This is a genomic window from Collinsella sp. LCP21S3_A3, from assembly GCF_052118905.1.
In the GTDB taxonomy this organism is placed as follows: Bacteria; Actinomycetota; Coriobacteriia; order Coriobacteriales; family Coriobacteriaceae; genus Collinsella.
Window position 1 is genome coordinate 1 of sequence record NZ_JBQKGH010000002.1, and the last position, 115,343, is coordinate 115,343.

General features: G+C 60.7%; 96 protein-coding genes and 5 tRNA genes (1 of these 101 running past the window's edge). 18 read left to right on the forward strand and 83 right to left on the reverse strand.

Features of this window, described 5'->3' with window-relative positions:
• Positions 1–127: 127 nt before the first annotated feature.
• From ACTQ0H_RS01215 to serS, 3 genes are all read right to left on the reverse strand, one after another.
• A tRNA-Arg gene (locus tag ACTQ0H_RS01215) sits at positions 128–204 on the reverse strand.
• Between the two features lie 74 nt (positions 205–278).
• Positions 279–656 carry a hypothetical protein gene (locus ACTQ0H_RS01220; RefSeq protein WP_441064119.1) on the reverse strand — a complete coding sequence of 126 codons (378 nt, stop codon included), beginning with the start codon at positions 654–656 and terminating at the stop codon, positions 279–281.
• Between the two features lie 173 nt (positions 657–829).
• Positions 830–2,113 carry a serine--tRNA ligase gene (gene serS / locus ACTQ0H_RS01225; protein WP_427729163.1) on the reverse strand — a complete coding sequence of 428 codons (1,284 nt, stop codon included), beginning with the start codon at positions 2,111–2,113 and terminating at the stop codon, positions 830–832.
• Between the two features lie 111 nt (positions 2,114–2,224).
• On the opposite strand from serS, the gene ACTQ0H_RS01230 reads away from it, so the two are divergent.
• Positions 2,225–2,398, forward strand: a complete 174-nt coding sequence (locus tag ACTQ0H_RS01230) for a DUF6724 family protein (protein WP_195838594.1) — start codon at positions 2,225–2,227, stop codon at positions 2,396–2,398.
• Between the two features lie 156 nt (positions 2,399–2,554).
• Here the strand turns inward: ACTQ0H_RS01230 and proC are convergent, their stop codons facing one another.
• The 22 genes from proC to cpaB all read right to left on the reverse strand — a co-directional run bounded on the left by proC (position 2,555) and on the right by cpaB (position 21,164).
• A complete protein-coding gene (proC, locus tag ACTQ0H_RS01235) occupies positions 2,555–3,325 on the reverse strand; it encodes a pyrroline-5-carboxylate reductase (RefSeq protein WP_441064120.1) in 771 nt (256 codons plus the stop codon).
• Between the two features lie 73 nt (positions 3,326–3,398).
• A complete protein-coding gene (gene rlmH / locus ACTQ0H_RS01240) occupies positions 3,399–3,869 on the reverse strand; it encodes a 23S rRNA (pseudouridine(1915)-N(3))-methyltransferase RlmH (RefSeq protein ID WP_370450649.1) in 471 nt (156 codons plus the stop codon).
• Positions 3,870–3,875: 6 nt separating this feature from the next.
• Positions 3,876–4,814 (reverse strand): SPFH domain-containing protein, encoded by a 939-nt coding sequence (locus ACTQ0H_RS01245; protein WP_117848150.1) that lies wholly within the window; start codon positions 4,812–4,814, stop codon positions 3,876–3,878.
• Positions 4,815–5,120: 306 nt separating this feature from the next.
• Positions 5,121–5,207, reverse strand: a tRNA-Leu gene (locus ACTQ0H_RS01250).
• A 43-nt stretch (positions 5,208–5,250) separates the two neighbouring features.
• The gene (locus ACTQ0H_RS01255; RefSeq protein WP_441064122.1) at positions 5,251–6,168 is read right to left on the reverse strand and encodes a TatD family hydrolase; all 918 of its coding nucleotides are present in this window, start codon (positions 6,166–6,168) and stop codon (positions 5,251–5,253) included.
• Positions 6,158–7,018, reverse strand: coding sequence for a 16S rRNA (adenine(1518)-N(6)/adenine(1519)-N(6))-dimethyltransferase RsmA (rsmA, locus tag ACTQ0H_RS01260; protein ID WP_441064124.1), 861 nt, complete (start codon positions 7,016–7,018; stop codon positions 6,158–6,160). Before rsmA ends, ACTQ0H_RS01255 begins: the two co-directional genes overlap by 11 nt.
• Before the next feature lie 107 nt (positions 7,019–7,125).
• Positions 7,126–8,727, reverse strand: coding sequence for a methionine--tRNA ligase (gene metG / locus ACTQ0H_RS01265; RefSeq protein WP_441064126.1), 1,602 nt, complete (start codon positions 8,725–8,727; stop codon positions 7,126–7,128).
• 69 nt (positions 8,728–8,796) lie between these two features.
• The gene (gene rsmI / locus ACTQ0H_RS01270) at positions 8,797–9,675 is read right to left on the reverse strand and encodes a 16S rRNA (cytidine(1402)-2'-O)-methyltransferase (protein ID WP_441064127.1); all 879 of its coding nucleotides are present in this window, start codon (positions 9,673–9,675) and stop codon (positions 8,797–8,799) included.
• Between the two features lie 6 nt (positions 9,676–9,681).
• The gene (locus tag ACTQ0H_RS01275) at positions 9,682–10,743 is read right to left on the reverse strand and encodes a glycoside hydrolase family 5 protein (protein ID WP_427728410.1); all 1,062 of its coding nucleotides are present in this window, start codon (positions 10,741–10,743) and stop codon (positions 9,682–9,684) included.
• A gap of 602 nt (positions 10,744–11,345) precedes the next feature.
• Positions 11,346–11,418, reverse strand: a tRNA-Phe gene (locus tag ACTQ0H_RS01280).
• A gap of 158 nt (positions 11,419–11,576) precedes the next feature.
• Positions 11,577–11,936, reverse strand: a complete 360-nt coding sequence (locus ACTQ0H_RS01285; RefSeq protein WP_427748305.1) for a DUF192 domain-containing protein — start codon at positions 11,934–11,936, stop codon at positions 11,577–11,579.
• Entirely contained in the window at positions 11,933–12,409 is a 477-nt protein-coding gene (locus ACTQ0H_RS01290; RefSeq protein WP_154517658.1) for a hypothetical protein, read from the reverse strand. The genes ACTQ0H_RS01285 and ACTQ0H_RS01290 overlap by 4 nt, the downstream gene beginning before the upstream one ends.
• Positions 12,409–14,574 (reverse strand): hypothetical protein, encoded by a 2,166-nt coding sequence (locus ACTQ0H_RS01295; protein ID WP_441064129.1) that lies wholly within the window; start codon positions 14,572–14,574, stop codon positions 12,409–12,411. The genes ACTQ0H_RS01290 and ACTQ0H_RS01295 overlap by 1 nt, the downstream gene beginning before the upstream one ends.
• Positions 14,546–15,082 (reverse strand): TadE/TadG family type IV pilus assembly protein, encoded by a 537-nt coding sequence (locus tag ACTQ0H_RS01300; RefSeq protein WP_441537668.1) that lies wholly within the window; start codon positions 15,080–15,082, stop codon positions 14,546–14,548. Before ACTQ0H_RS01300 ends, ACTQ0H_RS01295 begins: the two co-directional genes overlap by 29 nt.
• On the reverse strand, positions 15,018–15,236 hold the full coding sequence (locus ACTQ0H_RS01305; RefSeq protein ID WP_154517649.1) for a hypothetical protein: 219 nt from the start codon (positions 15,234–15,236) through the stop codon (positions 15,018–15,020). Before ACTQ0H_RS01305 ends, ACTQ0H_RS01300 begins: the two co-directional genes overlap by 65 nt.
• Position 15,237: 1 nt before the next feature.
• Positions 15,238–15,468 carry a hypothetical protein gene (locus ACTQ0H_RS01310; RefSeq protein WP_441068985.1) on the reverse strand — a complete coding sequence of 77 codons (231 nt, stop codon included), beginning with the start codon at positions 15,466–15,468 and terminating at the stop codon, positions 15,238–15,240.
• Between the two features lie 293 nt (positions 15,469–15,761).
• Positions 15,762–15,995: a hypothetical protein gene (locus tag ACTQ0H_RS01315; protein ID WP_441537735.1), complete on the reverse strand. Its 234-nt coding sequence runs from the start codon at positions 15,993–15,995 to the stop codon at positions 15,762–15,764.
• 10 nt (positions 15,996–16,005) lie between these two features.
• Positions 16,006–16,647, reverse strand: coding sequence for a type II secretion system F family protein (locus ACTQ0H_RS01320; protein WP_441064132.1), 642 nt, complete (start codon positions 16,645–16,647; stop codon positions 16,006–16,008).
• Positions 16,644–17,570, reverse strand: coding sequence for a type II secretion system F family protein (locus tag ACTQ0H_RS01325; RefSeq protein WP_441064134.1), 927 nt, complete (start codon positions 17,568–17,570; stop codon positions 16,644–16,646). The genes ACTQ0H_RS01320 and ACTQ0H_RS01325 overlap by 4 nt, the downstream gene beginning before the upstream one ends.
• Positions 17,543–18,871 (reverse strand): CpaF family protein, encoded by a 1,329-nt coding sequence (locus ACTQ0H_RS01330; protein ID WP_441064135.1) that lies wholly within the window; start codon positions 18,869–18,871, stop codon positions 17,543–17,545. The genes ACTQ0H_RS01325 and ACTQ0H_RS01330 overlap by 28 nt, the downstream gene beginning before the upstream one ends.
• Positions 18,868–20,505 (reverse strand): AAA family ATPase, encoded by a 1,638-nt coding sequence (locus tag ACTQ0H_RS01335; protein ID WP_441064136.1) that lies wholly within the window; start codon positions 20,503–20,505, stop codon positions 18,868–18,870. The genes ACTQ0H_RS01330 and ACTQ0H_RS01335 overlap by 4 nt, the downstream gene beginning before the upstream one ends.
• Positions 20,505–21,164: a Flp pilus assembly protein CpaB gene (cpaB, locus tag ACTQ0H_RS01340; RefSeq protein ID WP_441064137.1), complete on the reverse strand. Its 660-nt coding sequence runs from the start codon at positions 21,162–21,164 to the stop codon at positions 20,505–20,507. Before cpaB ends, ACTQ0H_RS01335 begins: the two co-directional genes overlap by 1 nt.
• Between cpaB and ACTQ0H_RS01345 the strand changes: the two genes are divergently transcribed.
• A complete protein-coding gene (locus ACTQ0H_RS01345) occupies positions 21,151–21,354 on the forward strand; it encodes a hypothetical protein (protein WP_195838599.1) in 204 nt (67 codons plus the stop codon). The two genes, cpaB and ACTQ0H_RS01345, sit on opposite strands and share 14 nt — an antisense overlap.
• A gap of 67 nt (positions 21,355–21,421) precedes the next feature.
• Here the strand turns inward: ACTQ0H_RS01345 and rsgA are convergent, their stop codons facing one another.
• The gene (gene rsgA, locus ACTQ0H_RS01350) at positions 21,422–22,375 is read right to left on the reverse strand and encodes a ribosome small subunit-dependent GTPase A (RefSeq protein WP_441015710.1); all 954 of its coding nucleotides are present in this window, start codon (positions 22,373–22,375) and stop codon (positions 21,422–21,424) included.
• Positions 22,376–22,844: 469 nt separating this feature from the next.
• Positions 22,845–25,526 carry a cation-translocating P-type ATPase gene (locus tag ACTQ0H_RS01355; RefSeq protein ID WP_441064138.1) on the reverse strand — a complete coding sequence of 894 codons (2,682 nt, stop codon included), beginning with the start codon at positions 25,524–25,526 and terminating at the stop codon, positions 22,845–22,847.
• 442 nt (positions 25,527–25,968) lie between these two features.
• On the opposite strand from ACTQ0H_RS01355, the gene pyk reads away from it, so the two are divergent.
• The 3 genes from pyk to ACTQ0H_RS01370 all read left to right on the forward strand — a co-directional run bounded on the left by pyk (position 25,969) and on the right by ACTQ0H_RS01370 (position 29,733).
• Complete coding sequence (pyk, locus tag ACTQ0H_RS01360; protein ID WP_427793920.1) at positions 25,969–27,429, forward strand: pyruvate kinase; 1,461 nt, start codon at positions 25,969–25,971, stop codon at positions 27,427–27,429.
• A gap of 745 nt (positions 27,430–28,174) precedes the next feature.
• Positions 28,175–28,615 carry a GNAT family N-acetyltransferase gene (locus tag ACTQ0H_RS01365; RefSeq protein ID WP_079268190.1) on the forward strand — a complete coding sequence of 147 codons (441 nt, stop codon included), beginning with the start codon at positions 28,175–28,177 and terminating at the stop codon, positions 28,613–28,615.
• 380 nt (positions 28,616–28,995) lie between these two features.
• Positions 28,996–29,733 carry a hypothetical protein gene (locus ACTQ0H_RS01370; RefSeq protein ID WP_441063984.1) on the forward strand — a complete coding sequence of 246 codons (738 nt, stop codon included), beginning with the start codon at positions 28,996–28,998 and terminating at the stop codon, positions 29,731–29,733.
• On the opposite strand, the gene ACTQ0H_RS01375 is transcribed toward ACTQ0H_RS01370, so the two are convergent.
• From ACTQ0H_RS01375 to pheS, 6 genes are all read right to left on the reverse strand, one after another.
• On the reverse strand, positions 29,730–30,578 hold the full coding sequence (locus ACTQ0H_RS01375; protein WP_441063983.1) for a hypothetical protein: 849 nt from the start codon (positions 30,576–30,578) through the stop codon (positions 29,730–29,732). The two genes, ACTQ0H_RS01370 and ACTQ0H_RS01375, sit on opposite strands and share 4 nt — an antisense overlap.
• A gap of 79 nt (positions 30,579–30,657) precedes the next feature.
• Positions 30,658–31,428, reverse strand: a complete 771-nt coding sequence (locus ACTQ0H_RS01380; RefSeq protein ID WP_441063981.1) for an energy-coupling factor ABC transporter ATP-binding protein — start codon at positions 31,426–31,428, stop codon at positions 30,658–30,660.
• Positions 31,429–31,472: 44 nt separating this feature from the next.
• The gene (locus tag ACTQ0H_RS01385) at positions 31,473–32,309 is read right to left on the reverse strand and encodes an energy-coupling factor transporter transmembrane component T family protein (protein ID WP_441063980.1); all 837 of its coding nucleotides are present in this window, start codon (positions 32,307–32,309) and stop codon (positions 31,473–31,475) included.
• Positions 32,287–33,372 (reverse strand): cobalt transporter CbiM, encoded by a 1,086-nt coding sequence (gene cbiM / locus ACTQ0H_RS01390; protein WP_441063979.1) that lies wholly within the window; start codon positions 33,370–33,372, stop codon positions 32,287–32,289. The genes ACTQ0H_RS01385 and cbiM overlap by 23 nt, the downstream gene beginning before the upstream one ends.
• A 246-nt stretch (positions 33,373–33,618) precedes the next feature.
• A complete protein-coding gene (gene pheT / locus ACTQ0H_RS01395; RefSeq protein WP_441063977.1) occupies positions 33,619–36,072 on the reverse strand; it encodes a phenylalanine--tRNA ligase subunit beta in 2,454 nt (817 codons plus the stop codon).
• Between the two features lie 181 nt (positions 36,073–36,253).
• Positions 36,254–37,330 (reverse strand): phenylalanine--tRNA ligase subunit alpha, encoded by a 1,077-nt coding sequence (gene pheS / locus ACTQ0H_RS01400; protein ID WP_154517607.1) that lies wholly within the window; start codon positions 37,328–37,330, stop codon positions 36,254–36,256.
• Between the two features lie 505 nt (positions 37,331–37,835).
• Here pheS and ACTQ0H_RS01405 point away from each other — a divergent pair.
• Entirely contained in the window at positions 37,836–39,410 is a 1,575-nt protein-coding gene (locus ACTQ0H_RS01405) for a carboxypeptidase M32 (protein WP_441063976.1), read from the forward strand.
• Positions 39,411–39,615: 205 nt separating this feature from the next.
• Here the strand turns inward: ACTQ0H_RS01405 and glmM are convergent, their stop codons facing one another.
• The 3 genes from glmM to ACTQ0H_RS01420 all read right to left on the reverse strand — a co-directional run bounded on the left by glmM (position 39,616) and on the right by ACTQ0H_RS01420 (position 44,418).
• Positions 39,616–40,947 carry a phosphoglucosamine mutase gene (glmM, locus tag ACTQ0H_RS01410; protein ID WP_441063975.1) on the reverse strand — a complete coding sequence of 444 codons (1,332 nt, stop codon included), beginning with the start codon at positions 40,945–40,947 and terminating at the stop codon, positions 39,616–39,618.
• A gap of 3 nt (positions 40,948–40,950) precedes the next feature.
• The gene (locus tag ACTQ0H_RS01415) at positions 40,951–43,245 is read right to left on the reverse strand and encodes a DUF4012 domain-containing protein (RefSeq protein WP_441537669.1); all 2,295 of its coding nucleotides are present in this window, start codon (positions 43,243–43,245) and stop codon (positions 40,951–40,953) included.
• Between the two features lie 150 nt (positions 43,246–43,395).
• A complete protein-coding gene (locus tag ACTQ0H_RS01420) occupies positions 43,396–44,418 on the reverse strand; it encodes a DMT family transporter (RefSeq protein WP_441537670.1) in 1,023 nt (340 codons plus the stop codon).
• Positions 44,419–44,708: 290 nt separating this feature from the next.
• On the opposite strand from ACTQ0H_RS01420, the gene ACTQ0H_RS01425 reads away from it, so the two are divergent.
• Positions 44,709–44,783 (forward strand) — tRNA-Val (locus ACTQ0H_RS01425).
• 586 nt (positions 44,784–45,369) lie between these two features.
• Here the strand turns inward: ACTQ0H_RS01425 and ACTQ0H_RS01430 are convergent.
• Positions 45,370–46,383: a hypothetical protein gene (locus ACTQ0H_RS01430; RefSeq protein WP_427719129.1), complete on the reverse strand. Its 1,014-nt coding sequence runs from the start codon at positions 46,381–46,383 to the stop codon at positions 45,370–45,372.
• A gap of 387 nt (positions 46,384–46,770) precedes the next feature.
• On the opposite strand from ACTQ0H_RS01430, the gene ACTQ0H_RS01435 reads away from it, so the two are divergent.
• Positions 46,771–47,457 carry a DUF5710 domain-containing protein gene (locus tag ACTQ0H_RS01435; protein WP_441048999.1) on the forward strand — a complete coding sequence of 229 codons (687 nt, stop codon included), beginning with the start codon at positions 46,771–46,773 and terminating at the stop codon, positions 47,455–47,457.
• Positions 47,458–47,902: 445 nt separating this feature from the next.
• On the opposite strand, the gene ACTQ0H_RS01440 is transcribed toward ACTQ0H_RS01435, so the two are convergent.
• Positions 47,903–48,985, reverse strand: coding sequence for an HNH endonuclease (locus ACTQ0H_RS01440; protein ID WP_441038653.1), 1,083 nt, complete (start codon positions 48,983–48,985; stop codon positions 47,903–47,905).
• A gap of 215 nt (positions 48,986–49,200) precedes the next feature.
• Between ACTQ0H_RS01440 and ACTQ0H_RS01445 the strand changes: the two genes are divergently transcribed.
• The 3 genes from ACTQ0H_RS01445 (at position 49,201) to ACTQ0H_RS01455 (ending at position 53,981) form a co-directional block, all read left to right on the forward strand.
• Positions 49,201–49,692 (forward strand): hypothetical protein, encoded by a 492-nt coding sequence (locus ACTQ0H_RS01445; protein WP_441049000.1) that lies wholly within the window; start codon positions 49,201–49,203, stop codon positions 49,690–49,692.
• Between the two features lie 258 nt (positions 49,693–49,950).
• The gene (locus ACTQ0H_RS01450) at positions 49,951–52,995 is read left to right on the forward strand and encodes an insulinase family protein (RefSeq protein ID WP_441537671.1); all 3,045 of its coding nucleotides are present in this window, start codon (positions 49,951–49,953) and stop codon (positions 52,993–52,995) included.
• A 389-nt stretch (positions 52,996–53,384) separates the two neighbouring features.
• The gene (locus ACTQ0H_RS01455; protein WP_441537672.1) at positions 53,385–53,981 is read left to right on the forward strand and encodes a 5-formyltetrahydrofolate cyclo-ligase; all 597 of its coding nucleotides are present in this window, start codon (positions 53,385–53,387) and stop codon (positions 53,979–53,981) included.
• Between the two features lie 91 nt (positions 53,982–54,072).
• Here ACTQ0H_RS01455 and metA read toward each other — a convergent pair whose 3' ends face one another.
• On the reverse strand, positions 54,073–54,999 hold the full coding sequence (gene metA / locus ACTQ0H_RS01460; protein ID WP_427719472.1) for a homoserine O-acetyltransferase MetA: 927 nt from the start codon (positions 54,997–54,999) through the stop codon (positions 54,073–54,075).
• A 211-nt stretch (positions 55,000–55,210) separates the two neighbouring features.
• On the opposite strand from metA, the gene ACTQ0H_RS01465 reads away from it, so the two are divergent.
• The gene (locus tag ACTQ0H_RS01465; RefSeq protein WP_152067319.1) at positions 55,211–56,188 is read left to right on the forward strand and encodes an L-lactate dehydrogenase; all 978 of its coding nucleotides are present in this window, start codon (positions 55,211–55,213) and stop codon (positions 56,186–56,188) included.
• 382 nt (positions 56,189–56,570) lie between these two features.
• Here the strand turns inward: ACTQ0H_RS01465 and ACTQ0H_RS01470 are convergent, their stop codons facing one another.
• The 12 genes from ACTQ0H_RS01470 to ACTQ0H_RS01525 form a co-directional block, all read right to left on the reverse strand.
• A complete protein-coding gene (locus ACTQ0H_RS01470) occupies positions 56,571–57,539 on the reverse strand; it encodes an SIS domain-containing protein (RefSeq protein ID WP_441537673.1) in 969 nt (322 codons plus the stop codon).
• A gap of 144 nt (positions 57,540–57,683) precedes the next feature.
• On the reverse strand, positions 57,684–58,439 hold the full coding sequence (locus ACTQ0H_RS01475) for a GntR family transcriptional regulator (protein ID WP_152067317.1): 756 nt from the start codon (positions 58,437–58,439) through the stop codon (positions 57,684–57,686).
• 2 nt (positions 58,440–58,441) lie between these two features.
• Positions 58,442–60,418, reverse strand: coding sequence for a RecQ family ATP-dependent DNA helicase (locus tag ACTQ0H_RS01480; RefSeq protein ID WP_441537674.1), 1,977 nt, complete (start codon positions 60,416–60,418; stop codon positions 58,442–58,444).
• 420 nt (positions 60,419–60,838) lie between these two features.
• The gene (locus tag ACTQ0H_RS01485) at positions 60,839–61,558 is read right to left on the reverse strand and encodes a GntR family transcriptional regulator (RefSeq protein WP_441537675.1); all 720 of its coding nucleotides are present in this window, start codon (positions 61,556–61,558) and stop codon (positions 60,839–60,841) included.
• Positions 61,559–61,700: 142 nt separating this feature from the next.
• Complete coding sequence (locus ACTQ0H_RS01490; protein WP_441537676.1) at positions 61,701–62,708, reverse strand: YitT family protein; 1,008 nt, start codon at positions 62,706–62,708, stop codon at positions 61,701–61,703.
• A gap of 206 nt (positions 62,709–62,914) precedes the next feature.
• Positions 62,915–63,544: an HAD family hydrolase gene (locus tag ACTQ0H_RS01495; protein ID WP_154518552.1), complete on the reverse strand. Its 630-nt coding sequence runs from the start codon at positions 63,542–63,544 to the stop codon at positions 62,915–62,917.
• Positions 63,545–63,699: 155 nt separating this feature from the next.
• Entirely contained in the window at positions 63,700–64,683 is a 984-nt protein-coding gene (locus ACTQ0H_RS01500; protein WP_229770738.1) for an SIS domain-containing protein, read from the reverse strand.
• 198 nt (positions 64,684–64,881) lie between these two features.
• Positions 64,882–65,715 (reverse strand): PTS system mannose/fructose/sorbose family transporter subunit IID, encoded by an 834-nt coding sequence (locus ACTQ0H_RS01505; protein ID WP_154518549.1) that lies wholly within the window; start codon positions 65,713–65,715, stop codon positions 64,882–64,884.
• A gap of 13 nt (positions 65,716–65,728) precedes the next feature.
• On the reverse strand, positions 65,729–66,523 hold the full coding sequence (locus ACTQ0H_RS01510) for a PTS mannose/fructose/sorbose/N-acetylgalactosamine transporter subunit IIC (protein ID WP_154518546.1): 795 nt from the start codon (positions 66,521–66,523) through the stop codon (positions 65,729–65,731).
• Positions 66,524–66,559: 36 nt separating this feature from the next.
• Positions 66,560–67,483 carry a PTS mannose/fructose/sorbose transporter subunit IIAB gene (locus tag ACTQ0H_RS01515; protein WP_427719486.1) on the reverse strand — a complete coding sequence of 308 codons (924 nt, stop codon included), beginning with the start codon at positions 67,481–67,483 and terminating at the stop codon, positions 66,560–66,562.
• Between the two features lie 183 nt (positions 67,484–67,666).
• The gene (locus tag ACTQ0H_RS01520) at positions 67,667–68,749 is read right to left on the reverse strand and encodes a DMT family transporter (protein ID WP_427719488.1); all 1,083 of its coding nucleotides are present in this window, start codon (positions 68,747–68,749) and stop codon (positions 67,667–67,669) included.
• A 366-nt stretch (positions 68,750–69,115) separates the two neighbouring features.
• Positions 69,116–70,108 carry an SIS domain-containing protein gene (locus ACTQ0H_RS01525; protein ID WP_441537677.1) on the reverse strand — a complete coding sequence of 331 codons (993 nt, stop codon included), beginning with the start codon at positions 70,106–70,108 and terminating at the stop codon, positions 69,116–69,118.
• Positions 70,109–70,314: 206 nt separating this feature from the next.
• On the opposite strand from ACTQ0H_RS01525, the gene ACTQ0H_RS01530 reads away from it, so the two are divergent.
• Entirely contained in the window at positions 70,315–71,037 is a 723-nt protein-coding gene (locus ACTQ0H_RS01530; RefSeq protein ID WP_427747834.1) for a GntR family transcriptional regulator, read from the forward strand.
• A 21-nt stretch (positions 71,038–71,058) separates the two neighbouring features.
• Here the strand turns inward: ACTQ0H_RS01530 and ACTQ0H_RS01535 are convergent, their stop codons facing one another.
• The 9 genes from ACTQ0H_RS01535 to ACTQ0H_RS01575 all read right to left on the reverse strand — a co-directional run bounded on the left by ACTQ0H_RS01535 (position 71,059) and on the right by ACTQ0H_RS01575 (position 83,259).
• Positions 71,059–71,649 (reverse strand): GNAT family N-acetyltransferase, encoded by a 591-nt coding sequence (locus ACTQ0H_RS01535; protein ID WP_118238204.1) that lies wholly within the window; start codon positions 71,647–71,649, stop codon positions 71,059–71,061.
• A 78-nt stretch (positions 71,650–71,727) separates the two neighbouring features.
• The gene (locus ACTQ0H_RS01540; protein WP_441537678.1) at positions 71,728–72,753 is read right to left on the reverse strand and encodes a threonine aldolase family protein; all 1,026 of its coding nucleotides are present in this window, start codon (positions 72,751–72,753) and stop codon (positions 71,728–71,730) included.
• A 45-nt stretch (positions 72,754–72,798) separates the two neighbouring features.
• Positions 72,799–73,662, reverse strand: coding sequence for a phosphatase PAP2 family protein (locus ACTQ0H_RS01545; protein ID WP_441537679.1), 864 nt, complete (start codon positions 73,660–73,662; stop codon positions 72,799–72,801).
• Positions 73,663–73,718: 56 nt separating this feature from the next.
• Positions 73,719–77,351: a transcription-repair coupling factor gene (gene mfd, locus ACTQ0H_RS01550; RefSeq protein ID WP_441537680.1), complete on the reverse strand. Its 3,633-nt coding sequence runs from the start codon at positions 77,349–77,351 to the stop codon at positions 73,719–73,721.
• Between the two features lie 185 nt (positions 77,352–77,536).
• On the reverse strand, positions 77,537–78,583 hold the full coding sequence (locus ACTQ0H_RS01555) for a zinc-ribbon domain-containing protein (RefSeq protein WP_441537681.1): 1,047 nt from the start codon (positions 78,581–78,583) through the stop codon (positions 77,537–77,539).
• A gap of 118 nt (positions 78,584–78,701) precedes the next feature.
• The gene (gene nth, locus ACTQ0H_RS01560; protein ID WP_441537682.1) at positions 78,702–79,367 is read right to left on the reverse strand and encodes an endonuclease III; all 666 of its coding nucleotides are present in this window, start codon (positions 79,365–79,367) and stop codon (positions 78,702–78,704) included.
• A 63-nt stretch (positions 79,368–79,430) separates the two neighbouring features.
• Positions 79,431–81,233 carry an ABC transporter ATP-binding protein gene (locus ACTQ0H_RS01565; RefSeq protein ID WP_441537683.1) on the reverse strand — a complete coding sequence of 601 codons (1,803 nt, stop codon included), beginning with the start codon at positions 81,231–81,233 and terminating at the stop codon, positions 79,431–79,433.
• A gap of 127 nt (positions 81,234–81,360) precedes the next feature.
• A complete protein-coding gene (locus ACTQ0H_RS01570) occupies positions 81,361–82,716 on the reverse strand; it encodes a DNA recombination protein RmuC (protein ID WP_441537684.1) in 1,356 nt (451 codons plus the stop codon).
• A 120-nt stretch (positions 82,717–82,836) separates the two neighbouring features.
• Positions 82,837–83,259: a hypothetical protein gene (locus tag ACTQ0H_RS01575; RefSeq protein ID WP_441015560.1), complete on the reverse strand. Its 423-nt coding sequence runs from the start codon at positions 83,257–83,259 to the stop codon at positions 82,837–82,839.
• 26 nt (positions 83,260–83,285) lie between these two features.
• Between ACTQ0H_RS01575 and ACTQ0H_RS01580 the strand changes: the two genes are divergently transcribed.
• Entirely contained in the window at positions 83,286–83,471 is a 186-nt protein-coding gene (locus ACTQ0H_RS01580; RefSeq protein WP_154518490.1) for a hypothetical protein, read from the forward strand.
• Between the two features lie 239 nt (positions 83,472–83,710).
• On the opposite strand, the gene rbr is transcribed toward ACTQ0H_RS01580, so the two are convergent.
• The 14 genes from rbr to ACTQ0H_RS01650 form a co-directional block, all read right to left on the reverse strand.
• Positions 83,711–84,250, reverse strand: a complete 540-nt coding sequence (rbr, locus tag ACTQ0H_RS01585) for a rubrerythrin (RefSeq protein WP_441537685.1) — start codon at positions 84,248–84,250, stop codon at positions 83,711–83,713.
• Between the two features lie 113 nt (positions 84,251–84,363).
• Positions 84,364–85,269 (reverse strand): adenine glycosylase, encoded by a 906-nt coding sequence (locus tag ACTQ0H_RS01590; RefSeq protein ID WP_441537686.1) that lies wholly within the window; start codon positions 85,267–85,269, stop codon positions 84,364–84,366.
• Between the two features lie 21 nt (positions 85,270–85,290).
• Complete coding sequence (locus ACTQ0H_RS01595) at positions 85,291–85,776, reverse strand: RrF2 family transcriptional regulator (protein WP_154518481.1); 486 nt, start codon at positions 85,774–85,776, stop codon at positions 85,291–85,293.
• Between the two features lie 341 nt (positions 85,777–86,117).
• Positions 86,118–86,195, reverse strand: a tRNA-Asp gene (locus ACTQ0H_RS01600).
• Between the two features lie 412 nt (positions 86,196–86,607).
• Positions 86,608–87,075 (reverse strand): YfcE family phosphodiesterase, encoded by a 468-nt coding sequence (locus ACTQ0H_RS01605; protein WP_441537687.1) that lies wholly within the window; start codon positions 87,073–87,075, stop codon positions 86,608–86,610.
• Between the two features lie 94 nt (positions 87,076–87,169).
• Positions 87,170–87,886 carry a LytR/AlgR family response regulator transcription factor gene (locus ACTQ0H_RS01610; RefSeq protein WP_154518646.1) on the reverse strand — a complete coding sequence of 239 codons (717 nt, stop codon included), beginning with the start codon at positions 87,884–87,886 and terminating at the stop codon, positions 87,170–87,172.
• Positions 87,887–87,958: 72 nt separating this feature from the next.
• Positions 87,959–89,302: a histidine kinase gene (locus ACTQ0H_RS01615; RefSeq protein WP_441537688.1), complete on the reverse strand. Its 1,344-nt coding sequence runs from the start codon at positions 89,300–89,302 to the stop codon at positions 87,959–87,961.
• On the reverse strand, positions 89,299–90,486 hold the full coding sequence (locus ACTQ0H_RS01620; RefSeq protein WP_441537689.1) for a glycosyltransferase: 1,188 nt from the start codon (positions 90,484–90,486) through the stop codon (positions 89,299–89,301). Before ACTQ0H_RS01620 ends, ACTQ0H_RS01615 begins: the two co-directional genes overlap by 4 nt.
• A gap of 170 nt (positions 90,487–90,656) precedes the next feature.
• A complete protein-coding gene (locus ACTQ0H_RS01625) occupies positions 90,657–91,916 on the reverse strand; it encodes an MFS transporter (protein ID WP_427795252.1) in 1,260 nt (419 codons plus the stop codon).
• A gap of 102 nt (positions 91,917–92,018) precedes the next feature.
• Positions 92,019–92,963 carry a zinc dependent phospholipase C family protein gene (locus ACTQ0H_RS01630; RefSeq protein WP_441054625.1) on the reverse strand — a complete coding sequence of 315 codons (945 nt, stop codon included), beginning with the start codon at positions 92,961–92,963 and terminating at the stop codon, positions 92,019–92,021.
• A gap of 92 nt (positions 92,964–93,055) precedes the next feature.
• Positions 93,056–93,790 (reverse strand): LytR/AlgR family response regulator transcription factor, encoded by a 735-nt coding sequence (locus tag ACTQ0H_RS01635; RefSeq protein ID WP_154518631.1) that lies wholly within the window; start codon positions 93,788–93,790, stop codon positions 93,056–93,058.
• A gap of 39 nt (positions 93,791–93,829) precedes the next feature.
• Positions 93,830–95,215: a sensor histidine kinase gene (locus ACTQ0H_RS01640; protein ID WP_427728891.1), complete on the reverse strand. Its 1,386-nt coding sequence runs from the start codon at positions 95,213–95,215 to the stop codon at positions 93,830–93,832.
• Between the two features lie 117 nt (positions 95,216–95,332).
• A complete protein-coding gene (locus tag ACTQ0H_RS01645; RefSeq protein ID WP_154518625.1) occupies positions 95,333–96,610 on the reverse strand; it encodes a metal-dependent hydrolase family protein in 1,278 nt (425 codons plus the stop codon).
• A 131-nt stretch (positions 96,611–96,741) separates the two neighbouring features.
• The gene (locus tag ACTQ0H_RS01650) at positions 96,742–98,193 is read right to left on the reverse strand and encodes an APC family permease (RefSeq protein ID WP_154518622.1); all 1,452 of its coding nucleotides are present in this window, start codon (positions 98,191–98,193) and stop codon (positions 96,742–96,744) included.
• A gap of 723 nt (positions 98,194–98,916) precedes the next feature.
• Between ACTQ0H_RS01650 and ACTQ0H_RS01655 the strand changes: the two genes are divergently transcribed.
• Entirely contained in the window at positions 98,917–99,549 is a 633-nt protein-coding gene (locus ACTQ0H_RS01655; protein ID WP_441537690.1) for a C39 family peptidase, read from the forward strand.
• Positions 99,550–99,859: 310 nt separating this feature from the next.
• On the opposite strand, the gene arcC is transcribed toward ACTQ0H_RS01655, so the two are convergent.
• Positions 99,860–100,822 (reverse strand): carbamate kinase, encoded by a 963-nt coding sequence (gene arcC / locus ACTQ0H_RS01660; RefSeq protein ID WP_006235166.1) that lies wholly within the window; start codon positions 100,820–100,822, stop codon positions 99,860–99,862.
• Positions 100,823–101,424: 602 nt separating this feature from the next.
• On the opposite strand from arcC, the gene ACTQ0H_RS01665 reads away from it, so the two are divergent.
• The 3 genes from ACTQ0H_RS01665 (at position 101,425) to ACTQ0H_RS01675 (ending at position 103,971) form a co-directional block, all read left to right on the forward strand.
• On the forward strand, positions 101,425–101,841 hold the full coding sequence (locus ACTQ0H_RS01665) for a DUF3830 family protein (RefSeq protein ID WP_154518619.1): 417 nt from the start codon (positions 101,425–101,427) through the stop codon (positions 101,839–101,841).
• A 2-nt stretch (positions 101,842–101,843) separates the two neighbouring features.
• The gene (locus ACTQ0H_RS01670; RefSeq protein WP_368138240.1) at positions 101,844–102,368 is read left to right on the forward strand and encodes a hypothetical protein; all 525 of its coding nucleotides are present in this window, start codon (positions 101,844–101,846) and stop codon (positions 102,366–102,368) included.
• Between the two features lie 241 nt (positions 102,369–102,609).
• Positions 102,610–103,971, forward strand: coding sequence for an ATP-binding protein (locus ACTQ0H_RS01675; protein ID WP_441537691.1), 1,362 nt, complete (start codon positions 102,610–102,612; stop codon positions 103,969–103,971).
• Here ACTQ0H_RS01675 and ACTQ0H_RS01680 read toward each other — a convergent pair.
• The 8 genes from ACTQ0H_RS01680 to dnaX form a co-directional block, all read right to left on the reverse strand.
• On the reverse strand, positions 103,968–104,150 hold the full coding sequence (locus tag ACTQ0H_RS01680; protein ID WP_427729279.1) for a hypothetical protein: 183 nt from the start codon (positions 104,148–104,150) through the stop codon (positions 103,968–103,970). The two genes, ACTQ0H_RS01675 and ACTQ0H_RS01680, sit on opposite strands and share 4 nt — an antisense overlap.
• Positions 104,151–104,341: 191 nt before the next feature.
• Positions 104,342–107,881, reverse strand: coding sequence for a pyruvate:ferredoxin (flavodoxin) oxidoreductase (gene nifJ, locus ACTQ0H_RS01685; protein WP_441537692.1), 3,540 nt, complete (start codon positions 107,879–107,881; stop codon positions 104,342–104,344).
• A 477-nt stretch (positions 107,882–108,358) separates the two neighbouring features.
• A complete protein-coding gene (locus ACTQ0H_RS01690; RefSeq protein WP_441017335.1) occupies positions 108,359–109,297 on the reverse strand; it encodes an FHA domain-containing protein in 939 nt (312 codons plus the stop codon).
• Between the two features lie 3 nt (positions 109,298–109,300).
• Complete coding sequence (locus tag ACTQ0H_RS01695; protein WP_441537693.1) at positions 109,301–111,142, reverse strand: serine/threonine protein kinase; 1,842 nt, start codon at positions 111,140–111,142, stop codon at positions 109,301–109,303.
• Positions 111,139–112,041, reverse strand: coding sequence for a hypothetical protein (locus tag ACTQ0H_RS01700; protein ID WP_441083519.1), 903 nt, complete (start codon positions 112,039–112,041; stop codon positions 111,139–111,141). Before ACTQ0H_RS01700 ends, ACTQ0H_RS01695 begins: the two co-directional genes overlap by 4 nt.
• 243 nt (positions 112,042–112,284) lie before the next feature.
• Positions 112,285–112,881, reverse strand: coding sequence for a recombination mediator RecR (gene recR / locus ACTQ0H_RS01705; protein ID WP_099432550.1), 597 nt, complete (start codon positions 112,879–112,881; stop codon positions 112,285–112,287).
• Positions 112,882–112,894: 13 nt separating this feature from the next.
• A complete protein-coding gene (locus ACTQ0H_RS01710) occupies positions 112,895–113,215 on the reverse strand; it encodes a YbaB/EbfC family nucleoid-associated protein (RefSeq protein WP_427719331.1) in 321 nt (106 codons plus the stop codon).
• Between the two features lie 221 nt (positions 113,216–113,436).
• Positions 113,437–115,343, reverse strand: partial view of a DNA polymerase III subunit gamma/tau gene (gene dnaX / locus ACTQ0H_RS01715; RefSeq protein WP_441537694.1) — the 3' portion only. It continues 589 nt past the right edge of the window; 1,907 of the gene's 2,496 nt are visible here — the last part of the coding sequence; the start codon falls outside the window, past its right edge; it ends in the stop codon at positions 113,437–113,439.

A 115,343-nucleotide genomic window follows, 5' to 3' on the forward strand; every position in this document is an offset into this window, starting at 1 on the left:
CGGCGCGCTCGCCCGCTCGCTAAAAACGCTCCGCGTTTTCTTTACGCTCGCGCCTCGACCGAGGTTCGAATCCATGCATGGCTTCCAAAAAAGAAAAGCCCCCGTTGCCGGAGGCTTCAAGTTCGATTGGTGCGGCGTATAGGATTCGAACCTATGACGTTCTGATTCGTAGTCAGACCCTCTATCCAGCTGAGGTAACGCCGCAGCGCAAGACATATGAAACCATTTTAGTTAATTGGAGTCAAGCACAATCTTGATTTTTTTCTAGACCATTTTCCTCATGCAGCTCCGCATGTATCACCGTTTCCCATACGATCGATCGGCTTTTCAACCACATCGAACCCAACACCGAGATCCCTCAATAGCGAGCGCACCCGCTGGGCGCAATCATACTCGGCAAACGAGATACTCAGCATGCGTGCCACCTGGTTAGAAGTCCCGACTCCATAGAACCGTTCGAGTGTTGCAAGCCCTTCGTGCGTCACAAAGGTCTCGGCTACATGCGGCGACTCCTCAAAGCACCATTGGGTCAACGGACCCTCGCTCGTTTGCCGCACCACCAAGCCACCCATACCCGATGGCTCACACGTAACTAGCAGGTGCTCCCCACCTTCATCGCTCTCAAACAAAACTACCCGCTCATCAAACAGGTCCATCACATCCCCCTTCTCTCGCTCGTATCTAGTAAAAGCATAGCAGGTAGACGATCGTATACAGAACATTTGTTCGTGTGTTTTCTATTGAGCTGTCCGCGCGACATGGTAAGGCTCCGCGCACAAAAAAGGCGCCCCGGATAGGGGCGCCCCCGCAAATCGCTTATGCAGCAAACCTACGCGACCGGCTCGATCTTCTCGAGGCCGCCCATGTAAGGACGCAGAACCTCGGGGATCGTAATGGTGCCGTCGGCGTTCTGGTAGTTCTCCAGAATGGCGGCCATGGTGCGGCCAGCCGGTAGACCGGAACCGTTAAGGGTGTGCAGGTAGCGCGAGCCCTTGAAGTTCTCGGGATCGCGATACTTGATGTTGGCGCGGCGGGCCTGGAAGTCGCCGCAGTTGGAGCAGGAGCTAATCTCCTTGTAGGCGTTGTAGCTCGGCAGCCAGACCTCGATGTCGTAGGTCTGACGGGCAGAGAAGCCCAGGTCGCCGGTGCACAGGCTAATCACGCGATACGGAAGACCCAGCTGCTGAAGCAGGAACTCGGCCTCGGCGGTCATGCTCTCGAGCTCCTCGTCGGACTCCTCCGGCTTGGCAAACTTGACCATCTCGACCTTGTCGAACTCGTGCTGGCGGATGATGCCGCGGGTGTCGCGACCAGCAGAGCCGGCCTCCTCGCGGAAGCAGGGGGTGAAGGCGGTGTAGCGGCGCGGCAGGGTGTCGGCATCGAGAACCTCGCCGGCGTGCAGGTTGGTAAGCACGACCTCGGCGGTGGGGATCAGGAAGTTATCGCCCGAGACATGATAGGCGTCGTCCTCGAACTTGGGCAGCTGGCCCGTGCCAAACATGGTCTGACGCTTGACGACGATGGGCGGCCACCACTCCTTAAAACCACGGCTGGTGTGCGTATCGAGGAAGAAGTTGATGAGGGCGCGCTCCAGACGGGCGCCGGCGCCACCGAGAACGGTGAAGCGGCTACCGGAGAGCTTGTTGCCGCGCTCGAAGTCGAGGATGTCGAGGTCGGTGCCCAGATCCCAGTGCGGTTTAAAGTCGAAGTCGAACACGCGTGGGGTGCCCCAACGACGGCGCTCGATGTTCTCGTCCTCGTCCTTGCCGTACGGGGTGGCCTCGCAGGGGATGTTGGGCAGGTGAGCCATAAAGTCGTACTGCTCCTGCTCGAGAGCGGTGCGGCGCTCGGCCAGACCGTCGATCTTCTCGTTGACGGCGCGCACGGCCTCCTTGGCGGCCTCGGCCTCGTCCTTCTTGCCCTCCTTCATCAGGGCGCCGATCTTCTTGGACTCGGCATTACGCGTGGCCTGGAGCTCCTCGACCTCGGTGATGACGGCACGACGCTCATCGTCGAGCTCAAAGAACTTCTCGCGATCCCAAGACGTCTGGCGGTTAGCCATGGCGGTATCGATGGCATCGGGGTTCTCGCGTACAAACTTGATATCAAGCATTAGATCCTCCGGCGATATACATTCCATTTAGGTTGCAACCTTGTACATGTATGGGCAAGTATATACTTGTGAGCGTTTACGACCCAACTCAACTACGCAAGAAGGCACCCAATGGACGCAGTTTTTTCCTTTTTGTTTGGCACCCGCACCGGTTTTGCCATCCTTTTCGCCGGCGGCATCCTGCTGTTTGCGATTCTTGCCTTTGTAATGGAGAAGCGCACCCATAAGCTCTACGTCGACCGCGGGCCCAAATCCGAAGAAGATCAAGACAGCTTCTGGGACTAACCTGCCATTTAGGGACAGGTTTATTTTGGTCGGTTTTATCTGGGCAAACGCAAGCGCCCCGCAACCGGTATCAACCCGGTTGCGGGGCGCTTTTCGCTATAGAGATAAAACCGCAGGAAAAACCTGCCAAAATAAACCTGTCCCTAAATGGCAGGTTTACTGAAGGGTGGCGTCGATGGCCTTGACCAGGGCGCTGCGCATGCCGGCGTCCTCGAGCGCGACGACGCCCTTGATGGTTGCGCCGCCGGGCGAGCACACGGCATCCTTCATCGCCGCAGGATGCTGACCAGTTGCAAGCTGCAGTTTCGCCGTACCCAGAACCATCTGGCTCACAATGCGATAGGCGTCGGCGCGCGGAATGCCGTGCTTGACGGCCGCGTCGCCCAGGGCCTCAATCGCCATGGCAACAAATGCCGGGGCACAACCGCCCACGGTACCGCCCACAAACAGCAAGCTCGTATCGAGCTCAACGACAGTGCCAAGCTTTCCGAGCAGGTCGAGCACCACGGCACGCTGCTCGCCGTTGAGCGTAGAGGACTTCTCGCAGGCGATGACGCCCTCGCCCACCGAAACCGGTGTATTGGGGACCGTCGAGATGTGCGCGACACCCGGCAGGACCTGCTCCCACTTGGCACTGTCCCAAGTCCAGGCGACCGAAAGGACGACCTTATCGGCAAGAGTATCCTTGAGCGGAGCGAAGACCTTCTCGATCATGTACGGCTTGACCGCAGCAACCACGATATCGGATACAGCGACAACCTCCGCCGCATCACGACAGGCAAGTATCCCACGCGCCCCACAGCGCTCAACCAGGGCATCGTAACGGCCCGCGCAGGCACACATGTCGCTCGCAGCCACACCGGCGGCAATCCAGCCATCGGCCATAGCGCTCGCCATATTGCCAAAACCGACAAATCCAATCTTCATATCTCATAGTCCTCTCAGACAGGTTCTTCAAATCGAGAGCTATTGTCCCACGGCATTGTTTCGTGTTGCCGACCTATTTGTGATACGGCTCACCACGGCTAATCTTGCAGGCGCGGTAGACCTGCTCCAGCAGCACCACGCGCGCCAAGTTATGCGGCAAGGTAATGCGTCCAAAGCTGAGCATTTCGTCAGCTCGTGAGCGAACATCGTCGCTCACGCCGTCCGATCCGCCAATCACAAAGGCGATGTCGCTGTTGCCTCGCAACATAAGATCATCGAGCCGCGCCGAGAGTTCCTCACTCGAGCGCTCTTTGCCCTCAATGGCCAGCAGGATCACATGCGCTCGGGGCGGCAGGGCTGCAAGAATCGCCGCTCCCTCCTTGTCGCGCGCGGCATCCACGCCGCCCGCCTTGGCCGGGTCGATATCGGCCACCTCGCGCATATCCACCTTGGCATAGGCGCCCAGGCGCTTGGTGTACTCGGCGCAGGCATCCTTCCAAAAACGCTCTTTGAGCTTACCGACGCATACAACGGTGCACTTCACGCGCGCCTACTCCTTCGAATCGTTTTGAACTTTGCCGGCGGTCAGCATCTGCTCGAACATAGAGGCCGACTGCGAAAAGTCGCTCGGCAGCACGACCGTCGATGTTTTACCCGTGCGAGCGAACTCCGTCATCATCTCGGACCATTGCGTAAACATGAACAGCTGGTTGGCCTCATCGTTGCCGACGCCCGTCTCCTGGATAATCTCGAGCGAATCCTTGATACCCAGCGCGATGGCCTTGCGCTGGTTGGCGATGCCTTCGCCAGCCTTTTCCATTGCCTCGGCTTCGGCGGTCGCCTCGGTAACGCGCTTGATGCGGTCGGCCTCAGCGAGCTCCTGCGCAGCAGCGCGCTTACGCTGGGCGGCGTTGATGTCATTCATAGAGTTCTCGACCTCGGTCGGCAGCGCGATCTTGGTGATGAGCGTCGACACGAGGGTAAAGCCGTAGGCGGCCATCTGCTCGGATACGGTGGCGTTGACGTCCTTGGCAATGTCATCCTTCTTGGCAAAGACCTCATCAAGGGTATAGACAGGGATGGAAGAGCGCAGGGCATCGGTAATGAAGTCGCGCATCTGGTCGACGGGCTCCTGCAGCATGTAGTAGCTCTTGTAGATGCCCGAATCTGCCGGGCCGGCTCCCATGTCATAGCTCACGTGGTACTGAGCAGAGACCTCAAGGCCGATAGTCACGTTGTCCTGGGTCTTAACGTCGATCCCAAAACCGTTTTTCATGGTGCGCAGACTCACCGTGGCGGCCTTGCGGTCGATCACGGGCACCTTCATGTGGAAACCCGCGTTGACGATGCGGTTAAACTTGCCCAGGCGCTCGATGATCACAGCATGCTGCTGTTCAACGACATAGCAGGCGTTGGGAAGCAGTAGCAACAAAATGATGATGGGAAGTAGAAGGCTCGTAAGGGCAGCGATAATACCGGATAACAGCATGGTCTCTCCTCCGATGGGCACACGTTGGCACTAGGATACCCGCACAAAGCAGCCATGTGACACCATCAGGAAGCCCATAACAAAAAAGCTCCCATTGCTGGGAGCTCTTTCAATCAATGGTGCGGGCGAAAGGACGTCCGCGTATCCGCTGCGCGGATCCGCACCGGCTTCGCCCGCCTGCCGGCGGACTCGCCAGCTCGCTAAAAACGCTCCGCGTTTTCTTGACGCTCGCTCCTTCGCAGGTTCAAGTCCCTGCGATGGGCCCATAACAAAAAAGCTCCCATTGCTGGGAGCTCTTTCAATCAATGGTGCGGGCGAAAGGACTTGAACCTTCATGGGGTTGCCCCCATACGGACCTGAACCGTACGCGTCTGCCAATTCCGCCACGCCCGCGTGCAGGAATTAGAATAACGGAGCGCCACCGTGAACGCAAGAACTATTTTTGAAAAAGTTTGCGGGCATTGTCCCACGCAGCTTGCGCAATTGCCTCTGCTTTCTCTCCAGTACGATCGACACGGTCGTTAACCAGCGCGTTTGCTGTGATGGAAATCATTGCAGGCTCGCACTCAAGACCGCGAATGGGCTCCGGCGCCATATAGGGACAATCCGTCTCGAACAAAATACGGTCGAGCGGGGTCGCCGCGAATGCCTCGCGCACATCATTGTTGCGCTTAAAGGTGGCCGCGCCGCCATAGGCGATATAGCAGCCCAAACCCACAAAGCGCTCCATCGTGGCGCGATCCTCGCCAAAGCAGTGCAGTACGCAACCGGCCTGGGGCACGCCGACCTCGCGCAACACGTTGTACGCATCCACATGCGAGGAGCGCTCCTCGTCCGTGTCCTCATGACGCAGATGCAGCTCTACCGGCACATTGCGGCGTACGGCAACCTCGAGTTGGCGCGCCATACAGTCGATCTGCACGCTGTGGGGCGCCGGCGCGATGTCGTCGTCGTAATCCATGTGGTAGTCCAGACCTATCTCGCCGATACCGACGCATAAGGGATCATCAAGCGCAGCAACGACCTGTGCATGAATGTCATCGGTATAGTCCGGCGCGCCATAGGGGTGCACACCGGCGAGATACTTTATCTGCGGAATATCCCGCATCGGCAAAATCTCGCACACCAGCCAGTCGCTATAGTCCGTCACGCTGCGTTTGTCGGCAATGGGATCAAAAATCGTCACCAACAGGTCGACGCCTACAGCCTTGGCGCGCACAAGCGTCTCGGGTACTTCCTTGCCCCAAAACGAGAGCAAGTGCGCGTGCGTATCGGCAAGCGGCGCCAAGGGCACGGGGCAAGCAACCGTCTTCTTTTTCTTGGTAAACGTCACGCGCTCGTCATTAGGCATCATGGATTAGCTCCTGAGCCAGACGGACAAAATCGGCAACGCCAAGCGTCTCGGCGCGTGTGGTGGGCGCGATGCCGCAAGCCTCAAAGGCGGCATCGAGCACGTCCTTGGCAAAGCCGTTGGCGCTCATGGAATTGCGAATGGTCTTGCGACGCTGAGCAAACGCAGCGTCAATCACGCGGGCCACAAACTCGCAATCAAGCCCCTCGGGTGCTACGCCGTCAACACGGTCGATGCGCACGACGGCCGAATCCACATGCGGCGCCGGCATAAAGCAGCGCGGCGGCACCTCAAAGCGACCCGTCACCTGCGCATACAGGCCGAGCTTTGCCGTATAGCCGCCGTAGGTCTTGTTGCCCGGCGTTGCGACAATGCGATCGGCAACCTCCTTTTGAACCATGACGACGGCGCGCTTGAGCGCGGGCATCGTCTGGAAGAACTGCAGAATGATCGTCGCTGCCACGTTATAGGGCAAGTTCGCGACAAATACCGTCGGCTCACCGCCCGCGGCCTGCTCAATCTGCTCCGGGCACACCTTGAGCGCGTCGCCCATGATAAAGCGGAAGTTGGCATAGTCGGTGGCATGGGCATCGAGCACCGGCTCGAGCTCGGGATCGGCCTCAATCGACGTGACGCACGCCGCCTCCTGAAGCAGCGCAAGCGTGAGCGTTCCAACGCCCGGACCAACCTCGAGCACGCGCTCATCGCCCGCAAGTTCGGAAAGCTCGCAAATACGCTCGATCACATGGTTGTCGATCAGGAAGTTCTGGCCCAGGCGATGCTTGGTCGCAAGGCCAAACTCCTCCAGCAGCTCCCTTGTTGCCGTGGGGTTTGCCAAAGGCGAAGTTGTCATAGTTGCCTCCTTAGCATGGTGGCGGCGTCTTGAAACAAAAGGGCATGGACCGTTGCGGCCATGCCCTTACACCTAAACAGCAGATTGCCGATATGGCGCGCGGCGTCTTAACCCAGACGCGGGAACAGCGGCTCACCCTTCTCGACGGGCTGACCACCGGCAAGCAGACCCCAAGCGCAAATGCCCTTGAGGTCGTCGCTCGCGGCCTCGTCCTCGCACGACAGGCGGCGCAGGGCCTCGGTAGAAGTCTGGGGCATGAGCGGCATCAGCAGGTGAGCGGCAATGCGGATGGCCTCGAGCAGGTTGTAGATCACAAACGCCAGCTCGTCGGCCTTGGCCTCGTCCTTGGCAAGTGCCCAGGGCTCGGAGTCCTCGATGTAGTGGTTGGCGGCGTGGATGAGCTCCATAACCTCGTCTTTGGCTCCACCGTAATCGAGCACGTCCATCTTGGCCATGTAGCGCTCGGCCAGGCCATCGGCGATCTTTGCCAGCGGGTTATCGAACGCATCGAACGATGCGGGCTTGGCAGGCGCGCAACCATCAAAGTACTTACCGCTCATGTTGAGCGAACGCGAGATGAGGTTGCCCCAGCTGTTAGCGAGATCGGCGTTGTAGACCTGCTCCATGCGATCGAAGCTGATAGCGCCGTCGGTGCCGGGGACCACGTCGGTCATAAAGTAGTAGCGATAACCCTCGACGCCCAGCATGTCGATAACATCCTGCGGGGCAATGGCGTTGCCACGGCTCTTGGACATCTTCTCGGCCTTGCCAGTCTCGGCATTGCGCACGGTCAGGAAGCCGTGGGCAAAGACGTGCTCGGGCAGAGCCTCGCCAATGGCCATGAGCATAGCGGGCCAAATGACGCAGTGGAAGCGAATGATGTCCTTGCCCACAATGTGGAACTGCGCAGGCCAGCGATAGGCCAGCTCGGCACGGGCCTCGTCGGTGTCGACACCGTAGCCGACAGCCGTCATGTAGTTGAGCAGCGCGTCGAACCACACATAGGTCACATGGCCCTCATCGAACGGAACCTGGATGCCCCAGTCAAAGCTCGTACGGCTCACGGAAAGGTCGTTGAGGCCACCCTCGACAAAGCTACGCACCTCGTTCATGCGGAATGAAGGCTCGACGAAATCGGGATGCTCGTCATAGAGCTTGAGTAGCTTGTCCTGGAAGGCGGAAAGCTTGAAGAAGTAGGACTCCTCCTGCACGCGCTCGAGCGGACGATGACAGTCGGGGCACAGGTGCTGGCCGACGCTGCCGTATTCCTCGTCACCCTTCTGGACCTGCGTGTCGGTAAAGTAAGTCTCGTCGGGCACACAGTACCAACCGTCGTAGCTGCCCTTATACAGGTAGCCAGACTCCTTCATGCGCTCCCACAGATACTGCACCGCATGATGCTGGCGCGGCTCGGTGGTGCGGATGAAGTCGTCGTTGGAGATCTCGAGTTTGCTCCAAAGCTCCTTGAAGTGCGGAGCCTGGCTGTCGGTCCACTCCTGCGGCGTCATGCCATGCTTGGCTGCGGCCTCGGCGACCTTCTCGCCGTGCTCGTCCATGCCGGTCAGGAACTTGACGTTATAGCCAGCGGAGCGGCGATAGCGAGCCTGGACGTCGGCGATGATGGTGGAATAAGCCGTGCCCAGATGCGGATCGGCATTGACGTAGTAGATAGGCGTCGTGATAAAGAACGAAGGCTTGCTTTGATCCATGGGGTTTGTCCTCCAGAAAAACGTTGCATACAGGGGATGATTCTAACGCAAGGGCTGGATATCCTCCATCTATTGCATATTGAGCACCATGGCATAGACATCGCGCTTGCGGCGTGAATACTTCTGAGACAGGCGCTTGGCCACCGCAGAGGCGGGCTCCCCCTCCTCGAGCGCGGCGCGGATATCCGCGCGCAGGGCCTCATCGGGATCCGCTGCCGCTGCGCCAACCGGCACGATGCCGGCCTCCTCGTCTTCACTCGGTGGCGCGATGACCAGCGCAATCTCGCCCTTTACTTCGCCACGGGCACGCAGCCCCTCGGCAAGCTGGGCGGCGGGCCCGCGCAAGACCTCCTCGTGCAGCTTGGTGAGTTCGCGGCAGACGGCAACCTCACGCTGGGGAAAGACCTCCGCCACGGCCTCGAGCGTCGCCACGATGCGATGTGGAGACTCGTAGAAGATGAGTGCGCCGGGCACCACGGCAAGGCGCTGCAAACGGCGCACGCGGTCGCCGTGCTTTCGGCCCAAAAAGCCCTCGAAGAAAAAATGCTCGCAGGGAATGCCGGACGAAACGAGCGCTGTGACGCAAGCAGAGGGCCCGGGAATAACTTCGACGGGCACATCGGCCTCACGCGCCGCCTCGACCAGCGCCTGGCCGGGATCGGACACGCTCGGCATGCCGGCATCCGAGGCAAAGGCAAGGGTCTCACCCGCCAGCAGGCGGTCGACCAGACCGGTGGCGCGGCTGGCGATCACATTCTCGTCGCAACGGACAAGCGGCTTGGAAATGCCCAGGTGCATCAGTAGCTTTGAGGTCACGCGCGTGTCCTCGCAGCAGATCGCATCGGCGGCGGCAAACGCCTCGCCAACGCGCGGAGACAGGTCGCCCAGGTTGCCGATGGGTGTTCCGACCACATAGAGTTTGCCCGTATGGGCGCTGTTTTGCGTCATATCAACCTATTCAATCATGCCGCGCTCGAGCGTACCGAGCGCCGCGCGGGCGTCCCATGCTGCGATGCGTTTCTCGGTCTTCCACGTTTGGAAGAACCAACCGGCAGCCGGCGCAAACGAAGCCAGCTGATTGGCGATAAACACGCGCTCGTAGGCATTGCGGCCCTCGGGCGTAACCGACGAGTTGGCAAAGATCGCCGCGCCCGACCATTCGCCCACCAGCACGGGGAACCCAGTTGAAATCGCTTCTTTAAGCTCGCGCTTGTTACGCGAAATCGCCGTCGTCAGCCCGCGGGGGCTCGTGATGTCGAGCGCATGCTCGTCGCGGTAATGGTACAGGTGAAGGTCCATGTAGACGTTCTTGTACTTGGCGCCGCGCATAAAATGCTTCCACTCGCCGGGATGTCCCGACGACGAGAAGACGACGATCTTATCCTCGGGCATATACGAACGGACGAGCTCGTAGGCATCGCGATAGAAGTTGCGCAGGTAGTGCGCCGGAATGCCATCCGTCATGGTAAAGAGACTCTTGCGGACACTCATCTGCGGCGTATCCAGCAGCTCAATGCCCAGCAGGCTTTCGGCTTCGCCGTAGCGATCGGCCAAACGCTCCAGCACGTCGAGCGCAACGTGACGACCGTTGGTGGACGAATGCCACTCGGCAACAGCCTCCGGCGTGGTGGGCGAATCGTTGGAATCGCCCTGGCCACCGGGCACAGTCGCTAGATCGAGCAGCACGCGAATGTCGTACTTGGCAGCCCACTCAATTGCACGGTCAATGTAGTCGATAACCGAAATGTAGGACGCATCGGACTCCTGCGAGCCAAAGGCATACCAGGGCACCGGCAAACGCACGGCATTGAGACCAATCTGCGCCATACGGCGAAAATCATCTTCGCTTACGAATGTCTCATAATGGCGACGCATGCGCTCGTTATAGGCAGCAGTGCCCATGGCTTCTTGCAGTTCCGCCGCATTGGACGCACCTGTCGCCGCGTACAGCGACGGGGTCACCCAAGGCTCGGGAATAAACCAGCCAGAGAGATTAACGCCGAGTATCCTCTCCATCACGGCCCCCTTCGAATCGTGCAGGGCGAACCCGCATCGTATTGCATAGGAAAAGTATCGTTTTGAGTATACCCGCGCACACGGACAGCCGATCGAACGGTCTGCAAAGTGGCGCAAAAGTAGGAGTAATGTCTGGGCGGGCACACCCGAGATGGTACGCCAAGATGTGCACGCGCGCCGAAGGCAGGCGCCGGAAGGCGCATCCCGTTTTTTGCTCAATAATGGAATGCATTTTCCGCCAGCAGGCCCAACCGGAAAGCATGTCCCGTAATTTCACGTCGTTCCGGGTCGCATTTTCCCAAGCGCCCCTAAAGCGGAAAGCGCATCCCGCTCAGGATTGAAATTCTGGGATGCGTTTTCCGCGGGTCCACATAAAAGAAAAGGACCCCTTTGCAGAGGTCCTAGTCAATTCAAGGTGGCGGGGAAGGGAATCGCGTCCGCGCGCTGCGCGGACGGACCGCTGCGGCGCTTGCGCGCCTTGCGAGCTACGCTGGCAAACGCTATCGCGTTTCCTCAGCTCCGCGCCCTCGCGGGGTTCGATTCCGTGCGGGGGCTACATAAAAGAAAAGGACCCCTTCGCAGAGGTCCTAGTCAATTCAAGGTGGCGGGGAAGGGAATCGAACCCCTGACACGAGGATTTTCAGTCCTCTGCTCTACCAACTGAGCTACCCAGCCATTTGAGGTGTGCCTTGTTTCAAGGCTTGATTAGTATAACCAAGGACGCGCTCCGGTCAACCGAGAATTTGAAAAAAGTTTTTGGACACCGCCTCGGTTCTGTAAAGCAGCACGTCAGAGACATCAACCGGCCGCAAGAAGTTTTTCGCCCAGGGCCTTCAAGCCTGCACTCGTTGCAAGACATCGGGCGATACAAGGATTGAAGGGCGTTCCAGCACCGCCCAAGCACCGGGACAGGAGCACATGCGCCAGGGGCGGACATTTTCGTAGCGTGCAAGGATATTGCCGCTGCAATCAATAAAGGCAATGTCGATGGGATAAGCCATAAAACAGGTGTGGACCGAAGAGCAGGACGGAAACGCCATGACGAGCGGCAGTCCGTCAGCCGTAATCGGCACGCGGCCCAGCATGCCGCGCAAGCGTGCGCCAAACGATTCTGCCACCATAAACTCTGCCGGCGACCAACCGAGCCTATTGAGCGCACGCGCGTAGGCGATATAAGACAAGACGGCGCTCACATGACCACCCCCGGTCGCCACGGATCGACCGTAACCGCGCGCTCGTGCGACAGCTTCGCCGGCGTCCCCAGAGAAACGCCGGCAATGCTGAGCAATCTAGGCCACGGCTCATAGTACATGACGCAGGCATAGGTCCTAAACGTCCCGGACAGAGAGAGCAAGCCGCCGTCAGACGACGCCGAGCTCTGCTCGCTCGAGACCTCGACCTGCAGATTATAGCCCTGCATAGCCGCCTGAATCTCGGACTGGACACGCACCGAGGCATCGACAGAGCTCTTGTCGCCCTCCCCTTCCGGCGCCACAGCGTGCGCCAGCACGATATCGGGCACCACGCGATCGAAGCGCGCAACGGCGCCGGCAAAGACCATGACGTTGTACACAATGAGCGCAAGCGCCAGCAAAACGGGAGCGACCACTGCCATCTCGACCGTCGCCTGGGCGCGCTCCTCGCGCAGACGCATGCGGATACTCATTACGACCCACCGCCCAGAGCGCCAACCAGCGTGGCGACATCGACGGTAAGCGGGATGGAACCACCGCCGGGCAACGGAATCTCCGCAAGTGTGAACACTGTACCGCTAATGGTGCGTTCGACTTGATATTCCAACGCCTCGCAAAGCGCCTTGGGATCGGTCACGCCCAACGGAATACTTCGCAGTTTGTCTTGCGCTTGAGAGAGACCGGCAATGTCAGACCCCGGACTCTTAATGACGTTAGCGGAATCGGTCAGCACCGGCTTTCGCAGGCGCAAGTCGCACGGTTCCAAACCCAGCGCCGCCACGGACGCCGAAACGGTATCGCCGAGCCACGATGCAATGGAGCCCAACGCGCCGCTGCCCCCTCCTAGGTCTTTAATCATCTCGTCCATAAGTTCGTCGGCCGAACCTTGGATGTCTCCGTATCCCACAAGCAGGCGTCCCCAAACATCCATGACGCCATCGAGTACGCCGGCAACGCCGCCCGAGCGCTCTTCCACTGTCGAGAAAAACTGCGAGAGCACGTTGTTTTGCGCCGTCGCGTTGTCGGGAGCCAAGACCGCGGCAGAGATTGCACCGCGACTGCCAAGCGTAACCGGCTTATTGAATGAAGAGTTGAGCTTACCGGGACTGGTCATATCGCCCGAGACCGCAAAGGCGACCACGCCGTTTCGGCCGGGCGGGGCGATACGCGGCCGCTCGCCCGAAAGCGCCTTGATGGCCTGGTCAAACGCATTACCCGCGCGATCGGCCTCGTCCTCGGTCTGACGCATAAGCTCGAGCTCTTTGTTGCGACATTCGACGTAATCTTCCAGAGCCCTTTTAAACTCGTCAAAGTGATACTCGAAGCCGTTTTCGATAAATGATGGAGGCATGAGGGCGCGACCCAGGTCAACGACGTCAAATTGGCACTCCTCGCACACATCGTGGCCATCGTAATCGACGACGGATGCCAACCCGCCCGGCGACCCATTCTTATAGTTGGGGCATCCGGTCCCATAGTGCAGGTATGTCTTGCCACCAATATCACTCGTAGGCCACATGGCATCGGTGTAGAGCTGGGTTCCCTTCACCTCATCTGGAGTGCGTGGCAGGAATGGAATCTGGGGTAAGATTTTTTCACCATCATCTTTAATATACGAGTGATCGAGTTCTTCGATTGCATAAGCGTAAAACGCTTTGCGCGCGACAGACTCCGCCTCCATCTCTACACCCCCACCAAGCGGCCTTTCATTCGCCAGGCGCCGGCGGTAATAGGCCTTCGCGCGATCGAGCGCCACTTGCGGCTCCCATGTGACACTCGAGGCATAGTGCGGATTCTCAATATCCGAAAGCTTCGCCAAGCTCCTCGCTCGTTCCCACATGCACGAACAGCTTCCGACTGCGCCTCTGTCCGATCCGCCGCAGTCGGCAAGCCAGGCGCGCTCCTTGGCCTTTGACGTTTTCTCGGACGCTTTCTTCAGTTCCTTGGCAGCATAGTCAAGGTCTTTTGAGGTGCTCTCGATGGCATCGGTCGAGATTTCTGACCCCTCGAGCGCAACAAAGTCCGACTCCGATGTCCTGGGCACGGCGAGCGCTGTGCCGGTATAGGTCACGTTATCGGTATCCTGCGCCGAAACAGCCTGCGTAGCTCGCGCGGCAACCAGATATGGCAGAGCCGTTTCGACTTTTTGCAAACCCTCCGACGCACTTTTGGCAAACCTATTGCGCGTTTTAATAATCTCAATCCCGGTATCGACCATATCGCTTGCGGCTATTTTCCCACCCGGCACCAGCATGGCAACCAAGCCGGTGCCGATTGTGGCAAACCCCGCCAGGCCCAAGCTCAAAATGCTCGCATCCACCACCGTGGCCGCTGTATGGTAGGACGATATCACGTTGGCACCCGCCAGAGCACCGCTATCGGCCGCCACCTGGGTATCCCCGGCACGAGACATACTCCATATCGCCGCCGTCGACGAAAACAGCAGCGTAAGCACCACAAGTATGACGACCGCCGAAGAAAGCGTAGTGTAGGCACCGTCCTCGATAAACAAGTCGATACCGGAGCGGCCCATGAAGCCGCCCCGCTTGCGGCGGGCATTCGACCGGCAACGGCACACGAGCCCTCGCATCATTCGCAGCAGGCGACGCCTAATCCCACGCGGCAATCCACGAATCATAGTCTCCCTCCAGCCATCCGGGACGCGATCGGTACGAAACGTCGACTTTCAACTCAACATTTCCTCCTCCCCCCACATTGCCCATGGCCTGCGCGAACGCGCCGATCACGGGCAGCGGCTTTACATCACCCGCGATAGATACAGACGAAACGCCCCCTGCGCCCGCCCGGCCAAGCTCGATATCCCACGACAGCGGTCCGCCGGCGTGAAAGATCGAGACATCGGGCACCGCGGCGAGACGGCGGCGGGCAAACTCCTTGAGGTCGTCGTCCTCCGCCGTCGTCGTGGTCATGAGCCGCGCCGTCTCGGCGGCGGCAGACTCCATGACCGCACGCGTACAGAGCAGGCACACCGGCTGCAGCGCAAGCAGGATGAGCGTCAAAAACGTCGGCAGCAAAAAAGCGGCCTCGACCGTGGACTGCGCCCAATCCTCGCGCGCGATATCAATAGAGCGCGATGTCTTTGGCGCCTGCGGCGGCGTCGATAACCGATGTCGAGGCGACGCCATGGGACGCCGCCCGTGCAGCCAACGCCGCCAAGCGTCCGTCGGTGCCGGCGCGCCAAAGCCCCGCAATCGCCAGCACGATGGAAAGCAGCGCCATGGTGACGATGGCGTACTCAACGGTCGATTGGGCAGACTCCTCGCGCAAAACGTCAAGCATTTCACGATCCCTCCTTTGACCCCGATGCTTGCGGAACCAAGCGCACCGCGCGTAAGCGGCACGAGGCGTCGCCGGCATCCGCGGCAACCGTCACCATGTCGACCCAGCCGCGCCCATCGCGCACGATGGCGCCCCATACGTTGCCCTTGATGTCGAGGTAACCGCTTAGAGCGAGCTGGGCTGTGGGCACCTCGCGATAGATACGCAACAGGTCCGCGGCAGCCTCGGTCATCGGCCGCTCCTCGGCCCATGTCAGCCGGGCTGCGACTGCGTTGTCCGCAGATGGACCCGCCGCAGCATCCGCCCGTTCGTCGAGGGCGCGCAGAAAAGTTTGTGCCGTGACGGCGGCATCCCTGTCGGCCGTGTCCCGCGCTTTGTCATCGGGAGGCGCCACCGCGCCCGAGCTCCCATCCGCGACGGTCCCAGAACGCTGCTGCCGCACGGCATTCAGCCCCCAGAGCGTCGCCGCTATCGCCACAATCAGGCAAGCGAGCACCAGCAGCACGCCAACAGAATGCCCGCCTTCTACAGGCTGTTGATGCCGTCTTTGATCGCGTTCCATAGCTTTTCGACGTTGCCCTTAAATGCAACGATGGCAATGATCGCGATTACCACGAGCACGCCGACCAAGATGGCGTACTCGGTGGTACCCTGCGCGCTTTCCTCCTGTACCAGCGTCTTGGCACGTTGACAAGAACGCATTGCACGGTAAAGCGTCCGGCTCCAAACCCTACCCATAACGTCAGCCATTTTGTTCATGTATTCCTCCCTACATCATCCCGCCTGCTCCCAGCAGCGGGCCCAATATGGATAACAGCAGTGCCGGCAAGATGAGCGTGCCAGTGGGAATCAGCAGCTTGACGGGCGCTCGTTCAATCTCGCGCTCGACCGCGGCACGATGGGCGGCGCGGATCTCGCGACTTTGGGCAGCAAGGGTCTCGGCAAGCGGGGCACCCAGGGCGAGCGCTTGACCCACCGTAATGGCAAAGGTCTCGAGCGCCCGCACGTCCAGGTCCTGCGCGGCCGCCAACAACTCGTCCTCGCGCGCTCCCACGCCCACCTGCCACGCCATGCATGCCCGTTCAAGCCGAACAGTCAGCGCCGATCGACGATTGGCGCAAAAGATCTCGAGCGCCGCATCGAACGAAAGGCCGGCGGAAAGCCCCAGGCGCACCACATCAATCATCTCGGACACCTCACCGAGCGAAACCTGCGCTGAGTTGTCCACGCCAAATGCGCCCCTCACCCACGCAATAGCGGCATCGATCACCGAATGGGCCGCAGCAACGACTAGCACCGCCTCGCCCCTGAAAATCTCCATGGTCTTGCGCACATCCGAGCGCTCCAGGCCCGTCGCGACAAATACGCCGAAGGCGCACAGGCAAGCCGTGGCGGCAACCAGGGCGCTCACAGCTCCACCCGCATAATGCGCCGGATAACCACCAGGGCGACGCCGTTAAGGGCAAGCCCCAGAACCACGGCACCGGCGCCTACCGGCGTTGCGAGACCGTAGCGAAAATCTGCCGAAAGCAGGGCCAGCACCGCGCACATACCCGCCGGCATCGCCGCGACCATATGCGCCGACATGCGCGCCTGCGACGTTTTGACATCCAGGCGGCGCTTGAGCTCGATACGCTCCCCCACCATGCTCGACGCCTCGGACAGCAGATCGGCAAGCGGGGCACCGGTCCGCTGCGACACCTTGAGCGCCAACGTGACAAGCGAAAGCCCGGGGGCGTCGATGCGGACAAGCAGGTCGTCGAGCGCATCGGCAGCCGAAATGCCGCAGTCGATCGCCGCCGCTACCCGCAGAAACTCGGTATGCACCGGCTCTTGCGCGTGAGCGCCCACAAACCGCATGCCCTGGGCCAGCGAATGTCCCGAGGCAAGCGACATGGAAAGTGCCGTAAAGGCCTCGGGCATGGCTTCCTCCACATCGCGCTGCTCGCGTCGGTGGTCAAAGACGTCGCGTGCGGCGCCCGCGGCAAAGGGCGCAACCGCTCCCAAAACAAAGCCGATGGGCGATAGCGACACCACGGCAAGCGCAAGGCAGCAGACGCCACTCGATAGCAACAGGAACGCTAAGCGTGAAGCATCATCCTCAACGACAAGACCGATGCGGCGCACGGGAGCCAACGATGCCCACGAACGGGCGATCTTTTTCAGCAGATCGTTTTCCACCAGCTCACGCGGCAGCTTCTCTGCCGCCGTCTCGAGCGTCTGGCGCACCAGCTCCGCCGGCGGCACCCTCGGCACATGAGGCTCCACTCCGCATACCGTCGCGACCGAAAACCCGGCAAGGCCCCCTACGACGAGGGGCACAACGACCTCCATTCGTCCACCTCCTCCTGTGTAAGCGTTCCCGAGCGCAAGCCCTCTGCGATAAACGGCGGCTCGCGGTTGAGGGTCCAGGTGCGCTCGGCGGCATCGAAGGTCACGTAGCGCTCGAGTTCCACGCCACCCGACGCGCCGCGTCGCACCCCCGAATAGGAGGACACAAAACGCCGGCCGTCCGCATGGCGCTCGGACATCACGATGCCGTCGAGCGCCATAGCGATTTGTTCCTCGATAAGCTCGCTCGGCAGATCGATGCCATAGCGCGCAAGCAGCGTCAAACGCACCACGGTCTCTTGCTCGGTGCCCGCATGAAGCGTGGTGAGCGACCCATCGTGCCCAGTGTTCATGGCCTGCAGCATGTCGCAACATTCCGCACCGCGTACCTCACCCACCACAATACGGTCGGGACGCATACGCAGGGCGTTGGTCACCAGGTCGCGGATTGTCACCGCACCCTCACCCTCAATTGAAGCCTCGCGCGCCTCCAGGCGAACCACATGCGGGTGATGCGCGAACTTGAGCTCGGCGGAATCCTCGATCGTCACGATGCGCTCGCCGGTAGATATCTCGCACGATAGCGCGTTGAGCAGCGTAGTCTTGCCCGACCCCGTACCGCCCGCAACCGCCAAATCTTGGCGCAGCGACACCGCACACGAAAGCAGTTGCGCATACCAAAGCGGCAGCGACCCCAGGCCCACAAGCTCGTCCAACGAACAGATGCGATCCGAGAACTTGCGGATAGTGAGGATCGGCCCATCGATCGCCACGGGCGGAATCACCGCGTTGACGCGATAACCTGTCTTGAGGCGGGCGTTGACGATGGGACTGCGCTCGTCGATACGCCTGCCCAGCGGTGAGATGATGCGGTCGATGAGCACGCGAATCTGCTCGTCATCCTCAAACGCATGCTCGATGGGGTATAAGACCCCGCCGCGCTCAAAGAAAGCCGAGCGGCAACCGTTGACCATAATCTCGGTGACGGTGTCGTCCTCGATGAGCGGCTGCAGCGGGCCCAAGCCCACCACGTCATCCAAGATCTCGTTGATGATGGTCTCACGCTCGGGCGTCGCCAGGTCGGTCGGTTCTTCCACGTTGAGTGCCGCCTCCACCGCAGGACGCAATTCCGAGCGGGCAAGAACCGGATCGATGTAGGCACTGATGCGTGCCACCTCGTCGTAGCCCACGCGGTCCATCACGGCCCGCTTGGTGCGGCGCTTGACCGCACGGTGCCGTCCCACATCGACAGGTGCCGTCGCCGCTGCCGCACCGGCTGCTTTAATTCTCGTTTGCAGGCTCATCGGCAATCACCCTCACGCGACCAGGGAAGGCGGATGCGCGGGCGTTCGGTGCGTGTTGCACGGTCGGCGACCATATCGCTCCAAGGGCCGACGGCGCACCCCAGTTCCACGAGCATCTCACGCGTGGCCTCGCGCACGCTGGTCGCGAAAGCGCTGGTCTGCCCCACTGCCTCGTCAGCGCGCCCAAACGCCATGAGCGCGGCGAGATCCTGCCCGCCATCGGCGATACGAATCTTGGAGCTCAACGCACAGGCAATCTCAAAGCGCATGGCGACATCCTCGTCCGCCCCACGCGCGCCAAATCGGTTGAATACGGCGCTCATGCGCGTGCGCGGCACGCCCACACGGCTCGCCAGCTCAATGACGCGCGCTGCAGACGTCGCGGAAGAAACTGCCGCATCACCCACGACAAGGCAACGGTCGCACGCTGCCACCGCAGCCGCCACGGCATCGCCCCAAAAGACCGAGGTATCGATAAGGACCACGTCGGACTCACGACGCAAGATGTCGAGCAGCAGCTCTACCGGACGCGCCATGAGCTCGGCGCGCTCGGGCGCTGCGACAGGCCCCCAAAGCGTAACGCCTGGGGCAACGCGCATCGATGCAGCGACCACGTCTTGCTCCGCAGGTGCGCCCGCGACCGACGGCTCGATAAGTGTCGCCATGTCATGCGGGGCATCGGCGCCCAGCAAGTCGTAGAGATTTCCAAACATTAGGTCCAAATCGAGTACGGCAGCTCGCAGACCCAGCAACGAAGCGGCATGCGCCATCGTGGCGACAATCGTCGATTTGCCACATCCGCCCGATCCCGAGACGGCGCAGATGACCGGAGCTCGATGCGACGTCGACGCAGTGTCTGCCAGCGGTGCAGGGGCTGACGACGTGGGCGGCAACGTCCCCGTCTCGCCAGCCGCACCCAAGTGCTGCGTCCACGCCGGCACGGCAGGCTGCTCAAACTGTAGGGGCGGAACTGGGGATTCCGCTGTCACGTCGACGTGCGGGCCATCACCCGCGACAAGGCCCTCGACCTCATCGAGTCCATCGGCCAGGCTCACGCCGTGCACGTATCCCATATCTACGGCCAGGAGGTCTTCGCCATACGGCACCGACGCTCCGACGTCACCACATGCAAGGGGGCCCGGGGGGCGCCGAACATGCTCGGCTTCCGCTTTCCCATAGTCATCAACACGCGGGCCTCTTGTAGCGCGAGGCGCCCCGGGTTCCCTATCAACAAAAACATCGGGCTCAGGCGACACGCCCCAATCGGAATCAACCGCTCCCTCGCCCACATGTCCGCTGCCGCATATGCTGTGCGCAGCGATGACCTCGGTCGCCCCCGCGCGAAACAGCCCCTCTATATCCGACGGATCGAGCGCCTCTATCAACACGACGACGCGGCTCACGCGTCCTTCGGCAGTCAGGCGCGCAACGGTCTCTCGCACATCTTTAGTATCAAACAGGGATGCCGCGATAATGGCAGCGCCACGGCGCGAAGGAAACGCCCGAGCCATAGACACCAACCCGTCTAGGTCGCCCACGCGAAGCACCTGCGCGCCCGCATCGCGGCCCTCGACTTCCTGCTGCAGCAGTCCGTAATCGCCACACGCGCAGCACGCAAGCCAGATCGCTTTCATCACTCGTCGCCTCCGCTCTTTTTGCCGCGTGCCGTGGCGGGAATCGTCAAGCTGACCGTTCCCTTGCCCGAGGCTCCCAGCAATTCCTTGACGTCTTTGGGGTCGGCCGCCAGCGTCACCCACTCGACCTTGCCTTCGCGCGTGGCACCGGCCTCGTCGCTGGTATCGATCACATACGCGCCGCACAGCCGATCGGTCACGCCGTCTTTTTGCACGTACACATCCACGTAGCTGCCCACGCCTGCGGCTCCGCCCACCGAATGCTCGGCATCGACCGCCACCGAAACGGCAACCTTGCCCTTGGGCACCTCGAGCGTATGGCTCTCGGCTTTGGTGTAGGCATCGCAGACCACGGCATTTTTGGGAATACGCGAGGTCGTCACGTCGCCACGCACCTGGCGCAGGTCGGTCGCCGCATCGCGCGGCAGCAGGCTCGCGAGCCACTCTTGGGTTACGACATTGGTCTCGTCGAGGGTCTCACCCACATCGATATCACGTGCGGCAACGCAAACTTCGACGCGATCGCCGCCGTATTTGGCCAAGGTTTCGGCCTGGGCCTGCTCAGCCCGCGAACGAACCGATGATCCGTAAACCATGCAGAGTGCCGCGGCGAGCACGCCCGCTGCCAGGCTGATGGCGATGCGCTTGCTCTTGTTCACGGCAGCTCCTCTCAAGACAGCACTGGGCGGATGGGATGCCCGTACCACTATTGTCCGAGCGGCCAAGCAACAAAACAGCGCGATCACCATCTTGGTTTTAAGTGTCAAACCAATTACCAGCCAAGAGCTGACCAACCCGTCAAGCCCGCGGCAAGGTTTTGGTCAGCGCGTCGGCAAAACGCTTATTTAAGGGCGCATCGCCAGTAAAAAAGCCGCCTCCCGCACAGTTGGAAGACGGCTGTCATAGATAAATTCAATTACAGATGGACATCGGGATCGAGCATTTGGGCACTCACACGCATGGATGACGCCAAGTTTTGGAACGTTTCCAGGCGCAGGCCATCGATCTGCCCGGCATCGGCGGCATCGCGAACGGCGCAGCCCGGTTCGTGGGTATGCGTGCAGTCGCCAAACCGACACGCACGCGACGCCTCGACGATCTCGGGGAAGGCACGCGCCAGGCCCCGCTCGTGACCAACGAGTGGCAAACTGCGCAGGCCCGGAGCGTCGGCAATGACGCCGGCGTCGCCCGGCAGCGCCACCATCACGCGCGCGACCGTGGTATGGCGGCCTTGGTCGTCGCGCTCGCGCACGCCACCGGTAGCCAGCGCATCGTGGCCCAGCAGCGCATTGAGCAGCGTCGACTTTCCGGCCCCCGACTCACCCAGGATCATGGCGCACGTTCCCGCCGGAACACAGGCGCGCACCTCATCCAAACCACGGCCTTCGGCAGAGGACGTCACGATAACGCGCACGTCCGGGCCCACCAGACGGCGCACGCGATCCAGATCGCGCTCGAGTTCCGCGGCCTCGCAGCGGTCGGCCTTGGTAAGCACCACCACCGGCTCGGCATCGCAGTCGAGCGCCAACACCAGCGAGCGCGCCACGCGGTCGAGCAGCACTTCACCGGCGCCAAGTGCCTGCACGATCAGCACGCTATCCACGTTGGAACAAAGCACCTGACGCTCGCCGCGGGCGCGGCCACGCCAACGCTCAAAACTCGTGCGTCGCGGCAGGACGCATTCGATTACGCCCATGTCGTGCCCGGGCGCACGACGCACCGCCACACGGTCGCCCACAGCCGGCAGCAGTACCTCGTCCTCGCCGCGCGACTTGGCAAACCCCACGGCATGCTCGGCACGAAAGGTATCGTCGGCCGTCACCACCAGCGGAAACCCGCGATCCAAGCGCACCACGGCGCCCAGTTGCATCTGCTCGGGCTCCTCGGCTTGGGCGCAAAAATCGTCAAATGCCGCCTGCTGAGCCGCGGCGACCGGCAGATCGCCAAACGCCGGAACATCCTGCAGCGCATCGAGTCCCGGCACGCTCGCCAGCAGCTCCTCGGCAGACGCGGGGGCTTCGGTCGCAAGCTTCCGACGACGGTCACGCTTGGCCCGCGCCCCCGTCGTCTTTTTCTTCGCCTTAGCCCTAGCCTTGCCCACAAGCGCCTCCCAGCACCACAAATCACAACTGAGCAGGTATTTTAAATCAAAAAGAGCTGGCCGGGCAAAGCCCGACCAGCTCACACACTTTCCCTCAGCCAATGGTCCCGAGAGGCCATCCGAAGGCCCGACCGCCGAGAGGGGTTTCTTCTGAGCGATCCCGCAGCGCGAAGCGCGAGGACCAGCGAAGAAGAAACCCCGCAGGCGGTCGGGCCGGTGGGAAGGATGGCCTTTCGACCTACTCCTTCTCGACTGCGCGCATGATCGCCTTGTAGATCTCCATCAGCGGAATGATCAGGAAGGCAAGGCCCAGCGCGGCGATAACGCCCTTGAGCTCAAGCGTCACGGGGCCAAAGAACATCTCGGCAAGCGTCGGCTGCACGGTTACGATCACCGTCAGCACCAGCGCCAGCGCGGCAGAGGCCCACAGCCACTTGTTTTGCTTCTTCATCTTAAACAGCGACGTGCGGCGGCTGCGCATGTTAAAGCAGTGGAAGATCTCGACCATGTTGAGCGTGATGAAGGCCATCATCACGCCTTCCTCGTCGGCGACGCCGGCGATCATATCGGAGATGTGGATGTAGCCCATGTCAAAGTACACGCCCACAAAGAAGCTCGCCAGCACCAGCGCGGCAATGATCAAGCCCTGGACCACGCAGTCCAGACCCATATTGCCGGCAAAGACACCGTCCTTGGCGTTGCGCGGCTTGCGCCTCATGATGTCGCCCTCGGCATCCTCCATGCCCAGCGCGAGCGCGGGGAAGCAGTCGGTGACCAGGTTCACCCACAGCAGCTGCACCGGCTGGAAGATGGTAAAGCCGATGAGCGTGGCGATAAACACCGAGAACACCTCGGCAAGGTTGGCCGAAAGCAGGAACTGGATGACCTTGCGGATGTTGTCGTAGATGCGGCGACCCTCTTCGCAGGCACCGATGATGGTGGCGAAGTTGTCGTCGGCAAGCACCATGTCGGCGACGTTCTTGGTAACGTCGGTACCGGTGATGCCCATGCCAACGCCGATGTCGGCACGCTTGATGGACGGGGCGTCGTTGACGCCGTCGCCCGTCATGGCCACGATCTGGTCGCGCGACTTCCAAGCCTCGACGATACGGGTCTTGTGCTCGGGCTGGACGCGGGCGTACACGCCGTAGTCCTCGATGTGCGCGTCGAGTTCCTCGTCGCTCATGCGATCGAGGTCGGCACCGGTGATGGCATGGCTGCGATCGGTGACGATACCCAGCTGCTTGGCGATGGCCACGGCGGTGTCGATGTGGTCGCCCGTGATCATGACGGTGCGGATACCAGCATCGTGGGCCTCGCGGATGGCGTCGGCGACCTCGGGGCGGACCGGGTCAATCATGCCGGACAGGCCGCAGAAGACCAGGTCGTGCTCGAGCGCGGCGGGGCTGCAGTCGCTTGGGACCTCGGTGTAGGTGCGGCTTGCCAGCGCCAGCACGCGCAGGGCCTCGTCGGCCATGGCCTTGTTGGCGGCCACGAGCTCGGCACGACGCTCCTCGGTCAGGGGGACGACCTTATCGCCCTCGTAGATGTGGGTGCACAGGCCGATCACCACGTCGGGCGCGCCCTTGGTGTATTGCTCGTACTCGCCGTCCAGGGTCTCAACGACCACGGACATCATCTTGCGGCCCGAGTCAAACGGGGCCTCGCCCACGCGCGGGTGCTCGGCAGTCAGACCAGTGAGGCCCGCCTTTCCGGCATCGTTGACGAGCGCGCACTCGGTCGGCTCGCCGACGGCCTCACCCAGTTCCTCGTCCCACTGGGCATCGGAGCACAGCGCCATGCCTGCCAGGAACTTCTCCTTAGGCGCAGCGAGCTCGTGCTTGACGACGGTCATCTTATTTTGGGTAAGGGTACCGGTCTTGTCGGAGCAGATGGTCTGCGTGCAGCCGAGAGTCTCGACGGCAGAGAGCTTGCGGATAATTGCCTGGCGCTTGGCCATCTTGGTCACGCCAAGCGACAGCACGATGGTCACGACGGCGACCAGGCCCTCGGGGATGGCAGCGACGGCGAGCGAGACGGCGACCATAAAGGTGTCGAGCAGGGCAGTCGGGTCGGTAAGGACGTTGCCCACGCCGTGGCGGACGATGTCGACGCCAAAGATCACGACGCAGATGACGATCACCATAATGGTGAGGATACGGCTGAGCTCGGCGAGCTTCACCTGCAGCGGCGTGAGCTCTTCCTTGGCCTCGGCCAGGGCACCGGCGATCTTGCCCATCTCAGTATCCATGCCGGTGCCGACCACGACGGCGCGGCCACGGCCGTACACGACGGTGGAGCCCATGTAGCACATGTTCTTGCGGTCGCCGAGCGGCACGTCATCGGTGCCCGCGGCAAGCTCGATCACGTTGGCGTGCTTCTCGACCGGCACGGACTCGCCGGTGAGCGCGGCCTCTTCGATTTTCATCGTGGCGCTCTCGAGCACGCGGCAGTCGGCCGGGACGGAGTCGCCCGCCTCGAGCATGATCACGTCGCCGGGTACAAGCTCGGCGCTCGGCAGGTGCACGAGTTTGCCGTCGCGTAGAACCTTGGACTGCGCCGCGCTCATCTCCTGAAGGGCCTCGAGGGCCTCCTCGCTCTTGGCTTCCTGGACCACGCCCAGCACCGAGTTGACGATAACGACGAACATGATGATGGCGACATCGGCAAAGTCCGCCTCGCCCTTAACCATGCCCGTGAGCGCGCTGATAACGGCGGCAACGATCAACATGATGACCATGGGATCGGCCATCTGCTCAAAGAAACGCTTCCACAGCGGCGTCTTCTCGGCTTCCTCAAGCTTGTTAGGGCCTGTCTTGGCGAGGCGCGACGACGCCTCGTCGTTGCTCAGGCCGAGGTTCTCATCGACACCTTGGTCGCTGAGCACCTCCGCCGCGGCGGACAGGTATTCCTTTTGCATATAGAGTCCCCTCCTGGGATTCGGGCCACTCAGCAGATTGATGCCCGATCATAATTCCCAGGAGAAGGGCAAGGGCTCATCAAGGCTGCCGTGCTGAGCGGCAGTTGATAGTGGAGCTATGGTACCCCAAAGCGACGCGTCTAGCCAAAACAATCCATTTGGAAATATGGTCCGTATGTAACGATGCGGACCGTGTGATGCTCAATACTGATAAAACGTTTTTTCTTAGGCGCGTCGCCAAACTAAAATATCACCCAGATAGCAGCGGTTAGAGCGGTTGGTAAAGTTTTTTCATATACCGTTTTTCCCGTAAAAAATGAACTTCTAATTCGGCATACGGTCGATTTTTTGGGGTATTCGGTCGGTATTTCGTTATAATCAACTCAGTTTTATTTCTTAAGGTTTATCTATCAGCGCAAGACGATGTCAGATGGAGGTCTGAATGTACAAGCGCACTAAGATTGTATGCACCATGGGTCCCGCCTGCGATAGCGACGAGACCATCCGCGAGATGATCAAGGCGGGCATGAACGTCGCCCGTTTTAACTTCTCGCACGGCTCCTACGACGAGCACCACGGTCGCATCGAGCGCGTCCGTCGTATTTCCAAGGAGCTCGGTATGCCCGTCGGCATCCTGCTCGACACCAAGGGCCCCGAGGTCCGCACCGGTCTTCTGGTCGACGGCAAGAAGGTTGCCGTCAAGACCGGCGACAAGATCGTCGTCACCGCTCAGCCCACGTCCGAGGATTTCCACGGCACCGCTGAGCACATCTCCCTCGACTACCTGGCTCTGCCCTCCGAGGTTGAGAAGGGCTCCCTCATCCTGATCGATGACGGCCTGGTTGCTCTCGAGGTCGAGTCCGTCGACGGCCAGGACATGACCTGCGTCGTCAAGAACGACGGCCTGATCGGCGAGCGCAAGGGCGTCAACATGCCCAACGTCAACATCTCGCTGCCCGCCATCACCGAGCGCGATCGCCAGGACATCCTCTTTGGCCTGACCGAGAACATCGACTACATCGCCGCTTCCTTCATCCGTGACGGCGAATCTGTCCGCGGCATCCGCGAGCTTTGCCGCGAAAACGGCGGCGAGCACGTGACGATCTTCCCGAAGATCGAGTGCGCCCTGGGCGTCGAGAACTTCGATGAGATCCTCGAGGCTTCCGACGGCATCATGGTCGCCCGTGGCGACCTGGGCATCGAGATCAAGCCCGAGCTCGTTCCGCACATCCAGAAGGAGATCATCGCCAAGTGCAACGCGGCCTACAAGCCCGTTATCACCGCTACGCAGATGCTCGACTCCATGCAGCAGAACCCGCGCCCGACGCGCGCCGAGGTTGCCGACGTTGCTAACGCCATTTACGACGGTACCGACGCCGTCATGCTGTCCGGCGAGTCCGCTGCCGGTAAGTACCCGGTCGAGGCCGTCAAGATGCAGGCCAGCATCGCTCTCGAGACCGAGAAGTACCTCCCGGCTCACGCTCCGCTCGAGGTTCCGACCGATGCTCACGGCACCCGCGTCGTCAACAACGTTGTGGGTATGTCCGCTGTGAACATGGCCACCACCGTTGGCGCCAAGTGCATCACCGTGCCGACGACCACCGGCCGTACCGCTCGCCTGATCTCGCACTTCCGTCCCAACATGCCGATCTGCGCGTTCTCCCGCCACGAGTGGGCCGTCCAGCAGATGATCATGTACTGGGGCGTTATCCCGCACAAGGCCGAGATTACCCAGGGCACCGTCAACGGCACGATCGTCAAGGCGATCGAGACCGCTAAGGAGCTCGGCTACGTCGAGACCGGCGATTTGACCGTCGCTACCGCCGGCGATCCCCGTATGAGCGTCCAGCTTGAGGACAAGGTCTCCTCGACCAACGTCGCCTACGTCGCTCAGGTGCGCTAAATCGCACTTGCAAGCACATTTACATTAAAAAGGGCCCGGAGGCTTTGCCTTCCGGGCCCTTTTTCTGTGCGCCGATGCCTACCGCACGGCATGACACGCACCCATTTCTTTACCAAAAGCGCGAAATCCGCCCTCCGGGGCCCAAAAAATAAAGCCCCAAGCGCTAAAAGTGTTCGCCCGGTGGCAAACCCACACCTCACACAGGGCTGATAAATCGTTTTAGCAAGGTCTAAATCGACCACGTTTTCGGAAGTGCGGGGAAAAATTGCCTACCCCCGAGCACAAGCCCTTTTATTTCAACAAAACCCCTGATAAAGTTGGCTTAAATACCGCTTGTGGTTGACCTGTTTGTCTTTTTCCCCGCACTTCCGAAACCGATAGCTTTTCTAGCCCAAACTACGCTCAAACGATCGGATCGCTATGTCATTTCTTGCCTGCGGACCCACGGCTTTTCAGTACTATCGCATACCGCCCCAGATACTGGGACTCTATCCGGCAATCCTGCCGCCCGACCATGACCATCGCTTGGTGCATTACTCAAAACAACCAGTATTTAAAGACTTGCTCGGCACACCAGTCTGGAGATTCGTGGGCGAAAGAAAACAGCGCGCGAATCGGGAGCATTCGTAAAACAGTTTCAGTCCCGGCAGTAATGTCTGCCGGGACTGTTCTTGTATAAATTGAAGCCGTATGTATATGATTAAACAGACCGATAAACTTGAATAGGTCGAATAGATAATAATTTATGGAGGTTGTAATGGTAAGAATAGCAACTGTAAATGATGCGGAGCAATTAAACATCTTAAACAACGAATTTAATGGTGAGGGCGATACAAGCATAGACAATATTAGAAATTCCCTTATGAATAATAAACAGGAAGTTGTTATCGTTGCTGATGAAGATGATATGTTAGTTGGATTTGTTTGTGTTCAGCTTAAAAAATCGTTCTGCTATGATGAATATATGCCTGAAATTACAGAAGTGTATGTTAAACCAGCATACAGAAAAAGAGGCTTAGCGAGTGAGATGATTACTTTTGCAGAGGCTTATTGCAGTAAGAATTATCCACTTGACAAATATGAACTTCTAACAGGACAAGAAAATCTTGTTGCACAAACTGTATATAATAAACTTGGATATGTAGATGATAATGAACTTCATTTATCAAAAAGAGTGAAGAAGTAAGTCAAATTAAGATTTGTCGAACTGATACTAAGGGCGCACTTCTATACGGGTTAAACCCGTATGTGCGCTCTGCGAGACCGAACAGCTCGGCCCCCTGAATATCTGGGGTGCGTCACTGCGTTCCGTACAAGGGGATCCATCCCTTGCGCCGCTATGCGGCTATCCTTACATGAAAAAAGGCGTGATCACTTTCGTCACGCCTTTTGCCTATTTAACTGTCTTACGAACACCCCGCTAACGGAAAGCTATTTCATAGCCGTCTGCTAACCCAAGAGCCGCCTCCTGGGTCGTTTAGGCAGACTGAGCATGGATTTGATGTCACGTCGCCCGAGTTTACGCTGCTCAACCTTGCTACGCAGGTCTCACGCAACCAGTTACTCATGGCTTGCTACGAGATGTGCGGCTCCTTTGCAGTGTTCACGCCTTGTAAACGGGCTCAGCAGCAGCTCGATGAAGCAATTTCGCTTAAGCTCATTCCGCCCGACTGTGGTTGGAAACGTGTTGTCGACACCAAGGGCAATGACACCAACTTGTGGAAGCGCACGCCGCTTCTTTCCGCAGCGGATATCGCCGCGTTCGCCAAGCAGGCCGCAGGCCTGCGCGGCGTTAAACAACTGCGCTGGGCGGCCGAGCACATGACGGGACAGACCGCCTCGCCCTTCGAAGTACAGACCTCCATGCTTGTCTCGCTCCCCCGCAACGAGGGCGGCATGGGCATCAATATCGCAAACAACGTGCGCATCCCACTCAGCGACGCCGCGCGCTCACTGTATGACAAAACCTGCTGCTACGCCGATATCCTCATAGAGAGCAGCACCGACAGCATGGGCGTCATTCTGGAATGCCAAGGCCGCTCCGCCCATGACAGCGAAGCCGCGAGCCTCTCCGATGCCGAGCGCACCACCGCCCTCACAAGCATGGGCTATGACGTTATCCAGATAACCTATGATCAAATCAAGGACACGAAGAGCTTTAACAGCATCGCCGAGCTAATTCATAAAAAGGCGGGGCTCCCTTACGTTCCAAAATCTAAGCTGGAACTCACTGCCGCAGAAACCCTTCGGCGGGAGCTATTGGTCGATTGGGATGAACTGTTCACCGTTACGTCTGCCGGCTAGCAGCTAGCGATCAGAGGGACTGCGGGGACGTCAGAAGCGGCAACGCGGGCGGCAAAACCCGCCTCGGTTAGCTCGACGACCTCGGTAAACGTTGCGTCAAAGAACTCTTCGGTCAGCAGACGGTACGGCGGATGATCCGGATCGCCGGGGTTTTCGCGCACAATCTCGTGCATAACGCCAATGGTCTTGAGCACATACTCTTGTGGAATCGAATACTGACCAAACTGGGCCGCCGCGGTATAGAGGCGATCGGTCGCACGCGGGATAGAAACGATGCCGAGCGTCTTGCCAAACCAGTCAAAGTCTCCCTGCTTCTTAATGCGGAACTCCTCGCACGGCTTGCCGCCTCGCGCCTCGAGATATTGGTTCACGCGCGTGTTCCACACGGTATCGGCCACCAGATGCGACCAAACGCCCAGCGTCAAATCGAGCAGCGACTGCGCCACGTCATCGGGCGCGAGCGAAAACTCGGCGGCGCCGGGGCCGTCAACCGGCTCGGCGTCTTTGTAGCGCTGCGGATAGTGCACCCGATTGAGCCTTTCACGCTCTTCGACAATCGAGGTCGCTGCAGCCGGCGCACCCGTCGGCGCACCTTTAAGCAAAGGCGCCACATAGGTGTCCCAAAACTCATGCTCGCGTGGCTTAGGAATGGGCTCGGGCTTGGCAAAGTGCGTGATGCGATACGGGATGGGGTCGGCAATACCGGGAACCATGTACCCCACAAAAATGTCCGGAACCACGCTGCCAAACAAAAAGGCATTGCGGTCGCGCACGTTATCGGCAAGCGCGCCGGCACGCGCCAGAAGTCGTTCCGTCTGAGCGATATGAATATTCCAGCTTGGCATAGCTACCCCCGTAAAAACCCGGATAACTATACCATTCGCAGCAAGTCACGTGCGCGGCCGCAACCCCACTATGCGGCAACTATTCTGCTGCACCGTTTTCGGTTCCATATGATGGCACGGGAGCCCCGACCACGTGGTGATATCGATCGATATAAATCGCACGGGCCCCAAGACGTCGTACTAAATCCTGATGATGCGTGCTCATCAAGACCGTCTTACCGGCAGCAACATAAGCCAGTAGAAAGTTGACCACGATGTCGCAAGAGTCCTCGTCAAGTCCGTTGGTAGGCTCGTCGAGCACCAGAATATCGGGGTTCATCGACACGACGGCAGCCAGCGCCACACGCTTCTTTTGCCCACCCGAAAGCTGATAGGGCGAAGCATCGACCAGATCGGCAACCTGAAACAGCTCCATGGCATCACGGACGCGGCGCCCGAGCTCGTCCGCCGAAAGCCCCATTTGAGCCGGGCCAAACGCGACCTCCTCGCCGACCGTGGCGCAAAAGATCTGTGCATCGGCGTTTTGGAACACGAAGCCCACGCGCTGATGGAACCGCTGGGTCGTCGCGGAATCCTTGAGATATGCCGCATCGACCACATGTCCATCAAACAGGTACGTACCCGCATCCGCAAGCTCAAGGCCGTTGATAAGCCGCATGATCGTCGTCTTGCCGCAGCCGTTGGGTCCAACCAGCGCAACCAGCTCACCGCGATTAACCTGCAGCGACACGCCATCGACCACCGTATGGCCCGCATAGGAAAACACCACGTCGCGAAACTCGATGAGCGGCGTGGCCTTGGCGCCGGCAGCACCGCTCGCACCCATCGCACCATTTGTATCGTTTGCCAAAACGTCGCCCTTCCCTATTCACATCGACGGCTTGACCGCCCGCGCTACAGCACCGCGCACAACACGGCGAGCAGCACCACAACAGCCGCATAGACCGCGTCGCGCCAGCCAAAGCCGTTCCGTGCAGGCGCCGGATATGCGCCGGCAAAACCGCGGCAAAGCATAGCCTCGTCCATCGCGCGGCTGCATTCCATCGCCTTGATAAAGGTCATGCCCATGATACCCGCGATCGAATCGGTACGCGAAAATCCTGCAGGCGCGCGGCCCACACTGCGCAGCATGACCGATTCGCACAGGTCGTGCGCCGTGCGACCCAGCACCTCGATGTGTTTGAGCGCCATATCAAACGTAAAGATAACCTCGTCGGGCAGGTGCAGCATCTTAAGCGCCGCCGACATGCGACTCCAGGTAAGCGTCCACGAAACGCCCAGCACCAATGACACATTAACAAAGGTCTTGAGCGCAATCTTGAGCATGGCGCCCGTGGCAGAAGCACCCAGCAGCAGGGCAGGAAGCGCCAAAACCACGGCAAACCCCGCGGCAGCCAACGCCGGCACAAAGGTCGCGCGCAGCCCGCGTACGGGGCGCACCGCAACGAGCACCAACGCGATCGCTGTCATCAGCATCAAGTACAGCGGGCTCTGCGTCAGGCATACGCACAGGACGCAGACGAACATCCCCACCAAACGCACTGGCGCCGAAACGGAAGAAAGGGCGCGGTCGATAATCGACCCGCCCTTATGTGCGCCGCCGCCTAGACGAACCCGCTCAAGCAGGCTCGCCAGATGCAGGACATTCTTTTGCATCACACGATGCCGAGCCCCCACGGGCTCGTATCGCTGCTCGACCGCAAGCCAGCTAGGCAGCTCGACCGTCGCCATGGGCTCCGCTTTCCTTGACCGTTAGCGAGACCAGACGGAATGCGATGGTGAGCACCGCCACGCCAATCACGCCCGAAAGAATATACATCGCGGCCTGGCCGGCAAAGCCAAGGCCCTGCTCCTCGGAATAGGCCTGCAGATAATCGCCCGTGGGCAGGGCATCGGCAAAGGTCGGGGTATCGAGACCGACCGAAGTCTGCAGACTGTCGTCACCAGCCTCCTGAACGGCGGTCGCGGCGCCCTCAGCGTCCCACTCGCCCCAGGCGTCACCCGTGGCAAGCAAGCCGAGCGGCGTGGCCACGACAAGCACGGCGACCAGGATGAGCGTGGGGACCAGTGAGGTCTTCTTGGCGGCAGCGCTCTCGGCAGCAAGCTGGCCATCGGCGGCCTCGGGCCCGACGATAACGCTCGGCGCCGTCTTCTTAATGAAACCGTAGATGGCGGCCGTCGCCACGCCCTCGACCACGCCGGCTACCAACATGTGCGGGATCATCATGGCCGGAATGGCAATAGAGAGCGGGAAGGGGCAGTACAGCGGAGCTCCCGAAGCGTTGGTAAAGAACATCGGCTGAATACCAAACTCGATCGCCGTGCACAGGGCCGCCAGGCACAGGCCGACCCAACCGCTTACGACGGCCGAAACCGAGGTGCCCCAGCTCTTGTCGTGCAAACGGCTGTTGAGCGCACGGAACACGATAGCGGCGGCAAACGGCAGCACGAAGGCCATGTTAAAGCAGTTGGCGCCAAAGGACAGGATGCCGCCGTCGCCAAACAGCAGCGCCTGCAGCGCCAGCGCGACCGAAACCGCGATGGCCGCGGCCTCCGGGCCCAGCAGCAGCGCGATGAGCGCGCCGCCGACGGCGTGACCCGTGGTACCGCCGGGCAGCGGCACATTGAACATCATGAGCAAGAAAGAGAATGCGGCGCAGATACCCAGAAACGCCATGTGCTCGCGATCGAGCGTGGCGCGCACCTTTTTGATGCAGTGAACCCACACGGGCACCATCGCCACTGCCATGACGGCATCGGTCTGCGGGGACAGATAATTATCTGGAATGTGCATGTACGCCTCCCGGTTATCGGCGCACAGAATTACAACGCCGCTTAAATCACCTTGCCAGTGTTACGTATTGTCAGATTCGTAACACGCCACGGGCTATCATAGCAAAACGGCGCACTGCCGACAAAGCAGCACGCCGTTATGTAATGCGCGTGTCATATATGCAGGCTCAGCAGTGCCTTATACCGAGGATAGCAGCCACGTAAGGCTCGGCAGCAGCCACCGCTGACCCATACCCCAGTGCAGGGCCTAGCCGCGGACCTCGCCGTTTACGCCCTTGCACACCTTGGTGACGATCTTCTGGTGCGCTTTTTCGACCTCTTCGCTGGTAAGCGTGTGGTCGTCGGAGCGATACGTAAGCGCAAAGGCCATGGACTTCTTGCCCACGCCCACGCGGACCGGATCGCGGTAGACGTCGAACAGACGCACACCCTCGAGCAGCTTGCCACCGGCGCTGGTAATGCGGCGCTCAAGGTCCTCGCAAGTCACGGAGTTGTCGACCACGATAGCAAGATCGTGCTCAACAGCCGGGTACTGCGAGAACTCGCGGTAGTTCTCCTGGTTGCGGGCGCCCTTGATCAGCTTGTCCAGGTCGAGCTCAAAGGCAACGACGACCTCGTCGATGCCCATGGCTTCGCGCGCCTCGGGGTGGATCTCGCCGACCCAGCCCAGCACGGTGCCGCCAGACAGAACCTCGGCGGCACGGCCCGGCTGCAAGAAGGCATAGCCCTCGCCCTCGACGGGACGGAAGCGAACCTTCTCGATGCGCAGCTGGGCGAGCAGCTCCTCGACGATGCCCTTGCCAAAGAAGAAACGCAGCTTGCGGTACTTCATGTTCCAAGACTGCTCGCTCCACTGGCCCGAGAGCACGCCCGCCACGGACTTGGTCTCCTTGGGCAGGCTGGCGTTCTCGCGGCCGTGGAACAGGCTGCCGACCTCGTACAGGTGCACGTTGGGCGTGCCATGGGCCTCGTTATACGCCACAGACTGCAGCAGGCCCGGCAGCAGCGAGCGGCGCATCTCGGTCTGCTCGGCCACCAGCGGGTTCATAAGTACCACGGGGCAGCCGCGGCCCTCGGTGGACATGCCGATCTTCTCCAGGTCGCCCGGCGCGGCAAAGCCAAAGGTCGTGGTCTCGTTGAGGCCGCAGGCGCGCAGGATCTCGCCGACCTTGCGGGTAAGCTTCTGCTCGCGGGTCAGGCCGCCGATGTGGTTCTTGGCAGCCGGGATGGTCGCCGTCACGCGGCCCATGCCCCACAGGCGCAGGACCTCCTCGATCAGGTCGATTTCGCGCGGCAGGTCGGGGCGGAAGCTCGGCGGGGTAACCATAAAGTCCTCGCCGTCGCTCTCGACGGTGCAGCCCAGACGGGTGAGCGAGCGCTCGATAAAATCGGGCTCGATGTCGGCGCCGCAGATGGCGTGCACGCGGGCCAGGCGCAGCTTAATGCTGTCGATGGTCTTGGGCGCGGGGAACACATCTACGTAGCCGGGAGCGACCTCGCCGCCGGCGATCTCCTCGATGAGCGCGCAGGCAACATTGGCCACATCCACGCAGCCGGTCTCATCGACCTGGCGCTCAAAGCGGATGGAGGCGTCGGAGATCAGCGACAGATCGCGGCTGGTGTGCGAGGTGCGACCGGCGTCGAAGCAGGCGCTCTCGACCATCACGTCGACGGTGTCGTCCTCGATCTCGGAATCCATGCCGCCCATAACGCCGGCCAGCGCCACGGGGCGCTCGCCGTCGGTGATAAGGCCCATGCCGGCGTCGAGCGTGCGCTCCTCGCCGTCGAGCGTCGTGAACTTCTCATCCTGCTGGGCGGCGCGAACCACCACGCGGCGCCTGCCATCGCGCTCGGCAAAGGTGTCCAGGTCAAAAGCGTGCAGCGGCTGACCGGTGAGCATCATCACATAGTTGGTGATGTCGACGATGTTGTTGTGCGGGCGCACGCCCAGGGCGTTAAGGCGCTTGACCATCCAGTCGGGCGACGGGCCGACCTTCACGTTGCGCACGATGCGGGCGACATAGCGGTCGCACAGGCCCTCGTCGGCGATCTCGACCGAAAGCTCGTCGTCGGTCGCGCGGCCGGTCTCCGCCTTGATGGCGGGCAGCTCAACGTGGAAGTCGCGATCGAAAATGGCACCGGTCTCACGGGCCATGCCGATCATGGACAGGCAGTCGGGGCGGTTGGGCGTGATCTCGCAGTCGAGCACGGTATCACTCGAGCCCACATACTCGGCAAACGGCATGCCGCAGGGCGTATCCTCGGGCAGGATCATGATGCCGGAGTGGTCGCCGCCCAGGCCGAGCTCGCGCGCGGAGCAGTTCATGCCCATGGACACGACGCCGCGAAGCTTGCTCTTCTTGATCTTGACGTCACCGGGAAGCACGGCGCCGATCATTGCCGTGACGATGTGGTCGCCGGCCTCAAAGTTCTGAGCACCGCAGACGATCTGCAGCGGAGCGGGGTTGCCGTCGGCGTCGAGGTTCTTGTCACCCACGTCGACCGAGCACACATACATATGGTCGCTATCGGGGTGCGGGGTCTTGGTGAGCACCTTGGCGGTCACCACGTGGTCGAAAGACTCGCCCACGGTGTCGATCGCCTCGACCTCGGTGCCGGTACGGATATATTCGTCCGAAAGGGTCTTGGGATCCTCCGGAATATCGATCATGGTCTTGAGCCAGTCGTAAGAAACACGCATCTAACTGGTCTCCTTTCATCTGTAACGTCTGCAATAAACAGACGGAAAACTCCAGCTACGGAGACGGGTTTCCGAGGTGCCGCAGATTGCCCCGAAAGAGGAGCGCCGCGTACTTGGGTACGCAAGCGACGGTTTGAGGGGCAAGGTGCGGTGGCTCGGGAAGCCGCCGGGACAGGTCAACTTAAAACTGATTCAGGAAACGCATATCGCCTGTCATGAGCGTTCTGAGGTCGGGCAGGTCGTAGCGCAGGGCCGCGACGCGCTCGGCGCCAATGCCAAAGGCGAAGCCGGTGTACTTCTCGGGGTCGATGCCGCAGTTGATCAGGACGTTGGGGTCGACCATGCCGCAGCCCAAGATCTCGATCCAGCCGCTGTGCTTGCAGAAGTTGCAGCCCTTGCCGCCGCAGACGTGGCAGCTCACGTCCACCTCGCAGGAAGGCTCGGTGAAGGGGAAGAAATGCGGGCGGTAACGCGTCTTGCGGTCCTCGCCAAACATGCACTTAACAAAGTAGTCGAGCGTGCCCTTAAGATCGCCAAAGGTGATGCCCTCGTCGACGACCAGGCCCTCGATCTGGTTGAACTGCGGCAGGTGACAGGCGTCGGCCGTGTCGGGACGGTAGACGGTGCCCGGGCAGATCATGTAGATGGGCGGCTTCTGCGACTCCATGGTGTGAATCTGCACGCCCGAGGTCTGGGTGCGCAGCAGCACATCGGACTCGCCGTGGGCATGCGCCTCGGGGTGCGCGACGCTGCCGGGGTTGTTGTCGACCACATAGAAGGTGTCGCGGGCCGAGCGGCTCGGGTGATCCATGGGGGCGTTGAGCGCGGTGAAGTTGTAGTAGGAGGTGTCGACCATGGGACCGGACTCGACGGTGTAGCCGATACCGCTAAAGATATCCTCGGCCTCCTCGATGATCTGCTTGATCAGGTGCTGGTGGCCGATCTGCGGACGAATGCCCGGCAGCGTGATGTCGACGGCCTCGTGCTCCAGTGCGTGCTTGAGGGCGGCGGCCTTCATCTCGGTGGTGCGCTCGTCGAGCATGCCCTCGATCAGCTGGCGCATCTCGTTGGCGCGCTTGCCCATAACGGGGCGATCCTCGGGGGCGAGCTTGCCCATCATGCGCATCAGGCCGGTAATACGACCCTTGCGGCCGAGCAGCTCAACGCGCGCAGCCTCGAGCTTGGCGGCGTCGTCGGCGCCTGCGACGAGCTCCTTGGCCTCTTCCTCGAGTTTGACCAGATCATCAATCAGACTCATGTCTTCCCTTTCGTCTCTCGCGTTCCCCGCTCGCCAGGACGACTGCCGCCGTCTGGCGTTGCAAAAACGCGGCCCGGTTCGGTAACAAAAAACCGTCCTCGGGCATGTGCATTGCCCAAGGACGGTTGAATTCCGCGGTACCACCTTGTTTGACCCGGCGGATGTCTGGCCCGCCGTGCCCACTCTATGCCCCTTATCGCGAGGCTCACGGCTTCCCTACTGGGGCTTCGCCGCCGCTGGCCGCGCGCCCGTTGAGGTTGCTGCTCGGGAGTGAACGCTTGGCCCTTGCCACCGCAGGAAGGCTTGCAGCCCATGACCTTCCCTCTCTTGCCGGCGACGCGGCGGGCAAAACCCTCTCCGTCAACGCATTGGGCTATAGGATAACACATTCTGCGAGCATATCGCCGCGTTCCGTTTTGTTCGCACTGGGTACAAGGCGGGTAGCTGTGCAAACTGGCCGCACGCCCACCCGTGGCGTCCGGTCTGCGAGATCAAGGATATAGGTATGGGAAAGAAACTCGATAAGAAAGCCAAGGCCGCCGTGGCCAAGGCCTCTAAGAACGCCAAGGCGGGCAAGGGCATCAAGAAGCTCCGCAAGCTCGAAGGCAAACTATGGACCCGCGAGTACCTGCTCAAGATTGCCGAGTTCGATGGCGCGACGATTGCCCCCGCCAACGGCGCTGCGGCCCGCGCCGATGCTATGGGCACCCTTGCCGGCGAACATCACAAGCTCCTGACCAGCAAAAAGTCCGTCGAGCTTGTAAGCTCGCTGGCACACGAGACCGTCGCCGGCGGCAAGATCGACGACCCACAGCTGCTCGACGAGATCCGTGTGCTCGGCCGCGACCAGCGCGAGGCAAGCGCCATTCCCACCGAAGAGGCCGAGGCCTGGACCAGGCTCACCTGCGAGGCCGACGCCGTGTGGCACAAGGCCAAGACGGCCAACGACTGGGCGAGCTTTGAGCCCTACGTGGATAGAATCGTCGCCCAGCTCAAGCATCAGGCCGAGCTCATGGACCCCAAGCACGACCCATACGATGTTTGGCTCGACCAGTACGAACGCGGCCTTTCCGCCAAGAGCTTCGATGCGTTTTGTGACGAGGTCAAGGCCACCGTCGTGCCGCTCGTTCACGCCATCGGCGAGCGCGGGCAGCAGCCTACTGCCGACTTTTTGCACGCGCATGTGCCCGAGGCCGCCCAGCGCGCCATGAGCTTCGACCTGATGAAGCTCGTCGGCCTTAACCTGGACGACACCACGCTCGCCTTTACCGAGCACCCGTTTAGCGAGGGCTTCTCGGTGGGCGATGCGCGCATCGCCACGCACATCTACGAGAACGACTGCATCTCCAACGTCTATAGCATCATCCACGAGGCGGGGCACGCCATGTACGAGCTGGGCGTCAATCCCGCTTACGCGCGTACGTGTCTGGAGGGCGGCACCTCCATGGGCATTCACGAGAGCCAGAGCCGCTTTTTCGAGAACACCGTAGGCCGCAGTCGCGCTTTTATGGGCCCGCTGCTCGAAGTGCTGCGCCGTCACGCGCCCGAGGTCTACGGCAACGTGGACGAGGACACGCTCTACCACGCCGTGAACATCGCGCAGCCGTCGCTGATCCGTACCGAGGCAGACGAGCTCACCTACCCGCTGCATATTATGGTGCGCTACGAGATTGAGCGCATGCTGTTTGCCGGCGAGGCCACGGCCAAGGACATCCCCGCGCTTTGGAATCGCCTTATGGACGAGTACCTGGGCATTCCTGTTCCCGACGACACGCGCGGCTGCCTGCAGGATACGCACTGGAGCGGCGGCTCGTTTGGCTACTTCCCCACGTATGCGCTGGGCAGCGCCTACGATGCCATGTTTGTGCCGGCCATGTGCCGCGACGGTGTCGACCTTAACGGCGCCTGTGCGAGCGGCGACCTGGCACCCGTCCGCGCTTGGCTGGGCGAGCACATTTGGCAGTGGGGCCGCGCCAAGGACGCGCCGGAGCTCATCAAGGGCGCGTGCGGTATGGCATTCGACGCCCGCTACTACTGCAGCTACCTGCAGGACAAGTTCACCACGCTGTACCAGCTGTAAGGATTGACCTGCACGCCATCGCCAACGCCAACCATGTTGACGTCGATGTCTTGGCAACGTCAGCGAAAACGGCCCCAAGCGAGCAGGGTGACGTGAAATGAAAGGGCGCTGGCCTTCTGGTCGCGCCCCTGAAATTGAACGCCAGATTGCCGCTTGGGGCCGTTTGTAGCGTCGAGCGGTTACGCGGTTTGGTAAAACTGCGTAACTACAGAGCCTCCAGCGCGGCGGCGATGCGCTTCATGGCGGCGTCGGCGGCGTCTTGGTCGGGGGCCTCGGCCAAAACGCGAATCACCGACTCGGTTCCGCTCTTGCGCACCAGCACGCGGCCCTCGCCTGCCAGCAACGCCTCGGCCTCGGCGATGGCGGCCTGCACGCCCGTGCTACCCAGCGCAGCATCCTTGTCCGCCACGCGTACGGCAACCTGCGCCTGCGGCAGCAGCTTGCACGGCACCGCGAGCTGCGAAAGCGTCTCGCGTTCGGCACGAATCACTTCCATTACGCGCAGCGAGGTCATTATGCCGTCGCCCGTACGCTCGATATCGCCAAAGATCGTATGGCCCGTCTGCTCGCCACCCAGGCTATAGCCGCCCTCGCGCATCTTGGCATACACGTGGCGGTCGCCCACGCCGCTGGTCACGGCACTCAGGCCGGCAAGCTCCAGCGACTTAATCAGGCCAAAGTTGCTGGCGATCGTCGGCACCACGGTACCGCCCGAGAGGCGCCCGTGCTTGTTGAGATACACGCCGCACACGTACAAAATCTGGTCGCCGTCGACCACGCGGCCGCGCTCGTCCACAGCCAGGCAGCGGTCGGCATCGCCGTCGTAGGCAAAGCCCACGTCCAAGCCTTGCTCCACCACATGGCGCTGCAGGCGCTCCATATGCGTAGAGCCGCAGTCGACGTTAATGTTAAAGCCGTCGGGTGCGGCGTTAATCACGCGCACATCGGCGCCGAGCGCATCGAACACCGGCTTGGCGACAGAGGACGCCGAGCCGTTGGCGCAGTCAATGCCAATCTTGACGCCCTGCAGCGAAAAGTTCGCGCTTGCAATGAGCGAGGCAATATAGCGGTTGCGGCCCTGCATATAGTCCACCGTGGCACCAATCTGGTTGCCCGTGGCCAGCGGCACCTCGCCCTTGCCATCGATATAGTCCTCGATGAGCTCCAGCACGTCCTCGTCCATCTTAAAGCCGTCGCTGTTGACCAGCTTAATGCCGTTATCGCAAAACGGATTGTGGCTCGCACTGATCATGATGCCGCAATCGAAGCAGCCCTCCACGGTCTGATGCGCCACGCCCGGCGTTGGAATCACGTGCAGCATATATGCGTCCGCACCGCTCGCGACCAGGCCACTCACCAGCGCCGCCTCGAACATGTAGCTCGAACGACGCGTGTCCTTGCCCACGATCACGCGTGCTTTGCGCTCGCGGTTGGCGCCGTAATACCAACCCACAAAACGGCCGATCTTGTACGCATGCTCTACGGTCAGCCCGACGTTGGCCTCGCCGCGAAATCCGTCGGTGCCAAAGTACTTCATATCTTACTTATCCTGTTCGAACGTTTGAGCGGTTGGTGTGGTGCGAACCTCAAGCTCTTTGTGCCCAGAGTCCTTCGAAGTCGTGACCGTGTACTCAACCTTTATGTCTTGTCCAAGAAGCATGTGGACGCCGCCCCATGCAACCTTCAGGCCATCGTGCGTCGCTTCGCTCATCTCGATAGAACCGGAGCCCGAAGTCTTAATGTCCGAAATGCTGCCTCCCGCGGGAGCATAGAGATAGAGTCTCAGCACCTCGTCATCAATATCCTGGCTAATGCCGTTATGGCCCCGGAAATAACCAGGCATCTCGGCCTTCTCCTGAGGGGTCATCGTGTTCTTGAGCGTAGTGGTCACTCGATACGTCGTCGAACCGTCGGCATTTTCAACCGAAGAATCGATGGTGACTCGCTTATCGAGAAACCAATCCATCTTTGAGTAACTGTAGTTGTTCACATAGACGCCCAAGATCGGAGCCTCCGACGTATCGGTTTGGAGAGCGCCGGAGATGCCAAGGTCCTTCGCGGCCTTTTCCTCGTCGTCGTTTCTCGAATACATGAGGATGCGACCCTCGGAAGCACCCTTTTCGATGGCGGCAGCAATCTGAGTAATATCGCTGGAGCCCAGTTCGTCCACGATCTTGTTAAAAGCTGATCCGGCAACCGCCGCAAAAATGGCGTCCTGTTCCTCTACCGGGTAATTCCAATAAACATCGTGCATCAGTACCTTTGCAGCGTTGCTTCCGTCGACGACGGTGCCGTCGGGAAGCTGCGTGCCGCCTACAATGCCGAGCATATACTGCAAAAATACCGGATCGACTGCAAATACGCCGTCGATGTCATCTCCGACAATGGCCTTCTGCATATCGCTGACAAGCTGAGCCGCACGCGGATAATCGGGCGTCATCGTAACGTCGCCCATCGTGTATCCGAGCGTGTTGAATCCCGTCAGGCCCCATCCGGTCGTGAACAAGTTTGCCTCTTCATCGGTGATGGGAAGCGGACTCAAAGGCTCTTTCATCAAGTCGACTTTGACAAAATCGCCCAGTTCGAGCTTACCGTCAGTCACCGACATCACGCCGCGAGAACCCGGGAAACCGCCGCAGGCGCGGATCTCGACATTGCTCATCGCGAGCACAAGATAATGGCGCGTCTGACCGTTGGCGCCGAGCATCTGGGGCAGAACGGGGGCGACCTTCTCCGCCGCGTCAACCGCGCCGTTGAGGGTGGCAAAGCCGTCCTTTGCCTTATCGACCAGCTCGGTCACCTGGGCGATATGCGTATCGCCAATACCCTGAATCTTTTCATTGGCGCTCTTGAACGCCCTCGAGCTATCGGAGAGCGAATCGGCGACCGCCTGCAGCGCGGACACGTTGATTGTTCCGTCCTGGAACAGCTTGCCGGGCGTTGCCTGAGCGAGATTATCGGCCATGGGGACCAGCGCGCCGCTCGAAACATCGGACAGAGCGTCGACCATGGTGCGGACGGCATTAATGTCGCTGCCGTACACCGGGACAAACGAGGCCATCGTCCACAGCGGGCTCGAGGTCTCCGCCTTCATGCTGCTGCAAAGGTCGTTGATCTTCTTCGCATCGTCGGGTAGGGTCGAAAAATCGCCCGACGTGACCTTACCCTTAAGGTCTGCGACGATACCCACGGCCTCCTTTGCCTGGGCCTTCACGGTCTTTGCCGAGTTAAAGAACATGAAGCAGCTCACGCCAAGTGCAACGAGGACAACCGCGACGACAGCAACGACCGCTGTGGCGGCATAACGGTTCTTGTTCTCGCCCTTGCGATGACGATGACGGACCAACCCGTCCGACGTCGTGCTCGACGAAGTGCCGCCGCCGTAGTTCAGGCCAAAATCGTAATAGTCTTCTTTGGAACCCGAGCCCACAAACTCGGCACCGCTATCGTCCAGACGGGCAAACGTGCCGGTCTCGGAAGCTCCCGTGTAAATCGTGCCCAAGTTGCCCGTGATGCCTGCATCCTTGAGCGACGAGGTGTTGCCGGCAGCATTGGCGCTGACTGCATTGCCTGCGGGATTTGCGGAGACCTCGCGCGGTGGCACTGCGGGGGTAGCCCCGGTCGCAGCGGCCTGACCGTTTGCGCGGGCGGCCTTTTTTGCCTTCTGAGATTGCTCATACAGAGCGGTAAACATCGCCGTCTCGCCCGGAGACGTGCGATTGCCGGCGCCGTTCTGGCCAATGCCGCCCGGAGCGCCGGGCCTTCCCGCCCCATTAGAACGCGGCGGGACCGCCGGACGGCCGTCTCCGCTACCCTTAAAATGATTTCCAGCCATAGAGAAATCCTCACAATACAAAAGTCGATAAACGTTATCAGTTTATGTCATATTAAACGCGCGCAGCTAAACTCCAGACATGCGTCCTGATTACACGCAACATGCGCGAATCCCTATTCAGTTTTTAACTTGTATCAGCCGCTGCGTCGACTACACCGTCAAAAACACCATCGCGATAATCATGGCAAAACCCGCCAGGTCGGTGGGCAAAAATACCGTCCCCAGCATAAGAGCGCTGGTAATAGTGGCAGAGACCGGTTCCATGGTTCCGATAAGGCTCGCACGAACCGAGCCGATCTCCTTAACGCCCTGCATATAGAACATATAGGCAAAAAACGACCCAATCACGATGAACACCGCGAGCGCGCCGACACCCGAGGGCTCGAGCGCCGGCATGTGTGCCCACGGCTGGGTAAAAATGCTCAGCACGATTCCTGCCGAAAGCATAGCTGAGCCCGTGACAACCGAGCTGCCGTATTCCTTGAGAATTCCGGCCGGAATAATTGCCATGCAGGCACCGCCCACGGCGCACAAAAGGCCCGCGAGCAGGCCCATCGGCGAAATGCTCAGCGTACTGGGGTCGCCACCTGTGGCGATAAGAAACGTTCCGCCCAAGGCGAGCAAAACACCAAGCGTCTCGCGCGTGCGCGGAAGTCGATGCGTGGCAACGCAGGCATACCCCATGACGACCACCAGCTGCAGGCACTGGAACACCGTCGCCGTGCCCGCGTTGGTTAGGCGCACGGCAGACAGATAGCAAATCTGGTTGAACAGCAAGCCAAAAATCGTAAACAGGATGAGCTGCTTGCAGTCGGCGGGGGTAGTCCACAATTTAACCAAGCGGTCGCGATCCTTGTTGAGCACGACGAGCATAAAGAGCAGGCCGGCGCAAACCTGGCGCATGCTCATGAGCCAAAACGTCTCGATATGGCAAACATCGAAGAGGTAGCTGGCGCAGGTGCCAGAAAATCCCCAGAACGTTCCGCCGGCAGCCGCGGCAAGCACACCCAGGGCCATCTTGCGCGTCTGGGCGTCGTTGAGGCGGTCGCGCCATGCACGGCGGGTGCTGCGGCTGAGCTCATCGGTGCCCTCGGGCACATCAATGTTCGATATATCGGTCATCGGCACCGAAGCCCCTGCGCCTTCGACCTGCTCGACACGCTCTTTGCTCATCCCGCTCCCCCGAAACAGCCTGGAAACAATTCGGCTTACCTTACCACGGCGAAGGCACCAGCTGGGAGCTTGTCCGCTTATCGGTAGGACAATTCCGCAGACGTCTCTTCCATGGTTCGGCATTGCAACGGCTTTGCATTATGCGATAGCCAAATCGCGGCAGCGAGCTCTTTTAAAATGGGCGCGACAAAGCCCTTTGATTCCACAACGTTAGCGATTTTAAAAAATATTCTTGCCACCGAGTTCAAGCTCCGTTATATTATCCCTTGCGCACTTGCGCACCCTTGATCGGGCGTTTAGCTCAGGGGGAGAGCGCTTCCCTGACACGGAAGAGGTCAGAAGTTCAAATCTTCTAACGCCCACCAAATGTTCGCAGCCCAGAGGCTATGCCTCTGGGCTGTTTTGTTTTATGTGCTAAGCCAAAAGGGCGCCGTGGCACCCAAAACCGCTTCGGCAGCTCCAATAACCATCCCAATCGAGGCTGATACCGCCTCTACATAACCGGCAATCATCCCGGCAGACCCCAAGTTGCTTCGGTATCGCCGGCAATTACCCCTGCCACACCCAAAGTCGCCCAGGCAACCCCGGCGACCGCCCCAACCAGCCCCAAAATCACCCAAACAGCCTTGGCGACCGCCCCAATCAGCCCCAAAATTACCCAAACAGCCTTGGCGACTGCCCCGATCTGGCCTTCGCAAGCCTCGCGGCCACATCCGGACAGCCTTCCCATAATCAGGTCTAATACTTTTCCCGAGAAGTGAACGACCTTATTTGGACCCCCGAAGCATCCACACTTTTTACAGCCAAAACCGCAGGATTCCAATGATAAAACCGCAGGAAATAAGCCACCAAAAGTGTCGATGTTTCGGGGGTCCGTTTTGACTCGTTCACTTCTCGGGAAAGTATTAGACCTGACAATGAGACCCTTGGTCCCATGCCCAGCAACCGCCCCTACCAATGTTGACGCGCCTCGATTACGGCCTGCCAAAGCTTAAACCGCTTCGCTTCGACGCGCTTGAGGGCAAAGTATCGCTGCTCCTCGCTCATGGGCTTGTTAAAAATGGGTCGCTTGTTCCGGTGCAGCTTCCGTCGGATACGTTCGCACAGCCGGATGAGCTTGTCGTAGTCATTTGCCTGCTCAGTCGTCACGGTGAAGTGTGCCACGCCGCTCAACAGCTCCAACTCGTTGCGGCGCTCGGCATCCTTGTAAATCTTCTCGCGTCCGTCATGAATGGCATCGCTATCGTAATCGACCATCGCGGTCAGCACCTCTGGCAGCAGTCCGGCCTTTACTTTATCCATGCCCACCTCGACTTTAGCCGTAAGCGTTATGTCGGGTGTGCGCTCCAACACGCGAAGCTTGTGATCACGTCCGTCATTGTATCCATCGCGAATGAAGACCTTCTTGTTAAGTTCGGCCTTGCCCAATGCATACCCGCCGTAGCGCGCAGGCAGCGACATAAACATGCAGAGCCCCGACTCCCTCGGAGAGCGCGACCCCTCGATCACATATGCAAGCAGCGCCTTTGCCTTCGCGATACCCCTCACCTTGGGTGACTTCTCGATATACGCCGCGATGAGCTCCTTAGTCGTGAGCCTGCTATCGCGCATGCCCGCATCCCTGCCTGTTACCCCACCGGGAGCAAGGTTATCCAGCCGGTAATCCGATGTCATCGCATAGCCGGCATAGACGGCCGCTGCCATATCGCCATCGTGCACAGCCTGCAAAAACGCCAGCTCGGGAGAGCACACATACGCATCAAGGTCGCCCATCCAGTGGCCCAGCGAGATAAACGAACCCGCCGGGAGCTCGTTGGTGCACAGATGCGTCTTAACATGCTTGCTCTGCCGACGGCCGGCGCGCGACGGCACCAGCAAATCCAGCGTTTCGATTCCCAGGTCATAGCGATCGATAACCTCCTGCGCTTCTTGGTCCAAGAGCGCACAGGCACCTGCAATCGACACGACCTCTGGCTCCGAATCCCCAAAGCGAGGGTTCGGCATGTGCGCCAACAGCGCCAATGCGGCGTTATGTGAAACGATAAAGTACCTCATGGCGCGAAGATAGCACGCACGCCGGCGGCGGCTGGCGGTCCTGTTAAGTTTCCGGTAAACGACCGGCGGTTTTTTCGCCGAGGTGCGCCAAAGTGTTCATTCGACGATGCCCAAACCGCAATCCGTCAAGCTTTTGGCAAGGTTGCCGCTCAACTGGCCAAAAGTCGACCATCTACTTGCCAGTTTATCCAAGGCGTAACCAACCAGTCCGCACCGCGGCTTCTCGGCAAAACGCCACAACGTCCACACCCTGCGGTATCCTTGAGCCACTTACACCTGCAGCACCAAGGAGCCACCATGCGCACCGAGCTCGATGTTCCCTTTTCGCGCAAAGAAGAAGCCAAGGCGCTGGGCGCCAAATGGGACCGGACCAAGAAGATCTGGTATGTACCCAGCGGCGTCAACCCCGAGCCCTTTGCCGAGTGGCTGCCCGGTGTTGACCGATCCGACCCCTCTGCGCCGTATATATATCTAGTACTAGGCAAGCGCGAGTGCTGGAAGTGTCACAAAGAGACCTCGGTCGCGGCCTTCGGCATTCCCTATCGAGCCGATGACGGCGAGGGCATCGCCATCGCGCACGCACCCAACAAGGCCGGGCACATTGCCATCGACACGACCAATGCCAACGCGCTCGCCATTGTTCCCGCTCTTGGCTGCGTCCCGGGCGAGATCCGCGACTATCTTTCTAAGCGCTGTGGCTACAAGCCCGTAGGCGCGCGAGCCTCCAAAGCCCCGTCACTCGGCAACACGTGCAACTGTTGCGACGCGCTGCAAGGCAGCCGCTATCTGTTCGAAGAACCCTCGTCCCCGTTTGCCCTCACTGCCATCAACAAGCTGCCGGCACTGGAGTTTGTGCGCGTCGAAGTTGCCGGCGTCTTTGGCGTCCCGGCCACGCATACCAATTTTGACCAGGCACTCTTTACCTGGGCACGCGACCATCACGCCGAGTTCCACAAGCAACTCGGTGAGGGAATTTATTTGTAGAGACGGAGAGGCCTTCACAGCCAGCTCCTCCGCATCACCTATCCCCCGTCGCAAACGTCATACACGATATCGAGGCCGCAAACAGGGCATTTCTCCGGATACACCGGCATATGAACGCCCGTCCGTTTTCTCACTTCGTCGCTGAGTCTGTCGCGCGCATCGATGAACCGAATATCGAGACACGATATTTGTGAGCCGCAATAAGGACAGGCGACGGCAAACGACCCGCAATCAACCTCTACGCCCGGAAACATATTGTTGTCTATAAGGGCACACGGCAGTTTTCCGTACTTCCCCATCGCAATATCGCCTCGCCAGCTCACACGCGCTCCTCTCTCGCTATCCAAATCAGGAAGAGCATGCACCGGCGGGCGTGCACGAGATTGCATCGCCACGCGATCCGATCAAACAACACGATCGTAAAAGACCGCCAAAGCCAAATACGCTAATACGGCAGAAGCCCCGCCTTTTCACGCTTCTTTTCCGAGCGATCGAACTCAATGCGATGGGCCTCAAGAAACACCGCATTGGGTCGCCACTGACGCTCATTCGGCTGCCTTAGCGTCGCACCTGCAAAGGAAGCGTAGTCGGTCTTATCCAGCAGGTACGATCCGCACAGCCGATATTCGCCGCAAACAGGCTCAAACGAAATCAGATGAGCATCGAATAGAGCATGAAAGTCGCGCCGAAGCAGAATGCCGTTGCTGGCAACCTGCGATTTGGGTCCCGAGTAATTCTCGATATGTGCAGCCTCCAGTGCCTCGTTAACCCCACAACCCGACACCGCGCAGCGACCATCATAGGCGGCAATGAGCTGCTTGCGGAACCATTGCTGCCCCAATCGCTCGCGTCTCAACGCATAGCGAGCTTTTTCGTCATCGGTCGCACTCTGTCCGGCAAACTCAATGTCGGCTGACATGTGCTTCAGATAGCTCATGTCGGACGCAAAACGAGGGTCCGGTCCACCTTTATGAACGGGACCATGCAGAACAAACCAGCCGTTTTCGGGCTCAAACCGTTCAACAAACGCAAGGCCGAGCACCTTATAGCCCACCTCGGTTGCAAATATGACTCCAACTGGAACGCCATATTCCATGCAGTTGAGCATTTTACGGTTGTAATTCTGGTCTCGAGAACCAACGACACCTGGCGCTTGAACCGAATACTTAATGACCCACGTACCGTCATCCAAATAGAGCGGAGGAACATCGGTGTAGAAGCTCTTTTTAGAGTTATGGACCGAAAGCGCAAAGATCTTATTGGGATCTTGCTTCACCCGATCCTGGCCCGGCCAGAAGATCCCTGAATCCCGCGTTACGGGAAAGAAGTCCGCGCCAATTCTCAAACGATACTGATACTGAGGGCTATCTTCCTTGGTGCGGTGCGGAAGGCTGGTCCAAACGCCGCCGCGCTGTTCCTCACCCAGAAACCACTCCCATGCCTCAACGTATTCGGAAGGCACGAGACTGCAGGCACGGTCATAGCTTGGTCCATCCATCAACGGAACAGCAAGGTCAATGTCGTTCATCGCCAGCACCTACAACCATACGAACGCGAGTCATGCCCCTCAATAATATGGCCGAGAGTCAATTATTACGAGATCTCATTCCGCGATCGGCACATCGTTGATGCTCTCGGTTTGCCGCTGTCGCGCTCATACCCCGCCATCCCACTCCCCTGTATACTGATGTAGCACGTGTTTCATCCGGGCTTATTGGGCCGGATTGTTCATGGGAGGGTCTTATGGCTGCTTCGAATCCGCCTAAGGGAAGCGTTTCTTCTTCGTCCATCAAGCCGGTGACGCGCAAGGCCGTGCGTTGCCAGCGCGAGGTCGCTTGGCTTGTCACGCAGGCGGCGGGCAGGCTTGTGGCGACCACTCAGGACGTCAATGCGCCTACGCCGAGCTTTGTGTTAGCGGCGGCGCTGGATTTTGTGCGCCAATTGGAGCTTGCCGCACAGGATGCCAGCGGCCACCTCGACTACCAGAATGTTATGGCGCCCGACCTGCAAACGTTCTGCCACATGGCCAAGTTGCCCGCCGCGCCCAATGCGCTTTCGGACGCGGGCTACATGTTTACGCTTTCGGGCGCGGACCTTATCCGCGACATCTACGCATACTGCAGCGAGCTCGCCGAGCGCCACGTCTTTGACGCGGCAGAAATCAAACCGGGATATGCCATCAAGCTGGTTCTTAGGCTGTTCCTGATGGATGGACACGCGGACGCGCAGGCATAGGACGTCTTTCGGCACTATTCATCAAGCCGGCGCTGGCCGCCTTATCTTGGTTGCCGCTACGTGAGTGAGAATTATTGGACGGTCCGAAAATCCGCGCTCGTGTGTCCGAATATCCACGATCGCGCGGCGGTCACGCAGGGCCTTTGTCCATTCCGCCGGCATCGTCTCCAGTTCGCCGCAGAGCCGCGGCCCCATATGGGTATACTCACGAGGATTCGACTCGATTCGCCCCCGCTGGGGCGTCAAAGGAGACTGCATATGCCCACCACCTCAACCGACCCGCGCACCGCTGCCGCCGCGCTGCTGGTGCCTGGCACCGCCTGCCACGGTTTTGCCGTCGAGCGCTGCGAGACCGTGCCCGAGCTCGACTCGGACGCCTACGTGCTGCGCCACACCGCCTCGGGCGCTCGCCTGCTGTACCTGGCGTGCGACGACGAAAACAAGGCTTTTGCCATTGGCTTTAAGACGCCGCCGGCTGATTCCACCGGCGTGTTCCATATCCTCGAGCACTCGGTGCTGTGCGGATCGGCCAAGTTTCCCGTCAAGGAGCCGTTCGTCGACCTGATCAAGAGCTCCATGCAGACGTTCCTCAACGCCATGACCTACCCCGACAAGACCATCTACCCCGTCGCCACCACCAACGAGCAGGATCTGTACAACCTGATGGACGTGTACCTGGACGCGGTGTTCAACCCGGCCATCTATACCAAGCCCACCATTTTTGAGCAGGAGGGCTGGCACTACGAGCTGGACCTGCCGGAGGGCGCCGAGGGCGAGGGTAACGGCAGTTCCGCAAGCCTGCGCGAGGGCACGCTACGCTATAACGGCGTGGTTTTCAATGAGATGAAGGGCGCGCTGTCCGACCCCATGAGCGTGCTGGACGACGCCGTCAACGCCGCGCTTTATCCCGACACCGCCTATGCGCACGAGAGCGGCGGCGACCCACGCGCGATCCCTGCGCTCACCTACGAGCAGTTCCTGGACACGCACGCGCGCCACTACAATCCTTCCAACTCCTACATCACGCTCTACGGCGACCTGGACGTGGACCGTGCACTGGCCTTTTTGGACGAGCGCTATCTGTCGCAGCCGAGTGCCGCGAGCCGCCGCATGGACGCAGCCGTCGCCGCCGGCGAGGACCCGTCCACGCTGGCGCCCAATCCGCTGGTCGTGCAGGCGCCCGTGACCTGCGAGTACAAGCGCGTCGAGATGGCCACCACACCCGAGAATGCCCTGGTGGGCCTGGGTCTTGTGCTGGGCAGCGCGCTCGACCGCAAGCGCACGATCGCGGCGGACATCCTGTTCGAGGCACTGCTGGGTTCCAATGAGGCGCCGGCTAAGAAGGCCATTCTGGCCGCCGGCCTGGGCGGCAACGTGGTGAGCTACACCGCGGCCGAGAGCCTGCAGCCCTACGAGCTCATCATGCTGCAAAACGCTCAGCCCGGCGTGGCGCGCGAGCTGCGCCGCGTGTTCCAGGACGCCTGCCGCGACCTGTGCGAGCACGGCGTTCCGCGCGAGCGCCTGGAGGCCATCATCAGCAGCAACGAATACGACCTGCGCCAGCGCGACTACGGTATCGCCGACGGCGTGGCCATTGCGTGCGACGCGCTGAGCACCTGGCTCTACGATGACGACGCCGCGACGCTGGCGCTCAAGTACGGCCCGGTGTACGAGGAGCTGCGCGGCGAGCTGGACGGCAGCTATTTTGAGGACCTGCTGCGCGAGCTGGTGCTGGAGAATGACCACATGGCGCTGGTCGAGCTGGTGCCGGTGGATGCCGCCGAGGGTGCGGAGAGTGCCGAGGCCGCCGAGCTGGCAGCCAAGCGCGATACCATGACCGATGCCGAGCTGGCCGATGTGGTCGAGCGCACGGCTGCGCTGCGCGCCGCGCAGGAGGCGGATGACGCGCCCGAGGCCAAGGCCACGCTGCCACGCCTGCGCGTGTCCGACATTGGCGAGGCGCGCCCCGAGCCGCCGCTGGTCGTGAACACGACCGCGCCCATCCCCTGCCTGCGCCACGGCATCCCCACCAACCGCTTGGCCTACGCCATGCAGTATTTCGACCTGAGCTGCGTCGCGTTTGAAGACCTGCCCTATGTGACCCTTCTCTGCCGCCTGCTCAAACAGCTACCCACGAGCGAACACTCGGCCGAGGAGCTCGACAACCTCATCGCTGGCAGGCTGGGCTTTTTGAGCTTTACGACCGAGGTCATGACCCAGCCCGACGTGGACGGCGTGCGCCCCTACCTGCTGGTGAGCGCCGGCGCCCTGTCCGAGAAGATTGATGCGCTGGCGAGCCTGCCGCGCGAGGTGTGGTCGAGCACGCTGTTGCTCGATGCCGAAGCCGACCGCGTGCGCGACGTGCTCACGCAGATTCGCATTGGGCTTGAGCAGGGCTTTATTAACAACGGACACTCGGCGGCGCTCGGTCGCGCGATGAGCTACAGCTCGCCTTCGGCCGTGGTGCGCGAGCAGCTTTCGGGCGTGGACTTCTACCTGTTCCTGCGCGATCTGCTCGACCACTTTGACGAGCGCCTGGACGACCTGCGCGCCAAGCTTGCCGAGCTGGCAGGCCGCATCTTTGTGTCCGATGGCTGTCTGGCGAGCTTTACCGGCAGCGATGAGGACTTTGACGCGTACTGGGCCGCCGCGGGCGACCTGGGGTTGGGCGCGGGCGACGGTGCTGTTGCCGGCCGCGACGCGCTCGTGGTGCCGACGCCGTGTGACCGCCACGAGGCTTTTGTCATCCCCAGCGACATCTGCTTTGCGGCAAGCGCATGCGACCCGCGTCGCCTGGGCATTGACGTGACGGGCGCCTGGGCGGTTGCCGCCAACGCGCTCTCCTACGACTACCTGTGGAATGAGATCCGCGTGAAGGGCGGGGCGTACGGCTGCGGATTCCGCGCGGCAGGTGAGCGTCAGGCGGCGTTCTACACCTACCGCGACCCGGCAATCGACCCCTCGATTGAGCGCGTGGCGCGCGCAGGCGAATGGCTCGGCAGTTTTGAGCCCGACGTGGCCGCCTTTGAGGGCTTTATCGTGAGCTGCGTGAGCGGCATGGACGCGCCGGTGAAGCCGTACGCGCTCACCAAACGCCGCAACACGACCTACTTGGCCGGACTCGATCCGCATGCACGCGAGGAGCGCCGCGCCCAGATGCTCGCCGCCACGCCCGGTGAGCTGCGCTCGCTCGGCGCCGACGTGACGCGCATCGCAGCCGTCTCGCCCACCTGCGTCTTTGGCGGCCGAGACGTCATCGCCAAGAGCAACGCCGGCTTCAACGTCATCGACCTGCTGGGCTAACGCACAGCAAAGGTAGATTTTTGGGACATGCCTGAAAATCTACCTTTTCTTTTGCCGCTGCCTGGGCGGGGCAGCTCAGCCCGTCACACCAGTTTGTCTAAATCTGTAACATCTAGGCGGCAATATTGGCTCCAGATGTTACAAATCGAGACGTTTTCGGATGACGCCGGCCCTTTGTCTCAATCTGTAACATCTAGGCCCGATTTTGCCGAGTTACTGTTACAGATCGAGACACACCGCCGCGAACACCCACTCTTCGTCAAAACCCACGAAGATGTCCATGAACTGCTCCCCTTGCGATGGTTTGCGTGGTGGTTTCGTCATTTGACCAGATAAAACCTACCAAAATAAACCTGTCCCTTTTTGGTAGGTTTGAGAGAGGGGCCGGGATGGATAAGGCCGAGTTGCGGCGGGCGGTAATTGCCCGGCGCGATGCTCTAGATTTGGATATGCGGGCGGCAAAGTCTGCTGCTGCATGCGCGCGGCTCGTTGAGTTGCTGGGCGGCTCGGGTCCCGTGGCCCCGCGCACCGTTGCCGTCTATGCCGCCATGGGCTCCGAGGCAGATCCTGCCGCGTTTGCCGCAGCGGCCGCAAAACACGGCTGGCGCGTGGCCTATCCGTGCATGTTCTCGGCAGCTGACACCGTGGCTTGTGGCCAGCGCATGTGCATGCGGGCAGTTGCTGCCGGCGATGCGTCCGAGGCCCCGTTTATCGCCCGCCCTACGCGGGCCTTCGCAGCCACGGACGTCGACAGCAGCCGCTTTCCTATCGTGCCTGCCGAGGCGCTCGATATGATCGTCGTGCCGCTCGTAGCCTTCGATCACACCGGCGCGCGCCTGGGCTACGGCGGCGGCTGCTACGACCGCTACCTGCCCACGCTCTCGCCCGCATGCCAAATCATCGGCATCGCCTTTGACGAGCAGCGTGTCGACCACGTTCCCACCGACACCCACGACCTGCCGCTACCCCACATCATCAGCGCCTAACCGCCGTTGTATCGCACCCGCAAGATGGGCATCCGAAAATCCACGCCCGTCACGCCGCAGCCGCAGCCACAACCGCAACCGCAGCCGTAGCCTAGTGCTCCTCGCCGGCGCGGGCCAGGTCGTAGGGCGTGGTCTGGTAGACGTAGTAGTTGAGCCAGTTGGTGTAGAGCAGCTGGGCCTGGCTGCGCCAGACGTTGCGCGGCTCGGCGGTGGGGTCGTCACCTGGGAAGTAATGCGCCGGCACCTGGGGGTTGAGCCCGCGCTTCACGTCGCGCTCGTACTCCAGGCGCAGCGTGTCGGTATCGTACTCGGGATGGCCAAAGACAAAGAAGCGGCGACTGTCGGTCGACTTGACGATGTACAGGCCCACCTCGTCTGATACGGCCACGACCTCAAGCTGCGGCTCGGCCTCCACGTCCTCGCGGCGCACATCGGTATTGCGTGAATGCACGGCATAGAAGCGGTCGTCAAAGCCGCGGACCAGCGGGCTTTGCGGCTTCACCAGATAATGCTCAAACACGCCGCTCGCCTTGGCCGGCAGGTCGCACTTCTGGATACCGTAATGATGGTAGAGCCCTGCCTGTGCACCCCAGCAAATATGCAGCGTAGAGTGCACGTGCGTGGTGGACCAATCCATGATCTGGCAGAGCTCGGGCCAGTAGTCGACCTCCTCGAACGGCATCTGCTCCACCGGCGCGCCCGTGATGATCAGGCCGTCGTAGTGGATATCGCGGATGTCGTCGAACGTACGGTAGAACGTCTCCAGGTGGCCGGCACTCACGTGCGTGGCCTCGTGCGTCTTGGTGCGTAGCAGGTCCACCTCTACCTGCAGCGGCGTGTTGGAGAGCTTGCGCATGATCTGCGTCTCGGTGGCGATCTTGGTTGGCATGAGGTTGAGGATGAGCACGCGCAGCGGACGGATGTCCTGGTGCAGCGCGCGGTACTCGGTCATGACAAAGATGTTCTCGCTCTCGAGCTGCGCGGCGGCAGGGAGGGCGTCGGGGATGCGAATGGGCATGGATGCTCCTTACGAGTCAGTTGCAGCTATGGTACAACGAGCGGCCCCATCCGCGCGAGTGCATCGCCCCGAGACACCGTCAGCGGCCCAAATCACTCCAAAAGTAGAGATTAAGGCATGTCCCAAAAATCTACGGCGCTTTAGCCTAGCAAAGTGGCAGCAGGACGCTACAATGGTTCGATGCGAAAAACTCGGCCGAAAGGATATGAATATGTACCAGACGCGTAAGATCGGTGTGGTCGGCCAGGGCCACGTAGGAGCACATGTCGCCAACAGCCTGCTCATGCAGGGCATTGCCGATGAGCTGTACCTCTGCGATATCAACGAGGCAAAGGTGACGTCCGAGGTCCAAGACCTGCGCGACTCCCTTTCGTTTGTCCCGTACAACACCAAGATCGTCAACTGCTACGACCACTACGAGGAGCTGGCCTGCTGCGACGTCATCGTCAACGCCGCCGGCAAGGTCGCACTGGCCGCCGGCAACCGCGACGGCGAGCTGTTCTTTACCACCGACGCCGCCCGCACCTTTGCCAAGCGCATCGTCGATGCCGGCTTCGACGGCATCTTCGTGAGCATCTCCAACCCCTGCGACGTCGTGTGCACCGAGCTGTGGCACCTGACCGGCTACGATCCCAAGAAGATCATCGGCTCGGGCTGTGGCCTGGACTCTGCCCGCCTGCGCACCGAGATCTCCAAGAAGGTCGGGGTGAGCCCCAAGTCCATCGACGCCTACATGATCGGCGAGCATGGCTTTAGCCAGCTGGCCGCCTTTAAGGCCGCAACCATCGCCGGCAAGAGCCTCAACGAGCTTCAGGCCGAGAACCCCGACAAGTACGCCTTCGACCACATGGAAGTCGAGGAGCTCGCACGTAAGGGCGGTTATGTGACTTACGCCGGCAAGCAGTGCACCGAGTACGCCGTTGCCAACTCCGCCGCGCGCGTCTGCGCCGCCGTGCTGCACAACGAGCACGCCGTGCTTTCGGCCTCTACGCTTATGACCGGCCAGTATGGCGAGGAGGGCATCTTTACCTCCCTGCCGTGCGTGATCGGCGCCGAGGGCGTCGAGGAGGTCTACACGCTCGACCTTTCCGAGCACGAGCTCGAGGGCTTCCACAAGAGCTGTCAGCATATTCGCGACAACATCGCCCAGCTCGACTGGTGGGACGCCGAGGCCTACGACGCCAAGTAGTCCGCCGGTTGATGCGACAACTCACTCATACGGACACAATGTAAAGCGGGCCGCGCCGGAAACCCACCGGCGCAGCCCGCTTTTTGACTCACGCGACATGCTTGCAGATTTAGGTCTAATACTTTTCCCGAAAAGTGAACGAGCAAAAACGAGCCCCCGAAGCATCGGCACTTTGTGGAGACCATTTCCTGCAGTTTCATTAAGATTTTCCTGCTGTTTTGGCGTCAAAAAATGTCGATGCTTCGGGGGTCCAAAATAGGTCGTTCACTTCTCGGGAAAAGTATTTGACTTCGTTTTTCGACAAACAGAAAGGGGCGCCGTAACGCAAACGGGGCCCGCGCTTGGCGAAGGCCCCGTCATGAAAAATCGCGTTCCCCGTTACCTAGTACTGCTCGACGCCCATGTAGCGGCGAACCTCGGGGCTGTGGTCAAATACCTTGCCGCGGGCGGCGCGCAGCTCACAGCTCATCGCATAGAAGAAGATCGGCTCCAGGTACGAGCGCACGCTGGCAGGCACCTCGCCCACGCCGTACTCAAGCGCATCGAGCACCATGACTGTATCGGTGTGCGTGTTGAGGAATGCCAGTGCGCGCTCCTCCATGGGGCGACACTCGCCAGCGCCAAGCTGCACAAAGTAGAACACGCCGGGCTCGGTAGCCTCGAAGGGACCGTGGAAATACTCGCCGGAGTGGATGTAGCAGCAGTGCTGCCACTGCATCTCCATGAGCGAGCAGATGGCCATGGCGTAGGTCTGGCTAAAGTTGGGGCCGGAGCCCAGGATATAGAAGAACTTGTGCTGCTGGCAGAGCTCGGCAAAGCGATCGCCCAGCTCGGCGTTGACCTTCTCGCGGGCAGCGGGCAGCAGTGCGTCCATCTGCTTAAGGCCGGCGTACATGTCGGCGAGCGCCTCGTAGCCCTCCTGCTGGTCGAGCAGCTCGGCGGCGATCAGAGCGCCGATGCCCTGCGGAACTTCGGCCTGCGACTCGCCCTTGCCCCACGGGTAAACCCAGGTGGTCCACTTGCCGTTATCGATCTTGGAGCCCGCGTAGTCAGTCATGGTCACGACCTCGGCACCGGCGGCCAGCGCCATCTCGCAGCCGTCGACGACCTCTTGCGTGTTACCGCTGTGGCTACAGGCGATGACGAGCGACTTCGGCCCTAGACTCTTGGGGGCCATAAGGCAAAACTCGCGCGCCGTGTAGACCGTCGAAGTGAACGTGGTTGCCTCGCGCTTGAGCAGCTCATTGGCCGGCATAAGGTCAATCATCGAACCGCCGCAGGCGATCCAAAAGACATTCTCGATCTTACCCTTGCGCTCGATAATTCCCTGAACCAGATCGTGTGCGTTCACGGTGACATTCCTCCCTGTGTGGCGGCTTTGAGCGGCGACAGCTCGTACCTGCGGTCGTTCTATGTTGTCCTATTTATAGCACGCAAGCTGTCGCAGGTGAATTCATTTCACCAAACTTGTTCTGTATTGTTCTATCTATGGACGTTATATGTCGAACACGTAGCGCGACCCCACGATCTTTTGGCGCCCGAGCAGCAAGGGCCGCTCGTCCGCATCGGTAAAGTACGCCTCCATATAAAAGAGCGGCTCGCCGACCGGCACCTCCAACAGCGGGGCCGTCTGAGCATCAGCGAGCGCGATCTCCACGGTACAGGGATCGGACTTGAGCGGTGCGCGGCCCGAATGCACGGCAACGAGCGCAAAAATCGAATTGTCGGCGAGGTCCTCGTCGGCAAGCTGCTGCAGATAGGGATGGTCGGCCAGCACAAAGGCGTTGTTCTCGAGCATGACGGGCACGCCATCGGCCGTGCGCACGCGCTCGACCACGATGAGCTCGCAGCCGGGTTCCACGCCAAAAAACGCCGCGTCCTCGCGCGTCGCCGCAACCACCGTGCGCGACACCAGGCGCGCTCCGGCCGCCATGTCGTTGGCAGCGCAGGCCTCGGTAAAACTCTGGACGTCGCCTTTCTGGACAATCTTGCGCTTGAGCTTGGGCGCACACACAAACGTGCCCCTCCCCTGCTGACGGTTGAGATATCCCGCGCGCGACAACTCCTCAATGGCGCGACGCACGGTAATGCGCCCCACGCCGTAGGACTTCGCGAGCTCCATCTCGGAAGGAATGCGCGAGCCGGCAGCGTACACGCCGCGCGCGATCTCGCCCTTTAGGTCGTCCATAACCTGCTGGTACAGCGGCACGGCGGACACGTCAGTACGGTCGGTCTTGCTATCGGCTACCATCGTTACGCTCCATCCCGTGCATGCTCGGATTCAAACTCTTCAATCGCCGCCATAAACTGCTCGCCAAAGGCGTCGGCTTTTTTCTCGCCAATGCCGTTGACCCGGATAAGCTCGTCGCGCGTCTGAGGGCGCAGGCGGCACAGACCGCGCAGCGCCTTATCGGAGAAGACCATGTACGGCGCCATCTCCAGCTCGGTCGAAATCTCCTTGCGGAGTGCCCGCAAGCACTCGAACAGCTCGGCATCGTCGCCCACGCGCGGGCGCTGATCCAGCTCGGCCTCCTCGCGCAGCAGATCCACCGCACGGAGGGCGCGGGCCGAGGCCTTGCGCTTGGATGCACGACGCTTAACGGTAAAGGCAAACGCCTCGTCCTCGACCTCGCCGGCACGCGGGCCCAGTCCCACGACCGGGTACTGTCCCTGTGAGGTTGCCAAATAACCGCGGCCGCACAGCTGCCCGATGATGTCCTTGATGCGCCCGACCGATTCGCTCGACAGCTCACCGTAGCCGCGGTCCTCGTCCAGATGCATCTGGCGAATGCGCTCGGTGTTGCCGCCGTGGAGCACGTCGGCGATCAGCGACTTGCCAAAACGCATGGGACGCGTAGCCACATAGCGCACGGCGGCGCGGGCCATATCGGTGACGTCCTCGACCTCGAACTGCGTGAGGCAGTTGCTGCAGTTGCCGCAGCCCTCGGCTTCGTCCGTGGCGGCACCGCTAGCACCGGCTGCGGCGGTATGCTCGGCCGCAGCCTCGTCGCCAAAGTAGCGCAGCATGTATTCGCGCAGGCAGCCGGTGGTATTGCAGTAGCCCTCCATCTGGCTGAGCAGGCGGTATCGATTCTGGAGCGCCCACGCGCGTTGCTCGTCATCGAGCGCCTCGTCGGCAGCATCGCCGCGATCGATCAAAAAGCGACGCATGCGAAAATCATTGCCGTTCCACAGCAAATGGCAGCTGGCTGGGTCGCCATCGCGGCCGGCGCGGCCCGCCTCCTGGTAGTACGCCTCGATGCTCTCGGGCACGTTGTTGTGAATCACGTAGCGCACGTTGGGCTTGTCGATACCCATGCCAAAGGCGTTGGTGGCAACCATTACCTGGATATCGTCGTCGATAAAGGCGCGCTGGCTTTGCCGGCGGGCGTCGTTGCCCATGCCGGCATGGTAGCGGCCAACGCGAATGCCGCTGGAGCCCAGCGCCTCGGCAAGCTCGCTTGCCAGCGCATCGACGGTCTTGCGAGTCGAGCAATACACGATGCCGCTTTCGCTCGAATGTGCGATCACATAGTCGCGCACCCACGCGGCCTTGGCCTTGTCGCCCATCTCCTCGCAGCCAAAGTAGAGGTTCTTGCGATCGAAGCCCGTCACCACCGTCGCGGGGTTTTGCAGGCCGAGCATCTGCTGAATGTCCGCACGCACGCGCTCGGTCGCCGTAGCGGTAAAGGCCGCCACGATGGGGCGCTGCGGCAGGGAATCGATGAACTCGCGAATCTGCAGGTAGGCGGGACGGAAATCCTGGCCCCACTGGCTTACGCAGTGGGCCTCGTCAATGGCCACGAGCGGCACGCCAATGCCGGCGGCGGCCTCCCGCGCAAAAGCTAAAAAGCGCGGCTCGAGCAGACGCTCGGGCGCCACGTACATAAGCTGGTAGCGGCCCTCGCGCGCCCGCTTGAGCACGGTGTTTTGCTGGGCCGGAGTAAGACTGGAGTTGAGATAGCTGGGTCGCGCACCCGCCGCGAGCAATGCACGGGTCTGATCCTCCATAAGCGACAGCAGCGGACTCACCACAAAGGTGATGCCGGGCAGCATGAGCGCGGGCACCTGGTAGCAAATGGACTTGCCGGCGCCCGTGGGCATAACGCCCAGCGCATCGCGGCCAGCAAGGATCGCATCGACCATGCGGTCCTGCCCCGGGCGAAACGAGGTGTAGCCAAAATAGGCGCCGAGCGTATCGAGCGCCATCTGCTGCATGCTATCGGTCATGGTTTCCTAACGTCCAAGTCATCTGCCGCCGATTATACGCCGCCACGCGGACCGATGCCGCACGGCTGCCGGCCACGGGCAATGTAATCCGATGGGAACGAGCGTGGATAATCTCCCACTTTGAACCCGTCACCAAGCAAAAAACGGGAGATTATCCACGCTCATTCTGCGGGTAGTCATTGGGGACATTCTTGACAAGCGCGGAAACGTCGCTGGTTGAGCATAAGTCAGCGAAAACGCCCCTAAGCGAGCAAGGTGACGTGAAAGAGGAGGGAAGCGTACTTCGGTACGCGACCGACGATTGAACGTCAGATTGCCGCTTAGGGGCGTTTGCAGCGTCGACCGGTCCGCCGTTCGTTAGAACGGCGGAACCAAAGGCGTAGCGTCGAGCCGTTACACGGTTTGGTAAAACCGCGTAACTTATATGACCATGACGTAGCGGCTACCCACGTAGTACTGCTTGCCGAGCAAAACCGGCTCGCCATTGGGACCGGTAAAGCCGGCACGCAGGTTGAGCAGCGGATCGTGCGGAGCGATGCCCAGCTCGGCCGCCTGCTCGGCATTGGCGCGAACGGCCTCGACCGTGCGGTAGCCAACCGAGACAATCGGCGTTCCACCAACACGCTCGACCTCGGCAAAAATCGACTTGTCCTCAAGATCGGCCGTCAACAGCTCACGGTAGGCGTCAAAGGGCACAAAGATGTTCTCCTCAAAGATAGGCTCGCCGTCGGCCGTACGCACGCGCTTGATATGCAGCAGCAGCGCATCCTTCTGCAGGCCAAAGAACTCCATCTCGTTTTGGCGCGCCGGAACGATCTGGCGATCGATCACATGCGCGCCGGCCTTCATGCCATTGTCGGCACACAGCGCGGTAAACGTCTGCAGCATCGAGGCATGAAACTGGCGGTTGATGTGCGGCGTGGAGACAAACGTGCCACGGCCTTGCTGTTTAACCAGATAGCCATCGGAACATAGCTCCTCGACGGCGCGGCGCACCGTAATACGGCTCACCTCGTACTGCTCGGCAAGCTCAAGCTCGGACGGGATACGCTCCTTGGGTGCATAAACACCCTTCTCGATCGAATCCTTGATTTCGTCGTAAATCTGCTGGTACAGCGGCGCATTTTTGGGTGCAGGCATATCTAATCACTCTTATCGAAATATCGGAATAACAAATACGTATATAACGTCTAGTTTTATGTTACCTCATAACGATAAAACGATACACCCTCCCTACCAAAAAGGGACAGGATTGAGCAGAGCCGGCAAAATGCCAAATACCTTACTTGCCGTCGTCCTGCTGCAAGCTGTCCTGTTCGCTGAGGCGCACCTGCCTGCTGGCCATGCGTGCGGGCTTGTCGGGATCGGGAACGGCCGTGGGCATGGGTTCGTCGACATGACCGCCCCACCAACCGCCCACAAAGTTGAGCGTGTGGAACACGTTGATCACGGCGCCGGGATCAACCTCGCATACCAGCCTGATAATGTCCTGGCTCTCGTAGGTCGAGACAACGGTGTGCAGCAGGTACATCTTCTCGCGGCTGTATCCGCCGACGACCTCGGCGCAGCTCATGCCGTGCTGAAAATGGTTTACGTAGGCAGTCATGACCTCGTCTGCCTTACGCGTCGTGATCTGCAGCGTCACACGATCGTAGCGATGATAGAAACTGTCGATGGTCTTGGTCGAAATAAACTGAAACACAATGGAATACGCCGCCTTGTCCCAGCCAAACATAAAACCAAAGATTGCCAGGATAAAGCAGTTAAAGCCAAAGATGACGCCCCAGATGGTCTTGCCTGTGTGGTTGGAGACCCATAACGCGATAAAGTCGGTGCCGCCGGTGGATGCGCCGGACTTAAGCGCGATGGCAGCACCCAGGCCCGAGACCACGCCGCCAAAAATGATGAGCATGATCTTGTCGCCCAAAAATGGAGCGAAGTGAAAGACGTTGAGGAACAGCGACGAGAGCACGACCTGCATCATCGAGAAGATGACGAAGCGCTTGCTAATGCCGCTCCAGCATAGGAGCGCCACGGGGATGTTGAGTGCGAGCATACCGAGCGAGATGTCGATGTGAACGCCACCTAGCGAGGTAACGCGATCGAGAAGGACCGCGACGCCGGTAAAACCGCTCGGAAGCAGGTCAGCGGGCCGAATGAATGCCTGGATCAGAAATGTCTGGAGAACGGCAGAGACCGTGACCGCCACGGCAGTAATGGCACGGCGGACGATGGTGAGGCGGCCGAGTACGAGCACGCGGTCCGTGAGCTGATCGATGGCATCCGCCACGCAGGCTCCTTTCGAAGGCAGATATAGTTGTGGGGCATGCCCGCGATTGTAGCATGGAGCGTGCGGGGGCGCCTCAATTCACCCTCTCTCGACAACCATCAGAAGGACCGTGAGGCCGCTCAAAAGAAAAACGCCGTGAAGAGAGCGATCCCTTCACGGCGAATTCGGCATTTGCCCAGATAAAACCTGCCAAAATAAACCTGTCCCTAAATGGCAGGTAGGATGTCACACAGATTGTCAATGACAACGTCGGCGGCAGACTGGTCCAGGTTGACGCCCTCGTGCGGACGCAGCGCCAGGACGCGGGCGCCAGAGCGCTTGCCAGCCTCGATGCCCAGAGGCGAATCCTCGATAACCAGGCACTCGGCAGGCTCCACCCCCAGCGCCTCCATGGCACGCTGGTAGATCTCGGGGTCGGGCTTAAACGCACTGCACTCGTGACCGCTGATGGTGTAGTCCAGCACGTCGGCGATGCCGGCAATCTCCACCAGCTCGTCGATCAGCTCGCGATAGGACGAGCTCGCGATGGCACACTTCACACCGCGCTCATGCAGCTCACGCATCACCGGCTCTGTCTGCTCGTTGAGAAGCTCGGCATACGGAACGGGGTGGTGCGGGCTGTAGACCTGCTTGTACTCCACGCGCAGGCGCTCACGCAGCTCAACATCGTCGGGCACCAGCGCCTTCCAAATGGCCGGCTCGTTAGACCCCGAAAGGTCGGGGATCTCGTCAAAGTGGAACCCCTTCTCTTCCATAAACGCCACGCGGCGACGGTTGTAGAACCACTCGGTATCGACCAGCACGCCGTCCATGTCAAACAGCACTGCCTTGATCATACGCTCCTCCTTCCACCTGCCAAAAAGGGACAGGTTTATTTTGGTAGGTTTTATCTGGGGTTTGCGGCGCGACAAACACGCCCCAAAGCAAAAAAGGGGACGGGGCGAAAACCCCATCCCCTCTCAATCAACCCGTAAGGTCTACTTACTTGTGATTAGTAGGAAAGCTTCCACATGTAGCGACGCATGGTCAGCGGGTGCTGACGGGCCTCGGCGATCTGGTTGCCGTACTCGCGCATAACGGCGAGGTGCAGCAGCGGGTTGAAGTAGGTGACGACGCTCGCGGGCACGGCGTCAGCCAGGCCGTAGTCCTTGGAGTCGATCAGAGCGACCTTGGCGCCCATGCGCTCAAGGAAGGTGAGGGCGCGGGCGTCCATCGGACGGGTAGCGCCATCGGACATGAAGAAGACGTAGGGCTTACCCTCGGTGGAAACCTCGAACGGGCCGTGGAAGTACTCGCCGGTGTTGTAGGCGGCGGCGTCGATCCACTGCATCTCGGTGAACAGGAAGGCGGCGTGAGAATAAGCCATCTTCTCGGAGGCACCGGAAGCCATGAAGTAGATCATCTTGTCGTCCTTGAAGTCCTCGGCGAACTTCTTGGCGAGCTTCTTGCAGGACTGAGCGGCGTTCTCGCAGAGGTCGAAGACGTTGGTGAGACCGGTGATCATGTCCTCGTAGTGGTCATAGCCCTCGGTCTGCTGAAGGATCTCGAGAGCAAGAGCGATGGCATAGCCGGGCTTCTCGCACTTGGCAGCATAGTTGGCGTGGAAGCCGTGGATGATGACGTGGTCGGCGTCGACGGTCAGAGCGGAGCCGGCCTTGTTGGTGAGGGAGACGACCGGGCAGTTGTGCTTCTTGGCGGTCTTGTTGGCCTCGACGGTCTCGGGCGTGGAGCCACCAAGGGAGCAGGTGATCACGAAGGTGTGCTCGTTGACCCAGGAGGGCGTGTCGTAGTTGAACTCGTTTGCGGTGAAGATCTGAACGTTCAGCTTGTCCGTGTTGTTGGCCAGGAAGTACTTGGCGGGGTAAAGGTCGGACATGGAAGCGCCGCAGCCAACGAAGGCGACGCTGTGGATCTCGTGGTTGGACAGGACGTCAGCGACGATCTGCTTAGGGAGGTTAAGGTCGATCTCGTACATCTGACACATTCCTTTCGATTTTTGCGGCGCCACTTTGCCGGGCGTGCGCAGGATTACCGTGATTTGGACCGAGTCGCCGGCCCATTGAAGATGTGACATAGGGACTGTCCCTTTGACACATTTAGGGATGGAAGCCTGCCTGGGGTATGGGATGCCAGGCAGGCTCCCCGGGGAAAGCGGTTAGACGCTTGGGCGCGACTAGGCCAGGATGCCGGCCGCGGAGAGGGCGATGCCGCCCACGATGGCGATCACAAGAAGCCAACCGGTGTTGACGTTCTTCTTGATGAGCCAGTACATAAGGCCGGTGAGGCCAAGGGAAATCATCTGGGGCATCATGCCGTCCAGGATGTCCTGGATCACGACGGTGCCGTCAGCGAACTGCAGCGGGGTGGTGGCGCCGATCAGCGTAGCGATCATGCCGCCCACGGACATAAGACCCACGATGCCGCAGACATACATGAGCTTCTCCATGAGGTCGCCGCCCTGAAGCTTGCTCAGGTACTCGTGGCCGCCCTGATAGCCCATCTTGGCTGCGAACCACGTGATCAGCACGGAGGGAACGATGGAGATGAGCATGGCCAGGATCGGGCCCATGATGGAGCCCTGCTGAGCAAGCTGAACGCCCAGACCAAAGGCGATAACGCGGATGGTGCCCTGGAAGAAGGAGTCACCAATACCGGAAAGCGGGCCCATGAGGGAGGTCTTGACCGCGTTGATCGAATCGGGATCGAAGTTCTCGGGATCCTTGGCGTACTCCTCCTCCATAGAGGCGGCGAGGCCCAGGACGAAAGCGCTCGTCTGCGGAGTGCAGTTGTAGAACGCCATGTGACGGCGATAAGCCTCTTTCTTGGCAGCAAGCTGCTTGGGGTCGGACTCATCCGGATAGAGGCGATCGAGCGTGGGAACCATGCCATAGAGGAAGCCCATGTTCATCTGACGCTCGTAGTTCCAAGAGGCCTGGATGGCCCAGGAGCGCCAGAAGAACTGGCTGACCTTCTTGTTCAGGGACACGTCCTTGGTTGCGGTTGCCATAGTGTGTTCCTCCTTAGTCTTCGTCGTCTTCGAGCGGATCGTAGTCGGAATCGACACCGGCGGCTGCATGGGAACCGTTGAACTTGAAGCCCATGAAGACGACAGCCAGGCACACACCGATCAGAGCGACCGCGATGACGGACAGGTTGAGGTAAGCGGCGAGCAGGAAGCCGATGAACAGGAACGGAGTCATACCCTTCTTGATCATCATGGTGAGCAGCAGGGCCAAGCCGTAGGCGGTCATGATCTTGGTCGAAACGTTAAGACCAGTGGACAGCCACTCGGGGACCATGTTGACGATGGCCTGAACCAGGTCGGTGCCAACAAAGACGGCGAGGAAGATCGGCAGGAAGTACATGACGGCGTACAGACCAGTGCCGACGCAGATGTGCATACGGTAGGCGGTCTTGAACTTTCCGTTATCGATCGCGCTATCTGCCACATGGGTGAGGGCGGCGATGATGGAACGGAACACGATGCCGAGGAGCTGACCCAGGACGGCGACCGGGATGGCGATCGTCATGGCGGTCTCGGCGGAAGCATCGGTCAGGCACGCAAAGGCAGCGGCCACGATGCCGCCCAGGACCATATCGGGCGGAACGGCAGCACCGACCTGCACCAGGCCCATGGACACGAGCTCGACGGCGGCACCGACGGCAAGGCCGGTGGGCACATCGCCCAGCAGCAGACCGACGAGCGTAGCGCCAACGAGGGGCTGCTCGAAGTTAAGACGACCGAGCAGGCGGGAGTCCCACATGCAGAACACGCCGACGAGGCCGACGAGCACCGCACTGATGAACGTATTCATACCCTTCTCCTTTCAGTCAGGCAAAAGCCTGGTTGACTACAGCTTGGCGTCGATGTCGACGCTCTGATACGTGGGGGTCTGCTGGACATAGAGCTTGATGCCCATGTCGAGCAGCTGGTTGATGTCGGCCTTCTGGGTGGCGTCGAGGAAGACGGAGCTGTCCTTGCCGCCGACCTGATCGGCACCGTCGTGGTTGGCGGTGGCGCCCAGGTTGATGGCGTCGAGCTTGTAGCCCTGGCAGAACTGCAGCATCTCGGCAGTGTTGCCAAAGACGAACATGACGCGCTCGCCGAGGGTGTTGAGCTTGTCCATCTTGGCGAGGGCACGCTCGACGGTGAAGACGTTCAGGCGCACGCCCTGGGGCTTGGCCAGCTTAAGAGCGCCCTTCTTGATGTCATCGTTGGCGGCAGCGTTGTCGACGACGATGATGCGCTCGGCCTGAACCTTGGTGGTCCAGGTAAAGACGACCTGGCCGTGCAGCAGACGGTAGTCAAGACGTGCGAGGACGATCTTGGCGGGACCGGAGCTGTGACGGGACGCCTTGGCCTTCTTGGCGGGAGCCGCGACGGCCTCGACCGGTGCGTTGGGGTTGGTCAGACCAGTGCGGGCCTCGTTGATGAGGGCCGCGAGCTCGGTGCCCTTGACGGGGGCGGGGCTCATAGCGAGCGTGAGCGCCAGCGGGATGTTGAAACCGCTGACAACCGTGAACTTCGTGCCGTTCTTGGAAAGCTCGACCATGCTGTTGTTGACCGAGCTGCCGAGCATATCGGTCAGCACATAGACGGTGTCGTCCGCGTTGAACGTGGCGATCATGGCGTCCACCTTATTGGTGATGGGCTCCTTGTCGTCACGAGCAAGCGACACGACGTGGACGTTCGACACGTCGCCGAGAACCATCTCGAGCGTGTCTTTGGCGCCTGCGGCCAGGCCGCCATGAGATGCGAGAATGATCTGATTCATCTTGCCTCCTCCTTTTCGTTATGGTCATTATAACGTCTTATACGCTACTTACATTAATAATTACTATAAAGACCGTTCGCGGTTAAAAATCGACCGTTTACGGGTTTAACGTACTCGAAACGTTGGGGCTGGGTAGGCGGGCACTGGCTGGATAACCCCAGGTCGGATGCCGCACGCAATTCCCTATCGCACGAAGTACCAGGGACTTTCCTGTACGGTGGGCTCCAGCGCGATGCCGGTGCGTTCCTTAAACAGATCCATGTCCTGCGATTTCTCCGTCCACCACGCGTTGGGCTTAAAGGTCATGCTCTCAATGACATGGCCGACAAACACACTGTTGCGCAGCTTGGAGAAGTCGGTGTTCATGATCAGGATGGACGCGAGCACCAGCACGATGCCCAGGACCTTGATCGCGCCGGCGGGCTCGGCGTAGACACCAATGCCCAGCAGTACGGTGACAACTGTCTCGAATGACATTACGACGGGAACTTTCGACGTCTCGAGCCCCATGGACAGACCCTGCATATATAAGATGTAAGCCACGGCTGTGGGGATGAGTCCAAAGCCAAGGAACAACAGCAGCAGCTGTGGCGACATTGCCGCGGCGACATCCGGCCACGGAGCCGCGATAGCTGCCATAACCGCACCGCCAAAAACAAAGCCCCAAAACGTGACAGCCAGCGGGTGGACCGTCTTGGTTGCTATTCGGCTAAACACCGCGAGCGACGCACCGCAAAGGCCTGCAATCACACCCGACGTGACGCCCCAAACCGAAAAATGAAAACCGGAAAGGTCGCCATTGGTCACTGCAAGCACACAGCCAACGATGTTAAAGACAATGGCAACGAGCTTGTTAGGGGTCACGTCCTCGCGATAAAGCACGCGGCCGAGCATGACGCCAAACACCGGCGAGGTGTAGAGCAGCACCGAGGCCGTGGACATGCCCACCTCGCCCATGCACTCGTAATAGCAGGTGTTGGCGGCGGCCAAACCGACGATACCGACAAGCGCGCAGGGAACAAGCTCTTTAGGGCTTGCCTTGAACAGGGCCAGGGGACCCGATGCTTTTCCCTCACGAGCACCTCCCTGGCAACCCATGAACGCCAAGACCGGAGCCATTAAGACGGCACCCGACAACAGGCGAAAGGCCGCCATGCTCTGAGACGAAACACCCATGGCCGAGATGCCGTTTACAAAGATTCCGATGCTGCCCCACATAAGCGCGGCGATCAGCACCAGCACATAGCCCAGATTGCTTTTCTTCAACGCAGCCTCCTCGGTATTGTTTCCAATATGTTTCATACTACGTTATAGTCGTTATATACATTTTTCAAGCCACAAATCGCCGAACGGAAAAATCTGCTCTCCCACATACTCATTGGGGACGTACTTAAACGACTAGGACTGTCCCCAACTGCCGGCAGAAAAGGAACGTCCTCAACTGCCACATCTGGACCAAGGCGACGCCGATGCTTTGGCAACGTCAGCGAAAACCCGCCAGAGCGAGCAAGGTGCCTTGAAGCGAAGCGGCATTGACCTTCTGGTCATGCCGCTGAAGCTGAAAGGCAGATTGCCGCTCTGGCGGGTTTGCAGCGTCGAGCCGTTACGCGGTTTGGCAAAACCGCGTAACTCCTAGTAGTCAAGCTTCCACATGTAGCGGCGCGTCATATAGTCCTTGTGGGTGACGGCAGAGAGCGCGCGCATGTAGACGTTGTTGAGGATCGGCGCGAAGATCAGGTGGTTGAAGTACTCGCTCACGCTGTCCTTGATGTCGTTGAGGCCGAGCTCCTTGGCGTCGAGCTGATAGACGCGCTCGCCACCGTACTGGTTGACGAAGCGGGTGCCGCGCTCGTCGTTGCAGCGGCTGCGGCCGACGCTGATGAGCTGGAACAGCGAAGTGCGCTTGTCCAGGATCTCGAAGGGGCCATGGAAGAAGTCACAGGTGTTGATGGTGCAGGAGTCGATCTGTAGCATCTCCTGCACGTTGCAGATGCTAAAGACGTAGGCGGCACCAAAGAGCGGACCTTGAGCCATCACGTTGATGCAGGGCTTGTCGGCGTTCTGCTCGGCCCACTTGGCAGCGAGCGGACGGGTGTACTCGACGGCCTTGCGATAGATGGGGTCGACCAAGTCGAAGGCGGCCATGGCGGTCTCGTACTCGGCATAGCCCTCGGTCTGCTGCGTGAGCTCCATGGCGATCATGGTCACGACGGCGGAGTTGGTGCGGCCCATGCAGGACTCGTCGACGGCCAGGCTGTCGTACTGAATCTTGTAGTCGCAGACCTCGGTGAGGGCGGACTCGTCGACATAGATGGCGATGGTGCTGGCGCCGCGGTCCTTGGCGACCTGGGCGGCGACGATAGTCTCCTTGGTGCCGCGCATGGACACGACGACGGCCAAGGTGTTCTCGTTAACGTAGGCAGGGGTGGCGTGCACGAACTCGTTGCTGGTGTAGCTGGAGCTCACGACCTGCGTGGCCTCGTGCTCCATAAAGTACTGGGCAGGATAGTTACCGCCGTTGGATCCGCCGGCGCCAATCCACACGACGTGCTTGATGCCGCCCTTGTCTGCCTTGTCGGCCAAAACCTGGGAGACGACATCTTTAACCTGTTCCTGAGTAGTCATCGTGCATCAGCCTTTCTTCTCGTTTGATGCTCATCACAGGCATACAAGTTACATACATGTTTTGGTTATGTCGACTAGTTGTATGCTATATTTGTCTTAGAAATTTTGCTGCTGTGGTTTTCGGTAGCTCGCTACCAGCAGTTTTATTGTTTTATTAAATACATGCTTGCTTAGGTAAGCATACAGGTTAGATATAGGTTGGCAATATGGGCGTCACATCTAAAAAGAAACTGACCCAATACGAGCGCTTGGCGGGCACGCTGCGCGATCGCATCGCTGCCGGCACGTATGCGCGCGGAGACAAGCTGCCGTCCGAGATGGAACTCATGGACGAATCGGGGCTGTCACGCAGCACCGTACGCCACGCCCTTAAGGTGCTCGTTGATGAGGGCCTGGTGCGCACCGAGCGCGGGCGTGGCGCCTTTGTGGCCGACACGCCCGCGCTCCACGAGAACAACCTAGTGTTTTCGAGCTATACCAAGCAGGTCGAAGGCCAGGGCATGAAGCCCACCACGCGCACCGTGGACTCGGGCTTTGCCAAGGCGGCCGGCAGCATAGCTAAGTTCTTTGACGCCGCCGTGGGCAGCAAGCTCGTCAAACTTGTCCGCCTGCGCTACCTGGACGACGCACCGCTGTGCCTGGAGACCACCTACCTGCCGCCAAGCTTCGAGACGCTCATCGATCGCGATATCAACGGCTCGCTCTACGCCACGCTGCGACAGGAGTTCCATCGCGCACCGGCACAGGGGCATAAGACCTTTGAGGTGTGCTACGCCTCGCAAAATGAGGCGTTTTTGCTCAACGTTGAGCGCGGGCAGGCGCTGATCCTGATCACCGACTACGTCTACGACACTGACGGCCGACCGCTCCATGTCTCCAAGCGCATCCAACGCACCGACCGCGCCAAATACACCGAACCCATCGGCTAACCTGCCAAAATAAACCTGTCCCTAAATGGTAGGTTTGGGGAGGTCGGGGAACCAGGTTGGTTTGGGTTGGTTGGGCGTGCGCTCGGCTAGGACCAGCTCCATCCAACACATGTCGTACCAGCGACCGAACTTTTGGGCGCAGCGGTCGAAGGCACCCACCAGGCGATACCCCATATGGGCATGGAAATCCTGACTGTTGTGCGTCAGATACTCGTCGTCCTTGTCGTGCGGCACGGCGATGAGCGCGCACATGTTGGTGATGCCCATCGCGATCAGGCATTGCTTGAGCGCATCGTGCAGCTTGCGGCCCAGCCCGCCGTGGCGCACATCGCGCGCCAGGTAGATCGACGTCTCGACCGACCAGTCGTATGCCTCGCGGCTGTTGAGCGGACTCACATAGGCATAGCCTACCGGACGCCCGTCCAGCTCCATCACCAAATACGGGTAGCGCTTGAGCGTACGCTCGATACGCCCGGCGAACTCCTCAACGCTCGGAACCTCGTATTCGCAGGTAATCGCCGTCTGGCGCACATACGGCTCATAGATGGCAAGCAACGCCGGCGCATCGTCGGGCGTCGCCAGGCGAATCGTCGGCTCGGACATTTCGGTCATACAACCCTTCCCCCTCAAAAACAAAGGCTGCCCTGCGCCAAGCTCAGGCGCAGGGCAGCCCCTTGTCACTACATCAGGCTACAGGACAGCCGCCAACGCGTCGATGTCCTCCTGCGTCGTGGCCCAGCTGGTGCAAAAGCGCACCACCGTGTGGGTCTCGTCGTACTTTTCCCAGTACTCAATCGAGGCATGCTCGCGAATGCGGGCCATGTCCTCGTTGGGCAGAATCACAAACTGCTGGTTGGTCGGCGTCTCCAAAAAGAACTGGTAGCCGCGCTCGTGCAACACGCGACGAAGCGCCTGAGCCGTCTCGATCGCCTGGCGACCAATCTCAAAATACAGGCCGTCGGTAAAGAGCGCCTCGAACTGCACGCCCGTCAGGCGGCCTTTGGCAAGCAGCGCGCCATGCTGCTTGATACGCGGAATGGGATGCGCCGGGGCGTGCATACCGCAGAACACCACAGCCTCGCCGCAGAGCGCGCCGCACTTGGTACCGCCGATGTAGAACACGTCGCACAGCTGCGCCAGCTCGGGCAGGGTAATGTCGCACTCATCGGCCGCCAGCGCATAGGCCAGGCGGGCGCCATCCACAAACAGCGGAATCTCGCGCTTCTGGCACACTGCGTGAATCGCCGCGAGCTCGGCCTTGGAGTACAGCGTGCCGTACTCGGTCGATAGGCTCACGTACACGGCACCCGGGGACACCGTGTGCTCGTAGCTCTCGTTTTCGTAGAACACCTGGATATAGTTCTCAAGGTCCTCGGCGTGCATCTTGCCCTCGTAGCCGGGGATGGTGAGCACCTTGTGGCCGCCAAACTCGATGGCGCCCGCCTCGTGGCAGGCGACGTGGCCGGTCTCGGCAGCAACGACGCCCTCGTACGGCGCGAGCAGCATGTCGATCACCGTCGCGTTGGCCTGCGTGCCGCCCACCAGAAAAAACACGTCGGCATCGGGGGCCTGACAGGCCTCGCGGATAAGCTGCTTGGCACGCTCGGTATGTGCATCGGTACCGTATCCTGGCTGCGGCTCCATATTGGTGTCGACGAGCGCCTGCAGCACCGCCGGGTGTGCGCCGTGGGAATAATCGTTGTTAAACGCGAGCATGGCAATCCTCTCTTACCGGGTATCGGCCAGATGATTCAAACGGAGCTATTGTACGCCGCTGGGATAGGCAATGCGCGCGGCAAGGCACTCAAGTGCCAGCACCAGAGCAAAACCGCAGCTCACATCACTCAAAAAGTGCGCTCCGATCACGATGCGGCCAAACGCGACGAACGCCACAACCACAGCCGCCGTCCAAAAGACCACACGACGGCGCGACGGCTTTTCCTTAAAGGCCGCTGCGGGAAGCCCGGCGAGCATAAGGCCGATCGCCGCGTGCGCCGCGTGTCCGCTCGCAAACGACTTAAAGCCGTCCTTGACTACACCGGCGGCAATATAGGCCCGCTTGTCGGGGTTGCCGATCACCCACCACGGCTGAAACTCGAGCCCCGGCGTCACCTCGACCACGCGCATGCGCGGGCGCGACCACAGCGGCTTGACGATCACGTTGAGGATGATGGCCTGAGCGACCCACACGGCAAGCACCATGAGCGCCCAGCGTGTGAGCTCGTCGGGCTCGGTCGTGCGCGTGAGGCGATAGACGATAAGGTTGGCGACGATGACCAGCACAAACGTCAGCACCAACTGAGCCACGATGAGTTTGCCGCCAACCCTCAGGGACGAAACGATCTCGTAGCCGGTCAGGCCAACATTGACGAGGATGCCGAGCACGGCGAGCCATTTGCTCCCCCTGGAGTCGGGACGCACCGCGCGCACGAGCATAACGCCCGCGACGCTCGCCGTCAGCTCAAACGGCAGCTCGCCGGTCGCCTCGATAAAGCGGCCGTACACGCTGCCGATGTTGAACAGCGCGCTCGAGATCTGATAATCGAAGAAACTGCCCACGCCCAGGCAGAGGGCAAGGATAGCCGCGATAGCAGCGGCATCTTTTTTATAGATGTACCCGAACATGCTTTCCTTTCGATGGAACCAGATTGCCCAAATGGGGCGTTTACGGCGTCGACCCGTTAGTCATCGTCGGACGTGCCCAGCTGCTGCAGCAGCATGAGTGCCGCGGCCACGGGGCCGGTGCCGTCGTTGGCGTCGAGACCGCGACCCAGGCCGCTGCCCGCGCCGGCGCCCGCCTTGTAGGGCACCGACAGTTTGCGGCTCTTGGGGAAGTTTACCGCGCCATAGCGGGTCTTAAGCTCATAGGCCACCTTCTTGGGAACGTCGACGCCCAAAAACGTGATGCGACCGCCACTGAGCGTAACGCTCTCGAGCCCCAGGCGCTCGCCGCGAATGCGGATTCGCGCGCGATTGAACAGGTTGAGTCCCGCCAACGGCAGCTCGCCATGCGCGGCCTCGGTCTCTTCCTGCACCTCGTCGATGCTCTCCAGGTCCCCGGCCGCCGCAAGCTTACGGTATACGAGCACGCGCTGATCCACCGCCGGCAGGTACTCCTCGGACAAGAAGTAGTCGGCCGGCAGGTTGATGCCCACGCTCGCCGCCTCCACACCGGCATCGTCGTCGCCGCGCGCCTCGGCCACGGCCTGACCCAGCATCTGCGTAAACAGGTCAAAGCCCACGCTCGACAGGTTGCCGTGCTGCTCGGCGCCCATGAGCGAGCCGGCGCCGCGGATCTCCAGGTCGCGCATGGCGATGCGCATGCCGCTGCCCAGGTCCTGGAACTCGGAGAGTGCGGTCAGGCGTGCCGTAGCCTCCTCGGTGAGCGGCAGCTCGCCCGGGAACATAAAGTACGCGTAGGCTTGCGTGGAAGAACGGCCCACGCGGCCCTTGAGCTGGTAGAGCTGTGCCAGGCCCAAGCGCTGCGAATCCTCGATGATCAGCGTGTTGGCGGTCGCGTTGTCTATGCCGCTCTCCACGATGGTCGTGGCGATGAGCACGTCGATCTTTTTGGTCGCGAACTCGATCATCACGTCCTCGACCTCGCGCGGGCTCATCTTGCCGTGCGCCACGCCCACGCGCGCCTCGGGCGCGGCCTCGTGCACGCGTGCCACGGCGTCGTCGATGGTCTTGACGCGGTTGGACACGTAGTACACCTGGCCGCCGCGGCCCACCTCCAGGCGAATCGCCGCGCTCACCACGTCGGGGTCGTACTCCCCCACGTGCACGATCACGGGGCGGCGCCCGGTCGGTGGCGTGGTGATCAGGCTCATGTCGCGCACGCCGCTCGTGGCCATCTGCATGGTTCGCGGAATAGGCGTGGCCGAAAGCGTGAGCACGTCAATCTGCTCGCGCAGGTTCTTGAGCTGCTCCTTGTGCTGCACGCCAAAGCGCTGCTCCTCGTCGATGATCACCAAACCCAGGTTCTTGGGGTTCACATCGGCCGAAAGCAGGCGGTGCGTGCCAATGAGCACGTCGATCGTGCCCTCGGCAAACGCCTTGAGCGCGCGCTTCTGCTGCGCCGGCGTGCGAAAGCGGCTGAGCACCTCGACCTCGAGGCCAAACGGGGCAAAGCGCTCAAAGAAGGTCTCGTAGTGCTGTTGGGCCAGAATGGTCGTGGGGCAGAGCACCATGACCTGACGGCCGGAGTCCACGCACTTAAACGCCGCGCGCAGGGCGACCTCGGTCTTGCCAAAGCCCACGTCGCCGCACAGCAGGCGGTCCATGGGCTTGGGCGCCTCCATGTCGGCCTTAATATCGGCGATGGCCTCCAGCTGGTCGCGCGTCTCGTCGTAAGGAAAGCTCTCCTCCATCTCGATCTGCTCGGGCGTGTCGGGCGGGCAGGCGACACCGGTAATCGACGAACGGCGCGTATACAGATCGACCAGGTCAAACGCCAGCTTTTTGGCGTTCTTGCGCGCCTTGTTGGTGGCACGCGTCCAGTCGGCGGTGTTGAGCCTAGTCAGGCGCGGCTTGTCGCCGTCGGGACCAACATAGCGCGTGATGCGGTCGACCTGCTCGAGCGGCACGTAGAGCTTGTCGCCGTCGGCATATTCCAGCAAAAAGTAGTCGCGCTCCTTGCCGCCCACTTCCTGGCGCGCGATCTCGCTAAAGAGCGCGATGCCGTGGGTAGCGTGCACCACGTAGTCGCCCGGCTTAAACGGAAACGTGATCTGCGTAATGTCCACCTTGCGACGGCTGCGCGCGCGGTTGGCGTCCATGCGGGCATTGAGATCGGCGATCGAGAACACGGCTAGGTTGGCATCGGGCACCACCACGCCCTGCGGCAGGGCAGCATCCACAAAGGTCACGCGTCCGCGCGAGATGGTGGGTACGGCAGCACCGGCGGCAGCCTGGGCGGCGCCCGCCTCGAGCGAGCGGGCGTTGAGCGCGTCGGCCTTGCGCTCGCGAATTGCAGCATGGGCCTCCTGGCGGGCAGCACGGTCGGCAGAATCTGCCGCTGCCACGCGTACGCGCTCGCCAATGACGCCGGCGTTTTCGGGGGCGGCCGTCAGCGACTCCTCAAAGGTAATGCCCTCGTCGCCAAAGGTAAGCTCCATCGACTCGCGCGCTCCGCGGTCGGGAATGGCAAACACGCAGGCATAGCGCTTGCCCACGACTTCCTGAACACGCGTCATAAAGCGGTTGTCCGAGCCTGCGATAGCCGGCTGCTCAATCTTGAGCTCTGCCGTAACCGCACCGCCGGCGCGGATCAGGCTCACGTAGTTCAGGCGCTGCTGAGCACCAAAGTCGAGCTGCTGGGCGCGCACGTACAGGCCGTCCAAGCGGTCAATCCCCGCCTCGCCGGCGCGCGCCTCGATATCCTCGTAGGCACGCAGGCAGTCGTCGAACAGCGAGCGCGGCTCGGACAGAACCACAAGCGCCTTGCCGCTCACGTGCGCCAACGGGCTCACGGTCTGGCCGTACATCACCGGCAAAAAGCGGTCGAGCTCGGGTGTGACGATACGCGCATCAACCATCTCGAGCAGCGCCGCCAGCTTGCTGTCGCTCTGGCTTGCGCGATAGAGCGCCACGTGCATGTTGTGAACGGCTTCGTCGGTAAGCGCCAGCTCGCGGCACGGGAAGATCTCGATGCTGTCCTCGTTGCCGATGGTTTGGCCCGTAGAGCTCACCATACGGCGAATGCGATCAATTTCGTCGCCAAAGAACTCAATGCGCACGGGCGCTTTCTCTTGTGCGGGGAATACCTCGACGGTGTCGCCGTGCACGCGGAACAGGCCGGGTGCGTCGGCGGCGCCGGCATTGGTGTAGCCCATGCCCACCAGGCGCTGCGGCACTTCGTCAAAAGGAATCTCCTCGCCCACCGCAAAGGTCGTGGACTCCCAGTAGCGGCTCTCGACTGGCGGCACGCAACGCAGCAATGCACGGGCCGAGGCAACCATGATGCAGTTGTCCCCGCGCACGATACGCCCCAGAGCCTCGCAGCGCTGCGCCACCACGGCATCGTCGGGCGCCTGCTCGCGCCACGGATAGTCCTTGCGCTCGGGAAAGCGGCACACGTGCGCCAGGCCCACGTAGGCGGCAAGGCTGCGCGCGGCGCGATCGGCCGCGTCCTCGCCGCTCACAATGTAGACCGTAGGGCGCGGGCGGCGCGCAAACTGAGCAGCCGCCATAAGCGTGCGGCCCGACTGCGACACGGCCAGCGTCACATCCTCGCCGGCGTCGAGCCCGGCCTCGACGGTCTGCAAGGCCTCGGCAGTGTAGAGCTGCGCGGCTATACGGTGAATGAGCATGCTGTTCCTCCGGCATCGCAACGCCAAAAGCCCGCCGGGGCAAGCTCGGCGGGTCGTGCGTCAAAGATCATTGTTTGTCATGGTAGCGCATGGAGAGGACTCCAGCTCAAGCGTACGCCCAGCCCCGCAAAAAACGCCAGACGGACGAGCCGCTTGGCGTTATCAGAGTGAGCCATACGCCGAGTCTAATCGTAGACGCCCATTTTAAGCAGTGTGAAGGTCGGAGCGCCGTCACCCTGCGCGACGCGGACCGTACAAGTCTCGATACGGCCCCTAGATGCGTCCGCTTGAATTGCAGCGATGAACTGATCCTTTGGCAGGCCGTAGGTGCTCTCGGGGATGTCGGAAGGAAGTAACGAACCGCCAGCACTGTAGACCTCATAGGTGAGCTCGTAGATGTTATCGCCAAGGTCAGTCGCGCCCGTAACGATGGCACACGCTGGGTTGTAATTTCCCTGGCCGTATTCCTGCTTCAAATACAGGTACCCGTCATGTGCTTCGGCCGAATCAGGAATCGCCTGCCCCTCCGGCGTTCTGTCATACGTCATATCGGCATCGGAAAGCGTCAGGCCCGTCAAGCGGCTGAGTTCCCTATTGACCACATCAGTCGCCATACGCTGGCGATTACCGTTGTCATAGTCGCCTTTCTCGATTCGATACGGCGCGTTGTCAATAAAATGGCACCAGATAAACTTGACCAGCTTATATTTCTCGTCATCCGAAAGCCCATCAGTCGAATCGAAAGTACCCGTCTGATACCAGTCCCGATCGAAGTGCCCCTCCGTAAAGTTCGACAGAAACAGGTTTGCGGCGGCATAGGTTGCCTGGTCATTGAGGTCGACCTTTACGCTGCTGCCCGTCTGCTCGGGCCCTTCCGCCTCGTCCTCGTCGGCGGCAGGCTTCTTCTTGGCGCTTCCCTGGTCCTCACGCTCGGCCGAACCCTCGTCGGACCCCAGCACCGTAATCTGCGACGAGTTGCCCTGCCCAAGCGGACCCAGTACGCCGGTCAGCGCCAGGGCGGCACCGCCGGCAACGAGCACGCCCGCCACGCACATGCCGACAATCACCGCGCGCTTATGCGACTTCTTCTGCACGGGAGGCATCCCTGCCGCCGGCATCGGTGCGGGCTCGGCGGGCGCGGCAGCCGGGGAGGCAACGCCGATGCGCGCCCCGCAGTTCGTGCAATATTCAGTTCCATCGGGCATCTCGGAACCACACTTGGTGCAAAACATATTCGAGCATCCCCTCACAACAAACGGCATCTGTCGCCATCATATTGAGCCTTCGCGGCCCAAATGTGTTGCGCAACATTGGCCACAGCCTTCGGACGCCGGCAAAACGCGGTAGCCCCTACCCCGTCACGCGCACGCTGGGGCACAAATCCGCCAGCGGGCACTCGTCGCACTTGGGCTTACGGGCATCGCAGATCTCGCGGCCAAAGGTGATCCACTGGTGGTTGACCGACTCCCAATACTCGTGCGGCAAGATCTTGAGCAGATCCTGCTCGGTCTTGAGCGGCTCTTTGGCGTGCGTCTTGGGACTCAGCATCAGACGGTGCGCGATGCGGTTGACGTGCGTATCGACCGCGATGCCCTCGACAATGCCAAACCCCACGTTGAGCACGATGTTCGCCGTCTTGCGCCCAACGCCCGGCAGCTTGACAAGCTCCTTCATGTCGGCCGGCACCTCGCCGCCGTAATCGGCGACGATCATCTGCGCGGCCTCAACGGCGTGCTTGGCCTTGCTCTTATAGAAGCCGAGCGACTTAATGGTATCTGCCACATCGGCAACGCTCGCCCCCGCCATGGCCTCGGGCGTGGGCCACTGGGAAAACAGCTTCGGCGTCACCTTGTTGACCTGCGCGTCGGTCGTCTGCGCCGAGAGCAACACCGCTATGAGCAGCCTATAGGGATTCTCGTGGTCCAAAAAACACTCAACCGGGCCATAGCGACGGTTAAGGCGCTCGCACACCTCAACGGCGCGCTCGCGCTTGGCGGCATTGGTCTCGCGTGGCATAACGACTCCTCGGATCAGCGGCATAACTTACCTATGGGCACGATTGTCCCACGTATGGGGTCTTTACGCCTCCAAAAATGCGCCGGTCTGGCGGCCCCACAAGCTTGCGTACTCGCCGCCTGCCTCGACAAGCTGCGCATGCGTACCGTCCTCGACAATCTCGCCGTCCGCCAGCACCACGATGCGGTCGAGCGCCGCCACGGTGGACAGGCGATGTGCCACCACAATGGAGGTGCGGCCGCGCATCAGGTTCTCAAGCGCCTCCTGCACCAGCGCCTCGGACTCACTGTCCAGGGCAGAGGTCGCCTCGTCGAGCACCAGAATCGGCGCGTCGGTGAGGATGGCACGGGCGATGGCCACGCGCTGGCGCTGACCGCCCGAAAGCTTAACGCCGCGCTCGCCCACCATGGTGTCAAAGCCCCGGGGCAGGCGGTCGATAAACTCCAGGGCATTGGCCAAGCGGGCCGCCTCACGGATCTGTTCGTCGGTGGCGTCGGGGCGGCCGTAGGCGATGTTCTCGCGAATGGAGCGGTGAAACAGCAGCGCCTCCTGCGGCACGTAGGCAACCTGGCGGCGCAGGCTCTGCTGCGTGCAGCGCGAGACATCCTGACCGTCCACGAGTACGCGACCGCCCTGTACGTCGTCCAGGCGCAGCAGCAACTTGGTGAGCGTCGTCTTGCCCGAGCCCGATTTGCCCACCAGGCCCACGCGCTGACCCGCCGCCACATGGAGCGTCAGGTCGTCGAACACGCTCTCGCCCGCCGCGGCGTCACGGTATGCAAAGTTCAGGTGCTCAAAATCAATCGCGCCCTCGCCCACCTTGAGCTCGGGAGCGTTCTCGTCGTCTGCCACCAGACGCGGCTCGTCCAGCACGCGCGTCATCTCGGCCGCATCGCCCAGCGCGCGGTTAATGCGCTGCATCATGGAGCTTACGTAGTTCAGACGCATGGTGAGGTTGTACGTATAGGTAAAGATCATGACGAGCGAGCCGGCCGAGATGCCAAACCACGCGTTGCCGCCCACGACGAACACGCTCACCACGGCCATGGTGATGACGATAAGGCCCGAGGTCGTAAAGTTGCGTTGCATCATGGCGTGCATCGAAACCGTTTCGGCGTCGCGCGCGGCGCGGTCGGCGCTATCGAACAGGTCGCGCTCAAAGTCTTCGCGCCCGCAGGTCTTGACGGCCAGGATGTTCGTGACCGCGTCGGAAAGCACGCCCGACAGTTTGTTCTGCGCGGCGGACGTCGCGGCCGAAAGCGGCATGATGCGCTTATACATGAGCCAGACAAACGAGATGTAGACGACCATAATGCCCACCAGGATCACGGTAAACGTCGGCACCACCGGAGCGAGCGCCGCCACCGTGCAGACAACCGAGGTGATAGTGGGAATGAGCGAATACACCGTCACGTCCACCAACCCCGTGTAGCCGCTCATAAAACGGCTCGTCTGGCTCACAAGCGATCCACCAAAACGGCTGGTGTGGAATGTCATGGATTGATTGGAGAGCGTGTCGAAGCACAGGCGCGCCAAGTGATAGTTACCCGCAATCTCGAGCTTGTAGACGGTGTAGTCCTGCAGCTTGGAGAGGATTTGGCCCACTAGGTTAACGAGCACGAGCGCCAGAATGTAGGGGCCAAAGACCTCAAACACCCGGTCGCCCGCCACGGGGCCGGCCTGGACGCGGTCGACGATAAGCGCCATCACGTAGGTGTTGGCAAACGTGAGCAAAAAGATGTAGCCCGCCGACGAGAACACCGAGAGAAAGACGATCAGCGGCTGCGTGCGCGTAACGTCCCAGAAACGCTGTAGCGTGCGGCGCACGGTTGAGCGTTTGAGCGGACTGGTGCTTCTCTGTGACATGGGCTTCCTTTCACATATGGCGGGGCTAAACGTCATTGTTGCATACTAAAGCGCACTTCAGGCAAGCACGATGCGAAAAGCAGCGGGGCGCCCGCGTTTGCGCCGGCGCCCCACCGTCTTGTTGTAATTATTCCTCGTCTTCTTGGTCTGTGGGAAGGCCCGCGGGCGTGAGTCCCAAGATCTCATCAGCTTGGTCGGCGTCTTCCAGCGCGTCGATGTCCTTGAGTTTGCGCTCCATGACGTTGGTGCGCGTGGTGATGATGCCCTCGACCGTCTTTCCCGCGGTCTCGATTTGCTGCTGGGCGCGGCGCAGCGCCGCCTGATAGCGCGGCAGCTCGGCCTTGACGGCAGAAAGCACGCGCAGCACGTCATCGGTGCGTTTTTGCAGCCTAAACGTTTGGTAGCTCATCTGCAGGCTGTTGAGGATAGCCGCCATGGTGCTAGGGCCGGCAACGTTGACGTGATAGTCGCGGCCCAGGGTCTCGATAAGTCCCGGACGACTGACAACCTCGGCGTACAGCCCCTCAAACGGCACGAACATAATGCCAAAGTTGGTCGTTGCCGGCACACTCAGGTACTTTTCGCAGATGTCCTTGGCCTCGCGCTTGACCATGGCGTCGAGCGTCTTACGCGCAGCGGCGACGGCCTCAGCGTCACCCGACTCTTGGGCGTCGAGCAGATGCTCGTACGCATCGCCCGGGAATTTGGAGTCGATCGGCAGCAGCACGGGATCGCCCTCGTCTACCGGCAGCTTGACGGCAAACTCAACGCGCTCCGAGGCGCCGGGCTTGGTGGCGACGTTTTCCAGATACTGGTCGGGCGTAAGGATGTCCGCCAGGATTGCACCCAGCTGCACCTCGCCCAAAATGCCACGCGCCTTTACGTTGCCCAGCACGCGCTTAAGGTCGCCCACGCCGGTGGCGATGGACTGCATGTCGCCCAGGCCCTTGTACACGGCCTCGAGCTGGTCGCTCACCTGCTTAAACGATGCCGACAGGCGATCGTTGAGCGTGCGGGAGAGCTTCTCGTCCACCGTCGCGCGCATCTGATCGAGTTGCACGTTGTTATCTTTGCGGATAGCACCCAGCTGGGCATCGACCGTCTCGCGCACCTTGTCCAGGCGGTGCTCGATGCCCTCGCGGTTGGCACCGAGTTGTTGGGCCGTCTCGCGGCGCAGGTCATCCATCCGGTCACCAGCTTGCGAAAACTCGCGTGCGATGTTCAGGTAACGTTGCTGCTCCACGGCCGCATCTGTCGTCTGCTGCTGCGCGATGGCATTGGCCGTGCGGCGGGTTTCTGCCAGCGCGACGTTCAGGGCATCGAGCGCGTTGTTGGCCTGCTCGAGTGCCGCCAGCGCCTCCGCACCGCCATCGCTGCGCTCTCGCAGCTCGGCGCGAAGGCCCTTGAGCTGCAGGGCGCAAGCCACAGCCACTCCTACCGCTACCAAGGCGATCACGACCAGCACAATATCAACAGCAGACATAGACTCCGCCCAACAAACCCAATCGATCATCAAACAAAACCGCGATCAATCTTACCCTGTCATATGCAGCGCGTGGCCGGCGGCGCATCAAGTTACCTTTGCGCTATGAATACTGGCACGCTAACTCTCCCAGCCGGCGCGGATGGTTGTTACGACATCGCCCAGGCGCTGGCCGAGAGCTGTCAAATGTTGGAGCACTTCGCTGGGCGAGGCGCCGTTGAGAATGCACGTGAGGGCATATGAGGCCAAGAAGATTGCCGCGAGTCCCAACGGGATCAGCACGATCATCGCCAGCGTACGCAGGCGCTGGGCCCAGCGACGGCGACGCGCACGACGCTTGTCGAACGCAAGCTCCTGCGCATATGAATCTTGCTGTACGGAATAGGCTCCTGGGTCCACCTCACCCGCAGGCGATACCGCGGGCGCGGCGTTTTGCGCAGGAGGCTGGACGGCTGCCCCTTGCATTTGCATCTCCATAAGCCGCTGCTGTTGGCGCAGCATGCGCTCGGCTTGTTGCTGCGGGGTCTCAAGAAACAGATCCATGTTGGCCTCCTCAATAGGAGCATTCGATGCTTGCGCCCAGCATCCCGCACCATCGCGGCCGCGGCAATGAAATCCGCGGCAATAGCCGCAAAGATTCTTTTGTCAGAAAACTGTCGAAAAGTTCAACAACTCCCCTACCAGCACTTTCTTTGAGCTTTTTTCGCCAGCAATCTTTTGCCCTCTCGCCCTTGCGCCATCCGACCAAAACCTAACCAAAAGCTTGACGGAAATTGTGAAGACAGGGACCCCACACAAAAACGTGCCGCCCCAAAAGGGGCGGCACGCAAACTTCTAATCAGCTTTTCTGTAGCGAGCACGCAACGACCCAACGCCGGGGCGCGGGGAGGGAGGCCGGATTGCCTTCCCTCAACGCGACCCTGCGAAGCCGTGAGCGGGGAGGGAAGGCAATCCGGCCTCCCGCCCCGCGCTCCGCAGCAGCCAGCGCCAAGCGCTAGTAGTTCACCACCTGCTCCTCAAAGTACGCCTTGGGATGGTTGCAAACCGGGCACACCTCGGGCGCCTTGGCACCAACATGCAGGTGCCCGCAGTTCAGGCACTTCCACACCTTTACGCCCTCGCGCTCAAACACCTCGCCCGATTCAATGCGCTCGACGAGCTTGTTATAGCGCTCCTCGTGAGCCTTCTCGACAGCGCCAACGCCACGGAACTTCGCGGCAATCTCGTCAAAACCCTCCTCTTCGGCGGTCTTGGCGAACTCGTCATACATCGTGGTCCACTCGTAGTTCTCGCCCGCGGCGGCATCGCGCAGGTTGTCCAGCGTATCCGGAACAGCACCGTCGTGCAGGTACTTAAACCACAGCTTGGCATGCTCGGACTCGTTGCCCGCCGTCTCTGCAAAGATATTCGAAATCTGAACGTAGCCGTCCTTTTTGGCCTTGGATGCATAGTAACGATACTTGGTGTGCGCCTGGGACTCACCGGCAAAAGCGGTCTCGAGGTTCTTCTTGGTTTGAGAATTCTCAAAATCCATAGGTGTACTTCCCTTCAATACGCGCCGCCCATAGACTTTGAGCGGCATTGCCTTTAGGATACCCTCATGCCGAGAATCTAAACCTTACTATCCTGTTCTGCAAATTCGCGTCATCACACACTCAGCCAGCGCTCGCCTTCGGCACGACAAAAGCCTTCGCGCTCCAGGTCGGCAAGAATGCCCGCAATAAAATCGCAACCAACCGGTTCGCGACCCGCTGCGGCCTCCATCTTGTTAACGCCTGCAACAGCTTCAACAAGCGTTATGCCCGCCTGCTGTCCGTCGCGAGCTGCAAGCAGCATGCGCACGATATGGGCACGCTTTTGCCGACGCGAGCCCTCAAACTTGGACTGGCGGCTGTAGCCCGCCGAGCGCCTAGACGGATTGGGCAGCGTCTTTTTGAGATACGCGCCGTAATCCAGCAGCGCGTAATACCACGCGCGCGGCGTATCGGCATCGTCGAGCGGCACGGCAAAGGGAGCGACCTCATCCGCCGCCGCACCGGGCGCCGCCGGGCAGGCCGCCTGGATCAACGGCACCAGCTCGCGATCGGGAACAGACGGAACGTCAGGAAAAAAGTGATGCAAAAAGACCGTGCGCACATTGGTCTCCAGGTACACTCCCGGAAGATCAAACGCAAACGACCGAATGCCCTGCGCCGTTGCGGGCCCAATACCGGGCAGCGCGACCAGGTCGCGTGTATCACGCGGAAACTCCCCATCCCAGTCCTCCACGAGTCGCTGCGCGGCCTTATGGAGCGCCAAAGCACGGCGGTTGTAGCCCATGCCCTGCCAAGCGTCCAAAACATCAGAAGGAGCGGCCTGGGCGAGAGAATGCACGGTCGGAAAGCGGTCGAGCCATGCCGGCATGCGCGTCTCTACGCGTGGAACCTGCGTCTGCTGCAGCATGACCTCGGAAAGCCAGATGATGTACGGGTCGCGTGTGCGGCGCCACGGAAGGTCGCGATAACGCAGAACCCCTTCCGAACGAATCATCGAACGAAAGGGGTCCTGAATCATAGCTATGCTCCTTATGCGGCGCTACTCCTCCCGGCAAGCACACGCGCAAACGGCATACTCGGGAAAGGCGTCGCGGTCGGCGAACTTGGGATCGACGGCGGGGAACTGGCGGCGAGCGACGACATCGTCCAGCGAAACGGAATCGAGGTAGTCACGCATCAGCGCCTGGGCCCCAGCCCACAGGGGATGATAGCAGCACGTGCCCCTGCGCGCACAGTCGCCATCGAGTGCCGTGCAATCATTCATAACCATAGGGCCCTGAACGGCCTCGACGACCTGACGGATAGTGACCTCGCTCGGGTTGACCTTAAGACGCATACCGCCGTGGACGCCACGCAGGCTCTCCACAATACCGGCCTGAACCAAACCGTGTTGGATCGAACGGGCAAACGAATACGGAACATTGACCTCTTCGGCAGCAGTGCGAACAGAAAGCAACCGCTCCGGCTCCTCGGCAAGCATCGCAAGCATGCGGAGGGCATAATCAGTCTTCCTCGATATGTCCATGTTTCCCCTTTCAAGGAATACGAACAGCTCGAACGGGCTCCGGGGCCGAGCTTACGTCGAGACGCTAAATAACCGCCGGGACAACCAAATAGTGAACTAGATGTCCGCTGAAGGTCGAATCCAAAGCAAATTGCATCAGATTAGGCCTGCAGTGGAATTTAGTATAACCTAACCCCCCTGTTTCGTTGAACGAGTGTTGCGCAACAAACCCCCCCCGTTTAAACCGATATACTTAATTCATTTCCGCATTTCGGAAACAAGGAGCAGAATGAAAGGGACGGCCGAGCGGTTGTCCTATTAAACGCAAAAAGCCACGTCCGAAGACGTGGCTTTAATTGCGTTGGCGGGAAGTACGGGGCTCGAACCCGCGACCTCCGACGTGACAGGCCGGCGCTCTAACCAAACTGAGCTAACTCCCCAGGCAGTCGTTCGCGTTTGTTTCCGCTCGCGTGCGCTGCGGGGATTAGTATACACAGAAGTCTGTTCGCCGCGCAACAACTTTTTTGAAAATATTTTTTGGGTCCCTCCGGGAGGGTCTCCGGGGCCGGCTGGCGCGGGTTAAGTTTGCTGCTCTACAGTCCTGCGCAAGACGGAAAGCACATTAAGTGCTTTCCTTTGCGTGCGGAACTCGCGACAAACGTAACCCGCGCCAGCCGGCCCCGGAGACCCTCCCTGCCGTCACTATGTTCAACCAGTTTTGCGGGCGTGCGCCGCTGCGCGGCTAGCCCGCGTGCTCCTCGGCGGGGTTGGTCTGATTGTTCTTGTTGAAGCTCGGCCTTTGGCTCAAATGGAAACGGGAGATGCATTGTGCATCCCCCGTTTTTGTTGCGGTTAATCTAAGTCAATAAACTTGACGCTTAAGACCTTGCCGTCCTTGACGAGCATTCTGGCCATGGTGGGGCCTCGGGTGCCTCTGGGGTAGCTAGCACTGCCGGGGTTGAGGACCAAGCAGCGGCCTACTTGAGTTTCTTTGGTTACGTGAGTGTGACCGTTGATGGCTACGTCCACGGATCCCACCGGGAGGTCTTCGCGGTAGTGGGCTACGGCAAACTTAAGGCCCTCGTAGCTAAAGAGCGCCAGACGGTCCACTTCGGGGCCGTAATCACGGTAGTAGTCGTTATTGCCCAGAACCGCTCGCACGGGGGCAATGGTTCGCAGATGTTCGTAGTCCATCTCCGACGTAAGATCGCCGGCATGGATAATCAGGTCCGCGCCGCTCAACTCATTTAAAAGCGCGGGCGACAGATAACCGTGGGTGTCCGAGATGATGTCGATGCGCTTGGCGCTTGCACTGTTCATGGGATCCCTTCCGCAAAACGATTTGGTGTATTCATACAAAAAGCCCCGCGGCTCCGCAGACGATTTTGGTCTACAGGGCTGCGGGGCCGGTGTACTAGAGGCTCAGGGCCTTCTTGAGCGGTACGACGCGACGGCGCGAAACCGGTACGCGTTCGTCGACGCCCGTAATGCCCAGCTGGATAGCGCCCGAGGGAACCGTCTCGACGTCGGTAACACACGCCAAGTTAACGATATAGCGGCGGTGAACGCGGAAGAAGCCAAAATCACAGAGCTTGGCCTCGAACTGTGCCAGCGAGGTCGTCGACAAAAAACGGTCATCGACGGTATAGATACAGGAGTAATCGTCCTTGGCCATAATGAAGCGAATGTCGTCCACGGGGATGAGCACCTTGCGGCCGCCCTTCTCCACCGGGATGCGCTCGATGGTCACCTTGCTGTCCGCAACGGGCTTCGTGCGCTGCATGACCTTCTCGATTGCACGATCCAGGCGGGCTTCCTCTACCGGCTTCATCAGATAGTCGACGGCATCCACATCAAACGCCTCAACCGCATGATCGCTGTACGCGGTCACAAACACGATCGCCGGCGGATTCTTAAGCTTATGCAGCGCCTCGGCAAGTTGCAGACCCGAAGCGCCAGGCATCGAAATATCGAGGAACACGACATCAACGCGACTCTCCATAAGCATCTCGATGGCGGAGCGAACGCTCGACGCTTCTGTGATCGTGCCGATCTTGCCCGTCTGCTCGAGCAAGAAGCGAAGTTCCGAACGGGCCGGGGCCTCATCATCCACAATCATCGCACGCAGCATGGGGATAAAACCTTTCGTCAACAAACTACATCGGGCATACGCCAACCGGCGTTAAGCCCGTGACCAATTATTCTACTCTTGAATGTCGAAGATGCTCTCCGACAAATCGAGATGTAGGAGCACTTTAGCGCCCTTACCCGGCGCCGATTCGACGCGCGTATAGGAGTGCGGCCCATAAAAGCGATGAATGCGCTCCGAAATATTGTGCATGGCAACGCCGGCGCCGCCACCCTGCGGGGAGTTGGCGTCGGGACGGGCAGAGCGCTCGTCAAACAGTCTGGCAGCGATGCCCTCGTCCATGCCCACACCGTCATCGGCCACCGAAATCAAAATCGCATCGTCACCATCCCTGCGCACCGTCACGTCAATCTTCAGCGCACTGGCATCACCCATGCCGTGACGCACGGCGTTCTCGACAATCGGTTGGATCACAAATGCCGGAACCAGCGTGTCCTCGACGTCCTCGGACACGTCAAAGGTCGCCAGCACGCGATCCTCGCCAAAGCGCGCCTTCTCAAACGTCAGGTAGCGCTTGGTCTGTGCGACCTCGCGCGACACGGGAATGAGCGAGCCCGAATTGTCGAGCGTTGCGCGATAGAACGAGGAGAACTCGCGCAGCAGCTCGCGGGCGCGCAGCGGGTCGGTACGCGTAAACGATGCGATGGTGTTGAGCGTGTTGAACAGGAAGTGCGGGTTAATCTGCGCCTGCAGGGCACGCACCTCGGCACGGGCCGTGAGCTCCTTTTGCACCTCGAGCTCGTGAATGGCGAGCTGCGTGGACAGGATTTCGGCAAAACCCGAGGCGAGCGCATACTGGGTACGGTCAACGGCACGCGGGGTCTTGTAATAGAACTTGAGCGTGCCGACGGTGCGGTCGCCCACCTTGATGGGTGCGATGATGCCAGCGGGGACCTGGTTGTGTGAGCCATCCGAACCCACCACGTCCACCACACGGTTGAACGACTGGACGATACCGTGTTCGATGACGTAGCGCGTGACGAGCGTACGAATGGGAGAATTGGGCAGCAGCTTTTCCTCAAACTCGCCCGCGCAGGCCAGTACGTTGCTCTCGTCGGTAACGGCAACTGTCATGGCGCGTGTCTCGGGCAAAATGCGCTGGCACACCAGACGTGCTGACTCCTGCGTCAGACCGCCTTTAATGTCCTCGAGCATGGCCGAGGCCACCGAGAGCGTCTCCTCGGTGTACTGCGAGCGAACCGAATCGGGATTGAGCGTCAAAAAGAAAAAGATACACAGGAAGATGCATAGCAGCGTACAGGCGACCACGGTCGCGATTGGATCGATTCCAGTCGCCAGGGCAAAAACAAAGTACACCAGCACACAAATGGCGCAGGATACGGCAATGATGCGAAAGATTGACATTGAACTATCGCGCTGGGCGCGGCGGTCGATCATTCAGTCCCCTCCAGGATGCTGGTCAGCTGGGCGTCACGCCAGAGCCCATCCATAATCTTGGGCCAGAAGCTCTGGAAACGCAGGTAGCTTGCGGCGTTTTGGCGTGCGTAGGTCCTGGCCTCGTCAATACCGTGGCGCCAAATGCGTAGGTATCCCTCGTGCTCGCGGGTAAAAATGCTGCGGACCATGGCAGTCTTACGCACGCGATCGTCAAGCTCGCGCGAAATCCACGGGCCCGGATAGGGCATGAGAGACGCGGCTGTAACGGGAATGAGCTCTTTCTGATGCGCGGCAAACGTTAGCTTGGCACGTTCGTAGTACCAACGGTACACGTCCTGCATAAAGCGCGGCGAGCGTTTCTCGGACTCGGGCGGTAGATGGCGTACGGTCCACTCGTTATCAAACCATACGTCGTAGCCAAATATGCGCATATTAAAGAGGTAGTCCAGGTCCTCGCCACGAGTGATAAACGGGTCAAATGCCACGCGGGTAAAGGCGCGGGCATGGAGGGCCATAAGGCCGCCGCACACATAGTTTGAACGCGAAATACGGGTGCCCGAGAGCGCCTTTTTCATCCAGCGATTGAACTCAATACGCTTGGTCCACCAACGGTGGCAGATGCCCACCTTGTCCGTGGGGGCCAGCGGCGATCCTTCTCGATCGTAAAAGTAGCCGCTCTTAACCAAGATTGGCAGGCCCTGACGCGTCTGCTGCCCCAACGCGTAAGTCGCGCGTTTCATAAAGTCGGCATCGATGACAGTCTCGTCGTCATCCAAAAAGATGACGGCATCGTGACCCAGCACGGCGGCACAGGCAAGTCCCATATTGCGGATGGCGCCATAGCCGCGCAGGCTCACGCATTCTCCCGAACCCTTGGGCGCAATCTGCGCTACGCGGTCGGCGATACGCGATGCCTGGGTATTGGTGACTACGGTAACTTTGAGCGTAGGGTGCGCGTCGACGATTTCGCGTACGCGCTTCGACACATCCGCCGTGGCCGAGATGGGACAGACCACCAAAAGGATGATTCGCGGAATATCGCGTACCTGCTCGAGCGAAGCAAGACAGCGATCGAGCTCGGGATTGGCGGCGTTGAGCTTCGTCGAGTGGTCATAGACACCGGGAGCGTTTGCATGGGCATCATCGCCCGCCCAATATGTTGGAATCACAACCGTGGCGTTCATGCCTTCCCTCCCTGCAACACAAAAACGAGGCGCCGCCAAACACAGGCGACGCCCCGCGACCTAGCTGATTCCATCATACCCACTTGGGCAAATCATTGCTCGCAAGTCGCAATGTTTATTGCGGATAACCCCAAAAGAGTACCGCGGACAGGCACAATATCCGCTCGCTCCTATGCGGCATGCTCTGCCGCTCGAGTCATGCGAGACAGGCGGGCCAGCAGCATAAAGCCAACGATCAGCAGCACAGCAATGGAAAGAACGCCCAGCGACGGGTTGCCGGTCAGCGAGGTGACGACCGACACCAGAAAGGTGCCCATAACGCTTGCATAGCGCCCAAAGATGTCAAAGAAGCCGTAGTACTCGTTGGACTTTTCCTTGGGGATGATGCGGCCAAAGTAGCTACGGCTGAGTGCCTGCACGCCACCCTGGAACAGGCCGACCATAATGGCAAGCACCCAGAATTCAAAGGCGGTCTTGAGGAAAAACGCGGCGAACAGCACAATGCCCATGTAGGCGGCGACCGCCACCAGGATCATGTTGAGCGTGCCCACGCGTCCGGCGAGCTTGCCGTAGATGATGGCGGACGGAAAGGCCACGAACTGTGTAACGAGCAGGGCCAGTACCAGCTGGGTCGAGTCGATGCCCAGAGCCGAACCGTAGCTGGTTGCCATGGAAATGACCGTGTGTACACCGTCGATGTAGAAGAAGAACGCGATCATGTAGACCAGCACGGTCTTGTTGTGGGCGATCTCGCGCATGGTGTGTACGACCTCGGAGAACACGCCGCCCACGATGTGGCCGATGGTGTCCTCGGGACCGCGCTCACGACCGTACTTTTGCTTATAGGTGCGAATGAGCGGCAGGGTAAAGATGAGCCACCAGGCACCAGTGATGACAAACGACAGACGCGTTGCCAGCATGGTGGGGACGCCAAGAGCGGGACCACCCATGATGAGCGCCAGGCAGATGATGAACGGCACGGTGGAACCGATGTAGCCCCAGGCATAGCCCGAGCTGGACACGGCGTCCATGCGCTCGTCAGTGGTAATGTCGGGCAGCATGGCGTCATAGAACGTCATAGAAGAGTTAAGGCCGATGGTGCACAGCACGTACACGGCCAAAAATGCCATGGCGGACATTGGGATAGCCTGCGCCAGGCAAAGCACCAAGCCCGTGAGGAAGAAGCCCAAGAAAAACTTGATCTTGTTGCCGGCGTAATCGGCAAGCGCGCCCAGAATGGGCATGAGCATGGCAATGACCAGCGAGGCAATCGTCTGCGCGCTACCCCAAGCGACCACCAGGTCGGCCGAGGAAGCACCGGTATTGATGGCGTTAAAGTAGATGGGCACCACCGAAGTGTTGAGCAACACGAGGGCCGAATTGCCCACATCGTACATAACCCAGTTACGCTCGAGCTTGGTGTATTTCATGGACAGGGACCCTTCGTGTTCGCCCGATATGCAGCTAGTTCATCGTACCCCAATTGTCCAGAACCGCCGGTAAGGATTCGGCAAAGGGGGCACGCACGGGCCCTATTCCTCGCGGTCGAACTCTTCGTCAGCGCCGAGCACGCGACCGCTGTAATTGACGTGGTTGGTCACGGCCTCCATATCGCCGGTCTCGATAAAGCGGGTGACCGTGCACTCGTAATCGACCAGCGCGCGGTCAAAGACCTCGGGGAAGCTCTCGTTCGAGACCTCATCGGTAAAGGGATTCTTCCACGTCAGATGGCCCAGATTGCCGGTGCGCTCGGGCGGCTCGGTCGTCACGCGGTGAGCAAGGCCATCGAGCAGGGAGTAGTCGTGCACCAAGCCCTCAACCAGCGAGATCGCGCGCGTCTTTGCGGAGCCGGCCGGCTCAATCGCGCGGTAAAGTCGCTGCATGTCGGCAACGGCGGCACCGTACTCCCCCGCTGGGATATCGATACCGTACACACGCCCGGCAACATAGCTCATCAGCACGCCGGCCACACGATTGATGCGGTCGGTGGTGACGATCTCGCCCGCCGGCGGATAGTCCTCGACCGTGGCCCCATCGCGCTTGAGCTGCAGCATCAACACGTCCAGGTCACTTTCGAGCACCGCATGGACCTGGCTGCCCGAATCCCCCAGCTCGGGATCGGACTCGACAATGCCAAACTGCTGCTCGTAGACAAAGGGGTGGGCATTACGGTCGAGCACGTAGTGCGACAGCAGGCCCAGCGCAAAGGCGCGGCCCAAGTTGGCATCGCGCGGGAGCAGATGGGACACGCCGTCGCGCAGGCACGAGAACTGGCGCGACATGCGCGAGCGATGCATGGCCTGCGCCAGCAGCGTGCAGTCGGAAACGCGCGGCGTCAGGATGTGGAAGAAAAACGGGTCGGGACCCTGGTTGCCCAGGATAAAGGCAATGCGTTCCTCGTCGGACGTAATGACGCCCTGCGGCAGACGATCGATGCTTTCCTCGCCAAACAGATGATGCGTAATAAGCGCAGGCATAATGATCCTTTCGATTTCATTCGATGTCACCCATTATGCCCACCGCGCGCCCATGCCAAACCTGCGTCGGCAAACGATGGCATGCGGACCGTCTACACAAGCCCCAGGCGCGCCTTAACCTCGGCAGCGCGACGACGGGACACGGGCACCGTCGAGGTTACGCGATCGAGCCTGAGTTCCATAAGACCCGTAGAACCGATCTCGACATTGTGCACGTCTTCCAAATTGACCAGATAGCTGCGGTGGACACGGATAAAGCCCTCGGAGGCCAGGCGCCGCTCGAGCGATGAAATCGACTCATTGATCAGATATGTTCCCTCGGCGCAGACGGCGTTGCAAAAATCGGCGCGCGCCTCAAAGTAGCAGACATCCGCCACGGGAATGAACACCTTTTTACCCCCACGATCCACCGTCAGGCGCAAAGGCTGGCGCGGAGCATGGACGACACGGCGAGCGCCCAGGGCGGTCTCGATCTTATCGAGCGCCTTTGACAGGCGAGCATCCTCGACCGGCTTTACGATGTAATCGACGGCATCGAGGTTATAGGCATCGGCCGCATACTCGGCAAATGCCGTCACAAACACCACGACCGGCGGTGTCTTTAAGTTCTGAAGCGTCTCGGCAAGCTCAATTCCCGAGCGACCGGGCATGGTAATGTCTAAAAACAGCACGTCGGGCTTGTTCGACAGAATCGATTCCACGGCTTCGGTGACATTGCCCGCCTCGGCAATCTGGCCCACACGCGCATCCTTTTCCAACAGATAACGTAGCTCAGCCCTAATTGGAGGCTCGTCATCAACCACCAAGATGTTCCAGCCTTCGGACATATGCGCTTCCCCTCTTTTTTCTCTCAATCCAACCGCGCGCTACACCGTTAGCGGCGCCGGCTCATGCGGCTCGCCGTTCAACTCAACGATGACCTGCGTTCCCACGCCCTCCTGGGACTTCACGCGCATGCCGGAATCTTCTCCGTAAAAGAAATGGATGCGCTGAAGCACGTTGAAGAGCGCCAGGCCGCAACCTCGCTTGACGGAGCCGTCGGCGGTAATGCTTTCGGGCTCCTCTCGGCGATGCTGCTCAAACAGATGCGCGCAGACTTCTTCGCTCATACCGATGCCGTCATCTTCGACGATGATCTCCAAGCCGTCATCGGTCTCAAAAGCCCTAACACGAATGGAAAGCGGCTCGGTCTCGCGCTGCGCATGCTTGATGCAGTTTTCGAGCAGCGGCTGCAAGATAAACGGCGGCACCAGGCTGTCGCGCACCTCAAAGTCGATGTCGACCGAAACGCGCAGACGGCCGTCGCCATACCGGGCCTGCATAAGATTGATATAACGGGTGCCCTGCTCCACCTCGTGCTCGAGCGTGGTGAGCGTATCGGAGTCAGAAAGCGTCTGACGATAGTAGTTGGAAAAGTCGATCAGCAGCGATCGCGCCTTGTCGGGCTCGGTTCGAACGAGCGAAACGATCGTGCTAATGGTATTGAATAGAAAATGCGGATCGACCTGCGACTGCAGAGCGCGGAGCTCAACGCGGGCCGTGAGCTCATCCTGGCGCTCGAGCTCAAAGCTGGCGAGCTGCGTGGAAATGAGATCGGCGAAACCCGAGGCAAGCGCCGTCTGGCGCATATCGATGCTGCTCAGGCGGGGGTAATACAGCTCGAGTGTGCCCACGCAATGACCACGCACGCTAAGCGGCGCGACAATACCGGCACGCAGACGGGGAAAATAGCCGCCCGTCTCATTGGAGGCATCACGCGAAAACACGCTCTGCTCGCCCGTCTCAATCACGTTGAGCGTGGTCTTGAGCACTACCGGGGTTCCGGCAGGGCACTTTGCCGAGTCCTCGCCCCAGCTTGCCAGCACCTGCCTGCCGTCAGTAAAGCAGATGGCAGAAGCGATGGTCTCGGACAGGATGATTTTAGAGGCACCCAGGGCCGCTTCGGGCGTAAGGCCGCGCGACGTGTAGGCAAATATTTTTGATGCGATGGCGAGCGTGCGGTCGGTTGCGCTCGATGTGAGGTCATCGGGGACCACAAAGACATACGAGAAGAAGAAGCACAGCATGACCAGGCCGGCAATAACGACAACGCCTGGAACGGGATTGGGATTATCGGTTAAATCCCAGATAAGCAGCAAGATAAGCGCCGGAACGACAACACCGAGTAGGATGGCCTGGACCACATGCTGGGCCGTACGAAAGACCTTGGTAGAGTTGTAACTCTTGCCCAGAATCAGCCTATTGAGATCCACCGTCATCCCCTCTTGTCCGTAGTACCGATAGCAATAAAGAGGGCCGCAAGCGACCCTCTCCATTGCATTATGCAATCAAAAACTGTGTTTTACATCCAGCCATCGACTAACGGTAGCTTAGGCGCTGTACTTGTTTGGCTCGCCGAAGGTGCCGGCCTCGACAATCCAGCCGTCCTTCATGATGACGTCCATGTTGTCGGTGTTGAGCACGTGGATGTCGGCGGCGACGTCACCGTTGACGACCAGCAGGTCGGCGCACTTGCCGGCCTCGATGGAACCGGTCTCGTCCTCGATGTGGCACATCTTGGCACCGTTGAGGGTGGCGCAGGTGATGGTCTCGACCGGGGTGAAGCCGATCTTGTCGACGAACTCGTACATCTCCTCGATGGAGCAGGTGCCGTACGGGGTGACGAAGGAGAAGGAGTCAGAGCCGATCGTCATGACGACGCCGCGCTTCTTGGCCTCGCGCAGGCAGTCATAGTTGCGCTGTAGCTCCTTCTCGACCAGGGTACCCTCGTACTTGTCGTGCAGCTCGGGGACGTAGACGGGAGGATAGGTGGCGTACCAGGTGGGCAGGAAGGCGATCGTCGGGGTGAAGAAGGTGCCCTGTTCGGCCATGAGGTCCATGGTGCGCTCATCGATATCGAAGCCGTGAATCAGCTGCTCGCAGCCAAAGCGAACGGAATCGTAGGCGGCGGCGTGGTTGTTGTAGCAGTGGCTCCACACGGGGATACCGACCATCTTGGCCTCTTCGACCACGGCCTGGATCTCCTCGGAGCAATAGTGCTGGTCGCGACCGGAGTCCCAGCGCCAGATGCCGCCACCGGTAGCCCAGATCTTGATGGCATCGGGGTTCTCGCGCAGGCGACGACGGACGGCCTTGCGCAGATCCCAAGGACCGTCGACCTGGTCGCCCCAGGGATGGGATTCCTTGTTGAGCTCCTGGGTGCAGTGGTGGGAGTCACCGTGACCGGCAACACGGCAGAAGCCGAGGCCGGTGGCCAGAACGCGCGGACCCTTAAAGACGCCCTTGTCGATGCAGTCGCGAATCTGGATACCAAAGCGGCCGATCTCGCAGACGGTAGTGAGGCCGTGGGTGAGGCAGTCGTAGGCCTGCTTGACGGCGACGGCCTGCTTCTCGAGGAGCGGCTGCATGACCCAATCGGTGTCATCGTCGGTCAGGTTGCCCGAGAAGTGCAGGTGGGTGTCGATCAGGCCGGGAAGGACAGTCTTGCCGGCGGCGTCGATAACCTCAACGCCCTCGGGAAGGTCCTGCATAACACCGGCGTACTCGATCTTGCCGTTGTCGTCGACGAGAACGAGGGAGTTCTCGACCGGCTCGGCACCGGTACCGTCGATGAGCTTGCCGCCAACGATTGCATACTTAGTGGACATGGTTCCTCCTTATGGATCCATATAGTGGGTGAGGCCGTGTTGGGTTAAGGCCTCACAAAGCTACCCAAGTGATGCCGGGTTCGGTACGCGGGAGAGAGGGCACCGCGCACCCAATCCGCCCCGGCTCGGCGTTACTTTTTACGGGAATTGGTGAAAGCCATGAGAGCCAGGCCAATAGCCAACCAGCCGATCACGATGCTCCACTCCACCATGTTGAGGGAGGCGGGAGAGAACGGAATCACGAGCAGGCCGATGATGATGGCGCAGGCAGCGACGGCGAGGCAGATGCCAAACTTGCCGCCGGGCACCTCGTAGGGACGAGGTAGGTCGGGCTCGGTGAAGCGCATGCGCAGGCAGGCAAGAGCGACCATGCCGCAAGAGAAGATGAAGGCGAGAGCCGACACATTGGTCAGAGGGATGAGCATGTTCTTGCCCAGGAACGGACCGACGACGGTGATGATGGCCAGAACGACGCAGGCGAGCTTGGGAGCGCCGGAATTGGGATCGACCTCGGCAAACTTCTCGGGCAGCTGGCCCTTGCGGCCCATGGCGAGCATAATGCGGCTCGTGGCGCCGTAGAAGGAGTTCATCGGGCCCATGGGTCCAAGCGTGGCGATGACGAGCATGGCCAGGTACAGGAGCATGTTGATGCCCTTAAGACAGGCAAGCGCGGGAACGGGGCTCTTAACAAACTCATGCCAGTCAAGGATAGTGCCGAACGAGTAAATGCAGACCATGTAGAAGCCGCCGGCGGCCAGCAGGGCCAGGGAGATGATCTTGCCGAACTTGTTCCAGTTAAGGCCCTCGGCTGCTTCCTCAGCCTGCTGAGGAATGGTGTCGAAACCGGCGTAGAAGAACGGGGTCAGAACCAGGACCGACACGATACCGGCGAACAGGCTGGTGCCCTCGGTGGCGGCCTTACCGCCGCCAGCACCGGCGACCTGGGAGAACACAGGCATGGCGTTGTTCGGCGAGCCGGTGAACAGCGAGACGCCCATGGCGAGTAGCATGCCGCAGAGCAGGGCCTTGGTCAGGAAGGCTTGGAGCTTGGCGGCCGAGCTGGCACCGCGGAAATTGAGGAAGATGACGTAGACTGCAAAGCCGAGCGCGATCAGCGTCGGGAACAGGTAAACGTCGGCGCCCAGGATGGTGTAGAGCTTGATGGCGCGCAGCCACTCAAGACCGGGCAGGCTACCGAACATCTCGGACACGAGAGTCGAAATGGCAATGGCCTCCCACGGGCACAGGATGCCGTTGCCCAGGGCCAGGAGCCAACCGGTGATGTAGCTCAGTGTACGGCCAAAGCTACGATCGACATACTCGACGATGCCGCCCGAGATGGGGATAGCAGCCGTAAGCTCACCGAAAACAGCTCCGACGGGCACGAGGAAGATTGCACCCAAGAGGAATGCAATCATAGCGGGAACGGGACCGCCGCCCACGACCATCCAGTCGCCGACCTGCAGAACCCAACCGGTACCGATGATGGCACCGAAACCGATGGTGAAGAAGTTCCAGAGCGAAAGCGTTTTCTTCATGCCGCCGGTATCCTCGACTGCAACTTCTGCGTTCTTGTCCGCCATTGTTCCCCTCCTTTCCTTTCTGACGCCCCTTGGCGTCACCCCTTGCACGGCCTGTTTTGCCGCGCACTTTTTATTTCATGGCTTTAAGATACGGCCTTGGCACAGCAACGCCACTCGTAGCTCGACCGAAGGCAGAACTGCAAAACGAGCGGCGCCGTTTTTGGGACGAACGGCGAGGGGCGCCACTCGGTGCGGGCGTCCGTTTTGATGACGCGACCCAATCGCTCGCGGAGGGCGTCGCTTTATGACGCCAGGCTCGCTCCCGTCCATGCCGCTTACCGAGGTTTTGGTGTATGTCCTCATTTGCTGCACGTCTTTTTTGTAGGATGGACGGGTTATACATGAGACGAGGCGGTGCAAATGGCATACGAATACAACGGCGGCGAACGACAGCGAAACGTTCGCCTTGCCGGGCGTACCACGCCAGCATCCAGGAGTGTTTCTGACAACGACGGGCCGCAGCGTCCGCAGGATCGCCCCTCGTCGTCTATGCCGCAGAATACCAGCACGCGTCAGGCGGGTCGCCCATGCTCGGGCACCCGTCAACGCCGGGCCGAAGTGCCTCGGCGGCAGAAAATCGATCGGCGAAAGTCTGACAATCACATCAGCCGTTTCTTTTCGAAGCCCCGCGGCGGACGCGGCGCAAAGCAGCCACGGCCGCTGGGACGCGGCCGGGCCGCCAATCCGCAGATTCATCGTCTCTGTCTTGCCCTGTGCTCCATCATGGCATGTCTGGCATTTGTGTATCTGGGGTCGTGTGCCTCGCATGGCTCTGCCGGCCTAGAGCCCACCGCCGAGGAAAAGCTCCTCAAAGCCCCAGTCGCACCCGGCTACTCGTTTGCTTTTTCGACCCAACGTTCGCAGTGGAGCGCCGGCACCATGCCGCATATCTACCAGATCGACCCCGCATGGTCGGAGCTGCCCTACGCCGGCGGAACTATCCGCCAAAACGGCTGCGGACCCACCTGCCTCACCATGATCTACATCTTTAAAACGGGGCGCACCGATATGACACCGGTCGATATGTGCGCCCTTTCCGAGGCGGGCAACTATGCCCCCACCGGTGCCACCGAGTGGTCGTTTATGACGAGCGGCGCCGCGCAGCTGGGGCTTAACGGGACGCAGCTCTACAACGACCGAGACTCGATGGCCCAGGTCTTGCGCTCGGGTGCTCCCGTAATCGCCGTCGTGCGTCCCGGCACGTTTACCAACGTGGGTCATTACATCGTGCTCTACGGCATTGACGACGCCGACCAAATCGGTGTCTACGATCCCAATTCGCCCAGCCGTAGCGCCCGCCGTTGGGGCATCGTAGAAGTCCTCAACGAAATCGAAGCCATGTGGGCCTACTACTAGTCATTGGGGACAGACTTAAATGGCCAATACTAGTCATTGGGGACAGACTTAAATGACCAGCCATTAAATGACTAGCCACTGGGGACGTCTTTGCAGACGACCGCTCGCGCTGCCGAAAAGGACTGTCCCAAGATGCCGGCAGAAAAGGAACGTCCCCAAGTGCCGGGTTTTCGCGGTCTTCAGCGCTTCTCATGAACAGTCACCTCAATAGCAAAAGCCCCGCAGTCGGAGCGGACTGCGGGGCTCATGAAGAGAGGCTAGTTTGTGGGCGCTTTGCCTGGCGCCCACAAGAGAGGCAACAGAGTAGAGACTACTCGTGGATGCGGGTACCGGAGAGGCCGGCCATGGTCTCGGCGGCCTTGTCCAGGGCGCCGATAATGCAGGTGCGGCCCTTGCGGGAACGGGCGAACTTGATGGCAGCACGGACCTTGGGCTCCATGGAACCCTTACCGAACTGGCCCTCGTCGGCCAGGCGCTCGGCCTCGTCGGCGGTGAGGTCCTCGAGCTCCTCCTGGTTGGGCTTGCCAAAGTTGATGGCGACATGCTCAACGGCGGTCAGCAGGAACAGAACGTCGGCGTCGCAGTCCTCGGCCAGCAGCTCGCCGCCCAGGTCCTTGTCGATGACGGCGGGAACGCCCTTGTAGCAACCCTTGTTCTCGTAGTCGCGGACGACGGGAATGCCGCCGCCACCGCAGGCGATGACGATGAACTCGTTGTCGAGCAGGTTGAGGATGGAGTCGGCCTCGACGATCTTCTTGGGATCGGGGGAGGCGACGACGCGGCGCCAGCCGCGGCCGGAATCCTCGACGAAGACCTTGGAGGGATCCTCGGCCATGAACTCCTTGGCCTGCTCCTCGGTGTAGAAGGGGCCGATCGGCTTGGTCGGGTTCTTGAACGCGGGATCGTCGGGATCGCACTCGATCTGGGTGACGACGGTGGCGGCGTGCCAACGCTTATAGCGCTTGTGCATCTCGCGGCCGATGCCCTGCTGCAGGTGATAACCAATGTAGCCCTGGGACATGGCGCCGCACTCGGGCAGCGGCATCTCGGGGGTGCCGATGGCGTCGTGGGCGGCGGCGAAGGCATTCTGGATCATGCCGACCTGCGGGCCGTTGCCGTGGGTGATGATGATCTCGTTACCCTGCTCGATGAGACCAAGGAGTGCGTGGGCAGTGTTGCTCACGGCCTCGATCTGCTCGACGGGGTTGTTGCCGAGGGCGTTGCCGCCAAGGGCGACGACAATACGATCGGGCTTGCCAAGAGGCTTAGACATTGCTGGAATCCTTTCTGTAAAAGGCCTACATCCCATTAATAACCCACGTCCGTGCAATACGCGAGTTTATTAAGGTTTATATTCTCTTTATCGCTCATTTTATTCATTTTGAAAACAGTTGAACGGTGAACGGTCGTTTTTACCCGTTCAGCGTAAAAATGCCCAGCTCAAGCATATCTAAGCTATTTACGTGCGACTTTATTTTGATAGAGCAGGGATTAGACCAGATTATGCAAACTATATCTTTGCTAAACACAAAACAGACAGCGCAATATCTTACTCACACTATACGAGATTCTATACATTTTTAAGACGAGTATGCAGCCCTGCAATAACATAGCGTTTTTCATCCAACTTAGGGAATAGACGAGCACCTTTACCGCGCGTCGGCCGGCAGCCGGCGAGCCGTCTCGTCGATTGCCGCTTCCAGAAATTCAAAAACTGATATTGCGCGCGCAATTACGGCATGGTACTTTAGCGAAGAACAGCGCGGGCTGGGGCGACAGAGATCTGTCGTGAAGTTTGGGTTCGGCGACCCCGCTGCTGTCTTCTCCTTATCCGCCAGCGAACCCCTTGAGCGACGGATTGAGGAGGTCCTTACTATGACAAAAATGCTCAAGATCACGCTGAATGGCGAGACGTTTCTCGCCGACATGCTCTGGGACAAGGCTCCCGAGGCGTGCAAGCTGTTCGAATCGTCCTGTCCGGTCGAGTCACGTATCTTTTCGGCCAAGATCTGCGATGCCGAGGTAACCTATCCCGTATCGGGCCCCATCGCCAATTACGAGCACATCGAGAACCCCGTCTTTCACGAGCCAGCGGGCGCCGTGAGCTGGTATGGCGGCTGGTCGTCAATTTGCATCTTCTTTGACGTGTGCGAGCCCTTTGGCACCTGCAACATGTTCGCCCGCATCTGCGAAGCCGACCGCGAGCGCTTTGCCGCCGCCTGCCGCAATGTCTGGGACAACCAGGGCATGTACATTAAAAACGAAATCGTCGAGATCGAAACGGAGGCCTAAAGATGATGGATATCAACACCCTGCTCGCACTCGACCTTGCCGAGTACACCACTGCACTTGAGGCCCTCGCCGACCAAATGATGCTCGAGGAACCCCGCGATATTGACTACATGCGCCGCCGCAAGCTCGACACAGGCCGCGAATTCGCCGTCTGGAACTTCACCGTCGGCTACTGTATGAACGCCGCCGATGCCCTCTCCCTCTTGCGTGCCCAGGCCAACGAAAACGCCAACGACGGCACCGCCGACCTCGCAACAATCAACAACAGTGCCGCGCGCCTGTGCGACTGGTTCTCGGGCGCCTTCGACGTCACCGGCAAAATGGACGACACGACGGCAATCCTCGCCCACAGCCGCGACCTCTACGCCCAGGTAGAGACTCACGAACAGTTCGCGGCCCTCACCCGCGCCACCGAGCGCTATCTGGTCCAGCTCCAATTTTGGGTCGACCGCCAGATTCCCTGGCCGGCTATTAGCGACCTCGTCCACGGCTACCGCCTACGCACAGAGAGCGGCGAGACAAGGTAAACCGACCAGGAAGGCCAACAAAGTCCCATCGCGGAACCAAAAGTAAGAATCAGAGGGCTGGAGACGCACACAGCAGCGTCTCCAGCCCCTTCGCAAAGTAGAGCGCTGTTTCAGTGGCTTTGAGACCTTATCGGACCTTTGCTATCTTCCAATTTTTGTATATTTACGCACGCTATTATCCGCAAATTTTTGTATTATTTTAGGCAATTCTATCTGCCAATTTTTGTCATTTGGGGGTTTTATGCTACGCCGTAAGGTCACTGATAAGCTTTTGAGCTGGAAGAATACCTCCAATAAGGCATTACTTGTTACTGGTGCGCGTCAGATCGGCAAGAGCTATGCGATTCGCGCGTTCGGAAAAAGCAACTACGCTTCGTATTTTGAGGTCAATTTACTACTCAATGTCGAGGCAAAGAATGTGCTTATTGGCGCAAAGAACTCCGTTGACTTTATCAACCGCGTAGCCCTTCTTGCGAATGCGCCGCTTGTTGAGGGGGACACGCTTGTCTTTGTCGATGAGATTCAGGAGTATCCGCAGATCGTTACACTGATGAAGGCGTTGGTCGAGGATGGGCGCTTTAGCTATGTCTTCTCGGGGTCTATGCTTGGGACTGAGTTTAAGGGGATCTCTTCTTTTCCGGTGGGGTATGTCGAGCACATTGTTATGCGCCCAATGGATTTTGAAGAGTTTTGTTGGGCAAACAGCGTCAGCGAGAATGTGCTTGCCGGTATTCGCAGCTGCCTTGTCGAGAAGCATCCTGTCGAAAACTATATTCATGAGGCGATGCTCAAAAACTATAGAGCATATATCATTTGCGGCGGCATGCCGGAGGTCGTTCAGAACTATATTGATTCGGGTTATTCGCTCGTGAGCACACGTGAGCTTCAAACTCAGCTGGTCGATCAGTACAAAAGCGATATCTCAAAATATGCATCGACTCGAGCGTTTAACGTTCGGTCGATTTTTGAGCAAATTCCCGTTCAGCTTGAGGCGGAGTCCCATCGCTTTGTTGTTTCGTCTCTGGGTGAGGGAGCTCGCCTTAAAAAATATGAGCAGGATTTCCTGTGGCTTGTTAACGCAGGTGTTGGATTGATGGTCGCCAGGGTGACGGAGCCACGGAGTCCTCTCAAGAGGACGGAGAAAACGACAGCCTTCAAACTATACGAGTCTGATACAGGCATGCTCGCATCGCGATACCCCGGTAGCACTGCACGCGCTGTCTATCTTGATATGAAAACTCCCAACCTTGGTGGTCTCTATGAGAACGTGGTCGCGCAGGAACTCGTTGCCCTCGGGGCGGATGCATGGTACTACCAAACGTGTGAGGTCGGTGAAGTTGACTTTGTGATCGAAGGCGCCCACGGGCATGTTGTCCCAATCGAGGTCAAATCGGGCAAGAAAGTTCGAGCGCATGCGGCCCTCGATCGTCTGATGAGTGCAGGCGAGTACAAAATTCCCGAGGCCGTTGTACTGAGCCACGAGAATCTCAGCAAAGAGGGCAAGGTTCTGTACGTTCCAATCTACATGACGTTTTGTCTCGATGAGTTTATGGAAAAGGATGACCCCAATAACGATTTCTCGTTCGCACCCATATCTCTCTAGCCATTTGAATCCGCAATCCAGCCCCGCCCACGCATCAATGCATTTCCCAAGGTGCTGCGCGTTTCGCGGCAAAGCCGCGAAAAAGCAAAGGGATAAGAAGCGGCAACAGCCAAATCCTCCATCCATCCCCAAAGTAGCGCGACTTTCGCGGCAAAGCCGCGAAACAGCGAAAGGGGCAAAAGGCCCCCTCAGCCACGTCCTTCATTCAGCCCCACAATCCGAGGACGTAGTCGTAGCAGGATCTGAGGGCTAACCTTCGCGGACATTCCGCAGGACGAAAGAACCCCCGCCGCACGTAGTGCGCAGCGGGGGTTCTTTCATGTCCGAGGACGTCCGCGAAGGTTAGCCCTCAGATCCTGCGGTGGGAGACCTAGGCCTCGTTGTACACCGTCTTAAGCTTCAGCAGGTGAGCGTAGCGGTCCATAGCGGCCTGCTCGTTCTCCTTGAAGAGCTCCTCGGCGCGCTCGGGGAAGGAGCGCGTCAGCGAAGCGTAACGGGCCTCGTTCATCAGGAACTCCTGATAGCCGCCCGCGGGCTCCTTGGAATCGAGCGAGAACTTCTTGCCGGCAGCAGCCTCGGGGTTGAAGCGGAAGAGGTTCCAGTAACCGCACTCGACAGCCTTCTTCATCTCGGCCTGGCAGTTCTGCATGCCGCCCTTCTTGATGGAGTGCATCTCGCAGGGGCTGTAGCCGATGATGAGGGACGGGCCGTCGTAGGCCTCGGCCTCGTGGATGGCCTTGAGAGTCTGAGCCGGGTTGGCGCCCATGGCGACCTGCGCCACGTAGACGTAACCATAGCTCATAGCGATCTCGGCCAGAGACTTCTTCTTGGTCACCTTGCCGGCAGCGGCGAACTGAGCAACCTGGCCCAGGTTCGAAGCCTTGGAGGCCTGTCCGCCGGTGTTGGAGTAGACCTCGGTGTCGAAGACGAAGACGTTGACGTTGTGGCCAGAAGCCAGGACGTGGTCCAGACCACCGAAGCCGATGTCGTAGGCCCAACCGTCGCCACCGAAGATCCAGAAGGACTTCTTGGTGAGGTAAGCCTTGTCGGCGAGGATCGCCTTGGAAGCGTCGCAGCCGCACTTCTCGAGCTCGGCAACGTAGGCGGCAGCAGCAGTCTTGGAGGCCTCGGCGTCGTTGACGGAGTCGATCCAAGCCTGACCGGCGGCCTTGAGCTCGTCGGACGGACCATCGGCAGCGATGAGCTCCTGGGTGGCGGCGATCAGCTTATTCTGGACGGCCTCGTAACCGATGGCCATGCCCAGACCGTGCTCAGCATTGTCCTCGAACAGGGAGTTGTTCCACGCCGGGCCGTGACCGTCCTTGTCCTTGCAGTAAGGAGCGGTGGCAGCGGGGTTGCCCCAAATGGAGGAGCAGCCGGTGGCGTTGGAGATGAACATGCGGTCGCCGGCGACCTGGGTCACCAGACGTGCATAAGCGGTCTCGGCGCAGCCGGCGCAGGAGCCGGAGAACTCCAGGTAGGGCTGCTTAAACTGGCTGCCCTTGACGTTGGCCGCGATGAGCTCCTTCTTCTCGGAGACGTTCTTGACCATGTAGTCCCAAACGGGCTGCTGATCCATCTCCTGCTCGGCGGGAGCCATCTCGAGGGCGCCCTTGGGGCAGACCTTGACGCAGTTGGTGCAGCCCATGCAGTCGAGCGGGGACACAGCCATGGTGAACTTCATGCCCTTGGCCTTGGGACCCATGGCGTCGAGCGTACGGGTAGCCTCGGGCGCGGCGGCAGCCTCGTCCTCGGTCATCGCGAACGGACGGATGGTAGCATGCGGGCACACATAGGCGCACTGGTTGCACTGGATGCACTTGGTCTCGTCCCAGTGAGGAACGACCACGGCGACGCCGCGCTTCTCGTATGCGGAGGCGCCCAGCTCAAACTGACCGTCGGCACAATCGACAAAGGCAGAAACGGGCAGGCTGTCGCCATCCATGCGATCGATGGGCTCGAGCAGGTTCTTGACCTGCTGGGCGATAGCGGACTTGGTCTCCTCGGAAAGCTCGACAGGAGCGGCGTCCTCGGCGGTAGCCCAGTCGGCCGGAACCTCGAACTTACGGAAGGCGGTAGCGCCGGCATCGATGGCCTTGTGGTTGGCGTCGACGATGGCCTGGCCCTTCTTCATGTAGGACTTGGTAGCCGCGTCCTTCATGTACTGCAGGGCGTCCTCGGCGGGCAGGACCTTGGCCAGCGCGAAGAAGGCGGACTGGAGCACCGTGTTGGTGCGCTTGCCCATGCCGACCTTGGCGGCCAGGTCGATAGCGTCGATCAGGTAGACGTTGACGTTGTTGTTCGCGATGTAGCGCTTGGCCACGGCGGGCATGTGCTCGGCGAACTCCTCGTCGCTCCACTGGCAGTTGACCAGGAAGGTGCCGCCAGGCTTGACGTCGCGGACCATCTTGAAGCCCTTGACGATGTAGCTGGGGTTGTGGCAAGCGACAAAGTCGGCCTTGGTCACGTAGTACGGCGAGCGGATCGGGGAATCACCAAAGCGCAGGTGCGAGACGGTAACGCCGCCGGTCTTCTTGGAGTCGTACTGGAAGTAGGCCTGAACGTACTTGTCGGTGTGGTCGCCGATGATCTTAATCGAGTTCTTGTTGGCGCCGACGGTACCGTCGCCACCCAGACCCCAGAACTTGCACTCGATGGTGCCGGGAGCTGCGGTGTTGGGCGCATCCTCGGCCTCGGGCAGGCTCAGGTTGGTCACGTCATCGACAATGCCGATGGTGAACTCGCGCTTGGGCTCGTCCTTCTTGAGCTCCTCGAAGACGGCAAACGCGGACGCGGGAGGCGTGTCCTTGCTGCCCAGGCCGTAACGGCCGCCGACGACCTTGATACCCGTCTTGCCGGCCTCGTAGAGAGCGGAGACGACATCCTGGTAGAGCGGCTCGCCGATGGAACCCGGCTCCTTGGTGCGGTCCATGACGGCGATCTTCTGGACGGTCTCGGGGAGAACGTCCACGAAGTGCTTGATGGAGAACGGACGGAACAGGCGAACCTTGACCAGGCCGACCTTCTCACCGTGAGCGTTGAGGTAGTCGATGACTTCCTCGAGCACGTCGCAGAAGGAGCCCATGCACACGACGACGCGATCGGCATCGGGAGCGCCGTAGTAGTTGAACAGGCCGTAATCGGTGCCGAGCTTCTCGTTGATCTTCTTCATGTAGCCCTCGACGACGGCAGGGAGCTCGTCGTAGACCTTGTTGCAGGCCTCGCGGTTCTGGAAGAAGATGTCGCCGTTCTCATGGCTGCCGCGGGTGTGCGGGTGCTCAGGGTTGAGCGCGTGGTCGCGGAAAGCCTGGACGGCGTCCATGTCGCACATCTCGGCAAGATCCTTGTAGTCCCACATGGCGACCTTCTGGATCTCGTGGCTGGTGCGGAAGCCGTCGAAGAAGTTGAGGAACGGGGTCTTACCCTCGATGGCGGCAAGGTGAGCCACCGGCGAGAGGTCCATGACCTCCTGGACGTTGCCCTCGGCGAGCATGGCGAAACCGGTCTGGCGGCAGGCCATGACGTCGGAGTGATCGCCAAAGATGTTCAGGGCGTGGGAAGCGACGCAACGCGCGGAGACGTGGAAGACGCCCGGGAGCTGCTCGCCCGCGATCTTGTACATGTTCGGGATCATCAGGAGCAGGCCCTGAGAAGCCGTGTAGGTGGTGGTCAGAGCACCGGCGCCCAGCGAACCGTGAACGGTACCGGCTGCACCCGCCTCGGACTCCATCTCGACGACCTTGACCGGGGTGCCAAAGATGTTCTTGCGACCCTGGGCCGCCCACTGGTCGACATGGTCGGCCATCGGGCTGGACGGCGTAATGGGATAAATTCCCGCTACCTCGGTGTACGCATACGAAACATATGCGGCCGCCTCGTTGCCGTCCATAGACTTAAACTTACGCGCCATATACCCCTCTCCTCTCATATAGGTATACAGGCCCCGGCGATTACCGGGATGTTGGCGTGATGGGATTTTCGCTGTTGCTTCCAGTCATCTGACAGGCGGACTCAGCAGCAGGTACATGGCGTGGAGAGAAGGCATGCCGAGGCGAGGAGGGCTGCACGCGCCCCACAGGCCCAGCTACCCGTCTTGCACATGATCGAGCGCCGCAAAGGCCGCATGCCGGATGCTCCCGGGCACGCCCCGGTGATGGGAAGCGCCCGCAACGGAAATCCGCATGCGGGTTTATTGTACCCCGCCGTCAAGTGTAATTTCGACAAATATAGGCGGGCGGTAAAGGTTTACCCCGAGCGACCATCAAGGGCAAAAATTATCCTTCCGTCACCGAGGGACCAAATGGCAGTTGCGGTGAAATAGGGACTGTTTTTGCCGGCCGCAGTCTTAAACAGTCCCTATTTCACCGCAACTTATTTAGGAGATGAGTCAGAGGGCGCCGAGGAGGATGGCGTAGGTTGTGGATTCTCCGAGCCTGAGCTCGTCACCGGGGTTGAGCTGAGCGGAGCGGCCGGGCTCGACCTGGGTGCAGACGTTCGTCGCGCCGTTTACCACCACAGTTCCGTTGGTGGACGACAGGTCCTCGACGTACCAGACATTTTGGTCATCGCACCACACGTGGGCATGGCGAGCCGAAACGTCATCGCCCACATCGGTGATATCGCCCTCCCCCGTCGCCAGCGCACCGATCTCGACGCCCTCCTCACTCGGCTGAATCCAGCGCGGGGTGCTCACCACGTAGCCGTTTTGCACGCGCAGCAGTCCCAACGGGTGCGCAGGCGCCGCCTCGCGCTCGCCCGTGACCGTCGAGGTGCTCAGCGAGCGCGGCGTCGACGTGGCTCCGCCACAGGTCGCATGAGCGTAGTCGAGGGCATAGGTCACCGACGAGCGGACATCTGCCGAGCAGCCCACGGCGACAAACAGCACCAGGATGGCCTCGGCGCGCTCGGCGGGCATGAGCTCAGCCGCCTGCGACAGGCGCTCGAGCGCATTGCGATAGAGATTCGTGTCCTGATGGCATTCCTCGAGTGCCCGCACCATGGGCTCGCCAGCGGGGCCGCACACCATGTTGGTCACGGCCGCGGCGTCCATGGGATTGCGGCGGCGCAGGGCCAGCTGCGACATAATGCGCGCGGCCGAGGTACCGTAATCGGCAAAATAACGTTCCTGCAGCGTGCCAACCGGCGCGCGCACGATAAAGCGCGAAACCCAAGAGCGATCGGCAGCACGGCTCTGCGGACTACGGCCGTCGACGAGCGGGCGGCTCGAGAGCACCAGGCCGCACAGTTCGATATGGCTCAGGTGCGCTGCGCGCTTAAAGATGTCAAACATTGCCCCGCACGGGGTGAGCTCAGCTTGAGAAGCCATGGCTTAGCCCTCCTTGGTCGCAGAGATAGTGTCGGATGCTTCGGCCGGCCCGCCAAAGGCGCGAGCAGCCGCGGCTCCGCCGGCAAGCGGCGTCGCCATGGAAATTTTCGCACGTCGCGCTGACACGACGGGAAGCTCGAAGGCAAACCCCATCGCCAGCAAAAACCACGTGAGCGCATAGGTTGCAATTAAGGCGGCAACGAAGCCGCTCGCTACGGCGCGCTGGGAAAACACGGTGCATGCAACCGCGATCAGCACCGGAACCTCGCAGGCAGAAAGCGCCAGTACGCCATGCAGGAACCCCGTGCGACGATCGTGTGCCATGGCGCCGGCAGCGATGCCCACCATGCCCGGCGGTGCCAACGCCAGTGCGGCGATAATGGCCGGCAGCTTCCCGGACCACATAAGCGGTCCCACGACGAGCGTCACATGGGCGCCCGACGCCAACAGCGCAGCTGATACCACGACCACAGCCCAAAGCACGCCGCATACCGCCGTCGCACCAACCATCGCCGCACGCCGGGCCGTGTGCCCCGATACCTCCATCGGGCACGGCAAGAGCGGCTCGGCGCGAAGCGAGCGGGCGACATTTTGCGCATAGTGGTCGCAAAATGCCGAGAGCGCCGCCTCCACCGCAGCCGGCTCGGGACGATCTTCCTGATGGCAGGACAGGCAGGCCATGACCACGTCGAACAACTGGGCATCGACAAACGCCAGCGCATCGCGCAGATCCTCGGAATTTGGATCGAGTCCCAGCTGCTGAGCCTGTTCGGCCGCGGCAAGTGCCACATCGGGCTCGCGTCGCAGCAGTTGCGTCAAGTCGCAGCCGGGCGCGTGGGCGCCAACGGGATAATCGGGCAGCGTATCCATCTTGAGGCGATAAGGGCTGGCGATATCGCACGTCTTTTTGCGCGAGCCCGAAGTACCCGACGCACCCGGCGCTACTTCGTACGGCGCGACACCGGCGATGAGCTCGTAGACCGTACTCGCCGCTGCATAGACATCGATTGCCGGCGACATGCGAAGCATGCGCAGGTCGGGAATATCGTCGGTGAGCATCTCGGGCGGGGCGTAGGCCACCGTCGCGCGGCGCAGCGTGGCATAGCGCTCGGTAAACGACGCCTTGCCGCCGGTGCCGGCCACCGCAGAGGCGGGCTCGAGCGCCAGCGAAGAGCCAAAGTCGATCAAGCACAGGTCGAAGGTGCCTTCGGCAAGCTGTCGGTCGAGCGGCAGGCGCGCCGTGCGCACCATAATATTAGCGGGCGAGATATCGCGATGGACGAACCCCTCGCCTACCAAGCTCATGCGGCAGAGCAGATCGAACAGGTCGCGACCCAGGCGCGCCGCCAGGAGCGGCGACAGACGCCCGGCATCGTCCACGGCAAGGCGCGAGCGCAGGCGGGCGAGCGTCTCGCCCTCGACCCACTCCATGACAATCGCGGGCACGCCGTCAACCTCGCCCCATCCATACAGGCGGGGAAAGCCTCTAAGGCCCGAAAGGGCGCGATGGCATTCGTATTCCTCGCGAAACGCCGCCTTGAACTTGGTGACCAGCGCCTCGTGGGCGACATCGTCATCAAATTCGTCGCGCGTTGGCAAGATGAGCTGCTTGAGTGCCACGGCCTCGCCCTGCGCGTTGACGGCACGCGTCACACGGCCGATACCGCCGCGGCGCATGGTGGCGTCATCGGCAAACAGCATCGTAAAACGGCGCAGGTAGGCGGGAAGCTCGTCCGGGCCCAGCGCAATGGCGGGCTCAAACCCTCCAACGCGCGCCAGGCGCAGGCCCACCATAGGGTCACGGCTGAGCGACTGGGTTGCCACAGAAGCAAGGCTATTCGTCATAGGGCGATCGCCGCCACTTTGGTATTGAAGTTGTTGAGCGCGACGTCGTCATCGCCATAATGCCCCACCCATTGGCACAGATTGGTGTAGCAACCCCATAGGTTGGCGTATTGCTGATACCACTTTGACTTGGGAGAAAACGTTTGCCGGCCAAACTCGGCACGGATGACAAACATATCGTTGGTCAGGCTATCGCACGGTCCGGTATCGCCCGTAGCGTTATAGGTCGAAACCACGCTGTTGGCGCGGGCGACATAGCCATCGAGCATGTTGTATTTGGTCACGAGCCAGCTGTGAATACTCTCCTCCTCGGCAGCCGAGAGACCACCCGAGCCCGTGTCGCCGCCGGCACCGCCGTCCGTCGAGCCATCACTCGAAGATCCACCGCCAGAGGCGGAGCCCGAACCGGAACCGCCGCCCGACGAATCGGAGCTGGAGCCAGACGAACCCGAACCGCCGGGCTGGCCTGCCTGTTGGGCGTCCTGCCCCTTCTGCTGCTCGGCCTTATTGACGACAGAAGCCACACTGTTGTTGGAAAGCTTCGTAATGACCTTGGTGTTGGTGAGCACGATGGTCTTGCCGTTTGCCAGCGTAACCTCGTTGTCCGATGTTTCTGGACTGTCCGCATCGTCGCCACCGAACACAACATGCGAGACCACGCTCGCCCACGCATATCCGGTTGTCGTTCCCAAGTCGCTTTTGGCCTTGCGCCCAATATGCAGCTCGCGCTCAGCATGCGCCTGTACCATGGACGGCACCGTCATGCCATAAGCCGAAACACCGGCTATGACCAGCACGAGCGAGCAAGACAGCAGCACGTACGCCCGAGGCGCCAGGCCCAGCCGGCGTCGAATGCGCACCGCGGCGCCATGCTTTGTCTGAGTGCTAGCGGGCCGCATGCGTTCTCCTCCAACAAAAACACGCCGCTTAAAAGCGGCGCATTCTTTCATATCCACATTTGAGTGTATCAGCGAACCCAAAAGGTTGTGCAACGAATGGGCAAATACGAGGTGCGAGTGGACCCATCCACGCGATAAGCGGATGAAAAGCAGGTTTGTTGTACAACAAATGCATGAACGCGTGCCCAATTATGAGCGCCCCGTGCGGCAGGCCGACGGGACATGCCGCGGAGCTGACGCCGCCTAGATCGCACGACGGGCCTCGATAGCACGGCCGAGCGTAAGCTCGTCAGCATACTCCAGGTCGCCTCCCACGGGCAGGCCGCTCGCCAGACGCGACACCTCGACGCCCAGAGGCTTGATGGTGCGGGCAAGGTAGCTCGCCGTGGTCTCGCCCTCAATGTTGGGGTTGGTGGCGATAATGACCTCGTGGATGTCCTCGTGGCCCAAGCGCGCCAGCAACTCGCGGATGTGCAGCTGCTCGGGGCCGATCTTGTCCATGGGGCTGATCACGCCGCCCAGCACGTGGTAGAGGCCGTGGTAGCTGCCCGTGCGCTCAATCGCCTGGACATCGCGCGGCTCACCCACCACGCAGATGCGGGTGGTGTCGCGCATCGAGTCTTGGCAGATGGAGCACTCGTCAGCGGTGGCGTAATTAAAGCAGCGGCTGCAAAAATGCACTTCCTGCTTAACCTCTAGAATGGCCTCGGCCAGGCGGCGCGCCTCCTCGGCGTCGGCCTCGAGCAGGTAGTAGGCGATGCGCTGGGCCGATTTGGGGCCAATGCCCGGCAGACGGCCCAGCTCATCGAGCAGTTTTTGCAGACTATGGTTGGCACTCATATATGTGCGCGTCTTAGAACGGCATGCCCGGGATGTTGAGGCCGCCGGCGATGGCGCCCATCTGCTTGTTGGCGAGCTCGTTGACGCCGCGGACGGCCTCGTTGACGGCAGCCATAATCATGTCCTGCAGCATATCGACGTCCTCGGGATCGAGCGCATCGGGGTCGATGGTGAGGTTGACGAGCTCCATCTCGCCGTTAACGGTCACCTTGACCATGCCGCCGCCGGCAGAAGCGTCGACGGTCTGGGACTTGAGGTTCTCCTGCGCGGCGGCAAGCTGCTCCTGCATCTTGCGGGCCTGCTTCATCATCTGCTGCATGTTCATACCGGCCATGATGGCTCCTTTACGTGTGGTCGCGCGACAAGCTGCAAGGGCAGCCGGGCACGGCGGGACTTTCAAACTCAAAAATCGTACCACGGCGCGGGGCAAACGAGCGGGGCGGTCGCGCTAACTCAGTCGATGTACATGTCCTCTAGCGTGACGCGCCGCCCAAGACTATGCAAGGTCGAATTATGCAAGGTCTCACAACTCGGCGTATATACCCGCCCGCATAGTTACTCCACCGGCTTGAAGATGGTGGACTGGCCAAAGACACTACGTATGAGGGCTTTGGCCTCGTCCTCGGTCTGCGGGATGCCCGGGGCTGCGCCCTGGTGACCGAAAGGACTGCCGGCACCGGGGTTGGACTCCCAAGGGGCAGCGAGGGCGTCGTCACTTGCAGGAGCGGACGTCGCAGCTGCGGGAGCTGCGGCCGAGGCGGCAGGGCTGGGCGCAGGCGCCGCGGCAGGCATGTCGAACGGAGGAAGATCTTCCCCGCTCGCATCGCCGGCGAAGCCGCCGACCATGGCGTCGTCGTAGGGTACCTGCTCGGATTCCCATGGCGCAGCCTGTACAGACGGCTGAATCTTGGGAGCAGACGCGCGCTCGGACACTCGGGGCGCGGGCTCGGTCGGGAGCTTGCCCGTGGCAGGAGCACCGGCAGGGTTGTCGGAGCGCAGCCAAGGGGCCTTGGCCAGGTCGGATGACTTTGGTGCAGGCGCGGCAGCGGGCTTGGACGCGGGAATCGGAGCAGCCGGTTTGGGCACGGCGGGTTCAGTCACCGACGGGATCGGTGCCGCTACCGGTGCCGCTTGCTGCTGCGTCGCGCTGGCGCTCAAGGATGCAGGGGCCGCCGAGGACACGGGTTGCGGGTCCGCAGATGCCGCAGCCCGTGCAGATGGAGAATGCTCCTCATGTTGAGGAGCCGGCCTGACACCCCCATCCAGGACATAGTCGACGGTGCGACGACCGAAGACCGCACTGACTGTCGGCAAAAACACCGCCTGTGTATCAGCACGCCCGAGCATCTTGATAGCAAATGCCGTAGGGAACGAGACGGTGAGCTTGGAGCCGTCGTCTGCCGTAGCGCGAGCGTTCAACAGGAGTGCCGCATAAGAAGGTTGTTGGGCCTTGACGCGCTCGACGACCTCGACCCATTTGCGCTGGAGCTCGCCGGCATCCTCGACCGCAGGGGTCTCGGCGGCGCCGGCGGCAGCAACCTGAGCGGCAGTGTTGGGCTGGGGCTTAGGCGCCGGAGCGGTGATAGGCGCGGGGGCCGCAACGGGCTGAGGCGTCGGAGCTGGCGCAGGCCGAGGCGCAGGCGCCGCAGGCTTGGAAGCTGACACGGACGCAGGCTGGGCCGCCGGAGCGGCAGCGCCGCGGTCCCAGGGCATGCCGCCCTGGTGCGCAGACGCAGCGGCGGGAGCGGCAGATGCCGTCGGAGCGGCAGCTCGGGCACCCGAGATCAGCGTCGGTTGTTGTGTCGCCACAGGTGCAGCTGCGACAGCCGCAGGCGCAGCACTAGCAGCAGCCACGCTCGCCGGCACCGCGGCGTTGGCGACCATGGCCTCCAAGCGTGCCACGCGCTCGGCCAGGGCCTCAATGGTCAGATCGGCCTCGGGACGTGCCAGGCGCGTGCAGGCGATCTCGAGCACCAGGCGCACGTCGCTCGCACCCCTCATCTCCAACGCGGCATCGTCGAGCACTGTCAGCACGCGGGCCAGACGGTCGGCCGGATGCCCGCCAAAGGCAGCGGCCTCGGCAGCAAGCGCCTCGGCCTGCTCGGCCCCGCCCTCAAACAGCTCGGCACGGGTACCGGCAACGCAGGCCACATACACGTCGCGCACGTGCGCCACCAGGTCGCGCGTCAGCTCAAGCAGGTCATTGCCCTCCTCGACCTGTGCGCGAATGAGCCCATAGAGTTCAGCAATATCACGCTCGGCGATGGCACGGGCAAACTCGCCCAGGATCTGGTCCGAAACCTCGCCCAAAAGCGAGCGGGCATCGTCCGCATGCACGGCGCCGTTGCCAAAAACGCTCAGCTGCTCCAGCGTGGAAAGCGCGTCGCGCATGCCGCCCTTGGCATGGCGCGCCACGATGGCCAGCGCCTCGTCGTCGTAATCGAAGCCCTCCTGCTCGCACA

Bases quoted from the DNA above. Each gene is read 5' to 3' on its own strand.
- ACTQ0H_RS01220 (WP_441064119.1), bottom strand. From the start codon at position 656: ATGGACCTGTTTGATGAGCGGGTAGTTTTGTTTGAGAGCGATGAAGGT.
- serS (WP_427729163.1), bottom strand. From the start codon at position 2,113: ATGCTTGATATCAAGTTTGTACGCGAGAACCCCGATGCCATCGATACC.
- ACTQ0H_RS01230 (WP_195838594.1), top strand. From the start codon at position 2,225: ATGGACGCAGTTTTTTCCTTTTTGTTTGGCACCCGCACCGGTTTTGCC.
- proC (WP_441064120.1), bottom strand. From the start codon at position 3,325: ATGAAGATTGGATTTGTCGGTTTTGGCAATATGGCGAGCGCTATGGCC.
- ACTQ0H_RS01245 (WP_117848150.1), bottom strand. From the start codon at position 4,814: ATGCTGTTATCCGGTATTATCGCTGCCCTTACGAGCCTTCTACTTCCC.
- ACTQ0H_RS01255 (WP_441064122.1), bottom strand. From the start codon at position 6,168: ATGATGCCTAATGACGAGCGCGTGACGTTTACCAAGAAAAAGAAGACG.
- rsmA (WP_441064124.1), bottom strand. From the start codon at position 7,018: ATGACAACTTCGCCTTTGGCAAACCCCACGGCAACAAGGGAGCTGCTG.
- metG (WP_441064126.1), bottom strand. From the start codon at position 8,727: ATGGATCAAAGCAAGCCTTCGTTCTTTATCACGACGCCTATCTACTAC.
- rsmI (WP_441064127.1), bottom strand. From the start codon at position 9,675: ATGACGCAAAACAGCGCCCATACGGGCAAACTCTATGTGGTCGGAACA.
- ACTQ0H_RS01275 (WP_427728410.1), bottom strand. From the start codon at position 10,743: ATGGAGAGGATACTCGGCGTTAATCTCTCTGGCTGGTTTATTCCCGAG.
- ACTQ0H_RS01290 (WP_154517658.1), bottom strand. From the start codon at position 12,409: ATGAGTATCCGCATGCGTCTGCGCGAGGAGCGCGCCCAGGCGACGGTC.
- ACTQ0H_RS01295 (WP_441064129.1), bottom strand. From the start codon at position 14,574: ATGATTCGTGGATTGCCGCGTGGGATTAGGCGTCGCCTGCTGCGAATG.
- ACTQ0H_RS01300 (WP_441537668.1), bottom strand. From the start codon at position 15,082: ATGGCGTCGCCTCGACATCGGTTATCGACGCCGCCGCAGGCGCCAAAG.
- ACTQ0H_RS01305 (WP_154517649.1), bottom strand. From the start codon at position 15,236: ATGCTTGACGTTTTGCGCGAGGAGTCTGCCCAATCGACCGTTGAGTAC.
- ACTQ0H_RS01310 (WP_441068985.1), bottom strand. From the start codon at position 15,468: ATGACCGAGGCTGCCGCGGACCTGTTGCGTATCTATCGCGAGGTGCCC.
- ACTQ0H_RS01315 (WP_441537735.1), bottom strand. From the start codon at position 15,995: ATGAACAAAATGGCTGACGTTATGGGTAGGGTTTGGAGCCGGACGCTT.
- ACTQ0H_RS01325 (WP_441064134.1), bottom strand. From the start codon at position 17,570: ATGGAGGTCGTTGTGCCCCTCGTCGTAGGGGGCCTTGCCGGGTTTTCG.
- ACTQ0H_RS01330 (WP_441064135.1), bottom strand. From the start codon at position 18,871: ATGAGCCTGCAAACGAGAATTAAAGCAGCCGGTGCGGCAGCGGCGACG.
- ACTQ0H_RS01335 (WP_441064136.1), bottom strand. From the start codon at position 20,505: ATGAAAGCGATCTGGCTTGCGTGCTGCGCGTGTGGCGATTACGGACTG.
- rsgA (WP_441015710.1), bottom strand. From the start codon at position 22,375: ATGCAACTGGGCGCCGTGGTGCGCTTGGATCGCGGGTTTCCGCTGGTG.
- ACTQ0H_RS01355 (WP_441064138.1), bottom strand. From the start codon at position 25,526: ATGCAAAAGGAATACCTGTCCGCCGCGGCGGAGGTGCTCAGCGACCAA.
- pyk (WP_427793920.1), top strand. From the start codon at position 25,969: ATGTACAAGCGCACTAAGATTGTATGCACCATGGGTCCCGCCTGCGAT.
- ACTQ0H_RS01365 (WP_079268190.1), top strand. From the start codon at position 28,175: ATGGAGGTTGTAATGGTAAGAATAGCAACTGTAAATGATGCGGAGCAA.
- ACTQ0H_RS01370 (WP_441063984.1), top strand. From the start codon at position 28,996: ATGGCTTGCTACGAGATGTGCGGCTCCTTTGCAGTGTTCACGCCTTGT.
- ACTQ0H_RS01375 (WP_441063983.1), bottom strand. From the start codon at position 30,578: ATGCCAAGCTGGAATATTCATATCGCTCAGACGGAACGACTTCTGGCG.
- ACTQ0H_RS01385 (WP_441063980.1), bottom strand. From the start codon at position 32,309: ATGGCGACGGTCGAGCTGCCTAGCTGGCTTGCGGTCGAGCAGCGATAC.
- cbiM (WP_441063979.1), bottom strand. From the start codon at position 33,372: ATGCACATTCCAGATAATTATCTGTCCCCGCAGACCGATGCCGTCATG.
- pheT (WP_441063977.1), bottom strand. From the start codon at position 36,072: ATGCGTGTTTCTTACGACTGGCTCAAGACCATGATCGATATTCCGGAG.
- pheS (WP_154517607.1), bottom strand. From the start codon at position 37,330: ATGAGTCTGATTGATGATCTGGTCAAACTCGAGGAAGAGGCCAAGGAG.
- ACTQ0H_RS01405 (WP_441063976.1), top strand. From the start codon at position 37,836: ATGGGAAAGAAACTCGATAAGAAAGCCAAGGCCGCCGTGGCCAAGGCC.
- glmM (WP_441063975.1), bottom strand. From the start codon at position 40,947: ATGAAGTACTTTGGCACCGACGGATTTCGCGGCGAGGCCAACGTCGGG.
- ACTQ0H_RS01415 (WP_441537669.1), bottom strand. From the start codon at position 43,245: ATGGCTGGAAATCATTTTAAGGGTAGCGGAGACGGCCGTCCGGCGGTC.
- ACTQ0H_RS01420 (WP_441537670.1), bottom strand. From the start codon at position 44,418: ATGAGCAAAGAGCGTGTCGAGCAGGTCGAAGGCGCAGGGGCTTCGGTG.
- ACTQ0H_RS01435 (WP_441048999.1), top strand. From the start codon at position 46,771: ATGCGCACCGAGCTCGATGTTCCCTTTTCGCGCAAAGAAGAAGCCAAG.
- ACTQ0H_RS01440 (WP_441038653.1), bottom strand. From the start codon at position 48,985: ATGAACGACATTGACCTTGCTGTTCCGTTGATGGATGGACCAAGCTAT.
- ACTQ0H_RS01445 (WP_441049000.1), top strand. From the start codon at position 49,201: ATGGCTGCTTCGAATCCGCCTAAGGGAAGCGTTTCTTCTTCGTCCATC.
- ACTQ0H_RS01450 (WP_441537671.1), top strand. From the start codon at position 49,951: ATGCCCACCACCTCAACCGACCCGCGCACCGCTGCCGCCGCGCTGCTG.
- ACTQ0H_RS01455 (WP_441537672.1), top strand. From the start codon at position 53,385: ATGGATAAGGCCGAGTTGCGGCGGGCGGTAATTGCCCGGCGCGATGCT.
- metA (WP_427719472.1), bottom strand. From the start codon at position 54,999: ATGCCCATTCGCATCCCCGACGCCCTCCCTGCCGCCGCGCAGCTCGAG.
- ACTQ0H_RS01465 (WP_152067319.1), top strand. From the start codon at position 55,211: ATGTACCAGACGCGTAAGATCGGTGTGGTCGGCCAGGGCCACGTAGGA.
- ACTQ0H_RS01475 (WP_152067317.1), bottom strand. From the start codon at position 58,439: ATGGTAGCCGATAGCAAGACCGACCGTACTGACGTGTCCGCCGTGCCG.
- ACTQ0H_RS01480 (WP_441537674.1), bottom strand. From the start codon at position 60,418: ATGACCGATAGCATGCAGCAGATGGCGCTCGATACGCTCGGCGCCTAT.
- ACTQ0H_RS01485 (WP_441537675.1), bottom strand. From the start codon at position 61,558: ATGCCTGCACCCAAAAATGCGCCGCTGTACCAGCAGATTTACGACGAA.
- ACTQ0H_RS01495 (WP_154518552.1), bottom strand. From the start codon at position 63,544: ATGATCAAGGCAGTGCTGTTTGACATGGACGGCGTGCTGGTCGATACC.
- ACTQ0H_RS01500 (WP_229770738.1), bottom strand. From the start codon at position 64,683: ATGTACGAGATCGACCTTAACCTCCCTAAGCAGATCGTCGCTGACGTC.
- ACTQ0H_RS01505 (WP_154518549.1), bottom strand. From the start codon at position 65,715: ATGGCAACCGCAACCAAGGACGTGTCCCTGAACAAGAAGGTCAGCCAG.
- ACTQ0H_RS01510 (WP_154518546.1), bottom strand. From the start codon at position 66,523: ATGAATACGTTCATCAGTGCGGTGCTCGTCGGCCTCGTCGGCGTGTTC.
- ACTQ0H_RS01515 (WP_427719486.1), bottom strand. From the start codon at position 67,483: ATGAATCAGATCATTCTCGCATCTCATGGCGGCCTGGCCGCAGGCGCC.
- ACTQ0H_RS01525 (WP_441537677.1), bottom strand. From the start codon at position 70,108: ATGACTACTCAGGAACAGGTTAAAGATGTCGTCTCCCAGGTTTTGGCC.
- ACTQ0H_RS01530 (WP_427747834.1), top strand. From the start codon at position 70,315: ATGGGCGTCACATCTAAAAAGAAACTGACCCAATACGAGCGCTTGGCG.
- ACTQ0H_RS01535 (WP_118238204.1), bottom strand. From the start codon at position 71,649: ATGACCGAAATGTCCGAGCCGACGATTCGCCTGGCGACGCCCGACGAT.
- ACTQ0H_RS01540 (WP_441537678.1), bottom strand. From the start codon at position 72,753: ATGCTCGCGTTTAACAACGATTATTCCCACGGCGCACACCCGGCGGTG.
- ACTQ0H_RS01545 (WP_441537679.1), bottom strand. From the start codon at position 73,662: ATGTTCGGGTACATCTATAAAAAAGATGCCGCTGCTATCGCGGCTATC.
- mfd (WP_441537680.1), bottom strand. From the start codon at position 77,351: ATGCTCATTCACCGTATAGCCGCGCAGCTCTACACTGCCGAGGCCTTG.
- ACTQ0H_RS01555 (WP_441537681.1), bottom strand. From the start codon at position 78,583: ATGTTTTGCACCAAGTGTGGTTCCGAGATGCCCGATGGAACTGAATAT.
- nth (WP_441537682.1), bottom strand. From the start codon at position 79,367: ATGCCACGCGAGACCAATGCCGCCAAGCGCGAGCGCGCCGTTGAGGTG.
- ACTQ0H_RS01565 (WP_441537683.1), bottom strand. From the start codon at position 81,233: ATGTCACAGAGAAGCACCAGTCCGCTCAAACGCTCAACCGTGCGCCGC.
- ACTQ0H_RS01570 (WP_441537684.1), bottom strand. From the start codon at position 82,716: ATGTCTGCTGTTGATATTGTGCTGGTCGTGATCGCCTTGGTAGCGGTA.
- ACTQ0H_RS01575 (WP_441015560.1), bottom strand. From the start codon at position 83,259: ATGGATCTGTTTCTTGAGACCCCGCAGCAACAAGCCGAGCGCATGCTG.
- ACTQ0H_RS01580 (WP_154518490.1), top strand. From the start codon at position 83,286: ATGCTTGCGCCCAGCATCCCGCACCATCGCGGCCGCGGCAATGAAATC.
- rbr (WP_441537685.1), bottom strand. From the start codon at position 84,250: ATGGATTTTGAGAATTCTCAAACCAAGAAGAACCTCGAGACCGCTTTT.
- ACTQ0H_RS01590 (WP_441537686.1), bottom strand. From the start codon at position 85,269: ATGATTCAGGACCCCTTTCGTTCGATGATTCGTTCGGAAGGGGTTCTG.
- ACTQ0H_RS01595 (WP_154518481.1), bottom strand. From the start codon at position 85,776: ATGGACATATCGAGGAAGACTGATTATGCCCTCCGCATGCTTGCGATG.
- ACTQ0H_RS01605 (WP_441537687.1), bottom strand. From the start codon at position 87,075: ATGAACAGTGCAAGCGCCAAGCGCATCGACATCATCTCGGACACCCAC.
- ACTQ0H_RS01610 (WP_154518646.1), bottom strand. From the start codon at position 87,886: ATGCTGCGTGCGATGATTGTGGATGATGAGGCCCCGGCCCGTTCGGAA.
- ACTQ0H_RS01615 (WP_441537688.1), bottom strand. From the start codon at position 89,302: ATGATCGACCGCCGCGCCCAGCGCGATAGTTCAATGTCAATCTTTCGC.
- ACTQ0H_RS01620 (WP_441537689.1), bottom strand. From the start codon at position 90,486: ATGAACGCCACGGTTGTGATTCCAACATATTGGGCGGGCGATGATGCC.
- ACTQ0H_RS01625 (WP_427795252.1), bottom strand. From the start codon at position 91,916: ATGAAATACACCAAGCTCGAGCGTAACTGGGTTATGTACGATGTGGGC.
- ACTQ0H_RS01630 (WP_441054625.1), bottom strand. From the start codon at position 92,963: ATGCCTGCGCTTATTACGCATCATCTGTTTGGCGAGGAAAGCATCGAT.
- ACTQ0H_RS01635 (WP_154518631.1), bottom strand. From the start codon at position 93,790: ATGTCCGAAGGCTGGAACATCTTGGTGGTTGATGACGAGCCTCCAATT.
- ACTQ0H_RS01645 (WP_154518625.1), bottom strand. From the start codon at position 96,610: ATGTCCACTAAGTATGCAATCGTTGGCGGCAAGCTCATCGACGGTACC.
- ACTQ0H_RS01650 (WP_154518622.1), bottom strand. From the start codon at position 98,193: ATGGCGGACAAGAACGCAGAAGTTGCAGTCGAGGATACCGGCGGCATG.
- ACTQ0H_RS01655 (WP_441537690.1), top strand. From the start codon at position 98,917: ATGGCATGTCTGGCATTTGTGTATCTGGGGTCGTGTGCCTCGCATGGC.
- arcC (WP_006235166.1), bottom strand. From the start codon at position 100,822: ATGTCTAAGCCTCTTGGCAAGCCCGATCGTATTGTCGTCGCCCTTGGC.
- ACTQ0H_RS01665 (WP_154518619.1), top strand. From the start codon at position 101,425: ATGACAAAAATGCTCAAGATCACGCTGAATGGCGAGACGTTTCTCGCC.
- ACTQ0H_RS01670 (WP_368138240.1), top strand. From the start codon at position 101,844: ATGATGGATATCAACACCCTGCTCGCACTCGACCTTGCCGAGTACACC.
- ACTQ0H_RS01675 (WP_441537691.1), top strand. From the start codon at position 102,610: ATGCTACGCCGTAAGGTCACTGATAAGCTTTTGAGCTGGAAGAATACC.
- nifJ (WP_441537692.1), bottom strand. From the start codon at position 107,881: ATGGCGCGTAAGTTTAAGTCTATGGACGGCAACGAGGCGGCCGCATAT.
- ACTQ0H_RS01690 (WP_441017335.1), bottom strand. From the start codon at position 109,297: ATGGCTTCTCAAGCTGAGCTCACCCCGTGCGGGGCAATGTTTGACATC.
- ACTQ0H_RS01695 (WP_441537693.1), bottom strand. From the start codon at position 111,142: ATGACGAATAGCCTTGCTTCTGTGGCAACCCAGTCGCTCAGCCGTGAC.
- ACTQ0H_RS01700 (WP_441083519.1), bottom strand. From the start codon at position 112,041: ATGCGGCCCGCTAGCACTCAGACAAAGCATGGCGCCGCGGTGCGCATT.
- recR (WP_099432550.1), bottom strand. From the start codon at position 112,881: ATGAGTGCCAACCATAGTCTGCAAAAACTGCTCGATGAGCTGGGCCGT.
- ACTQ0H_RS01710 (WP_427719331.1), bottom strand. From the start codon at position 113,215: ATGGCCGGTATGAACATGCAGCAGATGATGAAGCAGGCCCGCAAGATG.